The sequence below is a fragment of the Fuscibacter oryzae genome (assembly GCF_016765795.1).
GTDB classification, from domain to species: Bacteria; Pseudomonadota; Alphaproteobacteria; order Rhodobacterales; family Rhodobacteraceae; genus Fuscibacter; species Fuscibacter oryzae.
Genome location: NZ_JAESVP010000005.1, coordinates 112,895 through 224,396, shown reverse-complemented (window position 1 = coordinate 224,396; position 111,502 = coordinate 112,895). Strand labels below are relative to the sequence as shown.

The 111,502-nt window shown below is 63.7% G+C and carries 112 protein-coding genes, 3 tRNA genes, 1 pseudogene and 1 riboswitch (2 of these 117 cut by a window edge); of the genes and pseudogenes, 55 read left to right on the top strand and 61 right to left on the bottom strand.

Features of this window, described 5'->3' with window-relative positions:
* Positions 1–464 carry the 5' portion of an inositol monophosphatase family protein gene (locus tag JI744_RS11550; protein WP_202661006.1) on the bottom strand. The gene continues 325 nt to the left of window position 1, outside the view, so only the first 464 of its 789 coding nucleotides appear in the window; it begins with the start codon at positions 462–464; the stop codon falls past the left edge of the window.
* 30 nt (positions 465–494) lie between these two features.
* Positions 495–1,244, bottom strand: a complete 750-nt coding sequence (locus tag JI744_RS11545; protein ID WP_202661004.1) for a DUF4386 family protein — start codon at positions 1,242–1,244, stop codon at positions 495–497.
* A gap of 91 nt (positions 1,245–1,335) precedes the next feature.
* On the opposite strand from JI744_RS11545, the gene JI744_RS11540 reads away from it, so the two are divergent.
* Positions 1,336–1,947, top strand: coding sequence for a TetR/AcrR family transcriptional regulator (locus tag JI744_RS11540; protein ID WP_202661002.1), 612 nt, complete (start codon positions 1,336–1,338; stop codon positions 1,945–1,947).
* Between the two features lie 47 nt (positions 1,948–1,994).
* Here JI744_RS11540 and JI744_RS11535 read toward each other — a convergent pair whose 3' ends face one another.
* A complete protein-coding gene (locus JI744_RS11535) occupies positions 1,995–2,900 on the bottom strand; it encodes a LysR family transcriptional regulator (protein ID WP_202661000.1) in 906 nt (301 codons plus the stop codon).
* Positions 2,901–2,989: 89 nt separating this feature from the next.
* On the opposite strand from JI744_RS11535, the gene metF reads away from it, so the two are divergent.
* The 4 genes from metF to JI744_RS11515 all read left to right on the top strand — a co-directional run bounded on the left by metF (position 2,990) and on the right by JI744_RS11515 (position 6,748).
* Positions 2,990–3,859 carry a methylenetetrahydrofolate reductase [NAD(P)H] gene (gene metF / locus JI744_RS11530; RefSeq protein ID WP_202660998.1) on the top strand — a complete coding sequence of 290 codons (870 nt, stop codon included), beginning with the start codon at positions 2,990–2,992 and terminating at the stop codon, positions 3,857–3,859.
* 141 nt (positions 3,860–4,000) lie between these two features.
* Positions 4,001–4,444 carry a type II 3-dehydroquinate dehydratase gene (gene aroQ / locus JI744_RS11525; RefSeq protein ID WP_202660996.1) on the top strand — a complete coding sequence of 148 codons (444 nt, stop codon included), beginning with the start codon at positions 4,001–4,003 and terminating at the stop codon, positions 4,442–4,444.
* 46 nt (positions 4,445–4,490) lie between these two features.
* The gene (locus JI744_RS11520; protein ID WP_202660994.1) at positions 4,491–5,678 is read left to right on the top strand and encodes an AMP-binding protein; all 1,188 of its coding nucleotides are present in this window, start codon (positions 4,491–4,493) and stop codon (positions 5,676–5,678) included.
* Positions 5,669–6,748 (top strand): thiolase family protein, encoded by a 1,080-nt coding sequence (locus tag JI744_RS11515; RefSeq protein ID WP_202660992.1) that lies wholly within the window; start codon positions 5,669–5,671, stop codon positions 6,746–6,748. Before JI744_RS11520 ends, JI744_RS11515 begins: the two co-directional genes overlap by 10 nt.
* Here the strand turns inward: JI744_RS11515 and JI744_RS11510 are convergent.
* The 5 genes from JI744_RS11510 to JI744_RS11490 all read right to left on the bottom strand — a co-directional run bounded on the left by JI744_RS11510 (position 6,745) and on the right by JI744_RS11490 (position 12,911).
* The gene (locus JI744_RS11510; RefSeq protein ID WP_202660990.1) at positions 6,745–7,983 is read right to left on the bottom strand and encodes an NAD(P)/FAD-dependent oxidoreductase; all 1,239 of its coding nucleotides are present in this window, start codon (positions 7,981–7,983) and stop codon (positions 6,745–6,747) included. The two genes, JI744_RS11515 and JI744_RS11510, sit on opposite strands and share 4 nt — an antisense overlap.
* Before the next feature lie 72 nt (positions 7,984–8,055).
* Positions 8,056–9,216: an iron-containing alcohol dehydrogenase gene (locus tag JI744_RS11505; RefSeq protein ID WP_202660988.1), complete on the bottom strand. Its 1,161-nt coding sequence runs from the start codon at positions 9,214–9,216 to the stop codon at positions 8,056–8,058.
* Positions 9,213–10,598 carry an aldehyde dehydrogenase family protein gene (locus JI744_RS11500; RefSeq protein ID WP_202660986.1) on the bottom strand — a complete coding sequence of 462 codons (1,386 nt, stop codon included), beginning with the start codon at positions 10,596–10,598 and terminating at the stop codon, positions 9,213–9,215. The genes JI744_RS11505 and JI744_RS11500 overlap by 4 nt, the downstream gene beginning before the upstream one ends.
* A gap of 85 nt (positions 10,599–10,683) precedes the next feature.
* Complete coding sequence (locus JI744_RS11495; protein ID WP_202660984.1) at positions 10,684–12,048, bottom strand: glutamine synthetase family protein; 1,365 nt, start codon at positions 12,046–12,048, stop codon at positions 10,684–10,686.
* A gap of 86 nt (positions 12,049–12,134) precedes the next feature.
* Positions 12,135–12,911 (bottom strand): N-formylglutamate amidohydrolase, encoded by a 777-nt coding sequence (locus tag JI744_RS11490; RefSeq protein WP_202660982.1) that lies wholly within the window; start codon positions 12,909–12,911, stop codon positions 12,135–12,137.
* 111 nt (positions 12,912–13,022) lie between these two features.
* On the opposite strand from JI744_RS11490, the gene JI744_RS11485 reads away from it, so the two are divergent.
* The gene (locus JI744_RS11485) at positions 13,023–13,892 is read left to right on the top strand and encodes a MurR/RpiR family transcriptional regulator (RefSeq protein WP_202660980.1); all 870 of its coding nucleotides are present in this window, start codon (positions 13,023–13,025) and stop codon (positions 13,890–13,892) included.
* Here the strand turns inward: JI744_RS11485 and JI744_RS11480 are convergent.
* The 11 genes from JI744_RS11480 to JI744_RS11430 all read right to left on the bottom strand — a co-directional run bounded on the left by JI744_RS11480 (position 13,889) and on the right by JI744_RS11430 (position 25,080).
* The gene (locus JI744_RS11480) at positions 13,889–14,767 is read right to left on the bottom strand and encodes a DMT family transporter (protein WP_202660978.1); all 879 of its coding nucleotides are present in this window, start codon (positions 14,765–14,767) and stop codon (positions 13,889–13,891) included. The two genes, JI744_RS11485 and JI744_RS11480, sit on opposite strands and share 4 nt — an antisense overlap.
* Positions 14,768–14,871: 104 nt before the next feature.
* Entirely contained in the window at positions 14,872–15,804 is a 933-nt protein-coding gene (locus JI744_RS11475) for a 2-hydroxyacid dehydrogenase (RefSeq protein WP_202660976.1), read from the bottom strand.
* Position 15,805: 1 nt separating this feature from the next.
* Positions 15,806–16,429, bottom strand: coding sequence for a DUF1345 domain-containing protein (locus JI744_RS11470; RefSeq protein ID WP_202660974.1), 624 nt, complete (start codon positions 16,427–16,429; stop codon positions 15,806–15,808).
* A 1-nt stretch (position 16,430) separates the two neighbouring features.
* Positions 16,431–17,570, bottom strand: coding sequence for a rod shape-determining protein RodA (gene rodA, locus JI744_RS11465; protein WP_202660972.1), 1,140 nt, complete (start codon positions 17,568–17,570; stop codon positions 16,431–16,433).
* A 3-nt stretch (positions 17,571–17,573) separates the two neighbouring features.
* Positions 17,574–19,517: a penicillin-binding protein 2 gene (gene mrdA, locus JI744_RS11460; protein ID WP_202660970.1), complete on the bottom strand. Its 1,944-nt coding sequence runs from the start codon at positions 19,515–19,517 to the stop codon at positions 17,574–17,576.
* A 4-nt stretch (positions 19,518–19,521) separates the two neighbouring features.
* On the bottom strand, positions 19,522–20,061 hold the full coding sequence (locus JI744_RS11455) for a rod shape-determining protein MreD (protein ID WP_202660961.1): 540 nt from the start codon (positions 20,059–20,061) through the stop codon (positions 19,522–19,524).
* A complete protein-coding gene (gene mreC, locus JI744_RS11450; RefSeq protein WP_202660953.1) occupies positions 20,054–20,992 on the bottom strand; it encodes a rod shape-determining protein MreC in 939 nt (312 codons plus the stop codon). Before mreC ends, JI744_RS11455 begins: the two co-directional genes overlap by 8 nt.
* 38 nt (positions 20,993–21,030) lie before the next feature.
* Positions 21,031–22,068 carry a rod shape-determining protein gene (locus tag JI744_RS11445; protein WP_202660951.1) on the bottom strand — a complete coding sequence of 346 codons (1,038 nt, stop codon included), beginning with the start codon at positions 22,066–22,068 and terminating at the stop codon, positions 21,031–21,033.
* A gap of 179 nt (positions 22,069–22,247) precedes the next feature.
* Positions 22,248–23,825 (bottom strand): 2-isopropylmalate synthase, encoded by a 1,578-nt coding sequence (locus tag JI744_RS11440; RefSeq protein WP_202660949.1) that lies wholly within the window; start codon positions 23,823–23,825, stop codon positions 22,248–22,250.
* Between the two features lie 415 nt (positions 23,826–24,240).
* On the bottom strand, positions 24,241–24,738 hold the full coding sequence (locus JI744_RS11435) for a MarR family winged helix-turn-helix transcriptional regulator (protein WP_202660947.1): 498 nt from the start codon (positions 24,736–24,738) through the stop codon (positions 24,241–24,243).
* Between the two features lie 72 nt (positions 24,739–24,810).
* A complete protein-coding gene (locus JI744_RS11430) occupies positions 24,811–25,080 on the bottom strand; it encodes an FAD assembly factor SdhE (RefSeq protein WP_202660945.1) in 270 nt (89 codons plus the stop codon).
* 66 nt (positions 25,081–25,146) lie between these two features.
* Here JI744_RS11430 and JI744_RS11425 point away from each other — a divergent pair, with 66 nt between their 5' ends.
* Together JI744_RS11425 and JI744_RS11420 are read left to right on the top strand one after the other, a co-directional pair.
* Positions 25,147–26,349, top strand: coding sequence for a pyridoxal phosphate-dependent aminotransferase (locus JI744_RS11425; protein ID WP_202660943.1), 1,203 nt, complete (start codon positions 25,147–25,149; stop codon positions 26,347–26,349).
* Between the two features lie 9 nt (positions 26,350–26,358).
* Positions 26,359–26,784 carry a hypothetical protein gene (locus JI744_RS11420; protein WP_202660941.1) on the top strand — a complete coding sequence of 142 codons (426 nt, stop codon included), beginning with the start codon at positions 26,359–26,361 and terminating at the stop codon, positions 26,782–26,784.
* 216 nt (positions 26,785–27,000) lie between these two features.
* On the opposite strand, the gene JI744_RS11415 is transcribed toward JI744_RS11420, so the two are convergent.
* From JI744_RS11415 to JI744_RS11400, 4 genes are all read right to left on the bottom strand, one after another.
* Positions 27,001–27,534, bottom strand: coding sequence for an adenine phosphoribosyltransferase (locus JI744_RS11415; RefSeq protein WP_202660939.1), 534 nt, complete (start codon positions 27,532–27,534; stop codon positions 27,001–27,003).
* A 6-nt stretch (positions 27,535–27,540) separates the two neighbouring features.
* On the bottom strand, positions 27,541–28,206 hold the full coding sequence (locus JI744_RS11410) for a DUF2927 domain-containing protein (protein ID WP_202660937.1): 666 nt from the start codon (positions 28,204–28,206) through the stop codon (positions 27,541–27,543).
* 3 nt (positions 28,207–28,209) lie between these two features.
* A complete protein-coding gene (locus JI744_RS11405; protein ID WP_202660935.1) occupies positions 28,210–29,076 on the bottom strand; it encodes an S-methyl-5'-thioadenosine phosphorylase in 867 nt (288 codons plus the stop codon).
* Positions 29,077–29,276: 200 nt separating this feature from the next.
* Positions 29,277–29,852, bottom strand: a complete 576-nt coding sequence (locus tag JI744_RS11400) for a flavin reductase family protein (protein ID WP_202660933.1) — start codon at positions 29,850–29,852, stop codon at positions 29,277–29,279.
* 88 nt (positions 29,853–29,940) lie between these two features.
* Between JI744_RS11400 and JI744_RS11395 the strand changes: the two genes are divergently transcribed.
* Together JI744_RS11395 and JI744_RS11390 are read left to right on the top strand one after the other, a co-directional pair.
* Complete coding sequence (locus tag JI744_RS11395) at positions 29,941–30,438, top strand: GNAT family N-acetyltransferase (protein WP_202660931.1); 498 nt, start codon at positions 29,941–29,943, stop codon at positions 30,436–30,438.
* Between the two features lie 40 nt (positions 30,439–30,478).
* On the top strand, positions 30,479–31,228 hold the full coding sequence (locus JI744_RS11390) for an EcsC family protein (RefSeq protein ID WP_202660929.1): 750 nt from the start codon (positions 30,479–30,481) through the stop codon (positions 31,226–31,228).
* 11 nt (positions 31,229–31,239) lie between these two features.
* Here the strand turns inward: JI744_RS11390 and JI744_RS11385 are convergent, their stop codons facing one another.
* From JI744_RS11385 to ftsY, 4 genes are read right to left on the bottom strand one after another with little or no spacing between them, the layout of a single operon-like run.
* Positions 31,240–31,854, bottom strand: a complete 615-nt coding sequence (locus JI744_RS11385; protein WP_202660927.1) for an inner membrane-spanning protein YciB — start codon at positions 31,852–31,854, stop codon at positions 31,240–31,242.
* Positions 31,855–31,892: 38 nt separating this feature from the next.
* Positions 31,893–32,057 carry a hypothetical protein gene (locus tag JI744_RS11380; protein WP_202660925.1) on the bottom strand — a complete coding sequence of 55 codons (165 nt, stop codon included), beginning with the start codon at positions 32,055–32,057 and terminating at the stop codon, positions 31,893–31,895.
* Between the two features lie 15 nt (positions 32,058–32,072).
* Positions 32,073–32,816 (bottom strand): hypothetical protein, encoded by a 744-nt coding sequence (locus JI744_RS11375; protein WP_202660923.1) that lies wholly within the window; start codon positions 32,814–32,816, stop codon positions 32,073–32,075.
* 4 nt (positions 32,817–32,820) lie between these two features.
* The gene (gene ftsY, locus JI744_RS11370) at positions 32,821–33,810 is read right to left on the bottom strand and encodes a signal recognition particle-docking protein FtsY (RefSeq protein ID WP_202660921.1); all 990 of its coding nucleotides are present in this window, start codon (positions 33,808–33,810) and stop codon (positions 32,821–32,823) included.
* A 147-nt stretch (positions 33,811–33,957) separates the two neighbouring features.
* Here ftsY and JI744_RS11365 point away from each other — a divergent pair, with 147 nt between their 5' ends.
* A complete protein-coding gene (locus JI744_RS11365) occupies positions 33,958–34,953 on the top strand; it encodes an alkane 1-monooxygenase (protein WP_202660918.1) in 996 nt (331 codons plus the stop codon).
* Entirely contained in the window at positions 34,950–35,360 is a 411-nt protein-coding gene (locus JI744_RS11360) for a hypothetical protein (RefSeq protein WP_202660916.1), read from the top strand. The genes JI744_RS11365 and JI744_RS11360 overlap by 4 nt, the downstream gene beginning before the upstream one ends.
* 123 nt (positions 35,361–35,483) lie before the next feature.
* Here JI744_RS11360 and xseA read toward each other — a convergent pair whose 3' ends face one another.
* Positions 35,484–37,049 carry an exodeoxyribonuclease VII large subunit gene (gene xseA / locus JI744_RS11355; protein ID WP_202660914.1) on the bottom strand — a complete coding sequence of 522 codons (1,566 nt, stop codon included), beginning with the start codon at positions 37,047–37,049 and terminating at the stop codon, positions 35,484–35,486.
* Entirely contained in the window at positions 37,046–37,621 is a 576-nt protein-coding gene (locus JI744_RS11350; RefSeq protein ID WP_202660905.1) for a hypothetical protein, read from the bottom strand. The genes xseA and JI744_RS11350 overlap by 4 nt, the downstream gene beginning before the upstream one ends.
* 64 nt (positions 37,622–37,685) lie before the next feature.
* On the opposite strand from JI744_RS11350, the gene purD reads away from it, so the two are divergent.
* From purD to ptsP, 5 genes are all read left to right on the top strand, one after another.
* Positions 37,686–38,948: a phosphoribosylamine--glycine ligase gene (gene purD, locus JI744_RS11345; protein WP_202660903.1), complete on the top strand. Its 1,263-nt coding sequence runs from the start codon at positions 37,686–37,688 to the stop codon at positions 38,946–38,948.
* 172 nt (positions 38,949–39,120) lie between these two features.
* Positions 39,121–39,729, top strand: coding sequence for a hypothetical protein (locus tag JI744_RS11340; RefSeq protein ID WP_202660901.1), 609 nt, complete (start codon positions 39,121–39,123; stop codon positions 39,727–39,729).
* 14 nt (positions 39,730–39,743) lie between these two features.
* Positions 39,744–40,484, top strand: a complete 741-nt coding sequence (locus JI744_RS11335) for a COG4705 family protein (RefSeq protein ID WP_236019398.1) — start codon at positions 39,744–39,746, stop codon at positions 40,482–40,484.
* A gap of 111 nt (positions 40,485–40,595) precedes the next feature.
* Complete coding sequence (locus tag JI744_RS11330) at positions 40,596–41,852, top strand: aspartate kinase (protein ID WP_202660897.1); 1,257 nt, start codon at positions 40,596–40,598, stop codon at positions 41,850–41,852.
* Positions 41,853–42,023: 171 nt separating this feature from the next.
* Entirely contained in the window at positions 42,024–44,264 is a 2,241-nt protein-coding gene (gene ptsP / locus JI744_RS11325) for a phosphoenolpyruvate--protein phosphotransferase (protein WP_202660895.1), read from the top strand.
* A gap of 44 nt (positions 44,265–44,308) precedes the next feature.
* Here the strand turns inward: ptsP and JI744_RS11320 are convergent, their stop codons facing one another.
* Complete coding sequence (locus tag JI744_RS11320; protein ID WP_202660893.1) at positions 44,309–45,010, bottom strand: hypothetical protein; 702 nt, start codon at positions 45,008–45,010, stop codon at positions 44,309–44,311.
* Positions 45,011–45,108: 98 nt separating this feature from the next.
* A riboswitch (SAM riboswitch) is annotated at positions 45,109–45,186 on the top strand.
* A gap of 54 nt (positions 45,187–45,240) precedes the next feature.
* Here JI744_RS11320 and metZ point away from each other — a divergent pair.
* From metZ to JI744_RS11305, 3 genes are all read left to right on the top strand, one after another.
* The gene (metZ, locus tag JI744_RS11315; protein ID WP_202660891.1) at positions 45,241–46,422 is read left to right on the top strand and encodes an O-succinylhomoserine sulfhydrylase; all 1,182 of its coding nucleotides are present in this window, start codon (positions 45,241–45,243) and stop codon (positions 46,420–46,422) included.
* Between the two features lie 124 nt (positions 46,423–46,546).
* Entirely contained in the window at positions 46,547–47,635 is a 1,089-nt protein-coding gene (folE2, locus tag JI744_RS11310) for a GTP cyclohydrolase FolE2 (RefSeq protein WP_202660889.1), read from the top strand.
* 168 nt (positions 47,636–47,803) lie between these two features.
* The gene (locus JI744_RS11305) at positions 47,804–49,252 is read left to right on the top strand and encodes a TrkH family potassium uptake protein (RefSeq protein WP_202660887.1); all 1,449 of its coding nucleotides are present in this window, start codon (positions 47,804–47,806) and stop codon (positions 49,250–49,252) included.
* Here JI744_RS11305 and JI744_RS11300 read toward each other — a convergent pair whose 3' ends face one another.
* Complete coding sequence (locus JI744_RS11300) at positions 49,253–50,980, bottom strand: serine protease (RefSeq protein ID WP_202660885.1); 1,728 nt, start codon at positions 50,978–50,980, stop codon at positions 49,253–49,255. It abuts the gene before it with no gap.
* A gap of 97 nt (positions 50,981–51,077) precedes the next feature.
* Here JI744_RS11300 and JI744_RS11295 point away from each other — a divergent pair, with 97 nt between their 5' ends.
* The 8 genes from JI744_RS11295 to glmM all read left to right on the top strand — a co-directional run bounded on the left by JI744_RS11295 (position 51,078) and on the right by glmM (position 61,932).
* Entirely contained in the window at positions 51,078–52,004 is a 927-nt protein-coding gene (locus JI744_RS11295) for a glycine--tRNA ligase subunit alpha (RefSeq protein WP_202660876.1), read from the top strand.
* On the top strand, positions 52,001–52,489 hold the full coding sequence (locus JI744_RS11290; protein ID WP_236019397.1) for a DUF6446 family protein: 489 nt from the start codon (positions 52,001–52,003) through the stop codon (positions 52,487–52,489). Before JI744_RS11295 ends, JI744_RS11290 begins: the two co-directional genes overlap by 4 nt.
* Before the next feature lies 1 nt (position 52,490).
* Positions 52,491–54,821 carry a glycine--tRNA ligase subunit beta gene (glyS, locus tag JI744_RS11285; RefSeq protein ID WP_202660874.1) on the top strand — a complete coding sequence of 777 codons (2,331 nt, stop codon included), beginning with the start codon at positions 52,491–52,493 and terminating at the stop codon, positions 54,819–54,821.
* 159 nt (positions 54,822–54,980) lie between these two features.
* Complete coding sequence (locus JI744_RS11280; RefSeq protein WP_202660872.1) at positions 54,981–57,545, top strand: putative PEP-binding protein; 2,565 nt, start codon at positions 54,981–54,983, stop codon at positions 57,543–57,545.
* 185 nt (positions 57,546–57,730) lie between these two features.
* Positions 57,731–58,417 (top strand): cell wall hydrolase, encoded by a 687-nt coding sequence (locus tag JI744_RS11275; RefSeq protein ID WP_202660870.1) that lies wholly within the window; start codon positions 57,731–57,733, stop codon positions 58,415–58,417.
* 126 nt (positions 58,418–58,543) lie between these two features.
* Positions 58,544–59,452, top strand: coding sequence for a dihydroneopterin aldolase (locus JI744_RS11270; protein WP_202660868.1), 909 nt, complete (start codon positions 58,544–58,546; stop codon positions 59,450–59,452).
* Positions 59,453–59,563: 111 nt separating this feature from the next.
* The gene (folP, locus tag JI744_RS11265; RefSeq protein ID WP_236019395.1) at positions 59,564–60,592 is read left to right on the top strand and encodes a dihydropteroate synthase; all 1,029 of its coding nucleotides are present in this window, start codon (positions 59,564–59,566) and stop codon (positions 60,590–60,592) included.
* Positions 60,589–61,932 carry a phosphoglucosamine mutase gene (glmM, locus tag JI744_RS11260; RefSeq protein WP_202660866.1) on the top strand — a complete coding sequence of 448 codons (1,344 nt, stop codon included), beginning with the start codon at positions 60,589–60,591 and terminating at the stop codon, positions 61,930–61,932. Before folP ends, glmM begins: the two co-directional genes overlap by 4 nt.
* A gap of 90 nt (positions 61,933–62,022) precedes the next feature.
* Here glmM and JI744_RS11255 read toward each other — a convergent pair whose 3' ends face one another.
* Positions 62,023–62,415, bottom strand: coding sequence for a GFA family protein (locus JI744_RS11255; protein ID WP_202660865.1), 393 nt, complete (start codon positions 62,413–62,415; stop codon positions 62,023–62,025).
* Positions 62,416–62,557: 142 nt separating this feature from the next.
* The gene (ilvC, locus tag JI744_RS11250) at positions 62,558–63,580 is read right to left on the bottom strand and encodes a ketol-acid reductoisomerase (RefSeq protein WP_202660863.1); all 1,023 of its coding nucleotides are present in this window, start codon (positions 63,578–63,580) and stop codon (positions 62,558–62,560) included.
* Between the two features lie 128 nt (positions 63,581–63,708).
* Between ilvC and JI744_RS11245 the strand changes: the two genes are divergently transcribed.
* The 3 genes from JI744_RS11245 to JI744_RS11235 all read left to right on the top strand — a co-directional run bounded on the left by JI744_RS11245 (position 63,709) and on the right by JI744_RS11235 (position 65,857).
* Positions 63,709–64,167 carry an Lrp/AsnC family transcriptional regulator gene (locus JI744_RS11245; protein WP_202660861.1) on the top strand — a complete coding sequence of 153 codons (459 nt, stop codon included), beginning with the start codon at positions 63,709–63,711 and terminating at the stop codon, positions 64,165–64,167.
* The gene (locus JI744_RS11240; RefSeq protein WP_202660859.1) at positions 64,164–64,622 is read left to right on the top strand and encodes an Lrp/AsnC family transcriptional regulator; all 459 of its coding nucleotides are present in this window, start codon (positions 64,164–64,166) and stop codon (positions 64,620–64,622) included. Before JI744_RS11245 ends, JI744_RS11240 begins: the two co-directional genes overlap by 4 nt.
* A gap of 110 nt (positions 64,623–64,732) precedes the next feature.
* Positions 64,733–65,857 carry an aminotransferase class V-fold PLP-dependent enzyme gene (locus JI744_RS11235; RefSeq protein WP_202660857.1) on the top strand — a complete coding sequence of 375 codons (1,125 nt, stop codon included), beginning with the start codon at positions 64,733–64,735 and terminating at the stop codon, positions 65,855–65,857.
* Positions 65,858–65,903: 46 nt separating this feature from the next.
* On the opposite strand, the gene JI744_RS11230 is transcribed toward JI744_RS11235, so the two are convergent.
* The 3 genes from JI744_RS11230 to JI744_RS11220 all read right to left on the bottom strand — a co-directional run bounded on the left by JI744_RS11230 (position 65,904) and on the right by JI744_RS11220 (position 68,144).
* Complete coding sequence (locus JI744_RS11230; protein ID WP_202660849.1) at positions 65,904–67,103, bottom strand: UbiH/UbiF family hydroxylase; 1,200 nt, start codon at positions 67,101–67,103, stop codon at positions 65,904–65,906.
* Between the two features lie 88 nt (positions 67,104–67,191).
* Positions 67,192–67,425: a hypothetical protein gene (locus JI744_RS11225; RefSeq protein WP_202660847.1), complete on the bottom strand. Its 234-nt coding sequence runs from the start codon at positions 67,423–67,425 to the stop codon at positions 67,192–67,194.
* Positions 67,426–67,499: 74 nt separating this feature from the next.
* A complete protein-coding gene (locus JI744_RS11220; RefSeq protein WP_202660845.1) occupies positions 67,500–68,144 on the bottom strand; it encodes a pyrimidine 5'-nucleotidase in 645 nt (214 codons plus the stop codon).
* 93 nt (positions 68,145–68,237) lie between these two features.
* Between JI744_RS11220 and JI744_RS11215 the strand changes: the two genes are divergently transcribed.
* Complete coding sequence (locus JI744_RS11215; protein ID WP_202660843.1) at positions 68,238–68,873, top strand: GntR family transcriptional regulator; 636 nt, start codon at positions 68,238–68,240, stop codon at positions 68,871–68,873.
* Positions 68,874–68,886: 13 nt separating this feature from the next.
* On the opposite strand, the gene JI744_RS11210 is transcribed toward JI744_RS11215, so the two are convergent.
* The gene (locus tag JI744_RS11210) at positions 68,887–70,770 is read right to left on the bottom strand and encodes a glycosyltransferase (RefSeq protein ID WP_202660823.1); all 1,884 of its coding nucleotides are present in this window, start codon (positions 70,768–70,770) and stop codon (positions 68,887–68,889) included.
* Positions 70,771–70,844: 74 nt separating this feature from the next.
* Positions 70,845–72,005, bottom strand: a complete 1,161-nt coding sequence (carA, locus tag JI744_RS11205; protein ID WP_202660814.1) for a glutamine-hydrolyzing carbamoyl-phosphate synthase small subunit — start codon at positions 72,003–72,005, stop codon at positions 70,845–70,847.
* Positions 72,006–72,182: 177 nt separating this feature from the next.
* Here carA and JI744_RS11200 point away from each other — a divergent pair, with 177 nt between their 5' ends.
* A complete protein-coding gene (locus JI744_RS11200; protein ID WP_202660804.1) occupies positions 72,183–72,638 on the top strand; it encodes a GatB/YqeY domain-containing protein in 456 nt (151 codons plus the stop codon).
* A 4-nt stretch (positions 72,639–72,642) separates the two neighbouring features.
* On the opposite strand, the gene JI744_RS11195 is transcribed toward JI744_RS11200, so the two are convergent.
* Positions 72,643–73,140, bottom strand: a complete 498-nt coding sequence (locus JI744_RS11195; protein ID WP_236019393.1) for a DUF2244 domain-containing protein — start codon at positions 73,138–73,140, stop codon at positions 72,643–72,645.
* Between the two features lie 159 nt (positions 73,141–73,299).
* Here JI744_RS11195 and JI744_RS11190 point away from each other — a divergent pair, with 159 nt between their 5' ends.
* Positions 73,300–73,905, top strand: a complete 606-nt coding sequence (locus tag JI744_RS11190; RefSeq protein WP_202660799.1) for a hypothetical protein — start codon at positions 73,300–73,302, stop codon at positions 73,903–73,905.
* An 82-nt stretch (positions 73,906–73,987) separates the two neighbouring features.
* On the opposite strand, the gene ctaD is transcribed toward JI744_RS11190, so the two are convergent.
* The 3 genes and pseudogenes from ctaD to lipB form a co-directional block, all read right to left on the bottom strand.
* Positions 73,988–75,658: a cytochrome c oxidase subunit I gene (gene ctaD, locus JI744_RS11185; RefSeq protein WP_202660797.1), complete on the bottom strand. Its 1,671-nt coding sequence runs from the start codon at positions 75,656–75,658 to the stop codon at positions 73,988–73,990.
* Positions 75,659–75,867: 209 nt separating this feature from the next.
* Complete coding sequence (locus tag JI744_RS11180) at positions 75,868–76,278, bottom strand: c-type cytochrome (RefSeq protein ID WP_202660795.1); 411 nt, start codon at positions 76,276–76,278, stop codon at positions 75,868–75,870.
* Positions 76,279–76,371: 93 nt separating this feature from the next.
* Positions 76,372–77,076, bottom strand: a pseudogene (gene lipB, locus JI744_RS11175) (lipoyl(octanoyl) transferase LipB); the annotation flags it as partial.
* Between the two features lie 115 nt (positions 77,077–77,191).
* Here lipB and JI744_RS11170 point away from each other — a divergent pair.
* Positions 77,192–77,278 (top strand) — tRNA-Leu (locus tag JI744_RS11170).
* On the opposite strand, the gene JI744_RS11165 is transcribed toward JI744_RS11170, so the two are convergent.
* Complete coding sequence (locus JI744_RS11165) at positions 77,267–77,659, bottom strand: hypothetical protein (RefSeq protein ID WP_202660793.1); 393 nt, start codon at positions 77,657–77,659, stop codon at positions 77,267–77,269. The two genes, JI744_RS11170 and JI744_RS11165, sit on opposite strands and share 12 nt — an antisense overlap.
* 110 nt (positions 77,660–77,769) lie before the next feature.
* Between JI744_RS11165 and JI744_RS11160 the strand changes: the two genes are divergently transcribed.
* From JI744_RS11160 to speB, 5 genes are all read left to right on the top strand, one after another.
* The gene (locus tag JI744_RS11160) at positions 77,770–78,873 is read left to right on the top strand and encodes an ABC transporter ATP-binding protein (RefSeq protein ID WP_202660792.1); all 1,104 of its coding nucleotides are present in this window, start codon (positions 77,770–77,772) and stop codon (positions 78,871–78,873) included.
* 79 nt (positions 78,874–78,952) lie between these two features.
* Entirely contained in the window at positions 78,953–80,026 is a 1,074-nt protein-coding gene (locus JI744_RS11155; protein WP_202660791.1) for an ABC transporter substrate-binding protein, read from the top strand.
* An 84-nt stretch (positions 80,027–80,110) separates the two neighbouring features.
* Positions 80,111–81,364: an ABC transporter permease gene (locus JI744_RS11150; protein WP_202660790.1), complete on the top strand. Its 1,254-nt coding sequence runs from the start codon at positions 80,111–80,113 to the stop codon at positions 81,362–81,364.
* A gap of 13 nt (positions 81,365–81,377) precedes the next feature.
* Positions 81,378–82,349 (top strand): ABC transporter permease, encoded by a 972-nt coding sequence (locus tag JI744_RS11145; protein ID WP_202660789.1) that lies wholly within the window; start codon positions 81,378–81,380, stop codon positions 82,347–82,349.
* Between the two features lie 2 nt (positions 82,350–82,351).
* Entirely contained in the window at positions 82,352–83,308 is a 957-nt protein-coding gene (speB, locus tag JI744_RS11140) for an agmatinase (RefSeq protein ID WP_202660787.1), read from the top strand.
* 69 nt (positions 83,309–83,377) lie between these two features.
* Here speB and JI744_RS11135 read toward each other — a convergent pair whose 3' ends face one another.
* The 7 genes from JI744_RS11135 to JI744_RS11105 all read right to left on the bottom strand — a co-directional run bounded on the left by JI744_RS11135 (position 83,378) and on the right by JI744_RS11105 (position 89,885).
* Positions 83,378–84,316, bottom strand: a complete 939-nt coding sequence (locus JI744_RS11135; protein WP_202660785.1) for an AEC family transporter — start codon at positions 84,314–84,316, stop codon at positions 83,378–83,380.
* On the bottom strand, positions 84,313–85,116 hold the full coding sequence (locus tag JI744_RS11130) for an MBL fold metallo-hydrolase (protein ID WP_202660783.1): 804 nt from the start codon (positions 85,114–85,116) through the stop codon (positions 84,313–84,315). Before JI744_RS11130 ends, JI744_RS11135 begins: the two co-directional genes overlap by 4 nt.
* Positions 85,117–85,118: 2 nt before the next feature.
* Positions 85,119–85,928, bottom strand: coding sequence for a TatD family hydrolase (locus JI744_RS11125; protein ID WP_202660781.1), 810 nt, complete (start codon positions 85,926–85,928; stop codon positions 85,119–85,121).
* 136 nt (positions 85,929–86,064) lie between these two features.
* Positions 86,065–87,186 (bottom strand): DNA polymerase III subunit delta', encoded by a 1,122-nt coding sequence (locus JI744_RS11120; RefSeq protein WP_202660779.1) that lies wholly within the window; start codon positions 87,184–87,186, stop codon positions 86,065–86,067.
* Positions 87,183–87,824, bottom strand: a complete 642-nt coding sequence (tmk, locus tag JI744_RS11115; RefSeq protein WP_202660777.1) for a dTMP kinase — start codon at positions 87,822–87,824, stop codon at positions 87,183–87,185. Before tmk ends, JI744_RS11120 begins: the two co-directional genes overlap by 4 nt.
* Before the next feature lie 14 nt (positions 87,825–87,838).
* Positions 87,839–88,999 (bottom strand): D-alanyl-D-alanine carboxypeptidase family protein, encoded by a 1,161-nt coding sequence (locus JI744_RS11110; RefSeq protein ID WP_202660775.1) that lies wholly within the window; start codon positions 88,997–88,999, stop codon positions 87,839–87,841.
* Positions 89,000–89,021: 22 nt separating this feature from the next.
* On the bottom strand, positions 89,022–89,885 hold the full coding sequence (locus JI744_RS11105) for an SPOR domain-containing protein (RefSeq protein ID WP_202660773.1): 864 nt from the start codon (positions 89,883–89,885) through the stop codon (positions 89,022–89,024).
* A 229-nt stretch (positions 89,886–90,114) separates the two neighbouring features.
* Between JI744_RS11105 and JI744_RS11100 the strand changes: the two genes are divergently transcribed.
* Positions 90,115–90,204, top strand: a tRNA-Ser gene (locus tag JI744_RS11100).
* Between the two features lie 129 nt (positions 90,205–90,333).
* On the opposite strand, the gene JI744_RS11095 is transcribed toward JI744_RS11100, so the two are convergent.
* Positions 90,334–90,409: transfer RNA gene (locus tag JI744_RS11095), tRNA-Ile, on the bottom strand.
* Between the two features lie 123 nt (positions 90,410–90,532).
* Between JI744_RS11095 and purM the strand changes: the two genes are divergently transcribed.
* A complete protein-coding gene (gene purM / locus JI744_RS11090) occupies positions 90,533–91,591 on the top strand; it encodes a phosphoribosylformylglycinamidine cyclo-ligase (RefSeq protein WP_202660771.1) in 1,059 nt (352 codons plus the stop codon).
* Positions 91,588–92,175 (top strand): phosphoribosylglycinamide formyltransferase, encoded by a 588-nt coding sequence (purN, locus tag JI744_RS11085; RefSeq protein WP_202660769.1) that lies wholly within the window; start codon positions 91,588–91,590, stop codon positions 92,173–92,175. Before purM ends, purN begins: the two co-directional genes overlap by 4 nt.
* On the opposite strand, the gene JI744_RS11080 is transcribed toward purN, so the two are convergent.
* Together JI744_RS11080 and JI744_RS11075 are read right to left on the bottom strand one after the other, a co-directional pair.
* The gene (locus JI744_RS11080; RefSeq protein ID WP_202660767.1) at positions 92,172–92,552 is read right to left on the bottom strand and encodes a YbaN family protein; all 381 of its coding nucleotides are present in this window, start codon (positions 92,550–92,552) and stop codon (positions 92,172–92,174) included. The two genes, purN and JI744_RS11080, sit on opposite strands and share 4 nt — an antisense overlap.
* A gap of 3 nt (positions 92,553–92,555) precedes the next feature.
* Entirely contained in the window at positions 92,556–92,951 is a 396-nt protein-coding gene (locus JI744_RS11075; RefSeq protein WP_202660765.1) for a winged helix-turn-helix transcriptional regulator, read from the bottom strand.
* A gap of 96 nt (positions 92,952–93,047) precedes the next feature.
* Here JI744_RS11075 and JI744_RS11070 point away from each other — a divergent pair, with 96 nt between their 5' ends.
* From JI744_RS11070 to JI744_RS11060, 3 genes are all read left to right on the top strand, one after another.
* Positions 93,048–94,148: an NADH:flavin oxidoreductase gene (locus JI744_RS11070; RefSeq protein WP_202660763.1), complete on the top strand. Its 1,101-nt coding sequence runs from the start codon at positions 93,048–93,050 to the stop codon at positions 94,146–94,148.
* Positions 94,149–94,267: 119 nt separating this feature from the next.
* Positions 94,268–95,425, top strand: coding sequence for a ribonuclease D (gene rnd, locus JI744_RS11065; protein ID WP_202660761.1), 1,158 nt, complete (start codon positions 94,268–94,270; stop codon positions 95,423–95,425).
* Positions 95,400–95,942: a gluconokinase gene (locus JI744_RS11060; RefSeq protein ID WP_236019392.1), complete on the top strand. Its 543-nt coding sequence runs from the start codon at positions 95,400–95,402 to the stop codon at positions 95,940–95,942. Before rnd ends, JI744_RS11060 begins: the two co-directional genes overlap by 26 nt.
* A 73-nt stretch (positions 95,943–96,015) precedes the next feature.
* Here the strand turns inward: JI744_RS11060 and JI744_RS11055 are convergent, their stop codons facing one another.
* Entirely contained in the window at positions 96,016–96,483 is a 468-nt protein-coding gene (locus JI744_RS11055) for a hypothetical protein (protein WP_202660759.1), read from the bottom strand.
* Positions 96,484–96,632: 149 nt separating this feature from the next.
* On the opposite strand from JI744_RS11055, the gene JI744_RS11050 reads away from it, so the two are divergent.
* Positions 96,633–97,040, top strand: coding sequence for a SufE family protein (locus JI744_RS11050; RefSeq protein WP_202660757.1), 408 nt, complete (start codon positions 96,633–96,635; stop codon positions 97,038–97,040).
* Here the strand turns inward: JI744_RS11050 and JI744_RS11045 are convergent.
* Positions 97,037–97,513 carry a DUF2127 domain-containing protein gene (locus JI744_RS11045; RefSeq protein ID WP_202660755.1) on the bottom strand — a complete coding sequence of 159 codons (477 nt, stop codon included), beginning with the start codon at positions 97,511–97,513 and terminating at the stop codon, positions 97,037–97,039. The two genes, JI744_RS11050 and JI744_RS11045, sit on opposite strands and share 4 nt — an antisense overlap.
* Before the next feature lie 34 nt (positions 97,514–97,547).
* Between JI744_RS11045 and JI744_RS11040 the strand changes: the two genes are divergently transcribed.
* Entirely contained in the window at positions 97,548–98,090 is a 543-nt protein-coding gene (locus JI744_RS11040; protein ID WP_202660753.1) for a phosphatase PAP2 family protein, read from the top strand.
* Here JI744_RS11040 and JI744_RS11035 read toward each other — a convergent pair.
* Together JI744_RS11035 and cobT are read right to left on the bottom strand one after the other, a co-directional pair.
* A complete protein-coding gene (locus JI744_RS11035; RefSeq protein WP_202660744.1) occupies positions 98,087–99,880 on the bottom strand; it encodes an aminopeptidase P family protein in 1,794 nt (597 codons plus the stop codon). The genes JI744_RS11040 and JI744_RS11035 overlap by 4 nt on opposite strands.
* 69 nt (positions 99,881–99,949) lie before the next feature.
* The gene (gene cobT / locus JI744_RS11030) at positions 99,950–101,818 is read right to left on the bottom strand and encodes a cobaltochelatase subunit CobT (protein ID WP_202660742.1); all 1,869 of its coding nucleotides are present in this window, start codon (positions 101,816–101,818) and stop codon (positions 99,950–99,952) included.
* Positions 101,819–101,978: 160 nt separating this feature from the next.
* Between cobT and JI744_RS11025 the strand changes: the two genes are divergently transcribed.
* A complete protein-coding gene (locus JI744_RS11025) occupies positions 101,979–102,566 on the top strand; it encodes an NADPH-dependent FMN reductase (RefSeq protein ID WP_202661478.1) in 588 nt (195 codons plus the stop codon).
* A gap of 195 nt (positions 102,567–102,761) precedes the next feature.
* Here the strand turns inward: JI744_RS11025 and JI744_RS11020 are convergent, their stop codons facing one another.
* Together JI744_RS11020 and cobS are read right to left on the bottom strand one after the other, a co-directional pair.
* On the bottom strand, positions 102,762–103,190 hold the full coding sequence (locus JI744_RS11020) for a hypothetical protein (RefSeq protein ID WP_202660733.1): 429 nt from the start codon (positions 103,188–103,190) through the stop codon (positions 102,762–102,764).
* Positions 103,191–103,437: 247 nt separating this feature from the next.
* A complete protein-coding gene (cobS, locus tag JI744_RS11015; RefSeq protein ID WP_407927586.1) occupies positions 103,438–104,430 on the bottom strand; it encodes a cobaltochelatase subunit CobS in 993 nt (330 codons plus the stop codon).
* Between the two features lie 151 nt (positions 104,431–104,581).
* Between cobS and JI744_RS11010 the strand changes: the two genes are divergently transcribed.
* The 3 genes from JI744_RS11010 to JI744_RS11000 all read left to right on the top strand — a co-directional run bounded on the left by JI744_RS11010 (position 104,582) and on the right by JI744_RS11000 (position 107,520).
* Positions 104,582–105,385, top strand: coding sequence for a class I SAM-dependent methyltransferase (locus JI744_RS11010; protein ID WP_202660731.1), 804 nt, complete (start codon positions 104,582–104,584; stop codon positions 105,383–105,385).
* Entirely contained in the window at positions 105,382–107,037 is a 1,656-nt protein-coding gene (locus JI744_RS11005) for a glycosyltransferase family 4 protein (RefSeq protein WP_202660729.1), read from the top strand. The genes JI744_RS11010 and JI744_RS11005 overlap by 4 nt, the downstream gene beginning before the upstream one ends.
* Positions 107,038–107,130: 93 nt before the next feature.
* Positions 107,131–107,520 carry a hypothetical protein gene (locus tag JI744_RS11000; protein WP_202660727.1) on the top strand — a complete coding sequence of 130 codons (390 nt, stop codon included), beginning with the start codon at positions 107,131–107,133 and terminating at the stop codon, positions 107,518–107,520.
* Here the strand turns inward: JI744_RS11000 and JI744_RS10995 are convergent.
* Entirely contained in the window at positions 107,510–108,145 is a 636-nt protein-coding gene (locus JI744_RS10995; protein WP_202660725.1) for a J domain-containing protein, read from the bottom strand. The two genes, JI744_RS11000 and JI744_RS10995, sit on opposite strands and share 11 nt — an antisense overlap.
* Before the next feature lie 66 nt (positions 108,146–108,211).
* Here JI744_RS10995 and JI744_RS10990 point away from each other — a divergent pair, with 66 nt between their 5' ends.
* Complete coding sequence (locus JI744_RS10990) at positions 108,212–108,463, top strand: BolA family protein (RefSeq protein WP_202660723.1); 252 nt, start codon at positions 108,212–108,214, stop codon at positions 108,461–108,463.
* A 15-nt stretch (positions 108,464–108,478) separates the two neighbouring features.
* Here JI744_RS10990 and JI744_RS10985 read toward each other — a convergent pair whose 3' ends face one another.
* Positions 108,479–110,686, bottom strand: a complete 2,208-nt coding sequence (locus JI744_RS10985) for a malate synthase G (protein WP_202660721.1) — start codon at positions 110,684–110,686, stop codon at positions 108,479–108,481.
* Positions 110,687–110,822: 136 nt separating this feature from the next.
* Between JI744_RS10985 and JI744_RS10980 the strand changes: the two genes are divergently transcribed.
* Both JI744_RS10980 and JI744_RS10975 read left to right on the top strand, forming a co-directional pair.
* A complete protein-coding gene (locus JI744_RS10980; RefSeq protein WP_202660719.1) occupies positions 110,823–111,185 on the top strand; it encodes an ArsR/SmtB family transcription factor in 363 nt (120 codons plus the stop codon).
* Positions 111,163–111,502, top strand: partial view of an SRPBCC domain-containing protein gene (locus tag JI744_RS10975; protein ID WP_236019390.1) — the 5' portion only. Its footprint extends 146 nt past the window's final position; only the first 340 of its 486 coding nucleotides appear in the window; it begins with the start codon at positions 111,163–111,165; its stop codon lies beyond the right edge, outside the window. The genes JI744_RS10980 and JI744_RS10975 overlap by 23 nt, the downstream gene beginning before the upstream one ends.

Genomic DNA, 111,502 nt, shown 5'->3' with positions numbered 1-111,502 from the left:
ACCGCCTCGGACATCACGCGGCGGCCCGAGACGCGGATGCGGCGGCTGTCGTTCAGCCAGGCACCCGACCCCTTTTCGGCCCAGAACATCTCGTCTTTCGCCGGATCATAGACCACGGCCGAGACAATCTCGCCCTTGTGTTCCAGCGCGATGGAGATCGCCCAATGCGGCATGCCGTGCAGATAGTTGGTGGTGCCGTCCAGGGGATCGACGATCCAGCGGCGGGTCGGGTCTTGGCCCTCAGTTTCGCCGGTTTCCTCGCCCAGCCAGCCATAGGTCGGGCGGCCGCCCATCAGCTCTTCGCGGATCACGCGTTCGGATTCGCGGTCGGCCTTGGACACAAAGTCACCCGGACCCTTGGTCGAGACTTGCAGGTTTTCCACCTCGCGAAAGTCCTTGACCAGCACCTTGGCGGCCTTGCGGGCGGCCTTGATCATCAGGTTCAGGTTGGCGCTGCCTTGCATCGGGGACTCCTGCGGTTCAAGCGCGTTCCTCTACACGGGCAAGGGCCGGAAGGGAAGGGTGTCGCTGCGTTGATCTGCGGGCGAGACAACGAGCCGCGCGCCAAGGATCACCAGCCACAGGGTCAGGCCCAGATAGCCCGCCACACTGGCCAGACCCAGCAGGGGCAGGGTGTGGCCCAGCATCATCGCGGGACCTTCGGCGAGGCCGATGCCCATGCCCGCCAGCGCAAGGCAGGCGGCAGCGGTTTCGGCGCGAGCCATGCGGGTGCGGTCGCCCCGGCGCAGGGCAAGGGTGGTGGTCAGCCAGCCCACCGTCAGCATCTGGCCCATGTGTTCGCCAATCGCCATGCCACCCCATTGGTTCAGCACGGCAAAGGCGGTCTCGGCGGCGGCGCGCTGCGCCTCGGTCGCCGCAGGGTCGGCAAGGGTGGCGGCAAGGCCGGGAATGGCGAAGACCCAGCGCAAAAGGCCCATGCCTTGGGCAAACCCGGCCAGCGCGCCGGTCATCGCACTGGCAAGGGCCAGTGCCGGGCGGGTTTGCCAATGCGCGCTGGCAAAGGGCACGGTCAGCGCAAAGGGGATAAGTGCCAGTGCCGACAGTGCGAAGGCGTACCACAGCGCGATCAGTCCCGACCCGCCTGCCGCAAAGGCGCGCAGCACCTCGGCAGGTGGCTGGCGCAGGATGTCGGGGTAATCAAACCGCGCGGCCAGCAGGGAAAAGGCGGTGTTGAAGGTCAGGGCAAGGGTGATGGCTGCAAGGCCAAGAGTTTTGCGCGGCATGTTTACGTTTCCCGGATGATGTGTCACTGATTGGTGACAAGCGCATATCACCAGTGGGTGACATGCGTCAATCCGATTCGTTTGAGGCCCCATGACCGACCCGATCCGCAGCCGCGACCGTGACGCGACCGAAGCCGCCATCTTGCAGGCGGCACTCACGCTTTTGGCCGAACAGGGCTTTGCCGCCCTTGGGGTGAATGCCATCGCGCGGGCGGCGGGGTGCGACAAGCAACTGGTCTATCGCTATTTCGGCGGGCGAGAGGGGCTGGTCGATGCCATGGGCGCGGCGCTGGCGCGGCGGATGACCGAGCGTCTGGCGCGGGTGCCCCTGCCCGCGGCCGTCGGGTATGGCGAAAGGGTGCGGCATCTTCTGTGCGGCTGGGTCGAGGTGCTGCGCGATGACCCTCTGCTGCGCTCCCTGCTGGTCTGGGAGATCAGCGACCCCGCGCCCGAGGTGCGGCGGCTGTCAGAGGCGCGGGGGCGGGCGATGGGCCTGTGGGTGATGCAGGCGCTGGCGGGCACACGTGCGCCCGAGGGCGTGGATGCCCCGGTGGTGAATGCGCTGCTGATTGGTGCGGTGCAGCAGATGGTACTGGCGGCTGCGACGGCGGGGCGGTTTTCGGGGGTGGAATTGCAGGCGGATGCGGATTGGGAGCGGGTAAAGCGCGGCCTGATGGAGGTGACTACCGCGCTTTATGGCTAGTTGTGCCTCCATTCTCCCCACAAAGGCGGCTCATCTGATCTGACGGGTCAGCTTCGTTGCAGCTTGACCGGCTCGGTACGCCCCAGCCGCAGGAAATGCGCCATATAGGGCTTGGCGGCATCCTCCTCTCGGGTGCAGGCAAAAAGGCGGCGGGTGACATTGCCGGGGGCCAGCGGGCGGGTGATGTAGTCGGCGTTGGCCTTTACATCGCGGATCACCCAGTCGGGCAGCACGGCCACCCCACGGTTCGACCCCACCAGCATCAGGATCACCGCCGTCAGTTCGACATGACGATGCCCGCGCGGTTCGACCTGCGCGGGTGTCAGAAGGTCGGTGAACACATCCAGCTTGTCGCGGCCCACCGGATAGCTGATCAGCACCTGATCTCGGAAATCCTCCGCCTCGATCATATCTTTGGCGGCCAAAGGGTTCTGGGATGAGGCGACGAAGGTGGGGTGATAGTCGAACAGCGGGTTGGCAGTCAGGCCGGGCAGCGGTTCGGGGTTCGAGGAGATCACCAGATCCACCTCTTCCCTTTGCAGGGCAGGGAAACTTTCGAACGCAAGTCCCGCGCGAATATCCACATCCACCTCTGGCCAGGCGTGACGGAACAGCTCCAGCACCGGGAACAACCAGTCGAAACAGGCGTGGCATTGAATGGCGATGTGCAGACGTCCGGTCTTGCCCGACCGCAGGGCGCGGAATTCCTCCTCCAGCGCGGAAATCTCGGGAAGGATGCGTTCCGAGGCACGCAGCATCCGCATCCCCGCAGCCGAAAGACGCATGGGTTTAGACCGGCGCACGAAAAGTTCCATCCCCACCTGCGCCTCCAGCCCCGCGACCTGATGCGACAGGGCCGATTGCGTCATGTTCAGGATGTCGGCGGCGCGGGCCAACCCGCCTGCCTGATGAATGGCGCGGATGGTGCGCAGGTGGCGAAGCTCGACATACATGTGGTCAACCTCATAAACATCCTGAGAATTATGAATTGGCCTCACAATGCCGAATCTGGCAGACAGGAGCAAGACCAAGGAGACGACCCATGACCCTTTCGCCGCGCATTTCGTTCGAGTTCTTCCCACCCCAGTCGCTGGACGCTTCGTTCCGCCTGTGGGAAACCGTGCAGGCGCTGGCTCCGATGGGACCGGATTTCGTCTCGGTGACCTATGGCGCGGGCGGCACCACCCGGGCGTTGACGCAGGATGCCGTGGCGACCATCCACCGCAACTATGGCCTGAATGTTGCCGGGCACCTGACCTGTGTGGGGGCCAGCAAGGCCGAAACGCTGGCCGTGGCCGACACCTATCATGCGGCAGGCATCCGCGAGATCGTGGCTCTGCGCGGCGATGCCCCGCAGGGGGCCGACCGTTTCACCCCGCATCCCGACGGCTTTGCCAATTCGGCCGATCTGGTCGAGGCGCTGGCCCGCACCGGCAAGTTCAAGATCCGCGTCGGCGCCTATCCTGAACCGCACCCCGATGCAGCCAATACCGCGCAGGATGTGACCTGGCTGAAACGCAAGATCGACGCCGGTGCAAGCAGCGCGATCACCCAGTTTTTCTTTAGCGCCGATACGTTCTTTCGGTTCCGCGATGCCTGTGCCAAGGCCGGGATCAGCGCGCCGATCATTCCGGGCATCCTGCCGATCCAAAGCTGGTCGGGTGTCAAGAAATTTGCCAGCCGCTGTGGTGCACAAGTGCCACAAAAGCTGGACGAGGCCTTCGCCACCGCCGCCCGCGACGGACGCGAAGACCTGCTGGCGCTGACCCAGTGCGTGGCCCTTTGCGACCGGCTGATCGAAGGCGGGGTGGAGGATCTGCATTTCTATACGCTGAATCGCCCCAACCTGACGCGCGAAGTGGTGCGCGCCTTGGGGCTTTCGTCAGAGATCACTCTGGAAAAAGTCGCCTGAGCCGGATTCCCTGTCGGTTCGTACCCCACGTCGGCGACCACTGCGCGCGCCCACCCGGCAGGGTGGCGCGCGTTTTTTCTGGCGCTTTGCAGGGGCGGGGGGATGGGCTAGGGTTTGGGCCAAGCGAAGCGGAGCAGTGCCTTGACCAAGCCGATCTTTGCCCTGAACGGGCCGAACCTGAACCTGCTGGGCCAGCGCCAGCCGGAAATCTATGGGCGCGAGACGCTGGAGGATGTGGCGGCGGCTATGGCCGATCTGGGCGAAGAGCTGGGGCTGGCCGTGCGGCACCTGCAATCGAACCACGAGGGCCAGTTGGTGGACTGGATTCAAGAGGCGCGGGCGCAGGCGGCGGGGATCATCATCAACCCCGGTGCCTACAGCCACACTTCGGTTGCCATTCTGGACGCGCTGAACGCCTTTGACGGCCCCGTGCTGGAGGTTCACATCTCGAACATCCACAAGCGCGAGGCGTTTCGGCACCATTCCTTTGTTTCAGGTCGGGCCGAGGGCGTGATCGCGGGGTTCGGCACCGAAGGCTATCTGCTTGCGCTGCGGCGGATGGCGTCGCTTCTTGTCAAACGCTGAGCGGGTCGCGAGGGCGGATGCCTCCGGTGGGGATATTTTTGCCAGTATGAAAGCGCGGTTTCGGCTGCATCCTGCGGCGCGGTTGTTTGACGGTGTGGGCGAGGTGGTGGTTTTCCCGGTGGCCGGGGCGGCGGTTCTGGCTGATCGGCCGGGGGCGGCGGCTCTGATCGGGGCGTTTGGGCGCGGCTGCGGGTTTCGGATCGGCGGGGATGGGGAGCCTGCGACAGAGGGGTTCGAGACCCTGACCTCTGGCTCCTCAGGTAAACCAAGGCGCATCTGGCGGAGTGTGGAAAGCTGGGCGGCGAGCTTTGCGGTGAACGCGGGGCTGTTCGGCATCGGTCCGGGGTGCCGGGTGGCGGTGCTGGGGCGGCTGTCGCATTCGCTGGCGCTTTATGGCGCGCTGGAGGGGCTGTCTTTGGGGGCAGAGGTGCATCTGCTGGACGGGATACGGCCCGACCGCCAGCGGCAAGAGATGGCGGCGCGCGGGGTGGAGGTGGTCTATGCCACGCCCGCGCAATTGCGCCTGCTGATTGAGGCGGGCGGGGCGGGGCTGCCCAGTTTGCGGCTGGTTCTGGTCGGCGGGTCAAAGCTGGATGCGGTGTTGCGGCGCGCGCTGGCGGCAATGGCCCCGGCAGCGGCGGTGCGCGAGTTTTACGGCGCGGCGGAGGCCAGTTTCATCACCTTGGCGGGCGAAGCGACACCCATCGCTTCGGTGGGCGCGGCCTATCCGGGGGTGGAGATTGCGGTGCGCAGTGCCGGGGGGGATGATGTGCCCGAATGCACCTTGGGCGAGGTCTGGGTGCGCAGCGCTTATCTGTTTCATGGCTATGCCGGGGATGATCCGGGCAGCGCCCGCTGCTGCGACGGCTGGTTGAGCGTGGGAGAGATGGGGTATCTGGCCGGGGGCGAGCTTTATCTGGCCGGGCGCGCGGGGCGGATGGTGACGGTCGCTGACCAGAATGTGTTCCCAGAAGAGATCGAGGCGTCTCTGGCGGGCCTGACCGGCGTGGCACGGGTTGCCGTGGTGCCGGTGGCGGATGGTCTGCGCGGGCATGTTCTGGTGGCGGTGTGTCAGGGGGATGCGGCGCAAGAGGCGGCGATCTTGCGGGCGGCGCGGGCGGAGCTGGGGCCGCTGAAGGCACCCAAAATTTTGATATGGCGGCAAGATTGGCCAGAGCTTTCGTCGGGCAAGACTGATCTTGCGGCGATTGCGCGGGGGCTGTCATGGCGGTGATCCTGTCGGCGCGGCGCACGGCGGTTTTGCCACGGGGCGGGGCCTTTGCCCGGCTGCGGATCGAGGATCTGGCAGCGCCGGTGGTGCGGGCGGTGCTGGCCGATGCCGGATTGGGCGCCGTGCAGGTTGATGAGCTGATTGCCGCGAATGCGCTGGGCGCAGGGGGCAATCCGGCGCGGCGGGTGGCCTTGGCGGCGGGCTTGCCCGAGCGGGTGGCGGGGTTGACCATCGACCGGCAATGCGTGGGGGGGCTTGATGCGATACTGCTGGCGGCGGCGCTGGTGGACAGCGGGGCTGCGCGCGTTGTGGTGGCGGGGGGTGTCGAAAGTTACTCGCGCCGTCCCCTGCGGCTGGCGACTGACCCGGATGGTGGCGCGCCGGTGGCCTATGACCAACCGCCCTTTACCCCCTGGGCTGACCGCGACCCCGATATGACTCAGGCGGCGGCTGCGCTGGCGGTGTCGTTGGGGATTTCGCGCCCTGCGCAGGATGATTGGGCGGTGGAGAGCCACCGCAAGGCGCTGGTCGATCATGACTGGCCCGAGATCGTTGCGCTTGGCGGTGTATCCCGCGATGCCTTTGCGCGGCGGCTGACCCCGGCTTTGGCAGCTCGGGCCAAGGTGCTGGCGGGTAATGTGACTGCGGCGACGGCCGCGGTGGCGGCAGATGCGGCGGCCTTTGTTGTGGTGACAAGGGACGATCTGGCGAGGCCGGGCGCGCTGCGGATCGGGCCGGGACTGACACTGGGCTCGGCCCCCGAAGAACCGGGGCTGGCCCCGGTTCCGGCGATTGCGGCGGTGTTGGCGCGGGCGGGCCTGCTGCCCGACAAGTTGGCGCAGGTGGAGATGATGGAGGCCTATGCGGCGCAAGCGATTGCTTGTGTTGAGGGGGCGGGGCTGGACCCGGCGCGCGTGAATCTGCGCGGCGGGGCCTTGGCGCGGGGGCATCCGATTGGCGCGTCTGGTGCCATTTTGGCGGTGCGGTTGTTCCACGACCTGACAAACGGCCACGGTCTGGCGGCGATTGCGGCGGCGGGCGGATTGGGGACAGCGGTGCTGTTCTCGCGCTAGAACCGCGACGGCAGATAGGGCCTAAGGTCCAGTTCCGGCGCACGCCCTGCAATGGTATCGGCGATCAGCCGGGCAGTGATGGGCGCCAGTGTCAGGCCGATATGGCCATGGCCATAGGCGTGATAGACATCCGGCCCAGCCGCCGAGGGGCCGATGACCGGCAGGCTGTCGGGCATTGAGGGGCGAAAGCCCATCCATGTCCGGTCGGGTTCCCCCAGATCGGGGAAGACCCAGCGCGCGTCTTCTATCAGCTTGGCGATGCGGTGGGGTGAGGGTGGGGCGGTCAGCCCGCCCAGTTCTACTGTGCCCACCACGCGCAATCGGCCCTGCATCGGGCACAGATAAAAGCCGCGCGAGACGGGGCAGCAAGGACGGGTAAGACGCGGCACTGGCATGTTCCATTCGGCATGATAGCCGCGCTCGGTATCCAGGGGCACACGGTCGCCTGCCGACCGGGCGAGGGCGCGGGAATGGGCGCCTGCCGCGATCACCACCTTGCGGGCGTGGAGCCGCAGGCCGGGGCCTTCGACGATCATTCCGTCGAACTGGCGGGTGATGGTGTCGGCGCGGGCCTGCACATGCTGGGCCTTGGTTAACACATGGGTGGCCAGTTGCTGCACCATCAATCCGGGGTCTGACATGAAGACGGCCTTGGGGAAAAAGGCGGCTCCGGCCTTTTCGGGCAGGCCCGGCTCCATCGCTGCCAGTGTCGCGCTGTCTATCAGATCAACCGAGATGCCCAAGGCGCGGCGACCGGCCATGTCGCGCTGCGCCGCGGTGAAGGCGGCGGGTGTATCATACAGGTAAAGGCAGCCCTTTTCCTGCAAGATGCCGCTGCCGCCGATCCGCTCGGCCAATCCCTGCCACGAGGGGCAGGCATCGGCCACCAGCCGAGCTATGGCGGCGGCGTTGCGCGCCGTCGGACCGGGCAGCGACTGGCGCGCAAAGCGCAAGAGCCAAGGCATCAGCGCGGGCAGCGCCGCACGGCGGATCGCCAAGGGAGAGTTGCGATCAAACAGCAGCGAGGGCAGGTTTTTCAGCACATCGGGTGTGCCCACGGGCATCACGGCATAATCCGCCACGGTTCCGGCATTGCCATAGCTTGCCCCCATGCCGGGCTGACCGGGATCGACCAGCACCACATCGCGCCCCTCGGCCACCAGCCGCTCGGCAATGGCAAGGCCAACAACGCCTGCGCCCAGCACGGCGATTTCGGTCAGGATATGCTGTGTCATCAGGCCCCCGCGTGACAGGGGCGGCAGGACTTTTCCAACCGGCAAGCCGCCACCGCCCCCTTATTCAACGCCTTACATGCAGGATTCGAACAAAGCCCGCGTGTTCGCTTGCGTCATCGGAATGGGGTTTCCGCCGCAGGACGGATCTTCCAGCGCCATTTCGGTCAGCATATCGAGGTCAGCCGCCTTCACCCCCAGCGCGGTCAGGTTCGCAGGAATGTTCAGCTTGGCGCGCAGGTCCATGATCGCAGCGCGAAAGCCGTCAAACCCGCCTGCAATGCCCAGATAGGCAGCGGCGGCGTTGATCCGATCCTCAATCGCGGGGCGGTTCATGTCCAGCACCATGGGCATCACGACGGCATTGGTGGTGCCGTGGTGGGTGTTGTAAACCGCGCCGATCGGGTGGGAAAGCGAGTGGATCGCGCCCAGACCCTTTTGGAATGCAACCGCGCCCATGGCGGCGGCACTCATCATATGCGCCCGCGCGTCAAGGTCATTTGGGTTGTCGTAAACCCGTGGCAGATTTTCGAATACCAGCCGCATGCCTTCCAGCGCGATGCCTTGCGACATCGGGTGGTAAAAGGGGCTGGAATAAGCCTCCAGACAGTGCGCCAGCGCATCCATGCCGGTGCCAGCGGTGATGAATTTCGGCATCCCCACGGTCAGGGCGGGGTCACACAGGGTGACGGCGGGCATCAGTTTCGGGTGGAAGATGATCTTCTTCTTATGCGTCGCCGAATTGGTCAGAACGCCCGCGCGGCCCACTTCGCTGCCCGTCCCGGCGGTGGTCGGCACCGCGATGATCGGCGCGATCTTCGAGGCATCTGCACGAGTGTACCAATCGTCGATATCTTCCAGGTCCCAGACCGACAGGTCCGCACGTTGATGCGCCATCAGCGCGATCATCTTGCCAAGGTCCAGCGCCGAGCCGCCGCCAAAGCAGATCACGCCATCATGGCCACCCGCTTTGTAAACCGCGATGCCTGCGGTCATGTTGTTTTCGTTGGGGTTCGGGTCCACCTCGGAGAACACGGCGCGGCCCATACCGGCCTTGTCCAGCACATCCAAGGCGGCGGCGGTGATCGGCAGCGATGCCAGCGCCTTGTCGGTCACCAGCAGGGGCTTTTTCAGCCCCACGCTGGCGGCATGTTCGGCCAGTTCGGCAATGCGGCCCACGCCGAACTTGATCGCGGTCGGGTAAGACCAGTTCCGATTGGGAACGCTGTGGGTCATTTCTGTACCTTTTTCAGATGGTAGGATTTGGGACGGGTAACGGAATGGAACCCGAGATACGACAGCGAGGTGCCGCGCCCGGTGTCCTTGCAGCCGGTCCAGCAGAGCGCCGGGTCAAGGTAATCGGCGCGGTTCATGAAGATGGTCCCGGTTTCGATCTGCGCACCGATCTCGGCGGCGGTATCGTAGTCGGTGGTCCAGATGCTGGCGGTCAAGCCATAGGGCGAATCGTTCATCAGGCGGATCGCCTCGGCATCGTCCTTGACCTTCATGATGCCGACGACCGGTCCGAAAGATTCCTCCATCATCACCCGCATCGAATGATCGACATTCACAAGGATCTGCGGGGCGAGATAGGCACCACCGTCATCGGCGGGGAACAGGGCCGGGTCGATCAGGGGCTTGGCACCCGCCGCGATGGCTTCGGCGATCTGGTCACGAACCACCTTGGCAAAGCGCTTGTTGGCCATCGGGCCAAGGGTGCTGTCGGCATCAAACGGATTACCCAGTTTCAGCGTTTTCACCCAAGCCACGGCCTTTTCGACAAAGGCGTCATAGAGCGATTCATGCACATAAATCCGCTCGATCCCGCAGCAGCACTGACCGGCGTTGTACATCGCGCCATCCATCAGCGTATCGACGGCGGCGTCCAGATCGGCATCGGCCCGCACATAGCCGGGGTCTTTGCCGCCCAGTTCCAGCCCAAGGCCGGTAAAGGTGCCCGCAGCCGCCTTTTCAATCGCCGCCCCGCCACCGACCGAGCCGGTGAAGTTGACGAAGCCAAACGACTTGGCGGCAATCAGCGCCTCGGTCGTCGCATGGTCCAGCACGACGTTCTGGAACACATCCGCCGGAATACCGGCCGCATGGAACGCCTCGGCCAGACGCTCGCCCACCAGCAGGGTTTGGCTGGCGTGTTTCAGCACCACCGAGTTGCCTGCGATCAGGGCCGGAACAAGGGTGTTGATGGTGGTCAGGTAGGGGTAATTCCACGGCGCGATGATGAAGACCACGCCCACCGGTTCGCGCGCGAGATAGCGGCGGAACTTGTCGCTGTCTTCCACGGTTTTCGGAGCCAGCGTTTCGGCAGCGATTTCAGACATATAGTCGGTGCGGGCGTTCACGCCGCCGAATTCGCCGCCAAAACGGGTGGGGCGGCCCATCTGCCAGGCGATTTCGTCAACGATGACCGGGGCCATTTCGTTCAGCTTGGCCACACCGGCCTTGACCAGCGCAATCCGTTCGGCCAGCGGGCGCGCGGCCCAGGCCTTTTGCGCCGCCTTGGCGCGGGCGACGGCGGCCTTGGCGGCCTCGGGCGTCAGCGGCGTGCGTTCGGCATAGACCGAGCCGTCCACCGGGGAAATGAGTTGGATGGGTTTCATCGTCTTGTCCTTGTGGCAAAGGGTGCGCGCAAGCACGCACCCCAGGTAATCTTGGTCGGGTGCGCGCAATGGCGCACCCTATGGCTCAGGCCCGTTCGAACCCGCGCTGGCGTTCGAAATCGGTAACGACGCGGTCGGTTTCCGAAATCTCCCACTGGCAGGCGTGGTGATAGTGGTCGATCACGTCATCGCCAAAGGCATCGCGCAGCATTTTTGACCCGTTCAACCGCGCGGCAGCATCGCGCAGGTTCTTCGGAATCTCGCGGATGCCCTTGGCGGCATACATATCGCCCGACAGTTCCGGTTCCAGCGCCAGCTTGTCCTCGATCCCTTTCAACCCCGCCGCCAGCAATGCGGCACAGGCAAGATAGGGGTTCACGTCGCTGCCCGGAATGCGGCATTCCACCCGCACGGCCTTGGTGCCCTCACCACAGACACGGAAGCCTGCGGTGCGGTTGTCGGCGGACCAGACGGCCTTGGTGGGCGCGAACATGCCGACGCAGAACCGTTTGTAGCTGTTGACGTAAGGCGCAAGAAACGCGGTGATTTCCTCGGCATAGGTCAGTTGCCCGGCCAGATAATGCTTCATCAGGTCGGACATGCCGTGCTTGTCGGCCTTGTCGGCGAACAGGGCCTTGCCGTCCTTGGACCACAGGCTTTGGTGGATATGGCTGGACGACCCGGCGCGGCGATGATCGTATTTCGCCATGAAGGTCACCGACTTGCCCTTGGCCCAGGCGATTTCCTTGATGCCGTTCTTGATGATCACATGGTTGTCGGCGGTATCGAGCGCGTCGGAATAGCGATAGTTGATCTCTTCCTGACCCGCCTCGGCCTCACCCTTGGTGTTTTCAATCGGGATGCCCGCACCGAACAGACCATTGCGGATGGCGCGCATCACGCCTTCTTCCTTGGTGGTCTGGAAGATGTGGTAATCTTCGTTATAGGCCGACACCGGGCGCAGGTTGCCCAAACCGTCATCGCGCAACTGTTCATAGCTGTTTTCGAACAGGAAGAACTCCAGCTCGGTCGCCATCATCGGGTCAAACCCCAGCGCCTTGGCGCGGGCGACCTGACGTTTCAGGATCGCGCGGGGGGAATGCGGAATGTCATGGTGGTGATGGTCCTGCAAATCGCCCAGCACCAGCGCGGTGCCTTCCAGCCACGGCACGGGGCGCAGGGTGGCCATGTCGGGTTTCAGCACATAATCGCCATAACCGGTTTCCCAGCTAGAGGATTTGTAGCCCGGCACCGTGTTCATATCCTGATCGACGGTCAGCAGGTAGTCGCAGCAATGTGTTTCCTCATGCCCGCCGTTCACGAAAAACGCGGCGTGGAACCGCTTGCCGAACAGCCGCCCCCACATGTCGATGCCGCAAACCAGAACCGTATCGATGGTTCCCGCCTTCACGGCCTTTTTCAGATCGTCCAAAGTCATGCTACCTGGCATGTCGCTCTCCGTTGGGTGTCCCCGGATCGGGCCGGGGTTATGTGTTGGGGTCTTGCCCCGATTATTGCCGCCGGAAAGGGCGGGGGTCAGCTGGCCTTGGCCTGCTTTTGAATTTCCTCGATCCCCATGTTCAGAACAGGGGCAAGGGTTTCGGCCATTTTCGCCTGTGCTTCGGGTGTGGCGATCAGGTCGTTTCGGATCTCCAGCATCGCATTCGGCAGGCCATAGGGCGTGGCGTGAACCCGCAAAGTATGGGTCACATCATCGGCGGCGGAATAGGGCGAGTTCAGTTCCGCTTGCAGCCGGGTCTTGCGATGCGCGGCATCAAGGATGGCGACTGACAGATGGGCATCGGCGTCATGGATGACGCCGAATTCCACCAGCCGCTGGCGGCCATGATAAATCGGCGTGAAGGAATGAATGGTGATCACCACCGGGCGGCGGCCAAGGGCGATGCGGTTGGCGATCAGATTGTGCAAGCCATTGGTCCAGGGCAGATAAATCGCCTCGGTCCGCGCCAGACGCTCAGTTGCGGTTATCGCCGCATTGCCGGGAATGTCATGCACCTCGGACCGGGCAGGCATGGCCCCCGCCATATCGGGCGCGCGGTTCAGGTCATAAACAAGGCGGCTAACCGGGGCGTGGATCAGCGTGGCGTCAAGCCGTTCGGCCAAGCCCCTTGCCACGCCCAAAGCACCCGGATCCCAGGCGATATGGGCCTGCCGCTGATCCGCCGTCAGCCCCAGATCGTCCCACTGATCGGGAATGTGGTTCGAGGCATGTTCGCACACCAGAATAACCCGCCCCGCCGCCTCGGGCCGTTCGATCACAGGCTGCCAGATGTCTGCTTTCTTTCCCGCCAAGGCGAGTCACCCCCGTTTGATCACAGGCTGTTCCGGCAAGCGATTTCTGTCAAGATTGTTTCTTTTTGTGTTTGCTCTGTTACAAAGTTTCCAGAATCGCCGGAGACCCGCATGCCAGATCCCGCCACACTGGACGATCAGTTGCGCGCCGTTTTGCCCGACCTGACTCGGGCCGAGCGGCAGTTGGCCACCCATATCCTGTCGCATTATCCGGTGGCGGCCCTTGGCAGCATTACCGTGCTGGCACAAGCGGCGATGGTATCCACTCCTACGGTGGTGCGTCTGGTGCAAAAGCTGGGTTACAAGGGCTATCCGCATTACCAACGCACCCTGCGGGCGGAAGTCGAGGCGATGCTGGTTTCCCCGCTTGCCAAGCCCGACCGTTGGCGCGGCGGGGTGCCCGATACGCATATTCTGAACCGCTTTGCCGATGCGGTGATTGCCAACCTGCAACAGACTATGGGCCAGATCGACCCCGCAGAGTTTGACGCAGCGGCGGCGCTGCTGGCCGACCCCGATCGCCGTATCTTTGCGATTGGCGGGCGCATCACCCATGCGATTGCCGATTATTTCGTCACGCTGATGAAGGTGATCCGCCCCGAGGTTACGCTGATGTCGGATATGTCGAACACTTGGCCGCCCGCGATGCTGGATATGAAGGCGGGCGATGTAATGCTGGTCTTCGACATCCGCCGCTATGAAAACGCGGTGCTGCAAATGGCGGAAATGGCGAAAGAGCAGGGGGCAGAGATCATCCTGATCACCGATCGCTGGGTTTCCCCCGCCGCCGTTCATGCCCGCCACACGCTGGCCTGCCATGTTGAGGCCCCTTCGGCGTGGGATTCAAACGTAGCGTTGATGGTGCTGGTCGAAACGCTGCTTTCCGCAGTGCAAAGCCTGACTTGGGAGACGACCGAGGTGCGCCTGAAACGGCTGGAAGACCTTTATGCCCGGACACGGTTTTTCCGCCGCTATCGTTAGGCGGCTTGCATCGCATTGCGCCGCGCGCCTGCCACGGCGTTCAGCATGACCGCAGCCAGCACCATCGCCCCGCCGATAAGCGTAGTTGGGCCTGCTGTTTCGCCTAGGAAAACCCAGACCCAGATCGGTGCAAGAATATTTTCGACCGAGGAGATCAGCGTCGCCTCTGCCGCCGCCAGCCCCCGGCTGCCCAGCGTATAAAGGATCATCCCGCCTGCCAACGCCACAGCCCCCATCACCATGGCGATGGCGATATCCTGTGGTGGGGCCGCCAGCGACTGCCCCCATGCCCCGGCCAGCGCCCATGCCGCAACCATTGACATCAGCCCGCCAACAAGAACGGCGGGCATCATGTCACCCACATGGCCCCAGCGCAGGGCCACGGTGAAAATGGCAAAGCCTAGGGCCGAAGACAGGGCAGCCATGTTGCCATCCATCGACCCGCCGCCAAAGCCGGTGCCGATCATCACGAAAATCCCGGCCCCGGCCAGCGCCATTGCGGCCCATGTTGAGGGGCGGATGCTCTCACGCAGGAAGACCCAGCCCAGCAGCGCGGAAAAGAACGGGGCGGCGGAATATAGAAACACCGCATTGGCCACTGTTGTCGCCCGCAAGGCATAAATCGCGCCGGTATAAGCCAGAACCAGCCCCAGCCCGCCGATCACCCCCGCCAGACCAACCGCCCGCATCGGCCCGATCAGCCGCCCGCCCGTGCGCCACAGGATGAACCCGGCCAGCACCGGCAACAGCCCCGCCGAACGCCAGAACAGGATAGCCGCCGTGCCTGCCCCTTCGATGTTGCGCACGAACAGGCCCATGGTTGACCACAGCACACCTGCGCAAAACACAAGAAGAACCCCGGTGCCGTATTTCATGGGAAAGGCCTTTCGTTTCCGCCAGATGCCAGCAAGGCACCGGCCTGTGCTGTTCCAAAGGCGACCTTGGGTGTCGGGCCAAGTTTCTTCGAAGGAATTTGGCCTCAATACCCTCGCGCGCGGTCAACAAGGTTGACGAACGGCTCTCCCGCCTCACCGCGCCGGATGTTCTCGGCAATGACCATGCTGGCGGTCAGCGGTCTTGTGTCGGCGGCGATATGGGGGGTGACAGTCACGCGGGGATGCGCCCAGAAGGGGTGATCCTGCGGCAGCGGCTCCACCCGGAACACGTCCAGCGTGGCATGGCCGATCTGCCCATTGTCGAGTGCGGCAAGCAGGGCGGTATCGTCGATCAAGGGGCCACGGCCGGGGTTCAGGATCACCGCGCCCCGCTTCATTCCGGCGATGGTTCCGGCGTTCAGGATGTTTTCCGTCTCGGGCGTTTTGGGCAGCAGGGTTACCACAATGTCGGCCTTGGCCAGCACATCGCGCAACCCATCCGCCCCATGGTGGCAGGGGATGCCGGGTACCGATTTCGGGCTGCGGCTCCACCCTTCCACGTTGAAATTCAACGCTTGCAGCGCGCGGGCGCAGGCCTCTCCCAGCGCGCCCATGCCCAGCATCGCCACCTGCCGTTCGCGGGCCAAGGGCGGGCAGGTCGGGTCCCATTCGCGGGTGGAGTTCACGATGTAACGGTCCAGCCACAGGTGATGGCGCAGGGTGTGGCCGGTCACCCATTCCACCATGCCTTCGGTCAGCGCGGGGTCCACCATGCGGCACAGGGGCTGGGTCAGCGTCGGGTTGCCGACGATCCGTTCCACCCCCGCCCACAGGTTCAGCACAGCCTTGGTGCGGGTATAGGGGGTAAAGTCCTGCAAGGACGATGACGGCGCGTAGACGATGTAATCTACCGTTTCGGGCGCGGCCTCTTCGCTCAGATGCGCGGCGATCCCGGCCTTGTCAAAGGCAGCGCGCAGCGGTGCTGCGTACCTGTCCCAATATCCGGGCCCCGCCGCGAAAAGAACCGTCAAAGCCATGCTATCCCCCAAGTTGCGCGCCCGCATTGACCGCCAGCGCCAGAATGACCGTGTTATAGAAGAATGACGCCACTGAATGGGCCAGCACCGCCTTGCGCATGCGCACCGAAGCAATCTGCACATCCGAGGTTTGCGCCGTCATCCCCAGAACAAAGGCGAAATAGATGAAATCCCAAACCTGTGGCGCGGTTTCATCGGGAAACTCCAGCCGGCAGGCCGCATCGGGGGAATAGTGCAGATGGGCATAGTGAAAGGCGGCCACCGTATGCACCACGGCCCAGCCCAGCGGCACCGCCGACAGGGCCAGTGTCAGGCCCAGCCCATCGCTTTCGCGCCCCGCCAGAACCAGCCAGATCGCCACAAGGCTGGCCCCCACCGCGCCCATCGTCAGCAGGATGATCAGGGGCATGCCCTCATCCTCGGTTTCGGCCTTGCGGCGCAGCATGGTGGTGGACACCCGCCCCAAAAGGCCAAAGGTCATGCCCAGATAAGACAGCGCAAAGGCGTCAAACGCCACCAGCCCGCGTTCAGGGCGGGGCAGGGGCGTGACCCAACTGCCCAGAAAAATCGCCACTCCCAGCGCAAGCGCGATCAGAAAGCGGCCATGGCGGGCATAGATGTTCATCTCAGCGCAGCCTGTGGACGATGGCGCTTTGCACCAACCCGAAGGACAGCATGATCATCAGCGTGGCCGACCCGCCGTAACTCAGCAGCGGCAAGGGCACCCCCACGACCGGGGCCATGCCCATCACCATTGACAGGTTCACTGCGATATAAAGGAAAAAGTTCGCCGCCACCCCGATGATGACCAATTGGCTGAACCGGTCGCGGTTCTGGATTGCGGCCCACAACAGGAACACAAGGATCAGCGCGTACAGCATCAGCAGGGAAAACGCGCCGACAAAGCCGAACTCTTCTCCCAGCGTGGTAAAGATAAAGTCGGTGTGCTTTTCGGGCAGGAAATTCAGCCGGCTTTGCGTGCCCTGCATAAAGCCCTTGCCTGCCCAGCCGCCCGACCCCAGCGCGATCTTGGCCTGAATGATGTTGTAGCCTGCGCCCAGCGGGTCGGCGGCAGGGTCCAGAAAGGTGTGAATGCGGCGATACTGATAATCATGCAGCAACTGCCAGCTTGTGCCTTCGGATTCCAGCACCGCCGCCACGGCCCCCACGACCATCGCGATCACGGCAACGAAATACCAGATGCTGACCCCGGCCGCGAACATCACCGCCCCCCCGGCCACGATCAGCATGATCGAGGTGCCGAGGTTCGGCTGCATCAACACCAGCACGGTCGGCCCGACGATCAGGATGACCGGGATCAGCACCCACAGCAGACGCGACACCTTCTTGTCATCCAGCCAGTCGTAATACATCGCCAGCATCATCACCTGCGCCACCTTCATGAATTCCGAAGGTTGCAGCCGCATGAAGCCAAGATCGATCCAGCGTTGCGCGCCCATGCCGACGGTGCCGAAAAACTCGACCACCAGCAGCAACAGCACCGAAACGCCGTAAGCCATCCCCGCCATGCTGCGCCAGAACCAGATCGGCGTGAAGGCGACCCCCAGCATCAGGATCAGGCCCAGGACATAGCGCTTCATCTGCGGCTCTGCCCAGGTGTTCAGATCGCCCCCGGCGATGGAATACAGCATAAGCCAGCCGATGGCCGCCACCGCCGTCACCACCAGTATAAGCGCCCAATGGATGTAAAACACCTTGGACAGCCCGGTCGGCGCGGTTTTGACGCGGTATTCCAGAAAACTCATCGCCTAGACCTTTGAACTTTCGGGCATCGTCCCGTCGGGGCGGCGCAGGTGCAGATCTTTCAGCAGCGATTCCATCCGCCCGCGCTGATCGGCGGGATAGGCGGTCAGGGGTGGTATGTCGCCATAAAGCGCCCGCAGCAGCGCATCGCGCACGATGGGGCCCGCCACTGCCGATCCGCCGCCGCCATGTTCTACCACGACCGCCGCCGCATAGCGCGGGTTGTCATAGGGGGCATAGCCCACGAACAGCGCATGGTCGCGCCGCCGCCAGGGCAACTGATCGTTCGACACCACGCCCGACGCACGTTCCGCCGTGGAAATGTTGCGCACCTGCGCCGTACCAGACTTGCCACACATCAGCATGGTATCATCGGCGATCCGGCTGCCGCGCCCGGTGCCCGCCTTGCCGTTGACCACCGCGAACATACCTCGTTGCACCGCGCGCAGGCGACCGGGGTCCAGCCCGATGGATTCTGGCGGGCTGATCTCGACCTCGACCCCGTTCACGGATTTGACCAGCCGCGGCTTGATCGCCAGGCCCGTCGCGACCCGCGCCGCCATCACCGTCAGTTGCAGCGGTGAGGCCAGAACATAGCCCTGTCCGATCGAAGAGTTGATCGTATCGCCAATCCTCCATTCGGCCTTGTGACGCTCCAGCTTCCATTCCTTGGTCGGCATGTTGCCCTCGGCAATCGCCGACATCGGCAGATCATGCCGGATGCCCATGCCCAGACGGCGGCCCATTTCGGCGATCTTGTCGATGCCGACCTTCTGGGCCACCTCGTAATAGAACACGTCGCAGCTTTCCATCAGGCTGCGTTCCAGATCCACCTTGCCATGGCCACCGTGCTTCCAGCAGTGAAACCGCCGAGAGCCGAATTCCAGATAGCCGGGGCAATATACGGTGCTTTCGGGCGTGATCACCCCTGCCTCCAGCGCTGCAAGCGCCGTCACCATCTTGAAGGTTGACCCCGGCGGATAGGCCCCCTGCACCGTCTTGTCGGCGAGGGGGCGGTGGTCGTGGTTCATCAGGCCGGAATAATCGGCCTGGCTGATGCCGCGCACGAAAAGGTTGGGGTCAAACGACGGGGCAGAGACGATGGACAGGATGTCCCCGTTCTGCACATCCATCAGCACGCAGGCCGCACTTTCCGCGCCCAGCCGGGCCTGAAGGAAATTCTGGATGTCGGCATCCAGCGTCAGACGCACATCGGCACCCGGCTGGCCTTCTTCGCGGTCCAGTTCCCGCATCACGCGGCCAACGGCGTTCACCTCGATCCGCTTGGTGCCGGCATGGCCGCGCAGAATGTCTTCCAGAAACTTCTCGACGCCAATCTTGCCGATCTGGAATTTTGGAATGGTCAGCACCGGGTCTGGGTTTTCAATCCCAGCCAGATCGCGCTCCGACACCGGGCCGACATAGCCCACCACATGGGCAAAATCCTGATCGCGGGGATAAACCCGGCTAAGCCCCACCTCTGGCGAGACGCCGGGCAGGGCGGGCGCGTTGACCGCGATTTCCGAAAAGTCTTCCCAGTTCAGCCGTTCGGCCACGGGAATCGGCACAAAGGGGCTGTTGCGCTTGGTCTCTTTCAGGATGTCGGCCATATCCTCGGCCGTCAGCGGGATGATATGCGACAGCCGGTTCAGGATCAGCCCGACATCGCCCGCATCCTCTCGCGTGATCACAACGCGGTAATTCTGTTCGTTGCCGGCAATCAGCTTGCCATTGCGGTCCTGAATCAGCCCGCGTTCGGGCGGGATCAGGCGGATGTTTATGCGGTTTTCCTCGGCTAGCAGGCGGAACTGGTCGGCCTGTTCGACGCCAAGATAGCGCATCCGTGCGCCCAGAACGGCCACCATGGCCGTCATGCAGCCCCCCATGAACAGCGCGCGCCGGGTAAAGCGGCGGCCACTGGCCTCGGTATCGCGGGGTGCCCGTCTCATGGCCTCACATCCGTCTCCCGTAGGCATCCACTTCGCCCGTCGCGGGTTTGTGCAGGTCCAGCAGGACGCGCGAGAGGAACACCACCAAAGGATAGGCGATCATCGACATGACCACCTGCAACAAAGCATAGCCGAAATTCGTCTGCGGCAGCAGGAAAAGGGCAAAGATCATCCGGTTGACCACCATCAGCCCCACCATCAACCCGGCCACCAGCAGCCATTCGACGCCAAAGTTCAGCTCTCGGGTCAGCGCGACGCGACCCCGGATGAATTCCGACGCCACCACCACCAGCGCGGCCCACAATCCGGGCGGGCGCATCAGCACCAGATCCTCCAGCAGAACCACGGCAGCAATCAAGAGCGCGGGCAGATAATCGGGCCGCCGCATCGTCCAGGCAAAGATCACGCACAACAAAAGGTCAGGCCCCGGCATATCGCCCGCCTCGCTGCGCAGGGGCAGCAGGCGCAGGAACAGCAGCGCCAGCCCCATGGCGACAAACAGCAGCCGGTGAAGCCAGACCTGCCGGGTGCCCGCATCAACCATTGCCTCCCCCCTGCGATCCGGGGCCGATACCCGCATCAGCAGGTGGCGCGGGTGGCCCCTGCATCTGGCTGGGAGAGGGCGCCAGCAGCGCGCCTTCGCCGGTGATCGGTTCGACGTCATGGCTGCGCAACACGCGCAGGAATTCCAGCCGCTGGTAATCCGCCGCCAGCGCCACGCGCAATCGCTTGTCATTGCCCAGAACGACCTGCCCGACCAGCAGGCCTGCCGGAAACACCCCGCCGTCGCCAGAACTGACCACCCGGTCGCCGGGGCGCACCTCATCTCGGTCTTCAAGGAAATCCAGCGGCGGCAGCATAGAGTTGTCGCCCGACAGAATCGCCTTTTGCCCCGAAGGCTGCACCGTCACCGGCACGCGGCTGTTGCTGTCGGTCAACAAGATCACCCGGCTGGTGCGCCCGCCCACGCCTGCGATACGCCCCACAAGGCCGATCCCGTCCATCGTGGCCCAACCGTCACGGATGCCGTCGCGGTTGCCCACATTGATCAACACCGACTGGCGGAACGGGCTGCCGGAATCCGCCAGCACCTGCCCCGTCACATGCGTCAGCTTGGCATCCAGTCGCACCTGATTAAGGTCCAGCAGCCGGGCATTCTTTTGCTCCAGTTGCAGCGCGGCCTCTTTCCACGCCTTCATCTGGCGCAGCTCCTCGCGCAGTTCTCGATTCTGCTCCAGCAGGCGGGAATAGGACTGGAAGTCGCTGACCACATCATAGCTCCAGGTGACCGGCGCCATTGCCCACTGGAACGACGGCACGAAACGGTCCACCAGCGCGGCCCGAAACCGCTCTACCCGTGGGCTGTCGATCCGCCACAGCACGAACAGCGCCAGCAGCAGCAGGACAAGCAGTCCCGTCAACACCCGGCGCAGCGGGCGCGTGAATTGATCAGGGTCTTTGTTCGGACGTGCCATCTGCGGCCTGCTTGCCTGTCAGGGCCGGGGGAAGGGGATCAGCTATCGTAGTCGATCACATGTCGCAGTTGTTTCTCGTATTCCAGCGCCTTGCCGGTGCCAAGGGCGACACAATTCAGGGATTCGTTCGCCACCGAAATCGAAAGCCCGGTCTGTTCGCGCAAGCTCAGATCCAGATCGCCCAAAAGCGCGCCGCCGCCGGTCAACATCACACCCCGGTCCACAATGTCGGCGGCAAGATCGGGCGGCGTGGTTTCCAACGCCTGCATCACCGCATCGCAGATCTGCTGCACGGGTTCCGACAGGGCCTCGGCCACCTGGGCCTGATTGATCTCGGTTTCCTTGGGCACGCCATTCAACAGGTCACGTCCGCGAATGGTCATGGACAAGCCGCGCCCATCATCGGGCATCCGGGCGGTGCCGATGCTGGTCTTGATGCGTTCGGCGGTGCTTTCGCCGATCAGCAGGTTCTGATGGCGGCGCAGATAGCTGATGATCGCCTCATCCATCCGGTCGCCGCCCACGCGGACCGAGCGGGCATAAACGATGTCCCCCAAGCTCAGCACTGCCACCTCGGTCGTGCCGCCGCCAATATCGACCACCATGTTCCCCGTGGGGTCGGTGATCGGCATGCCCGCACCAATCGCCGCTGCAATCGGTTCGGCAATCAGGCCCGCACGCCGCGCACCGGCCGACAGAACCGACTGGCGGATAGCGCGCTTTTCCACCGGGGTCGCGCCATGAGGTACGCAGACAATGATCTTGGGTTTCGAAAAGGTGGTACGTTTGTGCACCTTGCGGATGAAGTGCTTGATCATCTCTTCCGCGGAGTCGAAATCGGCAATAACCCCGTCGCGCATCGGGCGGATCGCCTCGATCGTGCCGGGGGTTCGGCCCAGCATCAGCTTGGCATCCTCGCCCACCGCCAGAACCTGTTTCTTGCCATCCTTGACGTGGTAGGCCACCACCGAAGGCTCGTTCAGGACAATGCCCTTGCCCCGGATATAGACCAGCGTGTTGGCGGTCCCAAGGTCGATGGCCATATCCGACGAGAAGAGGCCCGAAAGAATCGACATGCTGGCGGTTTCCTTTTCCCGAAAGAAATACGCCCGCGACTCAGGGGGCCTGAGGCGGGCGCTTTCATATAGAACCCGGCACGGTGAAGCGAAAGGGCCGGGGGCAATCTGCGGCGGGTTTTCGTCTTTGCACAAGGTGCTTGTCCAAATCGAACTTTCCGCCGCAGAAGCGAGCCTGATCAGCCCGCATCCTTGTAGTTTACCGACTTTACATCATCCCCAGGCGCAGTTTTGGTCCGCCGGACGATCAGCCTGTTCAACGCGTTCACGTAAGCTTTAACACTCGCCACGATGGTATCGGTGTCGGCGGAGGACCCGGTGACAAGCCGCCCGTCCTCTTCCAGACGCACCGAAACCGTGGCCTGCGCGTCGGTGCCTTCGGTCACGGCGGCCACCTGATAGACCTGCAACCGCGCCTTGTGCGGGAACAGCATCTTGACGCAGTTGAACGCCGCATCGACCGGGCCGTCACCGGTAGCGTCGATGTGATGGTCAACGCCATCAATGGTCAGCACCATGTCCGCCTCTTGCGGGCCCTCGGTGCCACAGATGACCCGCAGCTTTTTCAGAACCAGCGTGTCATGGGCGTCGTTGGTCTGTTCATCCGCAACCAGCGCGATCAGGTCTTCGTCATAGACCTCTTTCTTGCGGTCGGCCAAAGCCTTGAACCGCACGAAGACGTCGTTCAACTGGTTGTCGGCCAGATCGACCCCCAGTTCCTTCAGCTTCGCCCGCAGCGCGGCGCGGCCCGAATGCTTGCCCATCGCGATGTTCTTTTCATTCAGCCCGATATCGGCGGGCCGCATGATCTCGAACGTCTCCACATTCTTCAGCACGCCATCCTGGTGGATGCCGCTTTCGTGCAGGAACGCGTTCTTGCCGACAATCGCTTTGTTCGGCTGCACCACGAACCCCGAAACCGTGGAAACCCGGCGCGACAGGTGCATGATCTTGGTGGTGTCGATGCCGGTACTATAGGGCAGGATGTCATTCCTGACCCGCAGCGCCATAACCACCTCTTCCAGCGCGGTATTGCCCGCCCGCTCGCCCAGGCCGTTGATGGTGCATTCAATCTGACGCGCGCCCGCCTCCACCGCCGCAAGGCTGTTCGCCGTCGCCATGCCCAGATCGTTGTGGCAATGGGTGGCAAAGATGATGTTGTCGGCCCCCGGAACCCGTTCCAGCAGCATGGAGATCAGCTTGGCGCTTTCGAACGGATAGGTATAGCCTACCGTATCGGGAATGTTGATCGTGGTGGCGCCCGCCTTGATCGCAATTTCGACCACCCGGCACAGATAATCATGCTCGGTCCGCGTCGCATCCATCGGCGACCATTGCACATTGTCGCACAGGTTCCGTGCATGGGTCACGGTTTCATGGATGCGTTCCGCCATCTGGTCCATATCCAGATTGGGAATGGCCCGATGCAGCGGCGAGGTGCCGATGAAGGTGTGGATGCGCGGCGACTTGGCGTGCTTCACCGCCTCCCAGCAGCGGTCGATATCCTTGAAATTCGCCCGCGCCAGCCCGCAGATGGTTGAATTTTTCGCGTGCCTGGAAATCTCGGATACGGCGGCGAAATCGCCTTCGCTGGCAATCGGAAAACCCGCCTCGATGATATCGACGCCCATTTCATCCAGCAGGCCGGCAATTTCCAGCTTTTCCTGATGGGTCATGGTTGCGCCGGGAGATTGCTCTCCATCGCGCAAGGTGGTGTCGAAAATCAGAACGCGGGGCTGCGAGGTCTTGTCGGTCATGTCAGAATTCCTTGGGGTTTCTTAGCTTTCAGTCCAGGGCGCTGGTCACCTCCGAGCGGTCGCGCCCAAGGGCACGCTCAGAGGCAGCTAAGAAGAAGCAGCGACAGGCCAACAGAAATCGCAGCAGGGGCACCGCAAGCGGCTCCCGGAGCATTGGCGATATGTTGGTCCATGGTCATGGGGCCGGACTATACGAAGGAAATTGGCCAAGGGAAGGGGGTATCAGCAGAATTTGCGCCCGCCCAGCCACCAATCAGACGTCGCTCCATAACTAAACGCCCTAACTGCGGCCGCGCCATGGCTCGTAGCGTAGCCCGTGCCAGCCGGCCCGCCTCGCCTCCAGTTCACATTGGCACAAATATCCATGGGGTGCGGGGGTGTGAAACCCCCGCTGCACCGCTTCAACCCGCGCGGCCTAGTAGATATATCGGATCTGGTCGGTCCAATACCGCTCGATCCGGCGCAGTGCCTGGTTCATGCCGTCCATCGCCTCATTGTCAACAAGGCCGCGCTTCATCAGCCCCTCGGCGTGACGACCGAACAGATCGGCCAGCATCCCCCGCACCCGTCGCCCCTTTTCGGTCAATCGCACCCGCACCGACCGGCGATCCACCTCGGACCGCTGGTGGTGCATATAGCCCAGCTCGACCAGTTTCTTCAGGTTGTAGCTGACGTTCGATCCTTGGTAATAGCCGCGCGATTTCAACTCACCCGCGGTCACCTCGTTCTCGCCGATATTGAACAGCAGCAGCGCCTGAACCGAGTTGATTTCCAGCACCCCCAGCCGCTCGAATTCGTCCTTGATCACGTCCAGAAGCAGGCGATGCAGGCGTTCGACCAGCGCAAGGTTGTCAAGATAGGCCGCCATCAGGGCCTTTTCGGTTCCATCAAGCAGGGGGGCGTGGATCGTCATGGGGCACTCCGCAAAAGGCAGATTTCGGCCAGTTTGCGGGGGATTCGGAAAGATTGCGTAAATTTCCGCAGTTTAGTTCCGCGTCAGGCGGGCCTTGGCAAAGGTGGAAATTTCGGCCAGCAGCGACGCCAGACTTGCGGGCGGCTCTGCCTGACCCAAGACCCAAGGCAGCAAATCCTGATCATTCTCGTCCAGCAGCGCGTCATAGGTGACCAGCGTCGCCTCATCCATTCCGGCCAGCCGGGCATCGGCAAAGGGGCCAAGCACCATGTCCATTTCCTTGGTGCCACGCCGCCAGGACCGCATCGTTATCCGCTTCAGCCGTGCCTCTGCCGTCTCCATCGCCTTCTCCCTTGCCCCACGCTCGCCTGCGGCCTAGAAACCCGGCAAAACCAGCCGGAGCGTGCCATGGCCTTCTTGTCCGATACCCTTGCCCGTGTCAAACCCTCGCCCACCATCGCGGTGACAACCAAGGCGGCAGAGCTGAAGGCGGCGGGCCGCGATGTGATCGGCCTTGGCGCGGGCGAGCCGGATTTCGACACGCCGGAAAACATTCGTGAGGCGGCAAAGCGCGCGATCGATCAGGGCAAGACCCGCTATACCGCCGTCGATGGCATCCCCGAACTGAAAAAGGCGATCTGCGAAAAGTTCGCCCGCGAAAACGGCCTGACCTATGCGCCGAACCAGATCACCGTTGGCACCGGCGGCAAGCAGATCCTCTACAACGCGCTGATGGCGACCTGTAACCCCGGTGATGAGGTGATCATTCCCGCGCCCTATTGGGTCAGCTATCCCGATATGGTTCTGCTGGCGGGCGGCACCCCGGTTCCGGTGGTGGCCACCATCGAGACCGATTTCAAGCTGACCCCGGCGCAGCTTGAGACCGCCATCACGCCGAAAACCAAATGGTTCATCTTCAACAGCCCGTCAAACCCGACCGGTGCGGGCTATACCCGCGCCGAGCTGCGGGCGCTGTGCGATGTGCTGCTGCGCCATCCGCAGGTCTGGATCATGTCGGATGACATGTATGAGCATCTGGTGTTCGACGATTTCGAATTCACTACCCCGGCCCAGATCGAACCCGCGCTTTATAACCGCACGCTGACCTGCAACGGGGTGTCGAAAAGCTATGCGATGACCGGCTGGCGCATCGGCTATGCCGGTGGTCCCGCCCATCTGATCAAGGCGATGGGCACGATTCAGTCGCAATCGACATCGAACCCCTGTTCGGTCAGCCAGTATGCAGCGCTTGAGGCGCTGACGGGGACGCAGGATTTCCTTGCCCCCAACCGCAAGCTGTTCCAGCGCCGCCGCGATCTGGTGGTGTCGATGCTGAACGCAGCCCCCGGCGTGACCTGCCCCAAGCCGGAGGGCGCGTTCTACGTTTACCCCGACATTTCGGGCTGCATCGGCAAGACCAGCGCGGGCGGGGCGAAGATCACCGATGACGAGGCCTTTGCCTCGGCCCTCCTGGAAGAAACCGGGGTGGCGGTGGTGTTCGGCGCGGCCTTCGGCCTTTCGCCAAACTTCCGCGTCAGCTACGCTACGTCGGAAACCGTGCTGGAAGAGGCGTGCAAGCGCATCCAGAGCTTCTGCGCCGGTCTGAAGTAAGGGGCACCGATGCCGGGCGATCTGCCGGATTACTATTTCCGCATCCGCGAGAACGGCGCGGCGGTGTTTCGGGTCGATACCGAAAACCGCCAGCGCCGGATCGAGCTGGAAGAGATTGCCACCGTCAACGTCAAGAACGGCAACATCAAGCCGCATGGCGACCGCAAGCTGACGGCGGCGGAGCAGGTCGTGATCCGCGATTGGCTGACCGACCGCCAGCGCGTGCTGGCGGACCGCGACGTCGATGACATTTTGCGCGCGGTGGATCATCTGAACCTGACGGCGCAATGGGCGCAATCGCGCGCAACGGATGATCAGTTGCAGGCGGTCACCGATGCTCTGCTGCTGGCAATGCATGATCTGCGCAGCACCCTTGTGCGGCGCAAGGCCGAACGGCTGATGCGGGGCGAGGCTGCGCGAGAGGCGGGCGAATAGCCCCCGACCCTATTTGCGCCGCCGCCCGAAACGGGCGCTTTCATCCCCGCGTAGGTTGGTCGGCCCCTGAAAGCCCCAAAAACACGCCCCACAGCAGGGCTGCGGGGCGTGCGGTTTTTGGGGTGTGTTGGGTGGTGTGTTGTGCAAGCAACTGCCCGGTTCGCACCGGGCATCGCCACAGTTACGCCGATTCTCTGAATGCGCGGTTAACGACGATCACAGCCCTTCAAATTCGCACAGGGCATGAACCTGCATCCCCAACGCCTCCAGCTTTTTGCGCCCGCCCAGATCGGGCAGATCGACCACAAAGGCGCAAGCAACCACCTCGGCCCCCAGCCGCTCGATCAGCTTGATCCCGGCCTCGGCGGTGCCGCCGGTGGCCAGCAGATCATCGACCAGCAGCACCTTTTCGCCGGGCTGCATCGCATCGTCATGCACCTCGACCACCGCCTCGCCATATTCCAGCGTATAGGCCTGCGAAATCGTCTGGCCGGGCAGCTTGCCCTTCTTGCGGATCGGGACAAACCCGGTGGAAAGCTGATGCGCGACAGCACCCCCCAGAATGAAGCCTCGCGCCTCCAGCCCGACCACCTTGTCGATCCGCACGCCGACATAAGGGGCCAGCAACTGGTCAACGCACATCCGAAACCCGCGCGGATCGGCGAACAGCGTGGTCACATCGCGGAACAAGATCCCCTCATGCGGGAAATCGACGATGGTGCGGATATAGTCTTTGACGGTCTTTTTCATCGGCGATCACTCCGGCGGATAATGGCGGCGCAGGGCCATGCGGTCCTGGCCGTCGATTGTGGTGGTGACATTGCTGTCCTGCGCCAGAATGGAACGCCCGTCGTACCAGGAATTGTCCAGATCGAACAGGAAGCCCAGGCTTTGAAACAGCTCTTCCAGCATGACAGAGGGCAAATCTTCACGGCTGATATCGGCGGCAATCAGGATAGAGCCTTCGGTGGCGCGGTTGCGGTCGGTCTGCCACACCTGCATGAAGCCGACGCCAATCTGTTGCCCGTCAGTCATGCGGGGGATGCGGCGAGTTTCGTCCCCCTCGTGCAGTGCGGCGGGGATGATCAGGATGTCTGCGCTCCAACGGTGGTCGTTACGGGTCAGCGTCACTCCCGCGCCCGCTGTGTTGATCTGGGCGATGGCGGCGTTCAGGGCATCATCAAGCTGGGGCAGCAGCGCCTTGGGGAATCCCGGCTGTGGGCGGCGCAGCGCGATGGTCAGCCGGGGTTTGACCCAGAACATCGGGTCACGCTGACAGTCGCCGCCAACCGGGGCGCCACAGGTCGCCATACGGTAAAAATCGTCATCCGACAGCCTGCCGGAAGAGGGCACGCCATCATCGGCCCGCCCCGACAAGGGCAAAGCCAGCAGGGCCAACGCCAAGGGCCAGACCCGCCGCATCCCCTATAGCACGCGGCCCGCGACGACCGACAGCGCCGCCACCAGATCAGGGTCGCGCTTGTCGGGGGCGGTCATCACGGCATGGGTCAGCGCGCGGTCGCAGCCATGGGGGCAGGGCGCGCGATCTGGCCCAAGCAGCGCGGGCAGGGCGGCCACCAGCGCCCGGGCATGGCCTGCATTGGCCGTCAGCGTGGCGATGACCTGCGCCACATCCACCGCGCCATGGTCTTCGTGCCAGCAATCGTAATCGGTGACCATGGCGACCGAGGCATAGCAAAGCTCTGCCTCGCGGGCCAGTTTCGCCTCTGGCATGCCGGTCATGCCGATCACATCCGCCCCCCATTGCCGGTAAAGGCGGCTTTCGGCCAGGGTGGAAAACTGCGGCCCCTCCATCGCCAGATAGGTCGCCCCCTGATGCACCTTGACCCCGGCCTGACGTGCCGCATCGGCCGCCGCCGCGCCCAAGCGGGGGCAGGTGGGGTGGGCCACGCTGACATGGGCCGCGCAGCCCGGCCCGAAGAACGACTTTTCGCGCGCGATGGTGCGGTCGATGTATTGGTCAACGATCACGAAATCGCCGGGGGCGAAATCTTCGCGCAAGCTGCCCACGGCCGAAACGGCGACCACATCGGTCACGCCCAGACTTTTGAGCGCATGGATATTGGCGCGATAGGGCACCGAGCTGGGCGAATGCACATGCCCGCGGCCATGGCGGGGCAGGAAGGCGATGGGAATGCCGTGCAGCCGGCCCACCAGCACCTCATCCGAGGGCTTGCCCCAGGGGGTGGGCACCTTGACCCAGCTTGCGCCCTCCAACCCCTCAATCTGATAGACGCCAGAGCCGCCGATGACGCCGATCATGGTCTGCATGGGGTGGCCTTTCCTGCTGCGATTGCACGGAAGATTAGGGGCTGGGCAGGCCAAGGGGAAGGGCGGATTTCACCTGTAGGATTTTATATAAGCACATGAAATTTATATGAATATCTATCAACAAAACTCTTATGCCGTCGCACGGTTGTTTCGTGCCGGGTTGGTGTGCGCAAAGCAGCCACCCTATGCCCGGGCCGTCGTCAGTCGGGCCGGGTCATCTGCACCAGCTTGTTCACCACGACATAATCGCGGTAGCCCAAGCGTCCGACGGGGTGAAAGCGGGTCACGTCGAACCGGCCCCCCACCACGCAATCATCGCGCAGGTGGATGCCCGTCACCTCGCCCACGATCAGCGTATTCTCATCACCCTTAAGCGTCAGGCTGTGCAGCACGCGGCATTCCAGTGTGGCAGGCGCTCCGGCCACACGCGGGCAGGGAATGGTTTCGCATTCAGCCTTGGCCACCCCGGCAAGGGCAAATTCATCCACCCCCCGCGCGACGCTGGCCGAGCTGGCGTTCATCGCCGCCATTGCCGCCTGTTCCACGATGTTGACCGCGAACACTCCGCTTTCGCGCGCGTTCATCACCGTGTCACCGGGATCGCCTGAAAACATCACCTGCGGCGGGTCATAGGAGACGAGATTGAAGAAGGAATAGGGGGCAAGATTGTCGCCCGCCGCCGCCCGGCTGGAAATCCACGCGATCGGGCGGGGGGCGACAATGGCGGCCAGCGGCGAATGGGGCAGGCCATGACCGTCGGCGGGGCGATAGAACATCGGGACACTCCTGTTTGATCCTGAACTATCTGCATGTTAGGGGCGAAACCAGATGATTCCGGCATCGCGGAATTGGGGGGCTTGGGCTGTGTATCAGCTTGAAGAAGAAACCGAGGCCGACTGGTGGGAGGTTGAGGCGCTTTATGACCTGTGCTTTGCACCGGGGCGGACGGCGCTGTCTTCTTACCGCCTGCGCGACGGGGTGCCGACGGTGGCGGCGCTGTGCCTGATCTTGCGTGATGACGATGGCACGCTGGCCGCCGCGATCCGCTATTGGCCCGCCGAGGTGGGCGGACAGGACATTCTGCTGCTGGGGCCTGTGGCGGTGCATCCGACGCGCCAGGGCGAGGGCCTGGGCGCGCTGCTGATGAACGAAAGCATTGCCGAAGCGCGCCGTCTGGGGTGGGAGCGGGTGATGCTGGTGGGCGATGCGCCCTATTATCGCCGGTTTGGCTTTACAAAGCTGGAGGGGGTAGAGATGCCACCCCCCACCAACCCTGATCGCGTTTTGGGGCTGGAGCTGAAGGCAGGCGCCTGGAAGGGTGTGACCGGCAAGGTAACGAAAGCCACCGGCAGTCTGGCTTAGACGTCTTGCGAAACAGGGTCGTGGCCCTGATATTCTTGGCATGACCCTTTTGCCCGCCTTGCCCGCCCCCGACCTTGACCGAGAGATCGCCGATCTGGCCCGCGCACTGCGCCGGGCAAATGGCCCCGTCATGTCCTTGGTCAACCGGCTGGGGGGCGGGATTGAAAAGCAGCTTTCCGCCCTGCCGCCGCGCCTGCGCGACGAGATAGAGCGGATCAGTGCGGCCAGCCTGTCGGCGGCGTTCGGCGCGAGCGGGGTTGTACCCAGGCTGGGGCGGCGTGGCACGCTGGCGGCGGCCATCGCCTCTGGCGCGGCAGGAGGGGCGGGGGGGCTTGTCACCTCGGTCGCGGAACTGCCGGTGACGATCGCGGTGATGCTGAAGGCGATCCGCGAGGAGGCCGAGGCGGCAGGGTTCGATCCCAGCGAAGAGGCGGTGCGCGCGGCCTGTATCGAGGTGTTTGCGGCAGGCTCGCCCCTGGCCGACGACGACGGTGTGGACACCAGCTTTTTGTCGGCACGCCTCACTCTGACCGGGCCGGCACTGCAAAAACTGATCGCAACGGTGGCGCCCCGGCTGGCGGTGGCGATGGGCCAAAAGCTGGCGGCGCAGGCGGTGCCGGTGCTGGGGGCTGTCAGTGGTGCTGCGCTGAACGCGGCTTATCTGCGGTATTACCGCGAGATGGCGCGCATCCGCTTTGCGCTGATGCGGCTGACGGTGCAGCACGGCGCCGAGGCGGTGATGATGCGCTTTGCCAGCGCGACGGAAAAGCCCCGGATTAGCAAGGCTTAGGATGCGCGATCTCACGCACCTTTATTGTCCTTGGCCTCTTCGATCCCGTATTTTTCGAACACCTTGCCTTGGGTCATCATGAAGGCAAAGATCGCAGCCGTCAGGCCAAAGGTTTTGAAGTTCACCCAGGCCTCGGTGGACAACAGACGCCAGACCGCCTCATTCGCCACCGCCAGCACGAAGAAAAAGGCGGCAAGGCGGCGGGTCAGGATCATCCAGCCTTCGGGCTGCATCGGCAGCGCCTCTGACATCACAAGGCTGAGATAGCTTTTGCCACGCAAAAGCCCCCAGCCCAAAATGCCGCCAAAGGCGAGGTAGAGGAGCGTCGGTTTCATCTTGATGAAGCGTTCGTCGTTCAGCCAGATTGACAGGCCCCCCATCACCACAACCAGCACCAGCGTAAGAAGCTGCATCTTCGATAATTCGCCCGTCAGCGCCCAGAGGATGCCGGTGGTCACAATGATCAGCGCGACAAAGGCGGCGGTGGTGACGATAAAGCCAGAATAATCGGCGCTACCGATATGGAACGTCTGCCCCTTCAGCCGCCCGAACAGCAAGAAGAACAAGAGGACCGGGCCAAGCTCTAGCACCAGTTTCAGGATAGGGTTGATTTTGCGGCTGGTCATGTTCGCCCCTTTGCCCATGTTGCGCCCTGCTTGCCCGATCAGCCGCCGGGCGTCCAGCGGATCGTGGCTTTGGACCCCGACAGAAGGCGGAACACATCCTGCGGGGTGGCATCGCCAAGCGCGCCCAGCAGGATGAAACTGGCCGGGACCAGCCCGTTCGGTGCATCGACATGCAGGTCCAGCCGCCCCGCAGCGTCCGGCATGGCGGCGACAAAGGCCTACAGTGCTGCGGCGCTTTCGGCATCAACCACGCCCGGCGGCAGATCGGGCAGGGCGGCGGCCAGCAAGGTTTGCGCGGATGTGACCGGATCAGGCGGCGGATGGGCGGTGGTGGCCTTGGCGTCGGGCGGATTGCGCTTGGGCAGGGCCGCGACAAAAGCCGCAAGGTCGGTGCTGTCCAGCGAGATATCCAGCGCCGTCACCTTTGCCGTCAACAGCCGGGGCCCCAGCGTCTCCAGATCGCCCTCTCTCAGCCCCGCCACATCGGCGCGCAGGGCAATGCGGTTGCCTGCGCCGGTGGTCAGGTAAAACTGACCGATCTCCATCGTCTGGCTGGCAGCGTCCCAGCGAAAACTGGCCCCGCCATCGACACGGGTTTTCGCGACCTTGAACCAGCCGCCGCCACCGGCCTTGGCCGGACCATCGCCCAGATAAATATCAAGCAGGTCAAACTCGGCCGCGACGGGCATCTGGCCTTGCGTCACAGCCTGCGCCCCCTCTGCCCGCCAGCGCAACCGTCGCGCGCCGGCCTTGTCAACGCCAAGGTCGCGCATCTCGCAGGCGCCGTCGTCTGCGACAAAGGGGCCATCGCCGATCTTCTTTCCAGTGTCCTGAGGGCCGATCAGCGTGGCAATCGTGCCCCATGTGCTGCGGCACTCATCACCCGTCATCTTTGCCGTGCCAATGTCTGCGACTGCACGAGCAGCAACCAGCAGCAGAGTCACAAGGCAAATCGCCCTCATGCAGTTATTCCAGCCCGACAAGGGCGCGGGCAAATTCATCGGGGTCAAAGGGGGAAAGGTCGTCAATCTGTTCGCCCACGCCAATCGCATGGATCGGCAGGCCGAATTTATCGGCCAGCGACACCAGCACTCCGCCCTTGGCTGTGCCGTCGAGCTTGGTCATCACCAAGCCCGAGACATCAGCGATCTTGCGGAAAATCTCGACCTGCGCGACAGCATTCTGGCCGGTGGTGGCATCCAGCACCAGAATCGTGTTGTGCGGCGCGGTCGGGTCTTTCTTGCGGATGACGCGGACGATCTTGGCCAGTTCCTCCATCAGATCCTGTCGGTTCTGCAAGCGGCCTGCGGTGTCGATCATCAGCAGGTCGGCCCCGTCCTGTTGCGCCTGCGTCAGCGCATCAAAGGCAAGGCTGGCGGGGTCCGACCCTTCGGGCGCGGTCAGCACCGGCACCCCGGCGCGGTTGCCCCAGACCTGCAACTGTTCCACCGCCGCCGCGCGGAAGGTATCGCCCGCTGCGATCACCACCTTTTTGCCCGCCGCCTTGAACTGGCTGGCCAGCTTGCCAATGGTGGTGGTCTTGCCAGAGCCGTTGACGCCCACCACCAGCACGACTTGCGGCTTTTGCGGATAAAGCGGCAGAGGCCGGGCCACTGGCCCCATGATGCGGGCAATCTCATCAGCCAAGGCCTGACGCAGTTCGGCGGTGGAGATGCGCTTGCCAAACCGCCCCTCGGCGATGTTCGCCGTCACACGGGCGGCGGTATCAACACCCATGTCGGACTGGATCAGCACATCCTCCAGCCGTTCCAGCATCTCGTCATCCAGCACACGGCGGGCCTCGCCCTCTTGGCCAAGGATGCGACCCAGAAGGCCGTGTTTCTCTTCGGTCGGCTCTGGGCTGTCGGGTGTTTCGGTGACCAGCGCATCCAGCCCCTCGGCCAGCTTGTCGGACGAGCGGAACATCCGGTCGCGGAGTTTCTTGAAAAAGGACATGCGCGGCACCCTGTCTGGACCCTTCTTCACCTAAGGCTTTCGGCACAAAAGGGGAAGGGGCCGGGGCATACTGGTCTTTGGCGCTGCGCGTGCTAAGATGGGGCGTGTGATTTTTCCGGGTGCCAGTTGATGCAACGATCCCTTCCCATGGCGGTATTCGCCGTTGCGGCGCTGATGCCCCTTGGGCTTCTGGCCATTGGCATCGCACAAGGCGGCCTGTGGGTGGCGGGCGCGCTGGCCTATATGACCGTGCTCGCGGCAGTTCTTGACCAGATCAAGGGCCTGTTTTCGGGCGCCGCACCAGAGGGGGCAGAGTTTCCAGCCGCAGATGCCCTGCTTGTGGCGGTGGGAGCCGGGGCCGTGCTGCTGCTGCCCGCGGCTGTCTGGGCCGTGGCGGGGACAAGTGGGCTTTCCCCCTTGGCGCGGGGCGCAGTGTTTCTGGGCGCTGGCCTGTGGCTGGGGCAGGTGGCGCACCCGGCTGCACACGAGCTGATCCATCGCGGCAACCGGGGGCTGTTCGGGCTGGGGGTGGCGGTTTACGGGCTGCTCGGGTTTGGTCACCACGCCTCGGCCCACCGCCTGGTGCATCATCGCCATGTGGCGACGGCGCGTGACCCCAATTCGGCGCGCAAGGGCGAGGGGTTCTATCGGTTCTTTCTGCGGGCCTGGGGCGGGTCGTTTCTGGCGGGCTGGCGGGCGGAATGCGCGCTGCGCGGCGGGGGGCTGATGCCCTATGCCGGGTATTTCGGGTTTGCGATGGCGGCTTTGGCCCTGGGCTGTGGAATTGCCGGCTGGAAGGGGGCTGCTGTCTGGGCGGCGTTGGGGCTGCATGTGCAGGTGCAGATATTGCTGTCGGATTATGTGCAGCACTATGGGCTGGTTCGGGCCGAGGGGCGGGGCGTGCCGGTGACGCTGGCCCATAGCTGGAATGCGCCGCACTGGTTTTCATCGGCCTTCATGCTGAACGCGCCGCGCCATTCCGACCACCACACCCACCCCTCTCGTCCCTATCCGGCGCTGCGGTTGCCCGAAGAGGCACCGTTGCTGCCCTGGCCCCTGCCGCTGGCCTGCACGATTGCGCTGGTGCCGCCTTTATGGCACCGCCGGATCGGGCCGCATCTGGCACTGTGGAGGCAGGAATGAAGCGGCTGGTTCTGAAGGTGGCGTTCTGCGCGGGGCTGCTGTGCGCCGGTGTGGCGTATGCCGATCAGCCGATCGGCGGCGCGCGTTTTGGCGCGCTGGTCACCGGGCGCACACTGTCCTGGGGTGATGGCAGTAATCTTTACGGCCAAGAGCAGTATCTGCCCGATGGCCGGGTCAAATGGCTGGTGGCGGATGGCAGTTGCAAGCTGGGCCATTGGTGGGAAGAAGCGCCGGGCCTGATCTGCTTTGCCTATGACGATGGCGGTGCCCCGGCCTGCTGGCGCTTCTTTGAAGGCGCGGCCGGGCTGAAGGCGCAATCTGCCGAGGACAGCACCGGGTTTCTGTGGTCCGAGATTGGCAACAGCGACCAGCCGCTGGCCTGCACCGGGCCGATGGTCGGGGTTTAGGTTTTCGGCTATTCGGCGCGGGTGAGTTGAAGGGCGGGTTTTATAAATTCTGCATCTTTTCAGTATTTTAATTAAATAGATTAAAGCAACAAGCCGGCCAGCGCTTGTGATTTCCCGACATTCTCAGAAAAGGTTGCCCTGTTCTGGTCTGTCGCCCGGCTTGGCCTTGCGGGCGGGGGCGCCACCCGCTGTCAGGCGGCCATCGTGGAATTCAATCTCCAGCACATGGGCCTTGGCGGCTTCGGCCTTTGTCGTCACCACATGGCCATCGGCGCGTATCACGGCATAACCGCGCCGCAGCGTTTCGGTATAGCCAAGGGTCGTGCGGGTGCGGTCCAGCGCGTCAAGCCGGCGGGCAAGATCGGCAAAGCGGGCGGCGGGGGCGGCATCAAGCCGGGCAGAGAGGGTGGCAAGTTTGGCGCGCCCCTCGGTCTGTTGGCGCTGGGTTTGGGCGATCAGGCGGTGCAGGGCGGGGGCGAGGCGGCTGGCCCATTTGTCGAATGCGGCGTGGCGGGCATCAGCGCGACGGTCAAACCTTGCGTCAAGGTCGCTTGCACGTTTGTGCAGGGCGTCCTGGCGGCGGGCGATCAGGCTGGCCAGCATCTCTGGCCGCAGCCGGGCAGCGCGTTCAAAGACCGTGCGTTTGCGCGCGGTTGCAATGCCAAGCGCGCCAGACAAGCGGCCTGACCACAGGTCGAGCCGCTGGGCCGGGCCGGACAACAGCGCATCCAGTCGGGGAAGCGCGCGCGCCAGATCGCGCAGGCGCTGATCGCGACGCTGATGCCCCTGGCTCAGACCGCGCAGGAGGCGGGCCGACAGGCTTTCCACCGTGGCCAGCAAGTCCAGTCGCACCGGAACCGCCAGTTCCGCCGCCGCCGTGGGCGTTGGCGCGCGCAGATCAGCGGCGTGGTCGATCAGGGTGGTATCGGTTTCGTGCCCCACGGCAGAGATCAGCGGGATGCGGCTGGCCGCCGCCGCGCGGACCACGATTTCTTCGTTGAACCCCCACAGATCCTCCAGCGATCCGCCCCCCCGCGCCACGATCAGCACATCGGGCCGCGGGATCGGGCCACCCGGTTCCAGCGCGTTGAAACCGCGGATGGCGGCGGCCACCTGTGCCGCGCAATCCTGCCCCTGCACCGCCACCGGCCAGATCAGCACATGGCGGGGAAAGCGGTCGCGCAGGCGGTGCAGAATATCGCGGATCACGGCCCCGCTGGGCGAGGTGACGACGCCAATCACTTGTGGCAGATAGGGGATCGGCTTTTTCCGGCCCGGATCAAACAGCCCCTCGGCCTGCAAGGCCGCGCGGCGTTTTTCCAGCATCGCCATCAGGGCGCCCGCGCCCGCTGGTGCCACATCTTCGACGATCAACTGGTATTTCGACTGGCCGGGGAAGGTGGTCATCCGGCCGGTGGCGATAACCTCCATTCCCTCTTCCGGGCGGACCTGCATCTTGGCGACCTGCCCCTTCCACGAGATCGCGGCGATGACCGAGCGGTCATCTTTCAGGTCGAAATAAAGGTGGCCTGAGGCCGGGCGGCTGACGCGCCCCACCTCGCCGCGCACGCGAACAAGGCCGAACTCGCCCTCAATCACCCGCTTCACTGCGCCGGACAGTTCCGACACGGTGTATTCGGGCTGGTTGCCGGAAGGGGCGGGGGCGGGGGCGTCTTCGAACAGGTTCATGGGGCCAGTCTTGCCACGAAACTGTGGCGTATTGGAAGATGAGGCGGCCAAGGCCCTTCTGTAAACCACAGAAACCCGCCCGGTATCAGAAGTGCGAATGCCGCAAGGGATGTTACGGCGCCGAGTTTTGCGAGAACGGCCAGAACTATCCCGACTGCAAGCAGCCCCCAGCCAAGAAGTTGCAGATTCAGCGATAGAGGCGATGGCCAGATATGTTCAGGGTCATCGTCGGTAAACTCCTGCGCGCGAAGCGCACGGGTTCTTTGATATGTCTGAAGCAGGCCGAGTGGTCTGCGGCTTTCGGTCAGCTTTAGCCCGTTCAGGTTTGTCATAGGCGTGTCGGGTTTGGTCAGCCATGTGCGGAGCGCATCAGCCACGAACAGACTTGGCGTCAGCGGCTCTTGTGCAATTGCAAGCAGGTATAGAAAACGCTTCATTTCAAGGATAATCTCGGCCAGGGCCTGATCTGAAGGGGGTTTGCCAAGAAAGGGCGCCCTCTGCCGTGATTTCAGGTCAGAAACGGACAAGAGAGAAGCGGTCTCTATGCGTCTCCATAAAGCCTCGTCTTGCATCCTTGTCTCCTTGTCTGCCGGACAGTAAGACCCCAATCAGAAAAGGCCAAGCGGGGGGCGCGCCATGAACATCCTCATTCTCGGGTCCGGCGGGCGCGAACATGCGCTGGCTTGGGCGGTCAAGCAGAACCCCAAGACCGACCGGCTGATCGTGGCACCGGGCAATACCGGGATTGCCCGCGTGGCCGAATGTGCGAGCTTGGACATTCTGGACGGGGCCGCCGTGGTGGCCTTTTGCGAGGAGAACGCGATTGATTTCGTGATCGTCGGGCCAGAGGCCCCCTTGGCGGCGGGCGTGGCCGATGCAGCCCGCGCGGCGGGCCTGCTGACCTTTGGCCCAAGTGCGGCAGCGGCGCGGCTGGAGGCCTCGAAAGCGTTCACCAAGGAAATCTGCGATGCCTGCAATGCGCCCACGGCAGGCTATGCCCGGTTCACGGATGCGGCGGCGGCGAAAGAGTATATCCGGGCCACGGGCGCGCCTTTGGTCGTCAAGGCCGATGGGCTGGCCGCTGGCAAGGGCGTGATCATGGGGATGACCGAGGCCGAGGCGCTGGCGGGCATTGACGAGATCTTTGGCGGGGCCTTTGGCGCGGCTGGCGCGGAAGTGGTGATTGAAGAGTTCATGGCAGGCGAAGAGGCCAGTTTCTTCATCCTGTGCGACGGGGTGAATGCCCTGCCCATCGGCACCGCGCAGGATCACAAGCGGGTGGGCGATGGTGACACCGGCCCCAACACTGGCGGCATGGGGGCCTATTCGCCCGCGCCGGTGCTGACCGACGCGATCCAGAAACAGGCGATGGACGAGATTGTTCTGCCGACGATTGCCGAGATGGCGCGGCGCGGCACGCCCTATCAGGGTGTCCTGTATGCCGGGTTGATGATTGAAAATGGCCGCAGCCGGCTGGTCGAATACAACTGCCGCTTTGGCGACCCGGAATGTCAGGTGCTGATGATGCGCCTTGGCGCACAGGCGCTGGACCTTTTGCTGGCTTGTGCCGAGGGGCGGCTGGATCGGGCGCAGGTGACATGGGCCGAAGATCATGCGCTGACGGTGGTAATGGCGGCCAAGGGTTATCCGGGCAGCTATGAAAAGGGCAGCGTGATCAAGGGTCTGGGCCGGCTGCCCGAGGACAGCCGCCATATGTGCTTTCATGCCGGAACGGCGGAAAAAGACGGGCAGATCGTGGCCAATGGCGGGCGCGTTCTGAACATCACTGCGCGGGGCAATGATCTGGCCGAGGCGCGCAACCGCGCCTATGCGATGATCGACCACCTGAGCTGGCCCGAGGGGTTCTGCCGGTCCGACATCGGCTGGCGGGCCTTGTAAGGCCGCGCGGCCCTGACGGGAATGTGATGGGCAGGATGCCTGTTTGGCACCCTGCACCCCCCGATCTACAACCTGAGTTGTATGGCCTGACGCACGCCTGATGGGCAGGGTTCCGGGGCTGGGCGGCCATGGGACTGCCTGCCATAAAGGGACAATCACCTTGCGACAAATCATGCTGGCGATCGCGCTGATCGCCCTACCTGTCGGGCTTTTCGCCGGGGTGGAAATCTGGACACGCTCTGCGCCGCAAGGGGCCGGGCTGGGGGATGTGTCGGCGATGACGGCCATCGTTGCAGGTGTGCAGGCGCTGGCCGACAAGGGCGATCTGGCTGGGGCTGCGCTGCGGGTCACCGATCTGGAAACCGCCTGGGATGACGCGCAGCCGGTGTTGCAACCGCGTGATCCGGTGGCTTGGGGTGCGCTGGATGGCCGGATTGATGCGGTGCTTTCCGCCTTGCGCGCCACCCAGCCCCAAAGTGCCACTGTCAGCATCGCGTTGGCCGACCTGTCAGACGCGCTGGCCCATCCGGCGGCTGTTGCCGCGACGGGTGCGGTTGCGCAGGTTGCGGGCATTGCGGTGACCGATGCGGGGGGCCACCCCCTGCCATGCGAGGCGATGCTGACCACGCTGCGCGAGGCGCTGGCCGCAGCCACACCGCAACCGGCCAATGCGGCCACGATTTCCGACCTTCAAGCCCGCGCCACCGAGCGCTGCAACGCCGATGATGATGCCCATGCCGATGCCTTTTCGGCACAGGCGCTGGCTTTGGTGACGAAATGACCGTTGGAGCTGTCATGGACGATTTGCCCCGCAACCGCGTACCCGAAGTCACGCTGGACTTTTGGCTGATCAAGCTGCTGGCCGTGACGATGGGCGAAACGGCGGCCGATTATCTGGCCGTTAATCTTGGCTTTGGGCTGACGGCGACCTCGCTGATCATGGCGGTGGTGCTGGCCGGTGCGCTGGTTGTGCAATTCGCGCAGCGCGGCTATCGGCCCTGGGCCTATTGGCTGGCGGTTGTTCTGATCTCGATCGTGGGCACACTGGTGACCGACAATCTGGTGGATAGCTTTGGTGTTTCGTTAATCACCACCACCGTCGGATTCAGCCTAGCGCTGGCCGCGACCTTTGCCCTGTGGTTCGCGTCAGAGCGCAGCCTGTCGATCCACGAAATCTTTACCTTCCGGCGCGAGGCATTCTACTGGCTGGCCATTCTGTTCACCTTTGCACTGGGAACGGCAGCGGGCGATCTGGTGGCCGAACAGTTCGGTCTGGGCTATGGCGCGACGGGTATCCTGTTCGGCATGATCATCCTGTCGCTGGCCTGCGGCTATTTCTGGCTGGGGCTGGACGGGATTCTGGGCTTTTGGCTGGCTTATATCTTTACCCGACCGCTGGGGGCTTCTTTCGGCGACCTGCTGTCGCAGCCCGCCGATTATGGCGGCCTTGGATTGGGGACTGTCGTCACCTCGGCGCTGTTTCTGGCCGCGATCCTGGGGCTGGTGATGCGAATGATGGCCGGCCGGACGGCATGACCACAAAGGAGGCATTGCGGGCATCAAATGTCGCAAACGCGCATCGCCCCTTGCGCAGCACCGCCCCCCCGCATAAAGAAACGCCGATTTTCCGGGCTTGGGGGGAAGACCATGCCGCTTCTTGTGATGAAATTCGGCGGCACTTCGGTGGCCGATCTGGCGCGCATTGAAAATGCCGCGCAAAAGGTGCAGCGCGAGTTCGAGCGCGGCTATGACGTGATCGTCATTGTCAGCGCGATGTCGGGCAAGACCAATGAGATGGTCGGCTGGGTCGAGCAGACCTCAAAGCTGTATGACGCGCGCGAATATGATGCCGTGGTCGCCAGCGGCGAGAATGTGACAGCGGGCCTGATGGCGCTGCGGTTGCAGGAAATGGGCGTGCCCGCGCGGTCGTGGCAGGGTTGGCAGGTGCCGATCAACACCACCTCGGCGCATGGATCGGCCCGGTTCATCAGCATTCCGCGTGATAATATCGACGCGAAGTTCGCCGAAGGCTTCAAGGTTGCGGTCGTCGCGGGCTTTCAGGGGGTTTCGGCCGAAGGCCGCATCACCACACTGGGCCGCGGTGGCAGTGACACGACGGCCGTGGCCTTTGCCGCCGCCTTTGGTGCCGAACGCTGTGATATTTATACGGATGTCGATGGCGTCTACACCACCGACCCGCGCGTAAGTTCCAAGGCGCGCAAGCTGGACAAGATCGCATTTGAAGAAATGCTGGAACTGGCCAGCCTTGGCGCCAAGGTGTTGCAGACCCGCTCGGTCGAACTGGCGATGCGTTACAAGGTGCGCCTGCGCGTGCTGTCATCCTTTGAAGATACCGACGAGACCAGCGGCACGCTGGTTTGCGACGAGGAGGAAATCATGGAATCGAAAGTCGTCTCTGGCGTGGCCTTCAGCCGCGATGAAGCCAAAATGACCCTTGTGACCGTCGAGGACCGCCCCGGCGTGGCATCGGCGATTTTCGGCACGCTGGCCGATGCGGGTGTGAACGTGGACATGATCGTCCAGAACATCAGCGAAAAGAACTATGGCACCCACACGGGCGCTGTGACCGACATGACCTTTTCGGTGCCGACCAATCAGGTGGCGCGGGCGCAAAAGGCGATGGAAGATGCCAAAGCCGCTGGCCTTCTGGCCTATGACGATCTGATCACCGATACCGATGTGGCCAAGGTTTCGGTCGTGGGCATCGGGATGCGCAGCCAGGTCGGAGTTGCGGCCAAGACCTTTGCCGCACTGGCGGCGGAAAACATCAACATCAAGGTGATCGCGACCAGCGAGATCAAGATCTCGGTCCTGATCGACCGGAAATACATGGAACTGGCGGTGCAGGCGCTGCACGACGCATTCGAGCTTGACCGGCCCTGACACCGGGTCTGATCGGCGGAAATGGCGAAGGGCGGCTCCGGCAGAACGGGGCCGCCTTTTTGTTTCGCATCATCCAGTCGCTTGTGCCTGTGTGATCACATTGTCGCCAAATAAACCTTTCTTCAGCGCCCGTGGCGCATATAGATAACCAAAAGCACGAAAGTTTTTCCGATGTCCGAACGCAGCGAAAGCGACAGCCGCAAATTACTGCGCCGCCTGCGCGACGTGCTGGCAACCCCGGCCCAAGGGCAGGAGCGGCTGGACCAGATCACCCATCTGATCGCCGATTCGATGCGGACCGAGGTGTGTTCGATCTATCTGTTCCGCGATGCCGAAACGCTGGAGTTGTGCGCGACCGAGGGGTTGAACAAGTCCGCTGTCCACCAGACCCGGATGAAGCTGGGCGAGGGGCTGGTGGGCCGCGTGGCGCGCACTGGGCTGCCGGTAAACACGGCGAATGCCCCGGCGGAAAAGGGTTTTCGCTTCATGCCGGAAACCGGGGAAGAGATTTATTCCTCTTTCCTGGGGGTGCCGATTCAGCGGGTGGGCGAAAAGCTGGGCGTGCTGGTGGTGCAATCCAAGACCGCGCGCGAGTTTTCCGACGAAGAGATCGAGGCGCTGGAAGTCGTGGCCATGGTGCTGGCCGAGATGACAGAGCTTGGCGCGCTGGCGGGCGAGGGGATGCAGGCGCTGCACAAGCAGCCGGTCATGTTCCGCGGCGGCACGGGACAAGAGGGCGCGGCGGAAGGCCGGGTCTGGCTGCACGAGCCGCGGGTGGTGATCACCAATCCCGTGGCCGATGACCCCCTGACCGAGATTGACCGCATCCGCGAGGCGGTGGGCGTGCTGCGGGTGTCGGTCGATGACCTGCTCGAGGCCGAAAGTCTGGACAAGGACCAGAAGGCGGTGCTGGAGGCTTACCGCATGTTTGCCCATTCGCGCGGTTGGCTGCGCCGGATGGAGGAAGATATTCAACGCGGCCTTTCGGCCGAGGCGGCAGTAGAGAAAGAGCAATCCACCGCGCGTGCCCGGCTGGAACAGGCACAGGATTCCTATCTGCGCGACCGGCTGCATGATCTGGATGACCTGTCGAACAGGCTGCTGCGCATTCTAACGGGGCAGGGCAAGGACACCGGCGCAACTATGCCGGACAACCCGATTCTGGTGGCGCGCAACATCGGCCCGGCGGAATTGCTGGACTATGGCCGCAAGCTGAAAGGCGTTGTGCTTGAGGAAGGATCGGTTGGCAGCCATGCCGCGATTGTGGCCCGGGCGCTGGCGATTCCGATGGTTATCCACGCCAAGCGGGTGATTTCCGAGGCGCTGAACGGCGATCATGTTCTGGTCGATGGCGATCAGGGCGTGGTGCATCTGCGCCCCGACGATACAGTGGCGCGCAGTTTCCGCGACAAGATCGCCATGCAGGCCGAGGCGCAGAAACGCTATGCCAGCCTGCGCGACCTGCCCGCTATCTCGCTGGATGGACAAGAGGTCGCGCTCTACATGAACGCGGGCCTGATGGCCGATCTGCCCAGCCTTGAAGGCTCTGGCGCGCAAGGGGTGGGCCTGTTTCGTACCGAATTGCAGTTCCTGATCCGCAACCAGATGCCCAAGCGGGATGAGCTGGCCACGCTTTATGCCCGTGTGATGGATGCCGCCAAGGGGCGTCCCGTCGCCTTCCGCACGCTGGACATCGGGTCGGACAAGGTGCTGCCCTATATGAAGCCCAATGACGAGCCGAACCCCGCCATGGGTTGGCGCGCGATCCGGGTGGGGCTGGACAAGCCCGGCGTGCTGCGGATGCAGTTGCAGGCGCTGATCCGGGCGGCCAAGGGGCGGCCCCTGACCGTGATGTTCCCCTTTGTCGCCGAGTTTTCCGAGTTCATCGAGGCGCGGTCCGCCATGCTGCGCGAGTTGCATCGCGAGAAATCGCTGGGCCATGCGATTCCGGCCACGCTGGAAATCGGGGCGATGCTGGAAACCCCCAGCCTTGCCTATGCGCCGCAGGATTTCTTTGCGATGACCGATTTCATCTCGATCGGCGGCAATGACCTGAAGCAGTTTTTCTTTGCCGCCGACCGAGAGAATGAGCGGGTGCGCAAACGCTATGACACGCTGAACATCTCTTTCCTGTCCTTCCTGGAGGCGATTGTGCAGCGGTGCGCACAGACCGGCACGCGCCTGTCTTTCTGCGGCGAGGATGCGGGTCGACCGATCGAGGCGCTGGCGTTGGCGGCGATGGGGCTGCGGGTGCTGTCAATGCGGCCCGCTTCTATTGGGCCGGTCAAGGCGTTGCTGCGGCGGGTCGATCTGGGGCAGGCAAGGGCGGTGATCGACGAGGCGCGGCGGGCGGGTGAGGCATCGGCGCGGGACCGGCTGACCGACTGGCTGGCGGGGTTGCCGCAGAGTTAAGCAGTGCTGGCCGGGTGCGGTGCGTGAAATCGCGCACCATTCTGTTATTTCAACGCTTTGACCAGTTCGGCCAGATCGACGTTGATGGTCACGCCGAAATTCACTGGTGCCCCACCGGGCACCTGAAGGTGGCTGTCCAGCACCACTGCCTTGTTTCCCAAGGGCAGCTTTACCCCGCCGCCATCCTGCATGATACGAAAGCTGTAACCGGGCAGAAGGGGCACCGGAATGTCCTTGTCCTTGATCATGTCAAAGGCCAGCAGGCGAGTGGGGCGGTTGGCCAGAATGGGGGCAATCATGCCACCCGCAACCACCGTTCCCATGGTGATCATGCCGAATTTCCCCCAGCCGGAGGCGGCGCTCCATTCCTTGCCAAGCCGGTTCACATCGCGCAGCGCCTGTTCCTGCGCGCGCTTGGCCAGTTCCTGCACGATGGGCAGTTTGTAGAGCGCGCCGGTCACGTCCGACATATCACCCGCACGCGGGGTGGCGGGGCCTTCGCCGGGTTTCCACGCCGGGCCACCGGGGGCGGGCAGTTTCATGGTCAGGGGATTGGGCGGGGCCATGGCCAACCCCTGAAAGAAATCCTGTGACAAGACCCAGCGCGGGTTCAGCACCTTGTCCAGCCATTCACGCGCCGCCATGCGGGCGTTGATCTCGGCCAAGGTGGCTTCGATCTGCGGATCAAGGGTAAGCTGTTTGTCCAGCAGGCGGATGTGGGGCGGGCGATAGCCGAATTCGGACATGGGAAAACCTGTGGCAAAGGGGGCATCAAATGCCGGCAGCCTAGCACCAAAGCCGATTCGCTGCGAAGGGCGTTGACGTTTCTTTAGGCCGGGCGTATTTCCGGCCTTGTGGCAATTTGTGACCGGATTGCGGGCCACGTTAAACAAACCGCTAAAGAGGTAACGGGATGCTGTTCTCGCACCCCCGAGCCTTTGGTCTCGGGGGTTTTGTTATTCCAAGGGCCGGGAAAATGACGAAAAAGTGGAACACGCGCACGCAACTGGTGCATGAGGGCAGCCGCCGCAGCCAATATGGCGAGATGGCAGAGGCGATTTTCCTGACCCAGGGGTTCGCCTATCCCGATGCGGAATCTGCCGAGGCGCGGTTCATCAAGGCGGGCGATGATGAGTTCATCTATGCCCGCTACGGCAATCCCACGACCCGCACTTTCGAGGAACGCATCGCGGCGCTGGAAGGCACCGAGGACGCATTTGCCACCGCCAGCGGCATGGCGGCGGTATCCGGAGCGCTGACCTCGCTGCTGCGCGCAGGCGACCATGTGGTGTCGGCGCGCGCGCTGTTCGGATCGTGCCTTTATATCCTTGAGGATGTGCTGACGCGCTATGGCGTCAAGGTCACCTTTGTGGATGGTGCCGATCTGGACCAGTGGCGCGCGGCTGTCACGCCGGGCACCAAGGCGGTGTTCTTCGAGTCGATGTCGAACCCGACGCTGGAGCTGGTGGATATTCGCGGTGTCACTGAAATCGCCCATGCCGTGGGCGCGCTGGTGATCGTGGATAACGTCTTCGCCACGCCCATTTTCAGCCGCGCGGTGGAACAGGGGGCCGATGTGGTCGTCTATTCCGCCACCAAGCATATCGACGGACAGGGCCGGGCACTGGGCGGCGTGGTCTGCGGCACGCGGGATTATATCCGCAAGGTGCTGGAACCCTATATGAAGCACACCGGCGGCTCGATCAGCCCGTTCACGGCATGGATCATGCTGAACGGAATGGCAACGCTGGATCTGCGCTGCCGGGCGATGGCTGACAGCGCCCTGAAGATTGCACAGGCTCTGGAAGGTCACCCCAAGGTCACCAAGGTGATCTTTCCGGGCCTGCCCAGCCACCCGCAGCACGCGCTGGCGATGGCGCAGATGGGATCGGGCGGCACACTGGTGACGTTCGAGGTGGCAGGCGGCAAAGAGGCGGCCTTCCGCTTCATGAACGCGCTGGAGATTGCCAAGATTTCCAACAATCTGGGCGATGCCAAATCGATCGCGACCCACCCCACCACCACCACCCACCAACGCCTGCCGCAAGAGCAGAAGGACGCCCTTGGCATTACGCCGGGGCTGATCCGGTTCTCGGTGGGGCTGGAGGATGCGGAGGATCTGATCGCCGATCTGCATCAGGCGCTTGAACACGCCTAGCGCGATTGATGTCGCAAAGGTGATCCGGTGTCGCCTTTGCGCCGTAATCCTTCGGCAAGGCTTGGGTCGCGGGGCTATTTGCCCTATATGTCGGTCTTGCGCCTTTTGAACGGGGAGCGCTGCCATGAACCTTCATATGCCGGACCTTGACCGCAAGCCCAGCCGCGACGAGGCGGAAGCCGCCCTCGCCACGCTGAAGCTATGGGCTGCGCGTGCCAGCGAGGCCGAAATCGTGGACCTTGATCCGCAGGCAGGGGCCTTGGTGGGACAGGGTTATCCGGTGATGTCGCGCGACTATCCGGCAAATTTTCGCGCCGATGCCGCCTATAAGGACAGCCTGCCCGACCTGCAAAACGGCCCCTCCAGCCTGATTGTCGGCGAAAAGGCCGTTATCCAGCATGTCGGCATTTCAAATTTCCGCCTGCCGATCCGGTATCGCACCCGCGACAACGGGCCTTTGACGCTGGAAACCAGTGTGACCGGCACCGTCAGCCTGGAGGCGGAGAAAAAGGGCATCAACATGAGCCGCATCATGCGGTCGTTCTATGCCCATGCCGAGCGCGATTTCAGCTTTCAGGTGATCGAACACGCGCTGGAAGATTACATGCGCGACCTCGGGTCGTTCGATGCCCGCATCCAGATGCGGTTCTCTTTCCCGGTCAAGGTCGATTCGCTGCGCTCTGGTCTGCAAGGCTGGCAGTATTACGATATTGCGCTTGAACTGGTGGATAGTGCCGGGGTCAGAAAGCGGATCATGCACCTTGATTTCGTCTATTCCTCGACCTGCCCTTGCTCGCTGGAGCTGTCGGAACATGCCCGCCGCACGCGGGGGCAACTGGCGACGCCACATTCGCAGCGCTCGGTCGCGCGGATTTCAGTTGAGGTGAAAGATGGCCCCTGTCTGTGGTTTGAGGATCTGATCGATCTGGCGCGCGCCGCCGTTCCCACGGAAACCCAGGTGATGGTGAAGCGGGAAGATGAACAGGCCTTTGCCGAACTGAATGCCGCCAATCCGATCTTTGTCGAGGATGCCGCCCGCAGTTTCTGCGCGGCTTTGCTACGCGATGGCCGGATCGGCGATTTCCGCATCGTTGCCAGCCATCAGGAAAGCCTGCACAGCCATGATGCCGTGTCGGTCCTGACCGAAGGTCCGACCTTTGCCGCCGAAAGCCTGGACCCGCGGTTGTTTGCCAGCCTCTACCACGTTGGCTGAACCGCCTGTGGTTGGTGGTGCTGCCTCCGGCGGGAGTATTTGAAAAGGTGCAAATGCGGGGCCGCTCTTGCATTTGCACCTTTAGAAATACTCCGGGGGTGCGGGGGCTGGCCCTCGCTGTTGTCAGCCGGTTTGACGGATGCGATTTCAGCGCCTATCCCTCTGGGCATGATTGATCTTCGGCCCATTGCCTTTGTCGTCGGGCGTGTCCTGATCGTGCTGGCCATCCTGATGCTGGCACCGGCTGCGGTTGACTGGCGGAATGGCAATTCCAATGCCATGGATTTTCTGGAGGCGGCGATCATCACCGGGGTTGCCGGCCTCGTGCTGTCATTCGCCACAGCAAATGCGCTGGCGCGCGGGCTGACCCTGCGGCAGGCTTGGGCGATGACAGTGGCGATCTGGGGGCTGGCGCCGCTGTTCGGGGCGCTTCCCTTTGTGATGGGCGCACCGCATCTAGCCTTTACCCAAGCCTATTTTGAGGCGGTGTCTGGCATCACCACCACCGGATCGACGGTGATCGTGGGGCTCGACCATCTGCCTGACGGCACCAATCTGTGGCGGGGCCTGCTGAATTTCATCGGCGGGCTGGGAATCGCTTTTGTCGCCATGATCTTTCTGCCGGTGATGCGGGTGGGTGGGATGCAGTTTTTCCGCACCGAGGGGTTTGACACCTTTGGCAAGGCCCTGCCGCGCGCGACCGATATCGCGCGGCAGTTGGTGATCGTGTATTTCGGGCTGGCGGTGATCTGCGGCATCACCTATCGCGCCTTGGGCATGTCGCCGCTGGATGCGGTGGTGTGTGCCATGTCCACCATCGCCACCGGGGGCTTTGCGCCGATGGACATCTCGTTCCAGAAATACCCCGGGGCCATCGAATATGCGGCGGCGGCCTTCATGCTTTTGGCCAGCCTGCCATACATCCGCTATGTGCAACTGCTGAACAACCAGCCGCGCGCGATGTGGAACGACCCGCAGGCGCGGGCCTATCTGCGGTGGACGGCCTATGCGGTGGTGTCGGTGACGCTGTGGCGGGTGGCGACCTCTGATCAGGGGCTGGAGCCTGCCTTTCGCGAATCCCTGTTCAATCTGGTATCAATCCAGTCTTCGACCGGCTTCTTTTCGGGCAGTTTCGCCAGTTGGGGCGGCTATGCGCTGGTGGTGGCCTTTGTGGTCGGCGTGATCGGGGCCTGTTCGGGGTCAAGCGCTGCTGGCCTGTCGGTGTTCCGGGTGCAGGTGGCGGCGGCGGCGCTGGCGGCGCAGTTGCGTCAGATTGCCAGCCCCAGCCGCGTGGTAAAGGTCAAGTATGATGGCCGTGTGGTGGGGGAGGATGTGATCAGCGGGCTGATCCTGTTCATCACCGGCTATGTGTTCTTGCTGGGGGTGATGACCGTCGCCATGACGCTGCTGGGGGTGGATGTGATCTCGGCCCTGTGGGGTGTGTGGACATCCATCGGCAATGTCGGCTTTGGCTTTGGCCCGCTTGTGGCGCGGACCGGCACGTTCATTGATTACCCGGACGCCGCCGTCTGGATCATGACGGCGGCGATGCTGCTGGGGCGGCTGGGGCTGCTTGCGGTGCTGGTGATGCTGTTGCCGCGCTTTTGGCGCGACTGATCAGTTCCAGCAGGAGACGAGGACCGTCATCCCCAGCGCAGAGCGGTTCATCGCATCGGGTGTGGCGACCGGGGCGGCGGCGTCTTGCGCCGTGGCTGTCAGGCCTGCCTTGGTCATCGCATCCGAAAGAACCTGGGCCGAAGCGGCAAAGGCCACGCCTTCGGGCAGCGCCTTGCCCTGCGGCGCACCGCCGGGGATGAGGATGCCCACCACGCCGCCGCGCGGCTCGATCACCGGGCCGCCTCGGTCGCCATCCAGCACGGGCGCGGACAGGCGGGCAAGACCGGCTTCGCCATTCAGGCCCTTCGCCTCCTCAAACGTGCCAAGGGTCAGGACGGGGGCGGGCAGCTTGTCTTCGTAGGAATAACCCGCCACGGCCAGCTCGGTCCCGGGTGCGGGTGCGGGGGCAATTTGGGCAAAGGCGGGGGGCGACAATGGGCTTTTCGGCGTCAAGAGTGCAATGCCCTGATCGGTCAGGGTCACCGTTGCCTCTGTATCATGGTCAATCGTGATGCGGGTGCATTGGGCCACGGCATCGGCCACGGTGGCCACCGTGCCCTTGGCGTCAACGAAAAAGCCAGAGCGCGAGAGGGTCGGGCGCTTGACCTCCAGCCCGGCCAGAAGTCCCAGACGCACGGCATCCTCCATCGGCACCAGACCGGGGTCCAGCGCCTTGTCGCCAACCGGGCGGAAAGTCGATTTCAGGGCGGGCAAGATGCGGGCCATCTTGTCGGCCACAGCCGGTTTCCAGACCACAAGGTAGCCCTTGACCATGCCCCGGCTGGTCGCGGCATAGGCATAGCTTTGCACATCGGGGCCGGTGGCATTGATGGTAAAGTTGTCCTCGCCCTTTGACCGCTCGCCTTCGGGCGGCACATCTTTCAGGGTTTGCAGCAGATCATACAGGCCCGCCAGCGCCTCTGCCCCGCCGGGTTCGGAAATCAGCAGGATCTTGATACCAGAGCCGTTTTTCTCGCGGTATTTCACAAAGGGCGGTTCGTATCCGTCAAACTCCACCGCGCCGAAGGGCAGGGTGATCTCGATCCCCGCCTCGGCCACGCTTTCCGAACGAAAGCCGAATTCGGCCTGATCGGCGTCATAGCCGTCCAGCAGGGCATTGCGCTGCGTGGTGGTCAGGATGCCCGTCACCTCGTACCCCTTGGCCTCTTGCAAGGCGGCCATTGAGGCGCGGGTGCCCTTGCCAAAGGCGCCGTCATGGGCACCCGCGTAAAAGCCATACCAGCCGAGGGCCTTTTGCAGATCGACCCGCTGTTCGGGTGTCAGCAGCGCTTCAGAGGCGCGGGCCTCTTCGGGGGTTTCATCGGCGGGCTGGATCACGGTGGGGGCGACGATGGGGGCCCCGACCACAGGTTCATCGGGCGTCGTCACAACAGGGGCTGCGGTTGCCATGTCGATCACCTTGTCACGCAGGTCGCCACCGTCGGACACGAAAGCATCCCCAGGGATCAGCCCCTGCGACTTCAGGTCGTTCAACCGACCTGCCGCCTCGGCCGGAGCATAGGGGCCAAGGACAATGGCGATCCAGCCGGTGCGGGTTTTATAGCCCGTCACATCCGGGAAGATCGAGGCCCAGGCCTCGGCCCGATCCTCCGCCTTGGCCATGGTGGGCTGCGCCTCGACCTGAACCCAGGCGCTGTCTTGTGCCGCCGCTGCCGTGAAGATGCCGAAGGCGGCGACAATTGCCGCAAGCAAAGTCCGAAGTGCCATATACCTGCCCCAAATTCGGTGGCCCCTGCGAAACAAGCCCCGCATTGACCCTTTACCGCCTCTTGCCTATGGAGGGGCAGCATTTCAAGAGGCAGTCATGGCCGAAACCCGCAAAGCGCCCCGCTCGTTTCAGGAAATCATCCTGCGGCTTCAGAATTACTGGGCCACAAAGGGCTGCGCGGTCTTGCAGCCCTATGACATGGAAGTGGGCGCAGGCACCTTTCACCCGGCCACAACCCTGCGTTCCTTGGGCACAAAACCCTGGGCGGCGGCCTATGTGCAACCCTCGCGCCGCCCGACCGACGGGCGCTATGGCGAGAACCCCAACCGCCTGCAGCACTATTATCAATATCAGGTGATCATCAAACCCTCGCCGCCGGATTTGCAGGCCCTCTATCTGGGATCGCTGGCTGAAATCGGCCTCGACCCCGCGCTGCATGACATCCGCTTTGTCGAGGATGACTGGGAATCGCCCACCCTCGGCGCCTGGGGTCTGGGGTGGGAGGTCTGGTGCGACGGGATGGAAGTGTCGCAGTTCACCTATTTCCAGCAGGTCGGCGGGCATGATTGCCGTCCAGTTTCGGGAGAGCTGACCTATGGGCTGGAGCGTCTGGCGATGTATGTGCTGGGCGTCGATCACGTCATGGACATGCCGTTCAACGACCCTGACAGCCCCATCGCCCTGACCTATGGCGACATCTTCCGCCAGACCGAGGAAGAATACAGCCGCCACAACTTTGACGGGGCTACCACCGAGATGCTGTTTCAGCATTTCAAGGATGCCGAGGCGGAATGCCAGCGACTGCTCGACTTCCCGGCGGATGATCCGAAAACCGGCAAGCGCATCATCATGGCCCACCCGGCCTATGACCAGACGATCAAGGCCAGCCATCTGTTCAACCTGCTTGACGCGCGGGGGGTGATCTCGGTCACCGAACGGCAGGCCTATATCGGCAGGGTACGCGCCCTGGCCAAGAAATGCGCCGATGCCTTCCGGCAGACCGAAGCCGGAATGGACGCATGAACGGGCGCATGACTTGGGGCAAATTCCTTGCGGGGGGTATAGTTGTGATCGCTTTGCTGGCTGGTGCCGCCATGTATTGGTTGCAGGAATACGCTTATTACACCGAAGCCAGCTTCAAGCCCGGCGCGGAAATCATGCTGACCACGATCGAGGGCCAGCAACCCGAGCCGATCATCGCCGACCATGTGACCGGGATCGACGCCGACAGCTCGCCCCTGCGGTTCCGCGCCTGTTTCCACACCTCGATGGATCAGGCGATGCTGACCGAAACCTATGTGGCCTACCCCAAGGCGGTGCCGCTGAACGGCCCCACATGGTTCAGTTGCTTCAACGCGACCGAGATTGGCGAGGCGCTGGAAAAAGGTCAGGCGCTGGCCTTCCTGTCGCAATCGAACATCGCCCCCGAAATTGACCGCGTCGTCGCGGTTTTCCCTGATGGCCGGGCCTTTGCCTGGCATCAGATTTCGCCCGACGCAGGTGAGTGACATGGCCGACCTTCTGATCGAACTCTTCTCGGAAGAAATCCCCGCCCGGATGCAAGGAAAGGCCCGCGACGATCTGCGGTCGCTGGTGACGAACGGTCTGGTAGAGGCCGGGCTGACCTATGCCAGCGCGGGCGCGTTTTCCACGCCGCGCCGTCTGACGCTGGCGATTGAGGGGCTGACGGCGGAATCAAAACCCGTTCGCGAAGAGCGTAAAGGCCCCAACACCACCGCCCCCGCCGCCGCAATCGAGGGCTTTTTGCGCTCGACCGGCCTCACGCTAGACCAGTTGGAACGCCGCGCCGACAAGAAGGGCGAGGTGTTCTTCGCCGTCCTCGAAAAGCCCGGTCGCGCCGCCCCCGCGATCATCGCCGAGGTGCTGGACACCACGATCCGCACCTTCCCCTGGCCCAAATCGATGCGCTGGGGCAACGGCACCCTGCGCTGGGTGCGCCCGCTGCATTCCATCATCTGCCTCTTGTCCGATGAAACGGGTGCCCATGTCGTTCCGCTGACGGTCGAAGGCATCACCGCCAGCAACACCACCGAAGGCCACCGCTTTCTGTCCAAGGGCCGCTTCCCGGTCAGTTCCTTTGACGACTACGCCCTGAAACTGAAACGCGCCCATGTCGTGCTGGACAGTGCCGAGCGGGAGGCCGCAATTTGGCAGGGCGCGCAAAACCTCGCCTTCGCCGCCGGGTTGGAACTGGTTGAGGACAAGGGCCTGCTGACCGAAGTGGCGGGCCTTGTCGAATGGCCGGTGCCGCTGCTGGGCCGGATCGCCGACGCCTTCCTGCACCTGCCGCCCGAGGTTCTGCAAACCTCGATGAAGGAGCATCAAAAGTTCTTCTCGGTCAAAAACCCCAAGACGGGCCGGATTGAGGGCTTTGTGACCGTGGCCAATACCGAAACCACCGACCATGGCGCGACGATCCTGAAAGGCAACCAGAAGGTGCTGACCGCCCGCCTGTCGGACGCCCGCTTCTTTTGGGAAAACGACCTGCGGGTGGCCAAGGCCGGCATGGGCGAATGGCTGGATGGCCTGAAATTGGTGACCTTCCACAACAAGCTCGGCAGTCAGGCCGACCGCATCGCCCGGATCGCGGCGCTGGCCCGCGAAATCGCGCCGCTGGTCGGGGCTGACGCGGATCAGGCCGAAAAGGCCGCCCGCATCGCCAAGGCCGACCTGCGCTCTGCCATGGTGGGGGAATTCCCCGAACTGCAAGGCACCATGGGCCGCTATTACGCGCTGGAATCCGGCGAGCCTGACGCCATCGCCAACGCCGCCCGCGACCACTATTCCCCCCTGGGCCCCAGCGACGCCGTGCCAACCGAGCCGGTCTCGGTCGCCGTCGCGCTGGCCGACAAGATCGACACGCTGACCGGGTTCTGGGCGATTGATGAGAAGCCCACGGGGAGCAAGGATCCGTTTGCGCTACGCCGGGCCGCGCTGGGGGTTTTCCGGCTGGTGCTGGGGAATGGGGTGCGGACGGGGCTGCTTGATCTTGCGGCAAGCTCCTACATCGGGCTCTTGTTCAGCTTTAGCCAAAAAATGCTCCTCGGCTATGTGGGAGATGAATTTGAGAATGGCGATGTGATTGTTAGAAGGACTGCTCACGAAAAGTATTCGGACGAAGGCATTGTAAGTACATCGTTTAACGCTGGCGAATTGCGGGCGATAGCAGACAGCGTGGATATATTCCGTGCCGTTTCTAGCTCTGTCAGTGTTTCAGGAACGGATAGCACAGCGCAAACTTCGATCTATACTTCATACGATGAGCAGCCGCTTCCAAGGACAGTAGGACTGTCGAAGGACCTCCTCACCTTCTTCCACGACCGCCTGAAAGTCTTCCTCAAAGACCAAGGCATCCGCCACGACATCATCGACGCCTGCCTGGCCATGCCGGGCAATGACGACCTCACCCTCCTCGTCAAACGGGCCGAGGCGCTGGCGGCCTTCCTGAAAACCGAAGACGGCCCCAACCTGCTGCAAGGCTTCAAGCGGGCCAATACCATCTTGTCTCAGGCCGAGGCAAAGGATGGCGTCGAATACTCCTTTGGCGCGGACCCGAAATTCGCCGAAACCGACGAAGAACGCGCCCTCTTCACCGCCCTCGACACGGCCGAGGCCACCATCACCCCCGCCATGTCGCGCGAGGATTTCCCCGCGGCCATGGCCGCGATGGCCGCCCTGCGCGCGCCGATCGACGGCTTCTTTACATCCGTACAAGTCAACGCCGACAACCCGATCACCCGCCGCAACCGCCTGAACCTGCTGCACCGCATCCGCGCGATCTGCTCTGGCGTGGCCGACCTGACCAAGGTGGAAGGCTAACCCCCCCTTCCTCTTGGCAAAAATACTCCGGGGGTCCGGGGGCAGCGCCCCCGGCGTTCTCCAATTGCTCCCCGTGGTCGCGGGGGGCGGCGCCCCCGGCCTTTCCCCTTGCACCACGCGGGGGCAGGTATATCCTGCCGCCAACAAAAAGGTGCTGCGGTGCAGAAAATCTCTCCCATTCCCGAGTTCACGGTTGTTTCGCCCACGGCAGAGATCCGTCCGGCGCTGCATGGCTGGCGGGCGAAATGCCTGCAACGGCTGGTCCGGCTGGAGATGCCGGTGCCGACCACCGTGGCCCTGCCCGCGCAAACCGTGCGCACCATCGCCGCAGGCCACCCGTTCGACAGCCGCGCCATTCTGGCCCATTTCGGCGAGGCGCCGCTGATCTCGATCCGGCCCAGCCCGGAAAACCCCGATTGGGGCGGGCCGGGCACCATCCTGAATGTCGGCATGAACGCCGCCCGCCACGCCGCCCTTGCCGCCCGTCACGGGCAAGAGGCGGCCGACACCATCTATATGCGCTTTGTGCAATCTTACTCGACCCATGTGGCGCGACTTGACCCCGATATGTTCGAAATCGGCAAGCCCTCGGCTGCCGCGCTGAAGGAAGCGCTGCGGCAATACGAACGCGAGATGGAGGAGCCGTTCCCCGAAGACCCCGCGCGCCAATTGTCAGAGGTGCTGCGATCAATGGCCCGCGCGTGGGAGGGCACCTCGGCCCGCCTGTTGCGCCAAGCCAAGGGTGCTCCCGCCGAGGCGGCGCTGGGCCTTGTGGTTCAGGCCATGGCGCAGGGCATCGGGCAGGGCATTTCGGGCGCGGGCGTCATCCAGTTTGTTGATGGCGTCACCGGCTTGCCGCAAGTCACCGGGCGCTATCTGGGCCAAAGTCAGGGCCGTGCCGCACTGACCGAAGCGCAGTCGCTGTACCTCACCCGCGATCCGCGCGGCCCCTCGCTGGAGGATCTTGCGCCAGAGGTCTTTGCCGCATTGGTCCGGCACGGGGCCGATTGCCGCGTGCGCCTGCGCGAAGAAATGCAGATCGAATTCACCATCGAAGACGGCCATTTGGCTGTGATCGATGCGATTAGGGTGCAACGCTCGTCCCGCGCGGGGTTGCGCATTGCGGTGGCATTGGCCGAGGATGGGGTGATCAGCCAGAATGAGGCGGTGCTGCGGGTCGAGCCGCGCGCCCTGTCGGAACTGTTGCACAAGCAGGTTGATCCGCGCGGCACGCGCGACGTGTTTGGTCAGGGCATCGCGGCCAGCCCCGGCGCGGCCGTGGGCAAGATCGTCTTCACCTCTGATGCAGCACAGGCCAGTGCCGCGCGGGGTGAGCCTTGCATTCTGGTGCGGCGCGAAACTGCGCCCGAGGATATTCGCGGCATGCACTCTGCCGCCGCTGTTCTGACCGAACGGGGCGGTGTGACCAGCCATGCGGCGGTAATTGCGCGGGGCCTTGGGGTGCCGTGCGTCGTCGGGGCCTCTGGTCTGCGATTGGACCTGAAAGACCGCAAGCTGACGGCGGCAGATGGCCGGGTGTTCCGCGAGGGCGACACCATCACCCTGGATGGCACGAAGGGAGAGGTGCTCGCGGGCGAGGCGATGCTGCTGCCGCCCGCACTGGACGACAGTTTCCGCAAGCTTCTGGGGTGGGCCGATCAGGTGCGCGACATCGGCATCCGCGCCAACGCCGACACCCCCGCCGACGCCGCCACCGCCCGCCAGTTTCTGGCCGAAGGGATCGGGCTGTGCCGGACCGAGCATATGTTCTTTGACGAAGACCGCCTTGTGGTGATGCGCGAGATGATCTTTGCCGACACCTCGAAAGACCGCGCGGCGGCGCTGGCGCGGTTGTTGCCGATGCAGCGCGCCGATTTTGTACAGTTGTTTCAGATCATGGCCGGCCTGCCGGTCTGCATCCGCCTGTTCGATCCGCCGCTTCATGAATTCCTGCCGCATGACCGCGAGGGGATGCGCGAATTGGCCGAGGCGCTGGACAAACCCCTGTCCGACGTGATCCGCCGGGCCGAGGCGCTGACCGAGTTCAACCCGATGCTGGGGATGCGCGGGGTGCGGCTGGGCGTGGTCTTGCCGGAAATCTATGCCATGCAGGCGCAGGCGATCTTTGAAGCGACGGTCGAGGTCGCCCGGATGGGCGCGCCGGTGGTGCCGGAAATCATGATCCCGCTGGTAAGCGCCCGGCGCGAGGTGGAACTGGTCAAGACCCATGTCGATGCCGTGGCCGCCGGGGTGCGGGTGAAGTCGGGCGTGAACTTCGATTACAAGCTGGGTGTCATGGTGGAAACGCCGCGCGCCGCCTTGCGTGCGGGCGAGATTGCCCAGCACGCGGCTTTTCTGTCGTTCGGCACCAATGACCTAACGCAGATGACCTATGGCCTGTCGCGTGACGATGCCGGACGGTTCATGGGCACCTATGTGAGCCAGGGCGTTTTCCCAGAAGACCCGTTCCATATTCTGGATGTCGACGGGGTCGGAGAGCTTTTGCACATCGGTGCAGAACGCGGGCGGGCGACGCGCGGCGACCTGACATTGTCCATCTGTGGTGAACACGGCGGTAACCCGGAATCCATCGCCTTCTGCCGCAGTCAGCGATTCGATTACGTCTCTTGCAGCCCGTTCCGGGTGCCTTTGGCCCGGCTGGCGGCAGCGCACTTGGCTTTGGCCGATCAGGTGCCTGAGTGGAAAATTGCAACAAAATCTTGATCTTGGTTCTATTTCCTAAAGTGATACATCAAGATTTTCGGCGGATATCCGCCGAGGATTGCGGCAATTTCGTGGCATTTTGGCCGCAGCGGTAGACAGCGCCACATCTGACCCTTTAACCCCGGCCCCCGTCGCGCGGCGTTCTGTCCGCGAGGCCAATGGAAACGGAACCGGGACAACGAGACATGCGCTTGCAAACGATTTGGGCCTTCGCGCTGATGGCGCTGACGGGCCTGACGGGAGCGGCCTTCGCCGACGTGACGGTGAGCCAATCCAACGATCCGACGATCGAGATCGGCCAGCAATTCGCCGCCCTGATGGGGGCAGAGCATCAGACTGTCGCGGCTTTGCCTGCCGCCAAACTGAACGCTTTGGCAACCGGCCCGCTTGTAGCAAAACCCAAGGCTGACACCAAGGCCAAGCCGGGCGATCCGGTGCTGATCGGCTATTCCGCCGACTGGTTGATGGGCCTGCCAGAGCCGCAGGGCGACGCGCAGTGGGATTGCTTGCGCAAGGCGATCTATTTCGAGGCGCGGGGCGAAAGCATTCGCGGCCAGTTCGCCGTGGCCGAAGTGATCCTGAACCGGGTCGATGCCCCGGCCTTTCCGAAAAGCGTTTGTGGCGTTGTGGCCCAGCGTGGCGGTGGTGGCTGCGCCTTCAGCTATGTCTGCGACGGGATCAGCGATGCAATGCGAGAGCCCATGCCGATCGAGCTGGCGGGCCGCATCGCGCGGGTGATGCTGGATGGTGCGCCGCGTGGGTTGACCATGGGGGCCACGCATTTTCACACCCGTGGCGTAATGCCCGGCTGGTCGCGCCAGTTCCCGCAGACGACGCTGATCGGATCGCACATCTTTTACAAGATGCGCTGAGATCAGCGAAGACCTCTGGTCGCGGGGCTTGATCAGGATGCCGCCTTCGGGCAAGGCAGGTGCGCGCACGGGGCCTATCAGTACGGGGCCAATCTGTGGCGCGACCTATCGGCCCCGGAGGGCCCTATGACCAGCGACATCCGCCTTGCCTTTGCCCATCCCGAGGAACGCAGCCAGGCCTCTGCCGGGGCCGACCCGCGCGACCGGATTTCCCTGCGCGACCATCTGGTCGAGGCTGATATCGGGGCCTTTCAGAAAGAGCGTGGCCACACCCAACGCCTGCTGTTCAACGTGGTGGTCGAGGTGCGGCCGGCGCCGCAACCCCTGAATGACGATGTCGACCGTATCCTGTCTTATGACCGGATCACCGAGGCGATTGCCGACGAGCTGGCGGCGGAACGGCTGAACCTGCTGGAAACCTTGGCCGAGCGGGTGGCAGAGCGCATTCTGGCCGAGCCGCAGGCGATGCGCGTCTTCGTGCGGATCGAAAAGCTGGATGTCGGCCCCTACAAGCTGGGCGTCGAGATCGTGCGCAGCCGGGCCGAGGCGGCGGTGAAGGTGGTGGGCCATGACGGAGCCGAAGCTGCCGTGCATCCGTTGGTGGTGTTTCTGGACAATGCCGCAATCGTCTCGCCCGATCTGGGCAAGCGGCTGGATGCGTTGCAGGCGCGCGGCCTGCCGGTCATTTTGACTGTGGGCCTGCCCGATCTGCCGCGCCCGGAAACCGGCCACCGCCCGACCCAGCGCCGCGTGGACATGCTTGCGATTGAACAGAACGCCTGGACCCTGGCCGCGCGCGACCCGCGCTGCGTGGTGATGGCGACACGGACCGAGATCGACTGGGCGGTCAAGCGGGGGCAGATGATGGTCTGGGCGCCGTCGAAGATGGTGCTGGATGCGGTCGATGGCCCCCATGCCCGTGATGCCGTGGCGCTGGCGCTGTGGCTGGCCGAGGTGATGGCGGCTGAGCGGCTGATTGTTCACGGCCCTGTTGCATTGCCGGCAGGAAGCCGCGTGCCGGTGGAGCGGGCCTGAGCCTTTGCCCTTGCCCGTGGGGGAGTGCGCGCATACTCCCATTCGTGGAATTTGCGGACAGGCCGGGGGGCTTTGCGCCCCCCGGACCCCCCGCAGGATATTTATGAACAGATGATGGGGTTGAGCTTGGGCCAGTATCTGCGACCGATAGCGATGACCGATCCGGCCCGGCCCGTGGGGGCCGCGCAACTGGCGGGTGGCTGGTGCTGGTTCGATCGGATTGAGGTGCTGGAGCGCGGGCAGCCGCCGCGGATCGTGGTGGCGTCGGATCTGTCGGCAGAGCAACTGGCCCCGCTGACCGCGGCGCGGTCCGATTTCGGGGGATTGTCCATGGACGTTCCGCGGATCATGGGCATTCTGAACGTGACACCCGACAGCTTTTCGGATGGCGGGCAGTTTTTGCGCCCCGAGGCGGCGGTGATGCAGGCGCGCCAGATGGCGGCGGGGGCGGATATTGTCGACATTGGCGGAGAAAGCACCCGGCCCGGCGCGGTTGAGGTTGCGGTGGCTGAAGAGGTTGCCCGCACCGCCCCGGTGATTGCCGCGCTGCGCGAGGGCGGGCTGGGGCTGCCGATCTCGATCGATACGCGCAAGGCGGCGGTGGCGCAGGCGGCCTTTGGCGCCGGGGCGAGCATTCTGAACGATGTGACGGCCTTGCAGTTTGATCCTGCCATGGGCCGGATGGCGGCGGAACTGGGTGCGCCGGTGATCCTGATGCACTCGATCGCCACGCCCGAGACGATGCAGGATGACCCCTATTACGATGACGTGCTGCTGGATGTGTATGACGCGTTGGCCGCTCGCGTGGCCGAGGCCGAGGCGGCGGGCATTGCGCGCGACAGGATCGCGGTGGACCCCGGCATCGGCTTTGGCAAGACCTTGGCCCATAACCTTGCGCTGCTGAACCGCCTGAGCCTGTTTCACGGGCTGGGCGTGCCGGTTCTTCTGGGGGCAAGCCGCAAGCGGTTTATCGGCACCATCGGGGCCGAGGCTGAGGCGGCGCGGCGGATGCCGGGTTCTCTGGCGGTGGCGCTGGCGGGCGTGGCACAGGGGGTGCAGATGATCCGGGTGCATGATGTGGCCGAGACGCGGCAGGCTTTGTCACTGTGGCGGGCCGTAACCGAAGGAGGCGCGCGATGAGCCGCAAGCTGTTTGGCACCGATGGCGTGCGGGGCCGGGCCAACACCCATCCGATGACCGCCGAACTGGCGATGAAGCTGGGAGCCGCCGTTGGCCGCTATTTCCGCCGCGACGGGGGTGGAACGCATCGGGTGGTGATCGGCAAGGATACGCGGCTGTCCGGTTACATGCTGGAAAACGCGCTGACGGCGGGGTTGACCAGCACGGGGATGAATGTGCTGCTGCTGGGCCCTGTGCCGACGCCGGCGGTGGGGTTTCTGACGCGCAGCATGCGGGCCGATCTGGGGGTGATGATTTCGGCCAGCCACAACCCGCATCAGGACAACGGGATCAAGTTCTTCGGCCCCGACGGCTTCAAGCTGTCGGATGAGGCCGAGATGGAGATTGAGGCGATGCTGGAGGGCGAAATTCCCCTTGCCCCCGCCGAACAGATTGGTCGCGCCAAGCGGATCGACGATGCCGTTGGCCGCTATCAGGAATTCGTCAAGACCACCTTTCCCGGCGGGCTGCGGCTGGACGGGCTGAAGGTGGTGATCGATTGCGCCAATGGTGCCGCCTACAAGGCCGCGCCGCAGGTGTTGTGGGAACTGGGGGCCGAGGTGATCCCGGTCGGGGTTTCGCCCAATGGAACCAATATCAACGACCGCTGCGGCTCGACCCATCCCGAAACCGCCGCCGAGGCGGTGGTGACCCATGGCGCGCATGTCGGCATCAGTCTGGATGGTGACGCCGACCGGGTGGCCATTCTGGATGAAACCGGCCGGGTGGCCGATGGCGACCAGATCATGGCGCTGCTGGCGGGCCGCTGGGCCGAAGAGGGGCGGCTGAACGGTGGCACCCTTGTGGCCACCGTGATGTCGAACCTGGGGTTGGAGCGGTTCTTGCAATCGCGCGGTCTCCGCTTGCAGCGGACCGGGGTAGGCGACCGCTATGTGGTTGAGGCGATGCGTAAAAACGGCTGGAACCTGGGGGGCGAGCAGTCGGGCCACATCGTGATGACCGATTATGCCACCACCGGCGACGGGCTGCTGGCGGGTCTGCATTTCCTGGCCGAAATGGCGCGCACCGGGCAGGCGGCCAGCACGCTGGTGCGCCAGTTTGAAACCGTGCCGCAGATGCTGAAGAACGTGCGCTTTGCCGCAGGTGCCAAGCCGCTGGACGCCGCCAGCGTTCAGGCCACGATTGCCGCGAACGAGGCGCGTATTCAGGGCAAGGGTCGCATCCTGATCCGTAAATCGGGCACCGAGCCTTTGATCCGCGTGATGGCGGAGTGCGAGGATGAGGGCCTGCTGGTTCAGGTGGTGGACGAGATCGTGGCGGCGGTTCAGGCGGCTGTCTGACCTGCCATTTGCACCTTTCCAAATACTCTGCGGGGGGTGCAAACCCCCCGCTCTTTGGCGCAAGGTGGCGACTGCAGCGTCGCCTTGCGGTTAGTCTTCCTGGCGACCGGGGCTTGTCCGGTTGCGCGTGTACGGACGCAGGCCCGCAAAGGGGGGCAACCAGCCTTCGCGCCGGATGGTCCACAGCTCGTAGGTCGGCTTGAACTGGTCGGGGGCGTCGAACGCACCAAGGTTGACGCCAATCTCATCGTCGAAAACACCAAAGACAGGCGAGCCGCAGCGCGGGCAGAAATGCCGCCCGTCATAGGCCTGGGTTGTGCCGCTGACCGCTACCGCAGCAGCCGGGAAGATGGCAGAGCCATGAAACAGCGCTCCATGGTTCTTGCGGCAATCCAGACAGTGGCACAGGCCAACACGATAAGGCGGACCCGTGACGACAAGGCGAATATCGCCACACAGGCAGCCGGCTGTGTGTTTGGTCATGCGGGCCTCCGCGACGAAGAACACAGCCTGATGATAGCAGGGCATCCGCCTGCTTGTCAGGAGGGCATGAAAAAGGCCGAGGGTTTCCCCCCGGCCTTTGATCTTGCGCAGGGGCGCGTGCCTTGCGCGCGCCGCCCGTTGCTCAGTTGCGGGCCTTATCGACCATCTTGCCCTTGGAAATCCATGGCATCATGTCGCGCAGTTTTTTGCCGACCAGTTCGATCTGATGTTCGTCGTTCGACCGGCGCGAGGCCTTGATCGTCGGCTGGCCAACGGCGTTTTCCAGCATGAAATCCCGCACGAACTTGCCGGACTGGATGTCGGACAGAACCGCCTTCATCCGGGCCTTGGTCTCGTCATAGGGCAGGATGCGCGGGCCGGAAACATACTGGCCGTATTCTGCGGTGTTCGAGATCGAGTAATCCATGTTGGCGATGCCGCCTTCATAGATCAGGTCGACGATCAGTTTCACTTCGTGCAGGCATTCGAAATAGGCCATTTCCGGCTCATACCCGGCCTCGACCAGGGTTTCAAAGCCCATGCGGATCAGCTCGACCAGACCACCGCACAGAACGGCCTGCTCGCCGAACAGGTCGGTTTCGCATTCCTGACGGAAGTTGGTTTCGATGATGCCCGAACGACCGCCACCGATGCCCGAGCAATAGGACAGGCCGATTTCCATCGCCTTGCCGGTCGCATCCTGATGAACGGCCACCAGGCAGGGCACGCCGCCGCCTTTGGTGTATTCGCCGCGCACGGTGTGGCCGGGGCCCTTCGGCGCCATCATGATGACATCGACGCCCTTTTTCGGCTCGATCAGGCCGAAATGCACGTTCAGGCCGTGGGCGAAGGCAATTGCGGCACCTTCACGCAGGTTGTCATGGACGTATTTCTTGTAGGTGTCGGCCTGAAGTTCGTCGGGCATGGTGAACATGATCAGGTCGGCCCAGGCGGCAGCCTCGGCGATGCCCATGACCTTCAGGCCCTCGCCTTCGGCCTTTTTCGCGGAAGGCGAGCCTTCGCGCAGCGCGACGACAAGGTTCTTCGCGCCCGAATCGCGCAGGTTCAGCGCATGGGCGTGGCCTTGGCTGCCATAGCCGAGGATGGCGACCTTTTTGTCCTTGATCAGGTTCACATCGCAATCGCGATCATAATAGACGCGCATGGCGGTCTCCTTTTTGCATATGATGGCGGCAGAATAGGGATTTTGGCGCGGTGACCCGTGCATTGTTTGACGAAATGTCGCTGATGTGAGAGCTATCATGCGTATAATCCGCAGTATGTGAATTTTTAATGCAACCCGACGACACCGACCGCCGCATCCTGCGCCACTGGCTGGCAGAGCCGGACCTGCCGCGCGCCGATCTGGCAAGCCGTGCGGGCGTGACCACCGCAACCCTGTGGCGGCGGTTGGAGCGGTTGCGCGAAGGTGGGGTGATCCGGGCGGAACGCGCGGTGATCGACTGGCGTAGGCTGGGGTATGAGGTCGAGGTGTCCTTGCGCTTTACGCTGGACAAGACCAACCCGCGCGCCTTTGATGAATTTCTGGATCAGGCGCGCGAGGTGCCCGAGGTGGTGGGGATCGAGACCTTCCTTGGCCGGGTCGATGTGCGGCTGAACGTGATCGCCCGCGACATGGCGCATTGGCAGGAAATCTACCGCGCCCGCATTCTGACGCTGCCGCATATCTCGGACATCGAGGCGCTGATGCTGGTGTCCACCATCAAGGAAACCGAGGCGCTTCCGCTGTGATCGACCTTGATGACACCGACCGCGCGATGCTGCGGGCGCTCGCGCTGGATGGCACGCTGTCGGCGGGGGAACTGGGCCGCCGCTTTGGCCTGTCGCAACCCGCAGCATGGCGCAGGGTGCGGCGGCTTGAGGAGGCGGGGGTGTTTGCGGGCCGCCGCCCCGATGTGGACCGCGCCGCCTTGGGCTTTGGCGTGACGGTGTTTCTGGGGGTGAAGCTGGCGACCAAGGGCAGGGTTTCACTGGAGGATTTTGAACGCGCGGTGACGGCCATTCCCGAGGTGCAGGTGGTGCAGCAGGTGATCGGCTTGTTCGACTACCGCCTGCGCGTGGTCGCCCGCGACATTGCGGATTTTGAGCGGGTGCTGCGGCGGCGGGTAATGACGCTGCCCGGCGTGGGGAACGTGGAAGCCAATGTGCTGCTGACCGAAGAACGCAGGCCGGGGCCCCTTGGCTAAGGCCGGGGGCGCTTCGCCCCCCGGACCCCCCGAGGATATTTGCAGAAGGGGAATGGCTGGTGGGCTGGCGCGCAGGGCGCTAGGCTGGTGCTGAGCAACGGAGGCCCGCGATGAAACTGCCGCATGATCATATCGACCCCGAGGGGCTGGAAGAGTTTTCGGTGGTCTTCACCGACCGCAGCCTGAACCATATGTCGGCGCGGTTTCAGGGCGTGATGCGCGATGTCTCGGCGCTGCTGAAAGAGGTTTATGGCGGCACGGCCACGGCGCTGGTGCCCGGTGGCGGCACCTATGCGATGGAGGCCTGCGCGCGCCAGTTCGGGCAGGGGCGGGTGCTGATCATCCGGAACGGCTGGTTCAGCTATCGCTGGACGCAGATTTTCGAGGCGACGGGCGTGGCGCAGGAAACCCATGTCGTGATGGCGCGGCGGCCCGGCAATGCGGCGGGCGCGCCCTTTGCGCCGCCGCCGGTTGAAGAAGTGGTGGCCAAGATCCGCGAGGTGAAGCCCGAGGCGGTGTTTGCGCCGCATGTGGAAACCTCCTCCGGGATCATCCTGCCGGATGACTATATCGCGCAGGTCGCGGCGGCGGCGCAGGAGGTGGGCGCGGTCTTTGTGCTGGACTGCATCGCTTCGGGCTGCATCTGGGTGGATATGGCCGCACTGGGCGTGGATGTGCTGATTTCGGCCCCGCAAAAGGGGTGGTCGGCGTCCCCCTCTGCCGGGATCGTCGTGCTGGGGCCGCGGGGCGAGGAGCGGCTGGCGGCGACGAAATCATCCAGTTTTGCGCTGGATCTGTCGAAGTGGCGGGCGATCATGGCGGCCTATGAGGGCGGCGGGCATGCCTATCACGCCACGATGCCGACCGATGCGATTCTGGGCCTGCGCGATGCGATGCTGGAAACCAAGGCCATGGGCTTTGCCGCCGCCAAGGATGCGCAGTGGGCGCTGGGCCGCGCGGTGCGGGCCTTGCTGGAGGGGCGCGGTGTGACCTCGGTCGCGGCCCCCGGTTTTCAGGCACCGGGGGTGGTGGTCAGTTATACCGACGACGCCGAGGTGCAGAGCGGCGCGAAGTTCCGCGCGCTGGGAATGCAGATTGCGGCGGGCGTGCCGTTGCAGGTGGGTGAGGGCGAGGGGTTCCGCACCTTCCGTCTGGGGCTGTTCGGGCTGGACAAGCTGGCGGATGTGGAAGCCACGGTGGCGCGGTTGCGGCGCGGAGTAGAGGCGGTTTTGTAACCCCTACACAGTCCTCCCCCTGTCAGGGGGAGGGAGGCGCGGTTGGTCAGCGGGTGCCAAGCCCTGCACGCATCAGGGTTTTTCTGACTGGGGACAGCGAGTAGAACGCGTTGAGCGCGCCCGCCCGCAGGTCGCGCAGCGGCTGGGCTGACAGCATTGAGGTGCGGTTCAGCAGGTCGATTCCGGTTACGCGGGCCATCACCTCCAGATGCCGGGCGCGGTGGTAGGCATCGAGCATCTTGGTGTCGCCCAAGTTTTCGGGGTGCGCAGTGGCAAGGGCCAGAAGGGCCTTGAGGTCGGCAAGGCTCATGTTCAGCCCCTGCGCGCCTATGGGTGGCACGACATGCGCGGCCTCGGCGATCAGGGCGATGCGCTGGGCCGACATGCGGGTGGCATATTGGCTGATGATCGGCCAGACAGAGCGGCGCGAAACCAGTGTCAGCGGCCCAAGGATACCGCAGGAGCGGTTGTTCATCTCGGCCTCGAATTCGGCGACGGGCAGGGCAGACAGGCGTTCAACCTCTGGCCCGCGTTCCATCCAGACCACGGCAGAGGAGGGCAGGCCGTCGCGGTCGGGCAGGGGGACAAGGGTGAAGGGGCCGCCGGAGCGGTGAATCTCGGTCGAGATATTGCCATGGGGAACGGGATGGGTGGTGGCAAAGGCCAGCGCTTTTTGCCCGTAGCGGATGGTTTTGACCGGAATGCCTGCCGCTTGCCGCACGGTGGAGTTGCGGCCATCGGCGGCCACGATCAGGCGGGCCGACACCTGGCTGCCGTCGGACAGGGTGGCCAACGCCTCGGTTTGGCGGGTGATGACGCGGGCAGTCGCCACCCCGGGCAGGAAGGTGACATTCGGCAATTCGGCCAACCGCGCCACCATTTCGCGGCGCAAAAGCCAGTTGGGCAGGTTCCAGCCAAAAGGGCGGTCCGAAATATCGGCGGCGTCGAAATCTTTCGTCAGGCGCGGCTCTGACACCGGGCCACCGGCATCGATGATGCGCATGATCTGCAAGGGGGCCGCATTGGGTTCCAGTCGCGCCCAGAGGCCCGCCTCCTCCAGCACGGGGATCGAGGGGTGCAGGAAGGCGGTGGTGCGCAGGTCGGCCCCATCGGCATCGCGGTCGGTCACAGGGGGAGCAGGGTCGGTGCAGATCACGCTGAACCCCGCAGCCCCAAAGGCTGCCGCCGCCGTCAGGCCGGCGACGCCGCCACCAGAGACCAGAATATCGGTTTGGGTCCGTTGCATGACAGCCTCCATATTGCCGCTAAACTAGGGCTTTGGTGGCAGAAAGCGAAGGGACAAAGCAGCGCAGGGTGGCCGTTAAGGCCAGGGCTTAGGGCCAGGTAACCGCGATGAAAAAGGCGAACATACAAGGCACCAGCGCCAGCGCGGTCATGGTCAGCGCGACGATGCCCCAGATTTTCACCGCCAGAACCAGCACAGTCAGTGCGATGACGAGGAGGTAGAAGATCAGGTTGATGTCCTGATTGACGGCGCGTGCAACCGGGCCGACGAGGGGAAGGCGGGAAAGAAGGCCGGGGGCGGGGAGGGATTCGGAAACTGACATCTGGGACTCCTGTTCACAGGCCACAGATGCGCCCGGCGCCGACCGTCTGCTATGGGACGGGCTGTCGCAGGCGGCTAGATAAGCTGCGACAAAAAGGCCGCGAGGTCATCGGTATGGTGATGGATGTGGTCCGCCACCAGCGGCTGTGGCGCAACGTAAACGGTGCGCATGCCCATGGCATGGGGGGCGGCAAGATTGCGCGGGTCATCCTCGAACATCGCGGCGCGGGTGGGGTTCACGCCGTCGATGGCAAAGATCGTCTCGAACGCCTCACGCTCGGGCTTGGGGAGAAAGCCCGCATGTTCAACGCCGTAGACCGCATCGAACAGACCCGAAAGCCCCCGAGCCTCCAGCACACGACGGGCATAGGGTTCGCAGGCGTTGGTATAGACGATGCGACGACCGGGCAGGGCAGCAATACCTGCGGCAAGATCGGGGTCGCGCGGCAGGGCGGAAAAATCTATGTCGTGGACTTCGTTCAGGTAAGGGCCGGGGTCGATGGCATGTTCGCGCATCAGGCCCGCAAGGGTGGTGCCATAGTGGGTCCAGTAATGCTGGCGCAGGCGGTCTGCCTCTGCTCGGTCAACGCCAAGGGCTTGCATCACCCAGCCCGTCATCTTCACCTCGATCTGGTCGAACAGGCGATAGCGCGGCGGATAAAGCGTGTTATCCAGATCAAAGACCCAAGTGGTGACGTGGTTGAAGGCGACTTTGACCATGGCTTTCCCTAGCTTTTCGCAAGCCCGCGCGCAATCGCGCCATTGCATGGGGGCGAAAAGCGGCTAGTCTCGCCGCCCCAAGGAGGACCACCCGTGCAGAAAGACGCCTATAGCCTGATTCTGGAAGCGATCGAACGCGGCGATTACAAGCCCGGCGACCGGTTGGTGGAATCGGAAATGGCCGAACGGCTGGGCGTGTCGCGCACCCCTGTGCGCGAGGCGTTGCAGCGGCTGGAAACCCAAGGGATGCTGACGCGTGACGGGCGCAGCCTGATCGTCGCATCGCTGGACCATAACCAACTGGCCGAGCTTTATACCGTGCGGACCGAGCTGGAGGGGCTGGCGGCCCGTCTGGCGGCGCGGCACGCGACGGATGAGGAAGTGCGCGTCCTGCAAGGCATGGTGGCCGAGGACCGCAAGCTGATCGGCGGCGACCCACGGGCGCTGAGCCGGGCGAACAAGCGGTTTCACCGGCTGATCCACCTGGCCAGCCACAATCGGTTCCTTGTCCAGCAGCTTGACCTTGTGCATCGGTCGATGGCGCTGATGGCCTCGACCACCTTTGCTGCCGAGGGGCGGGATGAGGTGGCGCTGGATGAACATGAGCAGATCGTGCGGGCGATTGCGGCGCATGATGGCGATGCGGCCTATCATGCGCTGAAATCTCATATTTCCAAGGCATTTGAAACGCGGCTGCGGGTCGATGCCGGGGAATTGCGCACGCGCTAGGCGGGCTCTACGGTCAAGGGCTGTCATCCGACAGGCCATGGCGCGTCTTGTCCCACCAGAAGGGGCGCAAGATCATCTCATAGGCGGCCTTCCATGCGGCCAGCGTGGCCAGTGCGTTGTAGGGGGCCATGGTCAACAGCCACAGCGGGTTGATCTTTTGTCGCGCCAGCAGCAACCCTGCCATCCCGAATGCCATGCCAAGTAGTTCCGAAATTACAAAAGCCGCGCCCAGCAACCGGAACACCTGCGGCCCCATGGCCAGCGCCAAGGGGTGGGGAATGCCGAAAAAGCTGACCCAGAATGACCAGAGCAACGGCGCCAGAAGCGCGTGGCACACCGAACCGAAGACCAGAAGTTGCACGCCAAGAAATCGTTTTGGCCCAAGCTCTTGCCATAGGCGGAGTGGGTTTCGCATATGGGTCAGCCAGGTCATCATAAAGCCCTTGATCCAGCGTGATCGCTGTTTGACCCATGCGCGCGCGTGGCAGTTTGCCTCTTCATAGGTCGTGGTCTGCACGACCTCGGTGCGCCAGCCCCGGCGGGCGATGCGGATGCCAAGATCGCAATCCTCGGTAACGTTATGGGCATCCCAGCGGCCCAGTTCCTCTAGCGCCGCGCGGCGGAAGAACAGCGTGGTGCCGCCCAATGGAACCACAAGGCCCAGTCGAGCGATGCCGGGCAGCAGCAGCCGGAACCAGGCGGCATATTCGATGGTGAAACACCGCGACAGCCAGTTCTGGTTGGGGTTGTAGTAATCCAGAATGCCCTGAAGGCAGACCACATCAGACCCGCGCGCATGAAAGTGCGCGACCATACGGCGGATCTGGTCGGGGGCGGGGGCATCCTCGGCGTCATAGATGCCGACAAAGCTGCCACGACAATGATCCAGCGCGTAGTTCAGCGCGCGGGGCTTGGTGCGCACGGTTCCCGCAGGCACCCGGATGACGCGAATCCACAATGGCAGTTCGGTGCGGGCAAGGGCGGCGCGGGTCGCGTGATCGTCGTCTTCGACGGCAAGGATCACATCAAGCAGGTCTGGCGGATAATCCAGCGCCTTCAAACGCTTGATCAGCCGTGACGCAATGTCGTTCTCGCCATAAAGCGCCAAGATGACAGAGACGACGGGCAGGCGGGCAATGGTAATCTGCGGCAGGTCGGGTTCTGGTTTGCGCAAGGCCAGCCAGGCTGCCAGACGCAGGCCCATAAAGCCCGCCATGGCGGTGATCGCCAACAGCGTGAACACCGCCAGCAGCCAGACCGGGTGCCACAGCAGCACCGGCATCAGCGCCAGCCCCCCAAGGCCAAGTCGGCGCGCCATGCGGGCGGGATCATAGCTGCGGCAACTGAGTGCGGCCGGAACCGCTGTTTCTGCCGCCCGGATCAGCGCCGCACCGCGCTGGCGCAAAACGGCCGCGCGCAGCTCATCATCGGGGCAAAACGCGGGCAAGACAGGGCCGAACAGGGCGGTCAGCCGAGGGCGCAGGCGGGCAAAAGCCTCGGCAGAGGGGGTGGCGATGATGGTAAGGCCAGCCACCCTGCGCCAGGGCATCAGGCCTTCGGTCAGGCATGCGGTCGCGCCAAAGGTATCGATCAGCGCCGGGTCGGGCGGGCCATGCGCGGGCGTCAGCGCCCCCAGCCCCTGACGCCCGGCAAGATCGCGCAGCATCCGCGCATCGCTTGGCGTGTCGGCCCTTGTCCGCTCGGTCAGCGACTGCGAGATGGCCAGATCGCCCCGCGCGCCCCGCCGCAGGGCGGACAGCACCGCGTGGGCCGGCACCTGCCGGTTGCGCAGCAAGTCCACCGTTGCCACAGTCAAGCCAGCAGGCAGCTCCGCCGAATGGTCGGGCTGGTCAGACTTGGGCGATTTGCCAGGCAGGTGCAGCGGTATGACGGTCATTTCCCCTCCGTCCAGTTCGCTCACCTTCGGGGCGAACTGGTTAAGAAGGGGTTAACCCTAATCTGAGTCTAGCCTCAGGCGGCGCGGCGGGCTTTCATCGCTTCGGCAAAGCGTTCGAAGAGGTAAAAACTGTCTTGCGGGCCGGGGCTGGCCTCTGGGTGGTATTGCACCGAGAAGATCGGCTTGCCATCCACCGCGATGCCGCAGTTCGACCCGTCAAACAGCGAAACGTGGGTTTCGGAAACGCCATTGGGCAGGGTCTGGCTGTCCACCGTAAAGCCGTGGTTCATCGAGGTAATCTCGACCTTGCCAGTGGTCAGATCCTTGACCGGATGGTTCGCGCCATGATGGCCGTGGTTCATCTTGACCGTCGTGGCACCCAGCGCCAGCGCCAGCATCTGATGACCAAGGCAGATGCCGAACAGCGGCAGGTCCGCCCCCAGAACCCCCTGAATCATCGGCACGGCATAGCTGCCGGTGGCCGCCGGATCGCCGGGGCCATTCGACAGGAAGACCCCTTCGGGATTGTGTGCCAGCACCTCTTCCGCCGTGGCAGAGGCGGGCAGCACCACAACCTCGCAGCCGACCGACGCAAGGCAGCGCAGGATGTTGCGCTTGGCACCGTAATCGATGGCGACAACCTTGAACCCCGGCCCTTCGCGACGGGTATACCCCTCGGGCCAGGCCCAACGCTGTTCATCCCAGGAATAGCTTTGGGCGCAGGTCACATCCTTGGCCAGATCAAGGCCGACCAGCCCCTTCCACGCGCGGGCCTTGGCCACTAATGCGCCGATGTCGAACTTGCCATTCGGATCATGGGCCAGCGCCACATGCGGTGCGCCTTGCTGGCGGATCGCACGGGTCAGGCGGCGGGTGTCGATGCCACCGATTCCGATGCGGCCAATCTTGGTCAGCCAATCGGTCAATTCGCCAGTGGCGCGCCAGTTTGACGGCTCTGTCGGGTCCCACTTCACCACCATGCCGGCGGCGGCGGGGGTGGCCGTCTCGTCATCCTCGGCCGTGACGCCGGTATTGCCGACATGGGGGAAGGTGAATGTTACGACCTGACCGGCATAGGACGGGTCGGTCATGATTTCCTGATAGCCCGTCATCGCGGTGTTGAACACCAGCTCGGCCACCGTTTCGCCCACTGCGCCAAAGCCGTGGCCGTAAAACAGGGTGCCATCTGCAAGGGCAAGACAGGCGGTTGGCATCTTCTGGTCAGGGGTGGGCATGGGCGACTCCGAAGCTGCGGGCAAATTGGCGGGAAACTACGGGTTGGGGGCGGCAGGGTCAAGGCTTTGAGGGAAAAGGAAATTTGTTTTATATCAACGGGTTATGATATGGGCGGTTGGTTGCTCTGACGGGCGTGTCGGGGTAAGGTGTCGGGGCTGACAATCTGGGGGAACACTATGTCGCTGCGCGAACGTCTGCAAACGGCGCTGAAAGAGGCTATGAAGGCCAAACAGGCTGATCGCCTGTCGGCCCTGCGGCTGATCAATGCCGCCATCAAGGACCGCGAAATCGCCGCGCGCGGCGAGGGGATGGCAGAGGTGTCGGACTCCGATCTGCTGGCGGTGCTGGGCAAGATGGTCAAGCAACGCCAGGAATCGGCGCGCATCTATGAAGAGGGCGGGCGACTGGAACTGGCGGCCAAAGAGGTGGCTGAGGTCAAGGTGATCGAGGAGTTCCTGCCGCGCCAGTTGTCGGGTGCAGAAGTGGCCAGCGTGATCGAGGCCGCCGTGGCCGAAGCCGGGGCCACCAGCATCCGCGACATGGGCAAGGTGATGGCGGTGTTGAAAGCGAAATACACCGGCCAGATGGATTTTGCCGCCGCGGGTGCCGCGATCAAGGCGCGGCTGGGCTGAGGTTTCAGCCGCCGGGGCTGCGCGTGGCGCGAAGGTGCTGGCGCAGCTCTGACGCCAGCACCTTGCGTTCCTCGGGCGTGAGGAACGCACCCAACTCTACCTCGCGGCCATTGCCACGCAGGGTCAGATAGTCGGGCACTGGGCCGCCCGTGGGGTAAAGGCCGACCTGCACCCAATGCGGATTGGCCTGCCAATCCTGCCGTTTGCCCTTGGGGCCAAGGCGGATCAGGGTGACTTGGTCCCTCGTCAGGGTCAGAACCTCGGTAATTTCGGCATCACGGTAGCTTTTCTCCAGCGCCAGCCAAATCGCCGCCACGGTGCCCAGCAAGAACGGCAGCAGCGCCCATAGGATCGGTGAGCCGAGAACGGCCAACAAAGGCACAGCGAGCAGAGCGGCGGTGCCGCCGATGAACCAGACGAACCCCCGCCGGGGAAGCGAGCGATAGGGCCAGATGGTCAGGCGTTCAGGGGTGTTTTCGGAGGGAAGCCAGCGGTAGGGCAAACAGGCACTCCGCGTTCTTGGAATGGGATCGGACCCACTCGTGAAGCAGCCGCCTTCCGCCGTCAACGGCCTTCGATGATCTCTGGTTGCATCCATTGCGGGGGGGGCATTTTCATCTTGGTGGCCATATGTCCTGCGGGACTTTTCAAGGAGCTTTAGATGTTCACGCGATTTGGAACCTTCGCATCGGTCGCCGCTCTTTCCGGCCTTGCGGTAACCGCCGGATGGGCGAAGTGTCCGCAGGCCATGGATGACGAGGGGGGAATTGTCCTGACCCGCTCTGCCCCGCTTTTGTCGTCGCATTTCAGAAAGATGGCAGGCGGTCTGTCCGAAGACCGAACGACGCAGAAAGGATCAGAGACCGAGGAGGTGCATTGGACCTACCGGCACGCGCTTGCCCCGAGCGAGAAAAAATCGGCCAGTGGCGGGTATTCCTTTGAATACGATACGGCGACGAATGGGCTGGACGATCTGCCAAAGCTGAAAGTCTGGCAGTCTGACGTGCAAATCATTTCAGGTGGGCAACCTTTCGCCAGCGGGCATGTCACGAAGACCTTTCTTGGGACAGAGACGGTCAAGTTGGGCAAGTGCCGGTATGAAGCCTGGGCGGTTGATGACCGGCTTGTGCTGCCGAACGACGACAGCACCTATCGCCAGTTCTATGTGCCGCAGCTTGGCATTGTGGTGGCCTCGTTCCTGCTGGGGCCGGATGGTGACGTGGTTTCCGGGGTGCAATACGACAAGATTGCGGTTGGTGATAAATAGCACGGGTGGCGAAGGAGAATCTTTCAGCCGAAATGCAAAAGGCCCCGAGGTTTCCCTCGGGGCCTTTTATCATTTTCCCGTCTCAGTGCCCGTGGGCGTGATCCCAGTCGGACGGCTTGGGAAGCTGCTCGAACGTGTGTTCGGGCGGCGGGCAAGGCAGGGTCCATTCCAGGGTGTCGGCGTGTTCGTTCCAATAGTTGTTCACGGTGATCTTCTTGCCGAAGAACAGGGTGTAGAACACCACGCCAATGAAGAACACGAACGAGGCGAAGGACAGGAACGCCCCCAGCGACGAAATGTGGTTCCAATAGGCAAACGCCTCGGGGTAGTCGATATAGCGGCGCGGCATGCCCTGACGGCCCAGGAAGTGCTGCGGGAAGAAGGTCAGGTTTGCACCGATGAACATTGCAAAGAAGTGAACCTTGCCCGCCCATTCCGGGTATTGGCGGCCCGACATCTTGCCGATCCAGAAATAGATGCCGGCAAAGATGCCGAACACGGCGCCCAAGCTCATCACATAGTGGAAGTGCGCCACGACGTAATAGGTGTCGTGATAGGCACGGTCGACCGGAGCTTGGCTCAGCACGATGCCGGTCACGCCGCCCACGGTGAACAGGAATAGGAAGCCAAAGGCCCACAACATGGGGGTTTCAAAGCTGATCGAGCCGCCCCACATCGTGGCGATCCACGAGAACACCTTGATGCCGGTCGGCACCGCGATGACCATGGTGGCCAGCATGAAGTAAGACTGCTGATGCAGGCTCATCCCCACGGTGTACATATGGTGCGCCCAGACGACGAAGCCCAGAACACCGATGGCGACCATCGCATAGACCATCGGCAGATAGCCGAAGATCGGCTTGCGCGAGAAGGTCGAGATGACCTGCGAAATGATACCGAAGGCCGGGATGACGATGATGTACACTTCCGGGTGGCCGAAGAACCACAGGATGTGCTGATACAGGATCGGGTCACCGCCGCCCGAGGGCTGGAAGAAGGTGGTGCCAAAGTTGCGGTCGGTCAGCAGCATGGTGATCGCACCCGCCAGAACCGGCAGCGCCAGCAGAATCAGCCACGATGTGACAAAGATCGACCAGCCGAACAGCGGAACCTTATGCAGCGTCATGCCCGGCGCGCGCATGTTCAGGAAGGTGGTGATCATGTTGATCGCGCCGAGGATCGACGAGGCGCCCGACAGGTGAACCGCGAAGATCGCGAGGTCCATCGAATAGCCTTGGTCACTGGTCGAAAGCGGCGGGTAAAGCACCCAACCCACGCCCGCGCCGGTCTGCCCGTCGCCACCCGGCGCGAACAGCGAGGCCACGGCCAGCGAGGTGCCCGCGACATACATCCAGTAGCTGAGGTTGTTCATGCGCGGGAAAGCCATGTCCGGCGCACCGATTTGCAGCGGCATGAAATAGTTGCCAAAGCCGCCGAACAGGGCGGGAATCACCACGAAGAACATCATCAGGATGCCGTGGGCGGTGACGGTCACGTTCCAGACATGGCCGTTGGGCGTGCAGGGCTGCGAGGCGTCTGCGAACAGGCGCATCCCCTCGGTGCACATGTATTGCACGCCCGGCTCCATCAGTTCCATCCGCATATAGACGGTGAACATGACCGAGATCAGGCCCACGACGCCTGCGGTGAAAAGGTAAAGGACACCGATGTCCTTGTGGTTGGTGGACATGAACCAGCGGGTGAAGAACCCCTTGTGATCATGTTCGTGGCCGTGAATGGCTGCGTCTGCCATTGGCGTCTCCCGTTTCGTTCAAGTGCTTTACACGCGGCAAAACCGCGCGTGTTCATTGGCATCGTGTTTAGTGCGGGGCGCGGATCACGGCAATGTCAGAGTTTGATCCAGATCAAGAAAAGGTGTCGCAGGCCGGGGTGCCTTGCTTGCAAAGGAAAAAGGGCAGCCCGGAGGGAGCCGCCCTTTCAATTACCCTGACGTGGGGCAGGTCATTTTTTCGTGGCAAGGAAGGCCGCGATGTCCTCGCCGCCCTTGGCCAGTTTGAAGGTCATGTTTGATTTGGCCGCAGCATCGCCAGTCTTTTCCTTCACAAAGGCGGTCGGGTCGGTGACATAGGTCGCCAGCGTGGCCTCGTCCCAGACAAGGCCGGTGCCGCCCAGCTCTTTCAGGCCCTCGCCATAGTTGAACCCGGCCTCAGAGCCAGCCGCGCGGCCGATGACGCCGAACAGGTTCGGGCCGGTCTTGCCGCCCTTGACAATGGCGGTGCCGTCGGCCGCCGTGATCGAATGGCAGGCCTTGCACTTGTTGAAGCCTTTTTCACCTGCGGCCGGATCGCCGGCAAGGGCAGGGGCGGCGACGGTCAGACCGCAGAGCAGGACCGTCAGAGAAATCTTGTTCATGTTCACCTCTTGCTATGCGCTCGTGGGGGCATGGCCCGACGAGTCGCCCTCGCGCGTTTCACAAGGGATGATTGATATTTATGATATGCAAATTCAAGGCATACAAAGGGCGGATTGACCGGCGACACTCTGCTCAAATGTCGCAGCCAGTGCGGCGTCAAGATCGGCCATGGTGACGGGCAGGCCCAGATCAACCAGGCTGGTCACGCCATGGTCGCGGATGCCGCAGGGCACGATGCCATCGAAATGCGACAGATCGGGTTCGACGTTGATCGAGATGCCATGAAAGCTGACCCAGCGGCGCAGCTTGATGCCAAGGGCAGCGATCTTGTCTTCGCGCAGGCTGCCATCTGGCAAACGGGGCTTGTCGGGGCGTTCAACCCAGACGCCGACCCGACCAGGGCGAATCTGCCCGGTCACGTTGAATTCGGCCAGCGCGGCAATCACCCAGTTCTCCAGATCGCGCACAAAACAGCGCACATCGCGCCCGCGCTTGCCGACATCAAGCATGACATAGACCACCCGTTGCCCCGGCCCGTGATAGGTATATTGCCCGCCGCGCCCCACGTTGAAGACCGGAAAGCGGCCGGGGTCGGTCAGGTCAGCGGGTTTGGCGCTGGTGCCTGCGGTGTAAAGGGGGGGATGTTCCAACAGCCAGATCGCCTCTGGCGCGCGGCCCTCGGCAATCGCGGTGGCGCGGTCTTCCATCGCGGCAAGGGTTTCGGCATAGGGCGAGAGCCCCGGCAGGGTCTGCCATTCCGGTTCCTGGTGCATCTGCGCCTCCGTCTTCTGTCTGACATGTGGCGCGACGCGAGGCGGTTTGCAACGGGCGACAGAATCCCCCTTTTCTTCGCACGGATCAGTCGCTACATAGCCGCCACCTCAAGGGCACTGCCCATGGGGGCCAGAGTGTGCGGATGTGGCGGAATTGGTAGACGCGCAGCGTTGAGGTCGCTGTTCCTTAACCGGAGTGAAGGTTCGAGTCCTTTCATCCGCACCACTCAGGTCCCTGTTTCTGGCCATGCCAGCCCCCGAATACACATGACATGCTATCAGTGCGGTCGATATTGCGGATGATCGTTTTTTGGGCTGTCTTGCGCAGGGCAAGCGCGGGATTCTTGCCGGGGACATCTTCCTGATTGACAGATGGTATTCCGGTATACCAACATGCCAAGACCGGCTGCGAAGCTGGGGCGGAAAGCACCGTCGTGGCGCAATTTAGCAAGGCAGTTTCGGCCCTTTGCGCGCGCTCTATGCGGATGGGTTCCGTAACGTCAGGTTGTCCGGCGCTAACACCTGTGCCGGCCTGCCGATTCGATTGACGCGATGCCGCTATGAGCGGCAAACGCGGCGCAAAATGCCCGATTGTGACGCGTTTCATATGCGAACAGTCGGAAACGTACATGGGCGTTGCCAACCCCGGCAGCAGCCGCTTTAGTCACAGGGAAGAGTGGCGAGCAACGCCACCAGACAGACAGGGAGAACTTGGGTTTGGCACAAAACGGGCCTGGCGACGCATACGTCGAATTTCAGCATGTGCAAAAAAGCTATGATGGCGTCTCGCTGGTCGTAAAGGATCTGAACCTTTCGATCGGCAAGGGCGAGTTTCTGACGATGCTGGGGCCCTCGGGGTCGGGGAAGACCACCTGCCTGATGATGCTGGCCGGGTTCGAGACCGCCACCAACGGCGAGATCCTGCTGGACAAGCGCCCGATCAACCAGGTGCCGCCCCACAAGCGCGGCATCGGCATGGTGTTCCAGAATTACGCGCTGTTCCCCCACATGACAGTGGGCGAGAATCTGTCTTTCCCGCTGGAAGTGCGCGGTATGGGCAAGGACGAGCGCGAGGCCAAGGTTAAGCGCGCGTTGGACATGGTTCAGATGGGTAATTTCATCAACCGCCGTCCGGCCCAGCTTTCAGGCGGTCAGCAGCAGCGCATCGCCCTGGCCCGTGCGCTGGTGTTCGATCCGGCGCTGGTCTTGATGGACGAACCTTTGGGCGCGCTGGACAAGCAGTTGCGCGAACACATGCAGTTCGAAATCAAGCACCTGCACGAATCGCTTGGCATCACGGTGGTTTACGTCACCCACGACCAGGGCGAGGCCCTGACGATGAGCGACCGTGTCGCGGTGTTCAACGATGGCCGCATCCAGCAACTGGCACCGCCCGCCGATCTGTATGAGCGCCCCGAAAACAGCTTTGTCGCCCAGTTCATCGGCGAGAACAACAAGCTGCCCGGCACGATTGAAGAGCTGAACGGTGACAAGGCGCTGGTGCGTCTGGCAACCGGAGAGCTGATCGACGCCACGGCGGTGAACGTCAAGGAAAAGGGCCAGAAGACGCTGGTCTCGATTCGGCCCGAGCGGGTGGAGTTCAAGCCCTCGATGATGCCCGAAGGTGCTCATACGCTGGACGCCGAGGTGATTGAGGTCATCTATATGGGCGACATCCTGCGTGCAGTGCTGCGAGTCGCGGGGTCTGACGATTTCGTTATGAAAATGCGCAACACGCTAGGCCAGACCAAGCTGTCGGCCGGAGAAAAGATCAAGGTGGGCTGGCATCCGCTGGACGCCCGCGCGCTTGATCCGATGTGAAATCCCCTCGGCGGGGGCTGCGGGTCACATCACGCAGTAAAGACCGAAAACCAACCAAAAAACCAACCGGGAGTATACAATGAAAAAAATTCTCATCCTTTCCACCGCGCTGTGCGCCGTGTCGGGCATCGCCCGCGCTGACGTGACGGTGATGTCGTGGGGCGGTGCCTATGGTGCCGCGCAGACCGAAGCCCATGTAAAGCCTTGGGCTGCGGCCACCGGCAACGCGGCTGTGATGGTCGATGCCGATAACCCAGCCCAGCCGATCAAGGCGATGGTCGAGGCTGGCAACGTCACGGTTGACGTGGCTTCGGTTGAATATGCCGACGCGATCCGCCTGTGCGACGAAGGCGTGCTGGAAACCATCGACGCCTCCAAGCTGGCTCCGGCCCCCGATGGTACGGCTGCGACCGATGACTTCTTCCCCGGTGCTGTCACCGAGTGTGGCGTTTCGACCGACATCTGGGCGAACGTCTACGCCTATGACACCACCAAGTTTGCGGCCGATGCCGCACCGAAAACTGCGGCCGATTTCTTCGATCTGGCCAAGTTCCCCGGCAAGCGTGGCCTGAAGAAGGGCGCAAAGGCCGTTCTGGAATTCGCGCTGATGGCTGACGGCGTTGCGCCGGCCGATGTCTATACCACCCTCGCGACCCCCGAAGGCATCGACCGCGCCTTCGCCAAGCTGGACACCATCAAGAAGGATGTCGTCTGGTGGGAAGCCGGTGCCCAGGCGCCGCAACTGCTGGCTGACGGCGAAGTGTCGATGACCACCGCCTATAACGGCCGTATCTTCGGTGCCGCTGTCGGCGAAGGCAAACCGTTCCAGATCGTCTGGGATGGCCAGATCTATGAAAACGAAATGTACGTCGTTCCGAAGGGCGCGCCGAACAAGGATCTGGCGATGGACTTCATCAAATACGCCACCTCGACAGAAGGTCTGCGCGCGCAAGCCTCGCACATCTCCTACGGTCCGCCGCGCAAGTCGGCGAACGTCGATCCGATCATGTACACCGACGGCAAGACCGAAATGGGTCCGAACCTGCCGACCAACCCGGCCAACATGACCAACTCGCTGCTGACCTCGTCGGACTTCTGGGTCGATCATGACTCCGAACTGAACGAGCGTTTCCAGGCCTGGCTGACCAAGTAATCCGGCCACTGGCCCAGCGACTTTAGGGTATGTGACTTCCGGGCGCGGGTTTTCCGCGCCCGGACCTTACGAAAGGATTCCGGGATGGCCGAAGCTGCCACGACCCTGCTGACCACATCTGATGGTCGCCCGCTCAAGGCCGCGCTGGCCACTGCCCAAGCCCGAGCCAAACGCCGCGCCTTCCTGCTGGTGCTGCCGCTTTTGCTGTTCGTGCTGCTGACCTTCCTGATCCCCATCGGCTATATGCTGAAACGCTCGTTAGAGCATGACGGCTTTTCGGGCTCTGCGCCCAGCCTGTCGGCTTGGTTCAAGCAACAACCCGGATTCGACCCCGCCAACCCGCCGGAAGAGGCCTATGCCGCACTGGTCAGCGATCTTGCGCTGATGCAGAAAGACAAGACCACCGGCATGGCGGGTACGCGCATCAACTATACCGTGCCGGGCACGATCAGCCTGTTCAAGGCCGGTGCTCGCGCCGCCAAAGATTTGCAGCCGCCCTATAAAGAGGCGCTGCTGGCCCTTGATCCTGAATGGGGAATGCCGCGGCTGTGGCGCGCGATGGAAGCCGCCTCCAGCCCCTATACGACCGAGTTTTATCAGGTCGCGACCGACCGCAAGCTGGGTGACACTGGCTGGGCACGGGGCGCCGATCAGGACCGGATCTATCTGTATCTGTTCTTCAAGACCTTCCTCGTCTCGGGCGCGATCACGGTGATCTGTCTGCTGCTGGCCTTCCCTGTGGCGCATCTGCTGGCCGTGCTGCCGATGTCGAAATCGTCCTTGCTGATGATTCTGGTGCTTCTGCCGTTCTGGACATCGCTTCTGGTGCGTACGACGGCCTGGATTGCGCTGTTGCAGGAGCAGGGGATCGTCAATGACCTGCTGGTCTGGGCAGGCATCCTTTCAGACGACAACCGATTGCAGGCAATGTACAACATGACCGGCACCATCGTGGCGATGACCCATGTGCTGCTGCCCTTCATGATCCTGCCGCTGTATTCGGTGATGCGGGTCATTCCGCCCAGCTATGCCCGCGCGTCGCGCAGCCTTGGCGCCACCAGCTGGACCACCTTCCGCCGCATCTATGTGCCCCAGACCCTGCCGGGCATAGCCGCCGGGTCGCTGCTGGTCTTCATTCTGGCGGTCGGCTACTACATTACCCCCGCGCTGGTGGGCGGCGCCGACGGGCAGCTGATCTCTAACCTGATCAGCTTTCACATGACCAAATCGAACTGGTCTCTGGCTGCCGCGCTGGCCGCGATGCTGCTGGCTGCCATCCTTGTCCTGTACTGGCTTTATGACCGGCTGATCGGCATCGACCGACTGAAGCTGGGCTGAGGAGACGACACCCATGGCCCTTCCCATCTATGCCTCGCCGCTGGAACGTGTTTGGCACTATGCCTATATCGCGATCTGCGTCCTGATCTTCCTGTTCTTGATCGGGCCGATCCTGGTGGTCATTCCGCTGTCTTTCACCTCGGATGCCTACTTCAGCTTTACCGACAAAATGCTGCATTTCGACCCGGCGGGCTATTCGCTGCGCTGGTATGACACGCTGCTGACGCTGGGCCATCCCGTACCCGAGGGGCCGCGTGACGGCACCTGGTGGAAACTCGCGTGGGAGCATTCGACCTGGATTCAGGCCGCCAAGAACTCGTTCTGGGTGGGTCTGTGGGCCACGATCATGGCCACCACGCTGGGCACCATTGCGGCCCTTGGCCTGTCGCGGCCGGAAATGCCGGGACGGCGCATGATTATGGCGGTCCTGATTTCGCCGATGATCGTGCCGATCATCATCATCGCGGTCGGGATGAGCTTTTTCTACGCCAAGGCCTGTGTTGCACCTGACAGTGCGATGGGCGCGATCTTTGGCTGGATGCTGTCGAACAAGGGCTGTCTGGCGAATTCCTATCTGGGCGTGATCATCGCCCATGCGGTTCTGGGCATTCCGTTCGTCATCATCACCGTGACCGCCACGTTGTCTGGGTTCGACCAGTCGTTGATCCGGGCGGCGCATTCGATGGGGGCCAATCCGCGCGTGACCTTCTTCAAGGTGGTGATGCCGCTGATCCTGCCGGGGATCATCTCTGGTGCGCTGTTCGCCTTTGTCACCTCGTTTGACGAGGTGGTGGCGGTGCTGTTCATCGCCGGGCCCGAACAGCAAACCATTCCGCGCCAGATGTTCAATGGCATCCGAGAGGCGATCAGCCCGGCCATTCTGGCGGTGGCGACGATCCTTGTGATCATCTCGGTGATGCTGCTGGCCACGGTCGAACTGCTGCGCCGCCGGTCGGAACGGCTGCGTGGCGTGACGCCGAGGTAACCATGGCCAACAGCTACGAGACGGGGCGGCTGAACCTGCCCTTCGTCGGCATCGCGACCTTTGGCAAGCGGCCCTATGTCGCCGACTGGGGCCGGATCGAGGCGGAGGTGGCCGTGATGGGTGCGCCCTTCGATTTCGGCACCCAGTTCCGCGCTGGCGCGCGGTTTGGCCCGCGCGGCGTGAGAGAGGCATCGACCCTGTTCAGCTTTGGCCATGCCGGGGCTTACGATCACGAGGATGACGCGACCTATCTGCCGCAATCGGTGCGGATCGTGGATATCGGCGATGCCGACATCGTGCATACCGATACGGCCAAAAGCCACGCGAACATCCGCGCCGGGGTAGAGGCGATGCTGAAGGCGGGCGCGCTGCCGGTGGTGATCGGCGGCGATCATTCGGTGAACATTCCCTGTATCGAGGCCTTTGCCGGGCAGGGGCCGATTCACATCCTGCAAATCGACGCTCATCTGGATTTTGTCGATGAACGTCACGGGGTTCGCGTCGGCCATGGCAGCCCGATGCGCCGGGCGGCGGAAAAAGACTATGTGAGCGGGCTGACGCAGGTCGGCATTCGCAACGTCTCCTCCACCGCGCGGGACGGGTATGAGGCGGCCCGTGCGATGGGGTCTGATATTCTGTCGGTTCGCCAGTTCCGGGCGCTTGGCCCCGCAGGCGTGGCGGCCCGCATTCCGGCCGGTGCGCGGGTTTATGTGACGCTGGATATTGACGGCTTTTGCCCGTCCATCGCACCCGGCACCGGCACGCCCAGCCATGGCGGGTTCCTGTATTACGAGGTGCTGGAGCTGCTTCAGCACGTCGCGCAGGCGCATCAGGTGGTGGGCATGGATTTGGTCGAGGTGGCACCAGATTATGACGCGGGGCAGGTGACATCGGTTCTGGCGGCGCAGGTCTTGCTGAATTTCCTCGGCTTCATCTTTCACGCCAAAGGGTTCCGTTAACCTCTGCAACTTCCCCTTCTGCAAATATCCCACGGGGGTGCGGGGGTGTGAAACCCCCGCCCTGTTTCGTCAGGGCAGGACGTGCAGCCAGCCCCAGATCGTCAGCATCGAGAGCGCCGTGGCAATCAGTACGGCAGAGGCATTGACCCGTTTCGCCACGCCGTAAAGATGAGCGAACAGATAGGCATTCACCCCCGGTGCCATTGAAGATGTCAGCACCGCCGACCGCATCTGGTTGATGTTCAGATCAAACACCCAGCGACCAAGGCCATAGGTAATCGCCGGATGCACCAGAATCGACAGGCCGCAGACCATGGCGATGGTTTTCATGTCGCCCTCTGGCCGATAGCGCAGCAGCACGCCGCCCAACCCGAACAGGGATGCCGGAACCGCCGCCCGCGCCAGCAGGTCAACCGCCCCGCCCAGAATTCCCGGCACCGGCAGGTTCAACACATTGAACGCCACCCCGGACAGCACGCCCAGCACCATGGGCTGACGCAAAATCCCCTTGCCGATCTGCCCGGCCAGCGCAGCCGGCTGTTTCAGCCGCCCGCGAGACCGCGCCAGTTCCATCATGATGATGCCAAAGGTGTAGAACATCGGCGAATGTAGCGCGATGATCGAGAAGTTGCCCGACAGTGCCGCCTCGCCATAGGCGCGCTCGGTGATCGGCACACCCAAGAGCAGAGAGTTGGAAAACAGGCAGGCAAAGCCGATGGCCACGGCATCCTCTGGCGGGCGGCCAAAGATGTGGCGCGCACCCAGATAGCCAAGGAAATAGCAGGAAAATGCCCCGATATAGAATGACAGGAACAGCCCGCTTTCGGCCCCGATCGACATTTCCAGCCCGGCAATGGATTTGAACAGCAGGCAAGGCACCGCGAAACTTTGGGCGAACCGCATCAGCCCATCGACCGCCGCTTCGGTAAACCCCAGCCAGCGCGCGGCGGCATAGCCGAACCCGATCACCAGAAAGACCGGCAGAATGACGTCGATCAGCGCACTCATGGCGCGTTGTCGAAGGTCAGCACCATCCCGTCATGCGCCGGGCGGATATGGGGGGGCAGTTCGGCGCGCAGGGTTTCGTAATCCATATCAAGGTGCATGTTGGTCAGCACCGCCTGTGCAGGCTGCGCCCGGTCAATCCAGCCCAGCGTCATCGCCAGATGGGCATGCGTGGGGTGGGGCTTGCGACGCAAGGCATCGACCACCCAGACATCAAGGCCCTGCAAGGTGGCCCAGCTTTCTTCCGGGATTGCCACTGCATCGGGCAGATAGGCCAGCCCGCCGATCCGAAAGCCAAGGGCCTCCATGCTGCCATGATCCGCCTTGAACGGGATCAGGCGCACCACGCCGCCCGCGCCCGCAACCTCGACCGGGCCATTGATGCCATGCAGGTCAAGGATCGGCGGATAGGGGCTGTTTTCCGGCTGAATGAAGGCATAGCCAAAGCGAGAGATCAGCGCATCCTGCGTGGGCCCGTCGGCCCAGACCGCCAACCGCTGGCGGATGTTGAACACGACCTGCCGCAGATCATCAATGCCATGGGTATGATCGGCATGGGAATGGGTGAAAACCACGCCGTCCAGTTCTCCCACGCCCGCATCCAAAAGCTGGTCACGCATGTCGGGCGAGGTGTCGATCAGCACCCGGGTCACGCCCTCGGTGGTCTCGCGCTCTATCAGCATCGAACAGCGGCGGCGGCGGTTCTTGGGGTTCGCCGGATCGCAATCGCCCCAGTCGCCCCCCAGCCGTGGCACCCCGCCGGACGACCCGCAGCCCAGAATGGTAAAGCGCAGGGTCGCCATGGTCAGGTGCCCCCGCCAAAGGCTGCGGCCTTGGTGAACAGGCGGTCGAAATTGGCGGTGGTGGCGGCAGCAAACTCGGCCTCGGTCACGCCAAAGACCTGTGCGCCCACTTTGGCGGTAAAGGCGGTATAGGCCGGTTCGTTCCGGCGCCCGCGATGGGGCGGAGGGGCCAGATAGGGGCTGTCTGTCTCCAGCAGAATGCGGTCCAGCGGTGCCGTGGCAAAGATATCACGCAAGGCCCCGCTTTTCGGAAAGGCGGCAATCCCCGACATCGACAGGTAAAATCCCATCTCCAACGCGGCCCGCGCCAGCCCCTCGCCCGAGGAAAAACAGTGCATGACGCAGGAATAGGGGCGCTGCGCCATGCCCTCGGCCAATATCGCCGCCATGTCGTTATCGGCGTCGCGGGCATGGATGATCAGCGGTAGCCCGGTTTCCTGCGCCGCCTGAATATGCACCCGCAGGCTGGCCTGCTGCACCGGCTTGCTGTCGGGGGTATAGTGGTAATCCAGCCCGGTCTCGCCGATACCCACCATCTTCGGATGCCGGGCCAGCGATACCAGATCCTCTACCGTCACGGGCGGCTCTTCCGTCACGCTCATCGGATGGATTCCGGCGGCATAAAAGATGCCGTCATGCGCCGCCACAATCTCTTGCACACGGGGCAGGTTCTTCAGCCGGGTGCAGATCGTCACCATCCGCGCCACACCGGCGGCGCGCGCACGAGCGATCACCTCGGGCAATTCATCATTGAAATCGGCGAAATCCAGATGGCAATGGCTGTCAACAAGTTCAAAGGGCATCTCGGTCATCGGTCCGCTCGTCTTTGCCCCATTCACATTGGCCCAAATATCCCACGGGTGAGATCATTGTTTCGCCATTGGTTCAAGAACCAATGATCTCGGGGGGGTGAAACCCCCGGTCGGGGCCAGCCATAAGGCCACTGTTTCAGGCCGGGGCCGACAGGGCTTTCGCCGTCTCGTCCAGCCGCAGAACCATATCCATGAGAAGGGCGGCAGGGTCAAGGTTGACTGCCTTGCCGCGCCGCGCCCGCAGGCCAAGTGTCTGCGCAAGATCGGCCCAATGCCGCGCTGCCCAAGGATCGGGCGACAGGCGCGCGATCAGCGCGGCCTCGCCGGGGGCGGCCTCTGGTGGGGTCTGGCCAAGGGTGCCCGCGCGAGCAAGGCGGGCCAGAAACAGGTCGATCAGGGTGACGATCAGCTCAAACGTCGCCTCGGCCCCGCGCGCGGCCCCGGCCTCGGCCAGCGCCAATGCGCGGGGCCGGTCCATCCGGGGCAGGGTGGCAAACAATTCGACCACGCGGGCATAAAGCGCCAGCCCTTCGGTGTTGGTCATGCGGAACGCCTCGCCCACCGAACCGCCCGCCAGTTCGGCCAGCGCCGCGCGCTGTTCCGGTTCAACCGCGCCTCCCGCTTGCGTCAGGGCATCCGACAGATCGGCAGGCGACAATGGGCCAAGCCGCAAGTCGCGGCAGCGGCTGCGGATGGTGGGCAACAGCCGCGCGGGTTGATGCGAGATCAACAGCAGCGTCACCTTCGGCGGCGGTTCTTCCAGCAGTTTCAGCAAGGCGTTGGCGGCCGAGGAATTCATCTCATCGACCGAATCCACAATGGCCACCCGGCGACCGCCATCGGCGGCAGACAGCGCGAAGAAATTCTTCATCTTGCGCACCTCATCCACCGTGATGTCCTGTTTCAGCCGCCCGCCCTTTTCGTCATAGGGGCGGCGCAGCAGGAACAGGCGCGGTTCGGACAGGGCGGCAAGGCGGCGCGGCACCGGGCCATCGGGTACGTCCAGCGTTTCAGGGGGCGGGGGGGCGAACATGCCCTCGTCCTCTGGCGTGGCCAGCAGAAAGCGCGCGATCTTCCAGGCCAGCGTGGCCTTGCCCACGCCGCGCGGGCCGGTGATCAGCCAGCCGTGATGCAGGCGGGCGGTGTTGAACGCCTTCAGGAAAAGCGCCTCGACATGCGGTTGGCCAAACAGATGCGGCGTGTGGCGCGGATGGGGTGCGCCCTCGATACGGTCGGGTTCGGGGATGTCGTCGCTCATCCAGGCGCCTGACCGGCCAGCGCGGCGGTGGCCAGCGCCAGCACATCCACAGCCACCGCATCGGGGCTGCGCGCACCATCAACCACGCGGAACCGGGCCGGAAAGCGGTCGGCCAGTGCCAGAAACCCCGCTCGCGCCTTTTCCTGCAAGCCAAGGCCCATGCCTTCGAACCGCAGTTCCTTGCCGGGGCGGGCGGTGGCGCGGGCCAGCCCTTCGGCGGCGGCAATGTCGATCAGAAAGGTCAGGTCGGGTTCGATCCCGATCATCAGATCATGCAGCGCATCCACCTTGGCGCGCAGATCGCCGCGGGTCAGGCCCTGATAAATCCGGCTGGAATCGGCGAAACGGTCGCAGATCACCACCGAGCCACGCGCTATGGCAGGCAGGATGGTCTTTTCCAGATGGTCGCGCCGGGCGGCGTTGAACAGCAGCAGTTCGGTTTCGGCCGACCAGCGATCCGTATGCCCTTCCAGCACCAGACGGCGGATTTCCTCTGCTCCGGCGCTGCCGCCGGGTTCGCGCGTCAGCACAACCTCGTGGCCCGCCGCACGCAAGGCGTCGGCCAAGAGGCGGGCCTGAGTGGATTTGCCCGATCCGTCAATGCCTTCGAATGTCAGGAACAGGCCGGGCCGCACCATTCGCTTGCCCCGCATCAGCTTGCCGGTGCCGTGCCCAGATAGGTCGCCTGCAAATGCCCGATGGCGGTTTGCAGCCGGGTGACAAAGCCGCCCATCGGCACATCCGCCTCTGCCACCAGAGGAATGCGGTGTTCGGGCATGTCGGGCATGGTGATGACCAGCTCTGCCAGCGTGGCCCCCTTGGCGACCGGCGCCTTGATCGGGCCGGTATAGACCACCTCGGCGGCAAGGCCCGCCTTGCTGGCCGCCGGGATCAGCAGGCGCACGTCCTGCGCAGGCACCAGACCGACGGTTGCAGCCTCGCCCATGAACACGCGGGCCTCGGCCAGCCGCTCGCCTTGCTTGGCCACGGTTTTCAGCGCGAACTGGCGAAACGCCCAAGAGGCAATGCGCTCTGCCTCTTCTGCCCGCTCTTTGTCGCTGGCCATGCCAGAGACCGCGAACACGATCCGCCGCTCGCCTTGCTTGACCGAGCCTACAAGGCCAAACCCGGCCTCTTCAGTATGGCCGGTTTTCAGGCCATCGGCCCCAATCCCCAGCTTTAGCAAGGGGTTACGATTGTTGGCATTGGCCGGCGCGCGGTTTTTGTAGTTGAATTCGGTTTGGCCAAAGACGGTGTAAAGATCGGGGTAGGTGTTGATGATATGAACCGCCAGCAGGCCCAGATCCTTCATGCTCATCCGCTGGCCGGGATCGGGCCAGCCGCTGGCATTGGCAAAGGTGGATTGCTCCAGCCCAAGGGCCAGACCACGTTCGGTCATCTTGCGGGCGAATTCGGGTTCAGACCCCTCCAGCCCCTCGGCCACAACAACGCAGGCATCATTGCCAGAGTTGATGATCATGCCGTGGATCAGTTCCTGCACCGTGGGCCGGTCGCCCTGTTGCAGATACATGGTGGACCCGCCAGCGGCCGTAAAACTGACCGCATGAGCCGAGACGCCAAAGGTGGTGTCCATCTGCACGCGGCCATCCTGGACCGCCTCGAACAGCATTTCGATTGTCATGAGCTTTGACATGGAGGCAGGCGGAACCGAGTCCTCCCCCGCCTTGTCCAAAAGCACGGTGTTCGTCGTCATGTCGTAAACCCAGGCGTGGGTGGCCTTGGTTTCAAAGGCGCGGGCCGGCAGGGCCAACGCCAGAAAGGCAACGAACAGGGTGCAAAGATGGCGTGTCATAGGGCGTCCGTCAGGGTTTCTGTCAGCGTTTCAGCAGGTAGGCGTCCTTGAAGCCCGCCGATTTGGCCTTGGCCAAGGATGCGGCATCGCCGCGCGCTGTGACCGACCAAGAGCTTTTGCCTTGGGTCTTTTCTTCGCGGATGCTGGCGCTGACCCCGGCTTTGGCCAATTGGTCAACCGCGCGCTTGGCATTCGCCTCGACCGAAAAGAACCCGATCTGGATCAGGCCGCCCTTGGCCGCAGGTGCCGGGGCCGCGGGTTTCGCCGCCGGGGGCGGGGCCGCGACAGGTTTGCCCTTGGGCGCGGGTGCTGCAACGGGTGCCGCAACCGGGGGCGTGCCGGGCTTGGCACCGGGCGGTGGAGCAATCGCTTCGGTTGCGACGGTTTCCGAGGAATCGAGGATCGGCTTCGTTGCGTCGGGTGCGGCGGTCGCCGCCTCTTCGCGCCGCAGCGCCGTGACCGAGATCTTGCCGGGCTGCCCGGCCAGCATTCCAAGCGCATCGGCGGCATCGGACGAGATTTGCAGCTTTGGCCCCGGATTGTCACGCTCGCGCCGGAACAGACCGCCGATCACGAACTTGCCATTGGCTGGATTGCGCAGGATCACCCGCTCCGGGTCTTTGACATCGGGCGAGGCGACCCAGACGCCACCAAGCGAAGGCCGCCCGTCCCAAAGTGCGGTGTCGGTGACCTGAAACACCTGCGGTGCCTCAACATCGCGGTCCACCAGTTTGACCGATTTGCCGGTGCCCGCAGCCGTTGCGCTGCCCGCCGTGGCAGCCCCCTTGGAGCGCGAGGCGAAAGGGCCCATGCCGCTTTGACATCCGGCCAGCGCCGTTGCCAGCGCGGAAACAACAAGAATTCGCCCGATTGCCATGCCTGCCATTTGCTACCCCATGCGCATTCTGCCGACGCGCTTTGTTTCCCGAACCAAGGCCAAAAACCCGTTCCACGCGCAATGATACAGGGCTACGGCGGTGCAGGGAAGGGCAACTCGGCCCGTGCGCGGAAAACACCGCGTGAAGGCGCGAACGCTCGGACCTTTCAGAATCGTTTCCGTTGCATTATGCGGCACCAACCCTGCGGGCGACCTTATGCGGCGCGCGGCAAGGACAGGAAGTGTGGCCGAGTGGTTTAAGGCTCTAGTCTTGAAAACTAGCGTGGGGGGAACCCCACCGTGGGTTCGAATCCCACCGCTTCCGCCAAGATTCCCGTATGCCCGCCCCAGCCGCCTAATTGTATCGGGTCGACCTGGTGGCGCGTGTTCCGACTGTTCCGCGAAAGGCAGGCGACGTCCGTTTCAGTGCATAGGCGCTACGGAAAAGAACGGGGGATGGTAGGCCCGGAGGGACTCGAACCCCCAACCAAAGCGTTATGAGCGCTCAGCTCTAACCATTGAGCTACAGGCCCCCAGTTCTGCCTATGCCACACCAAGCGGCGGGGTCAAGCGGGGGCGGGCGTTGCGCGCGCGGGCGGGATGGGCTATGGGCGCGCAAAGCGCTGCCATTTCACTGCCAAACTACGGGGGATGCCATGACGACGGGCCATAACGGGCTGACCTATGCCGATGCAGGCGTGGATATCGACGCGGGCAACGCGCTGGTTGAGCGGATCAAACCCGCCGCCAAACGCACCAACCGGACGGGCACGATGGGCGGCCTTGGCGGGTTTGGTGCCTTGTTCGATCTTAAGGCGGCGGGCTATAACGATCCGATCCTTGTGGCGGCAACCGATGGCGTGGGCACCAAGCTGCGCATCGCGATCGACACCGGCAATGTCGATACGATCGGCGTCGATCTGGTGGCGATGTGCGTCAACGATCTGGTGTGCCAAGGCGCTGAACCCCTGCTGTTCCTGGATTATTTCGCCACCGGCAAGCTGGAACTGGATCAGGCGACCCGCATCATCACCGGCATCGCGGCGGGCTGTGAGGCCAGCGGCTGCGCGCTGATCGGCGGTGAGACGGCGGAAATGCCGGGCATGTATCACAAGGGCGATTTCGACCTTGCCGGCTTTGCCGTGGGCGCGATGGAGCGCGGAACCGAACTGCCAAAGGGCGTGATCGAGGGCGACGTGCTGCTGGGCCTTGCGTCAAACGGGGTGCATTCCAACGGCTATTCCTTTGTGCGCAAGGTGGTGGAGCTGTCGGGCCTTGGCTGGGATGCGCCGTCGCCCTTCAGCGATGGCACCTTGGGTGAGGCGCTGCTGGCACCGACGCGGCTTTATGTGAAACAAGCACTGGCGGCGATCCGTGCGGGCGGGGTGCATGGCTTGGCCCATATCACCGGCGGCGGCATCACCGAAAACCCGCCGCGTGTCGTGCCCGACGGGTTGGCTTGCGAGATTGATCTTTCGGCCTGGGCGCTGCCGCCTGTGTTCCGCTGGCTAGCCAAGACCGCGAACATGGTGGAATCAGAGTTGCTCAAGACCTTCAACTGCGGCATCGGCATGATCCTTGTGGTCGAACCCAACCGCGCCGATGCGCTGGAAAAGGTGCTGGCAGAAGCGGGCGAGACCGTGGCCCGCATCGGTCGCATCGTGCCCGAAACCGCCGAAGGCACCCGCGTAATCTACAAGGGCGCGCTGTTGTGAGCCGTGTTGCCATCCTGATTTCGGGGGGTGGCTCTAACATGGTGTCGCTGGTGGCCTCGATGGCAGGGGATCATCCGGGCCGCGCGGTGCTGGTTCTGGCCAATGATCCGGCCGCCAAGGGGCTGCAACGCGCCGCCGACATGGGTGTGCCGGTGGCGGCGGTGGATCACCGCCCCTTTGGCAAGGACCGCGCCGGGTTTGAGGCCGCACTGCTGGAACCCCTGCTTGCGGCACAGCCGGATGTGATCTGCCTTGCCGGTTTCATGCGCATTCTGACGCCCGATTTCATTCGCCGGTTTCAGGGGCGGATGCTGAACATACACCCGTCGCTTTTGCCGAAATACCCCGGCCTGCACACCCATCAGCGCGCGCTGGACGCGGGCGATAGCGAAGCGGGCTGTTCGGTGCATGAGGTTACGGCCGAACTGGATGCCGGGCCGATTCTGGGGCAGGCGCGGGTGCCGGTGATGCCCGGCGATACGGCAGACACGCTGTCGGCCCGCGTTCTGGTGCAGGAACATCGGCTGTATCCCGCCGTGCTGCGCCGGTTCGTCGCCGGGGACCGGACGCCGGTTCTGCTTTAGGCCCGCGGGCCAGAGGGGCGGGTGACGATCCAGCCGCCTGCGGTCAGCAAAACCGCGCCCTGCGCCAACAGCACCCAACCCGGCAGCTGCATCCACAGGCTTAGCCCAAAGGCCGCCACCATGGCGATCACCGCCGCCGTCTTGGCGCGTGGCGGAATGGCGCGGTGGTTGCGCCAATCACGGATCGCCGGGCCGAACAGAGGATGGCGCAGCAGCCAGTCATGCAGCCGGGGCGAGGATTGTGCGAAACAGGCCGCCGCCAGAATCACAAAAGGTGTGGTCGGCAACAGCGGCAGGAAGACCCCCACCACACCCAGCGCCAGTGCCAGAACCCCCCCGGCAAACCATGCCGAACGGCGCAATATCTTCAACTGCATCGCTTAGCCGGCCCGGTCAAAGGCAGCGCGGGCGGCTTCGACCTCGGGCATGTGTTCCTTGGTCCAACGGTAAAGCGCGCGGAACGGGGGCAGCACGGTCCAGCCCAGATCGCTCATCTCATACTCCACGGCCACCGGGCTGCCGGGCAGCACGCGGCGGGTGATCAGGCCGTTGCGTTCCAGCTTTCTCAGCGTCTGGGTCAGCGATTTCTGCGACACGCCTTCGATGCTGCGGCGGATGGTGTTGAACCGCTGCGGCCCGCGGTCCAGCACGGTCAGGATCATCATCGACCATTTGTCGGCAATCTGATCAAACAGCACCCGCGCCGGGCAATTGGCGTCGAACGACGCGCAGCGCGCTTCGGCGACAGGGGCGGCTATCTCGCTGATCTGGTTCATAGGTTTCCCCAAGGTGACCTGGTGTCTTTCAGGTGCCTGATTGACACCAAGTTTCCAATATATACCTGTATGCCGTCCCTGAACAGGAGTTTTCCGATGACTGCCGCTACTGATGTCCTTTTCCGCCCGTTCAACCTGAAGGGCCTGCACCTGAAGAACCGCATCGTCATGGCGCCCATGACCCGTGCCATGGCCGAAGGTGGCCTGCCCGGTGCGAAACAGGCCGAATACTATCGCCGCCGCGCGGCGGGCGGGGTGGGCCTGATCCTGTCCGAAGGCACGGTGATCGACCGCCCGGTGTCGCGCAACCTGCCGGGTATTCCGTTCTTTCACGGGGCCGCGCTGGATGGCTGGAAACAGGTGATCGACGCGGTGCATGGCGCGGGCGGCAAGATGGGGCCGCAAATCTGGCACACCGGGTCCACCCGCGCAGGGTGGGAGCCTGAATTGCCGGTCGAATCCCCCTCGGGCCTTGTCGGCCCCGGCGATGCGCGCGGGCGCGCGATGAGCGAGGAAGACATTGCCGATGCCATCGCCGGTTACGCCAGTGCCGCCGCCGATGCCAAGCGGTTGGGGTTTGACGTGGCCGAACTGCACGGCGCCCATGGCTATCTGATCGACCAGTTTTTCTGGGATGGCACCAATGTGCGTGGCGACCGTTGGGGTGGCCCGACGATCAAGGACCGGTCGCGTTTCGCGGTCGAGGTGGTCAAGGCCACCCGCGCGGCAATTGGCCCGGATTTCCCGCTGATCCTGCGGTTGTCGCAGTGGAAGCAACAGGATTACTCGGTGAAACTGGCCAAGACCCCGGCGGAAATGGAAGACTGGCTTGGCCCGTTGTCCGATGCCGGTGTGGACATCTTCCACGCCTCTCAACGCCGCTTTTGGGAGGCGGAATATCCTGAGCTGGACGGTGAGGATGGCCTGAACTTTGCCGGCTGGGCCAAGAAGGTCACCGGCAAGCCCACGATCAGCGTAGGGTCCGTGGGCCTGAATGGAGAGTTCTTCAACGCCTTCCGCGGCGAAGGGTCCACCGCCTCGCCCTTGGACAAGCTGGTCGCGCGGATGGAGCGGGATGAGTTCGACCTGATCGCCGTTGGCCGAGCGCTGATCAGTGATCCGTCCTGGGTCAACCATGTGCGCCAAGGGGCGGCCTTGAAGGGCTTTGCCGCCGAAGATCTGAAGGAATTGGCCTGAATCCGGCCTTCCGGGCGCTAAAACCGCCCGGAAAACCGCGCAAAAGGGTTCCCATCCCGCCCTGCCGCCCCTATAGCGGAAGGGCGGGATACCCCCGCGGCCCCTGTTGAAAGACGCCGATGCGCACGATCACCACGACCGAAGAGCTGGCCGCCTATTGCGAAGCCGCCAAAGCTGCCCCCTATGTCACCATCGATACCGAGTTCCTGCGGGAACGCACCTACTGGTCCAAGCTGTGCCTGATCCAGATGGCGCTGCCCGGCAAGGACGGTGAGGCCGTGCTGATCGACCCGATCGAGGGCGAAGGCATGTCGATGGAACCGCTGTATGACCTGTTCCGCCACAAGGCGACGGTCAAGGTGTTCCACGCCGCCCGGCAGGATCTGGAGATTTTCTTCGTCGAAGGCAACGTCTTCCCCGACCCGCTGTTTGACACGCAGGTCGCCGCCATGGTCTGCGGGTTTGGCGAGCAGGTGGGCTATGAAACCCTTGTGAAAAAGATCGCCAAGGAAAACCTGGACAAGACCAGCCGTTTTACCGACTGGTCGCGCCGCCCGCTGTCTCAGGCGCAAAGCGATTACGCGCTGGCCGATGTCACCCATCTGCGGGTGATCTATGAATGGATGGCCGCTCAGCTTGCCAAGAACGGCCGTCAGGCCTGGGTTGAGGAAGAGCTGTCGGTTCTGACTGACCCCGCAACCTATACCGTTCACCCCGATGAGGCCTGGTCGCGGATCAAGACCCGCACCTCCTCGGGCCGGTTTCTGGCCATCGTCAAGGCCTTGGCTCGGTTCCGCGAGGCCTATGCGCAGGGCCAGAACGTGCCGCGCAGCCGGGTGATGAAGGACGATGCCCTGCTGGAGCTGGCCTCGACCCGCCCGACCAGCATGGAAGAACTGGGCCGGTCGCGGCTGCTGTTGCGCGAAGGCAGGAAGCCCGAGATTGCGGAAGGCATCCTTGCCGCCATCAAAGAGGGCATGGAGATGAAGCCCGAAGACATGCCCAAGGTCGATGCCAGCAAGGAACAGGTGCAGGTCAACCCCGCACTGGCCGACCTGCTGCGCGTGTTGCTGAAGGCCAAGTCGGAATCCTTGGGGGTGGCTCCGCGTCTTATCGCCTCGGCCGCCGATCTGGATGCGATTGCGGCGGGTGACCGCAACGGGGCGGCGCTGAAAGGCTGGCGGGCCGAAGCCTTTGGCGAGGATGCGATGCGCCTTTGCCGGGGCGAGATTGCGCTGTCGGCCAAGGGCAATGAGGTTCGTGTCGTCCGCGTCTGAAACGGGCGGGTCTGAAATGGGCGCGTCTGACCCGCTGCGGCTGGTGCTGATGGGGGTGGCCGGGTCGGGGAAAACCTCGGTCGGGCTCGCCTTGGCGGCCTTGCTGGGCGCGCGCTATCTGGATGGCGATGACCTGCATCCCCCGGCGAATATTGCGAAAATGGCGGCAGGTATTGCACTGACCGATGCTGACCGCGCGCCGTGGCTGGCGGCGGTGGGCGACCTGCTGGCCCCGCCGGGGCGCTGGATTGTTGGCTGTTCGGCGCTAAAGCGCAGCTACCGCGATATCATCCGCAATCATGCCCATTCGCCGGTGATCTTTGTGCATCTGGCCGGCAGCCGGGCACTGATTGGCGCGCGAATGGCGGCACGGACGGGCCATTTCATGCCGGAAAGCCTGCTGGACAGCCAGTTCGCAACGCTGGAACCGCCCGGCCCGGAGGAGGGCGCCATCACAGTGAATATCGCGCTGCCGCTGCCCGATCTGGTTGCCGATATTGCGGAGCGGCTGGGCTAGGCTTCGGCCTCCCTAACCGTGTCCACCACAGGGGTTACGGCAGCCTTGCCAGCGCTGGGCGGGAAATCTGAACCTAGCGGCGGCTGGCCCGGGCATTGGTTTCGCCCTGCACGACAATCTCCGAGATGTTTTGCAGTTTGATGTTCGACAGCGAATAACCTGCCGTGATCTCACGCGACCATTGGGTTCCGGCAGGCCACGGCTCTGGCGGTTGGGCAACGCGGAATTCCAGCACCAGCACGCCCTTGTCATCGACCGGCAGCGCGACCAGTTCGGCCTTCCACCAGCCCTGGCTGGGCGGCAGGCCGGTGGCGGTGATGATGGCCCCGCCGGGGTTCGGCTCGACCGTCATCGACAGCACCGACTGCACCAGTTGGCGCCCATCATCCACCGCCGCCTTGCCCACCACTTCGGGGGCGGCGGCCACCGGCACCTCTTTTGACCGGCCAAACCAGTTCAGCGGGTTCAGCCGCGATTGGCCAAAGCCGCAGGCGGACAGGCTGGTGGCGGCGATCAGGGCAAGCGTCAGGGAAAGGCGCATCAGGGGAACCTTGGCTGTTTCACCATGGGTAGCCGATGGGGGGAACCGATGGAAGGGGCTTTGGAATGCCCGGCGTGGCTGGACCTTTCATCGCCCGCAGATTACCTGAATGGGGAACATGAATTACCCGAAAGGGTAAGGAGATTGCCATGGCCACCCCCGCCTTTGAAGAGATCGCCGAGACCTTCGACTTCCTCGATGACTGGGAAGAGCGCTATCGCCACGTCATCGAACTGGGCAAGGCGATGCCGGCGCTGGACGACAGCTTCAAGGTGCCCGCCTACAAGGTGGATGGCTGCGCCAGCCAGGTCTGGCTGCGGCCGGTTCTGGCGGGTGGCAAGTTCGACTTTCAGGGCGACAGCGATGCGATGATCGTCCGCGGCCTGATCGCAGTGCTGCACGCGCTCTACTCCGGCGTGCCGGTGGCGGATGTGGCCAAGGTGGACGCCCCTGCCGAACTGGGGCGGCTGGGGTTGAACGAGCATCTGTCGTCGCAGCGGTCAAACGGCGTGCGGGCGATGGTCGAGCGGATCAGGAAGACGGCGGCAGAGGCCTAGGTGCGGGCGCGGCGTAAAAACCGCCATTCGTGCCAGACCAGCCCCATCACCACCACGTCGAACGCCGTTAGAACGATCAGCCCGACCGACTGCGTATAGCTATAGCGGTAAAGCTGATAGGCGATGAACCCCGCAAGCGCCACCAGCGATGCCGGATAGGCCACCAGCTTTTCCCGCAGCAGCCCCGCCACCAGCACGACTTTGATCAGCCCATGGCTGACCAGATAAAAGGCATAGAATGACTGGGTTGACCCGGTAAGCTGCTGCACCGCCGAAAGCAGATGCGTCGCCACAAAGTCGCGCGGATCTTCGGTCAGTTCATTGCGGGTCAGCAGGTTGACCCAATGCAGCATGGTCTGCGTGCTGACCAGATAGAACACAATCCCGCCAGCAATCTCGATCAGGGCGTGCAAACCTTTAAGGATGACGCTAACCCGAAACACCTGACGGATGCGGCGTTCATCAATCTGCATGTTACACGCCATCCTTTTCATTAAAGGTCAGAGCATGGACGCCGAAATCACGCGCTGGATCAACTCTTTTGCCGGGATCAGCCCGATCCTGGACCGGGTGGTCACTTTCGTCACCACCTTTGGGGTTCCCCTGATCGTCGCGGTGGTGGTTCTGCAATGGTGGAGTCGCGACGACCGGCGGCATGTCCGCCATGCTGCGATCTGCGCGGGGCTTGCGTTCCTGCTGGGGCTGGCGATCAATCAGGTGATCCTTCTGGGGGTGCATCGGGTCCGCCCTTATGACATGGGCCTGACCCATCTGCTCATCGCCCCCAGTGCTGATTGGTCTTTCCCGTCCGATCATGCGACCGCCTCAATGGCGGTTGTCGCGGCGTTTGTGCTGCAAGGGCTGCGCGTGCGGTCACTGGCGCTGTTCGGCATGGCGTTTCTGGTCTGCCTGTCGCGGGTTTTCGTGGGCACTCATTATATCACCGATGTTCTGGGCGGAGCGGCGACGGGGCTGGTGGCTGCCATCGCCGTGCGGCTGCTTTACCGAGAGAACACCCGGATTGACCGCCTGCTGACCAGCCTGCTTTAGACCTCGGCACAAGCCGCCCGGCACCACTCCAGCGCCTTGGCCGACAACCTCGCCCCCAGCTTCTCCAGCACCTCGGCGTGATAAGCGTTCAGCCAGTCGCGCTCTTCGCCCGACAGCATCGCCGACACCACCAGCCGCCGGTCAAATGGCACGAAGGTCAGCGTTTCAAACGCCAACTGGTCGCGCCCGTCGCCCTTTTTCGCGGCCTCTTCCACCACGATCAGGTTTTCCAACCGTATGCCGAATTCGCCCTCACGATAGTATCCGGGCTCATTCGACAGGATCATGCCGGGTTCGAACGGTACCTCGTTGATCCGGCTTAGCCGCTGCGGTCCTTCATGCACCGACAGGAAGGCCCCCACGCCGTGGCCGGTGCCGTGGTCAAAATCCATCCCCTCGACCCACAGCGGAAACCGCGCCAGCGGGTCCAGATCGCGGCCCGACAACCCGCGCGGCCAGCGGGCGCGGGAGATCGCGACCAAACCGCGCAGCACGCGGGTATAGCAGGCCCGGGCAAAATCACCGGGGTCGCCCATGGCAATGGTGCGGGTGATGTCGGTCGTGCCATCCAGATATTGCGCGCCGCTGTCCACCAGCAGCAACTCATCCCGCCCGACGGCGCGGTTCGACTCTTCGGTCACGCGATAGTGCATGATGGCGCCGTTCGGGCCCGATCCGCTGATCGTGTCGAACGAAATGTCATGCAAAGCGTTGGTCGCGCGGCGAAATCCTTCCAATGACCGCACAACCGAAATTTCGGTCAGGCTGCCTTGCGGTTGGGCATCCAGCCAGCACAGGAACTCGACCATCGCCGCCCCGTCGCGCAGATGCGCCTCTCTCATCCCGGCAATCTCGGCGGCGTTCTTCTTGGCTTTGGGCAGGCGGCAGGGGTCATCGCCCCAGACCGCGGCCACCCCGGCATCCTCCAGCTCCAGCCGCACGGCGATGGGGGCGGTGCCCTTGTCCACCCGCACGGGGCCTTGCAGCGTGTGCAGCGCGGGCACAAAGGCGGCAGGCGGGCGCAGTGTGACATGCGGGCCAAGGGTGGCCAGCGTCGCCTCGTCAAACTTCGCACCTTCGGCAAACAGCGTCACGCGCGCGTCGTCGTGAAGAATGGCAAAGCCGTGCAGGATCGGGTTTCGCGGCACATCCGCGCCCCGCAGGTTCAACAGCCAGCACAGCGAATCCGGCAGGGTGATCACGGCGGCCGTCTGTCCTGCCTTGCGCAACCCTTCGGCCAGCCGCGCCCGCTTGGCCGCGCTGCTTTCCCCGGCAATCGCTTCGGGGTGGGCAAAGGCCCGTCCCATCGGGGCAGGGGGCTGATCGGGCCAGATTGCATCGACCATGTTCGCCACCGGGCGCAGGTCAAGGCCCGCGCCCTCCAGCGCCGCCTCAATCCGGGCCACCTCGTCCGCGCTGTGCAGCCAGGGGTCGAACCCCACCGCCCCCGCAGCCAGATGATCCCTGATCCAGTCGCCGGGCTTCACCTCGGGCCAGGGCACCGGAGTGTAATGCGCCAGATCGACCTGACCCTTCACTTGCGTGCGGTAGCGCCCGTCGATGAACACCCCCGCAACATCGGGCAGCACGATGCAGAAGCCTGCCGACCCGGTGAACCCGGTCAGCCACTGCAATCGTTCATCGCGCGCGGCAACATATTCGCCTTGATGCACATCAGACCGCGGAATGATGAAGCCTGCCAGCCCCTCGGCCGCCAGTTTCGCCCGCAGCGCTGCCAGACGGGCCGGGCCCTGCGCCGGATTGGCAGGACTGTCAAAGGTCTGAAACATCATCGCCTCATCATCTGTTCATAAATATCCTGAGGGTAAGGGCCAGCGGCCCGAGGGGGCAACGCCCCCTTACACCGCCCGCCGGAAGCCCTGCGCTTTGGCCCGCTTCCTCGGGTCCACCTCGAACAGGCTGGCAAGCTGTTCAGTCATGGCACCCGCAAGCTGCTCGACATCGGTGATCGTGACGGCGCGCTGGTAATAGCGGGTCACGTCATGGCCGATGCCAATGGCAATCAGCTCCACCGCCTTGCGCTTTTCGACCATCGCGATCACATCGCGCAAATGCTTTTCCAGGAACGATGCGGGGTTGACCGACAGAGTGCTGTCATCGACCGGCGCGCCATCGGAAATCACCATCAGGATCTTGCGCGCCTCTGGCCGGGCTTGCATCCGGCGATGCGCCCATTCCAGCGCCTCACCGTCGATGTTTTCCTTCAGCAGCCCCTCTTTCATCATCAGACCCAGATTGGCCCGCGCCCGCCGCCAGGGCGCATCGGCCCCTTTATAGATGATGTGGCGCAGGTCGTTCAGGCGGCCCGGCTGTTGCGGGCGCCCCTGCGCCAGCCAGCGTTCACGGGCCTGCCCGCCCTTCCATGCGCGGGTGGTAAAGCCCAGAATTTCCACCTTCACGCTGCACCGCTCCAATGTGCGCGCCAGCACATCGGCGCAGATCGCGGCAATCGAGATCGGGCGGCCCCGCATGGAACCGGAATTGTCGATCAGCAGCGTCACCACGGTGTCGCGGAATTCGGTATCCTTTTCCCATTTGAACGACAGCGGCGTTGTCGGGTTTGCCACGACGCGGGCAAGGCGGCCCGCATCCAGCGTGCCTTCCTCTAGATCAAACAGCCAGCTTCTGTTTTGCTGGGCCTGCAAGCGGCGCTGCAACTTGTTGGCCAGCCGCCCGACAGCGCCTTTCAGCGGGTCAAGCTGCTGGTCCAGATAGGCGCGCAGACGCTCCAGTTCGGCCGGTTCGGCAAGGTCTTCGGCCTTGATTTCCTCATCGAAATCAGTGGTGTAAACCGCGTAGTTCGGGTCGGCGTCGGAATAGGGCGCGGGTGGGGGCGGCTCCAGCGGGGCCTCGCCATCGGGCATTTCGGTCTCATCGCCCTGCTCCATATCGGCGGAATCTTCGGTTGTGACCTGAGCTTGCGACTGGTCTTGCTGGTCTTCCTGCGTCTGTTCGGGGCTGGCCTCGGTTTCGTCGGATTCGCTTTGGTCCTCGCCCGCAGAGTCGGGCTGATCCTGCGCCTGATCCTCGCCGCCGTCATCCTGCGGGTCGTCCATGTCGGGGTCGTCGCCCAACTGGTCGCCATAGCCCAGATCGGCAATCACCTTGCGGGCCAGCCGGGCAAAGGCGGCCTGATCGGCCAGCACATCGTCCAGCCCTTCCAGCGTGCCGCCCGCCTGTTCCTCGACAAAACCGCGCCACAGGTCGGCGACATGCTGCGCGCCTTTGGGCAAGGGTCGCCCCGTCGCCAGTTGCCGCACCAGATAGCCCGCGGCCACCGGCAAGGGGGCCTCTGCCGCCGTGGTGATCTGGGAATAGCCCTTGCGGTCGGCCTCCCACTGGATTTTGGCGTCGATGTTGGTGGCCGTGCCGGGCATGGCGCGGGCCCCCACCGCCTCACACCGGGCGGTCTCCATCGCGTCATAAATCTCGCGCGCAAGGTTGCCGGTGGGGGCATAGCGGTTTGAAACCGCCTCATCATGGTACTTGCGCTTCAGCGCAAAGGCATCCGCCGTGCCACGTGCCAGCAGCACCTCATCCCGCGTCATGCGGCGCGAAACCTGCGGCAGGCGCACGCCTTCTTTGTTCATGCCCGCCGGATCGACCGAGAATGTCACGGTCATGTCCGGGTCATCGGCCATGGTCTTGGTGGCCTCGGCGAGGGCCTTTTTGAACGGATCGGCGGGGTTGTCGCTGGGCTTGGTCATGGGGCCACATTGGCACCGGGCGGGCGCAGGGGCAAGGGTGCCAAACGACCCGGCGCATTGGTGCAATCACGCACAGACCCCGCGCATTTTCTGCGAATTGCCGCATTGCAGCGGCAGCGCCATGTTGTCGCCAGCGAATTGAAATGCCCAGCAGGAGGCCATCATGTCCAAACCGAAAATCGCCGTTATCGTTTCCTCGACCCGCCCGACCCGCTTTGCCGACATTCCGACCAAATGGATCGTCGAAAAAGCCGCCGATCATGGCGAACTGGATGTCGAGGTCGTGGACCTGCGCGACTATCCGATGCCGTTCTTTGACGAGGTTGCCTCGAACGCCTGGGTGCCTTCGGTGAACGAAGTGGCCAAGGCCTGGCAGGCGAAACTGGCGGAATTCGACGGCTATATTTTCGTGGTTGCGGAATACAACCGCTCGATCACCGGCGTTCTGAAGAACGCGCTGGATCAGGCCTATGTGGAATGGGCGCGCAAACCGGCAGGCATCGTGGCCTATGGTTCGGTCGGCGGCACCCGTGCGGCCGAACACCTGCGCAACATCGCGGTGGAGCTGCAAATGGTGCCGGTGCGCGCGGGCGTGCATATCGGTGGTGGCGACTTCTTCAAGGTTCACCCCGGCTTTGGCGGCTCGGGCAATCTGGCCGATATCGCCGGTTCGATCGACGGCCCGGCCAAGGCCCTGCTGGACGATGTGACCTGGTGGGCCAAGGCGACCAAAGCCGCGCGCGGCTGATCTGAACGACTTGAAGACGAAGGGCGGTCCGGTGCGGGCCGCCCTTTTCTTTTGGACATTTCGGATGGAACATCGTAAAGGGGGGCAGCTTTGCGGACCTCACTGCTATTTGCTGCATCCGCGCAAATCGGTTCGCTGTCGCAGCATTAACGATCTGCTCGGCGGTAGAGTGGACGTTCACGTCGGCAGACGCATTTACACCCACTGATTTTCATAAATGGTCCGGCGTAGGATGCGCTGGGCCAGCTTGGCCCATTCTTCAAGTTGCTTTTCATATTCCTCTGGGTTCTCCAAAATTTCGTTATCATCTTCCGGGGTTGCAACATGAACCCATGTGTTGCGATATCTTCGCAGCCTATGAATGTCTTCTCGAAGCCCCTGTTCGATGGGCGCGTTATCAATCAAATCTGCAAGGCGAATACGCCTCCCGCCTGCATACTCGGCGCGAAGATACGTTTCGATTGCAGCAGTAGCGGCAATAACGGTCGCTAGGTTTGCGCCTCCGACGAAGGCATAGTCGCAATCGCGAACGATGAAGGCGCACCATTCCGACATGGTAGCGCCGCCTTTCAGCAGTTCGTCGTCAAGCGCGGTAATAAATGCCCATTTTGCGTCTTCATCCAAATCCGTTTCCTCAGGCAAAGTCACGAGTCAGCCGCAGCATAGCATTGGTCTGTTTGGGCTACGACCGCATCTAACGGCAACTCATTGGTCCGGCAGAAAAGGGGCTAGTTGCGTTGCTGCCGCTGCGAAAAACCTTCTATTTTGCGGCTTGCCTGAATGTCGCTGATTGGCTCCAGGCAGCCCACCCTCCTTACCAAAATGAAAAGGGCGGCCAAGGCCGCCCTTTCAGTGCGCCGGGTGGGCGGGCTTACTTCATCGCCTGACTCGCTGCACTCTCCGGCAGTTCCTCGCCAAAGCAGCGCTGGTAGAATTCGGCCACGGTCTGGCGTTCCAGCTCATCGCATTTGTTCAGGAACGACAGGCGGAAGGCATAGCCGACGTTGCGGAAAATCTCGGCATTGGCGGCCCAGTTCAGCACGGTGCGCGGCGACATGACGGTGGACAGATCGCCGTTCATAAAGGCGGTGCGCGTCAGGTCGGCGACGGTCACCATTTGGCTGATCGTCTTGCGGCCCTTTTCGGTGTTGTAATGGGGCGACTTGGCCAGAACGATGGCCGCCTCGGCGTCATGCGACAGATAGTTCAGCGTGGCCACAAGGGACCAGCGGTCCATCTGCGCCTGGTTGATCTGCTGGGTGCCGTGGTACAGGCCGGTCGTGTCGCCAAGGCCCACGGTGTTCGCGGTGGCGAACAGGCGGAAGGACGGGTGGGGCGTGATGATTTCGTTCTGATCCAGCAGGGTCAACTTGCCGTCATGCTCCAGCACGCGCTGGATGACGAACATCACGTCCGCCCGGCCCGCGTCATATTCATCGAACACGATGGCAACGGGGTTGCGCAGCGCCCAAGGCAGGATGCCCTCATGGAACTCGGTCACCTGCTTGCCGTCTTTCAGCTTGATCGCATCCTTGCCGATCAGGTCGATCCGGCTGATGTGGCTGTCAAGGTTCACGCGCACGCAGGGCCAGTTCAGCCGCGCCGCGACCTGTTCGATATGGGTCGATTTCCCCGTGCCGTGATACCCCTGGATCATCACGCGGCGGTTATAGGCAAAGCCTGCAAGGATGGCCAAGGTGGTGTCGGGGTCGAACTTATAGGTCGGATCGATTTCGGGCACGCGGTCGGTGCGATCTGCGAACCCTTTGACGCGCATTTCGGTATCAATCCCGAACACATCGCGGACCGAGATTTCTTCGGTGGGTTTCATCACAGTATCCAGCATCGCAAAGGCCCAATCCATCGGGCGGGCAGGGTGCCCGCAAACGTCTTCAAGCTGTTGTGGAACATATCCAAGGGGCCTGCAAGGGGACGAGCGGCGCAACCTGTTCTGCGCGCGACAATGGACAGGCATTGGCGCGCGCGCTAGGCATCGGGTCAGGACAGGAGGACCCATGGCCAAGACCTCGCCCCGAATGATCGAGGTCGCTGCGCGGCTGGCGCGGATCGCCGAAGCGGCCCCCAGCGAGGCGCAGCTTTTGTCGGCGCTGCGGCTCTTGGCCAAATGGCGGTCTGGCATGGTTGCGACCACGCTGGCCAAGCGGTCGGGCACGGTGGTGGCTCATGGCCCCTTTGCCGGGATGGTTTATGGCGTCGGTGCGGTGGAAGGGGGGGCAGCCCCTCGGTTGCTGGGTCTTTATGAGGCCTCGCTGACGCCTGTCATCGAAAAGGTGATTGGCGGGGGTTATGGGCTGGTGATCGATGTGGGCTGCGCCGAAGGCTATTACGCCGTGGGGTTGGCCCGGCGGATGCCCGGGGTGCGGGTGATGGCGCGCGACAGCGATGCGCGGGCCCAAGGGCTGTGCCGCGATCTGGCGGCGTTGAACGGTGTGGCCGACCGGGTGGAGGTGGGCGGCGTTCTGACCCACGATGATTTTGCCCTCTGTGCAGACCAGAAAACCTTTGTTCTGTGCGATATTGAAGGGGCCGAGGATGGCTTGCTGGACCCCGCCCTTGCCCCCGGTCTGGCCCATGCCGACCTGCTGGTCGAGGTGCATGAAGGTGCCTCTCGCGGTCTGCTGGCCCGGCTGACCCAGCGGTTTGCCCCCACCCATACCGTCACCCGGATCGACCGCGCCCTGTCGCCCGCGCCCTTGCCCGGTTGGATGGAGGAACTGTCCGATCTTGACCGCCTGCTGGCCTATTGGGAATGGCGGGCCAAACCGACACCCTGGCTGTGGATGGAGCGGCGGGCATGACCGACCCCATCCGCAACGCCGCCCTGTGGTATGCGCAGGACGGCTATGACCCGGCGGCGAAGGGCATCAACGGGCGCCGCGTGGCGGGTGAAAGTTTCCTGCGCGGGTTTCTGGCCCATGCCGATGTGGCCGAGGCGGTGGTGCTGTCGAAGACCGAGGGCGAATTGGCAGCGGTGTGCGATCTGGCGGCGCGGCTGCGGCCCGGTCTGGCGCTGCGCCATGCGCCCCTGCTGCGCCCCGGCAGCATCGCGCCTGTGGGCACCGTCTATTACCCCAGCCCCAATTTCGCGACCGAGGCGTGGCGGCGCGTGACCCATGGCAATACGGCGTGGTCGCTGTGCGGGATCACCCACACCACCTCGACCGCCGCCGTGATGGAGGGGTGGCTGTCGCTGCGCACCGCGCCCGTGGGCGATTGGGATGCGGTGATCTGCACCAGCCGGGCGGTCCATGCCTCGGTCAGCTATCAGCTTGATTTGATCGACAATCATCTGGCGGTGCATCTGCGCGCGCGCCTGCCGCCCCGGCCCATGCTGCCGGTGATCCCCCTTGGCATCAACACCGGCGATTTCGTGCCCGACAAGGCGGCGGGCGCGGGCTTGCGCGACAGGCTGGGGGCGGGGCCGGGGGATGTGGTTTTCACCACCATCGCCCGTCTGACCCCGCATGAAAAGTTTGATCCCCTGCCGGTGTTCACGGCACTGGCCGAGGCGCAGCGGCGGCTGGGCGGGCAGCGGTTGCATCTGGTGCTGTGCGGCGTCTTCCGCGACGATTACTCCCGCAAGGTGTTTGAAGATGGCGCGCGGGTGATGATGCCCGATGTCGGCTTTCTGATCCTTGATGGCGCACAGGCGGCAGACCGCAAGGCGGCGCTGTCGGGGGCCGATGCCTTCCTGTTCCTGATCGACAATATTCAGGAAACCTTTGGCCTTGCGCCCATCGAGGCGATGGCGGCGGGCCTGCCGGTTCTGGTCAGCGACTGGGACGGGATGAAGGATACCGTCACCCCCGATGTGGGCTTTCGCGTCACCACCCGCAGCCTGTCGTCCGGCCATCTGGCGCCCGAGGCGCTGCGCTATCAGGGCGGCATCGACAACTACCCGCAGTATTGTGCGGCCACTTCGGCCCTGACCGAGGTGGATATGGGCGAATTGGTAACGCGGATCATGGATCTGGCGCAGAACCCCGCCTTGCGCGCCCGGATGGGGCAGGCGGGCGGGTGCCGGGCGCGGGCGCTTTATGACTGGTCGCAAGTGGTGCCGCAGATGCAGGATCTATGGGCTGAACAGACCGCGCGGCGCAAGGCCGCCACCCGCGCCTTGCGCTATGCCCCCGATGCGCTGCCCATTGCGCCCTCACCCACCGCCCTGTTCGCCGCCTGGCCGACCGAGCGGGCAGAGTTTGGTCAGACCCTGCTGCTGCCGGTGGACCGCACCGGCCAGCCCGATCTGGCGGCGGTTCTGGCCGTGCGCAACTATCAGGGGCTTGGCCGCATATTCGCTGCGCCCGACCGCATCGCGGCGGTGCTGGCCACCATTCCCGCAACGGGGGCGACGCGGGCCGAGGTTGCGCGGGCGGTCGGGCTGAACGTGGCGGGCACTGACCGGGTGCTGATCTGGTTGCTGAAATACGGGTTCATCCGGCGGGGTTAGGCCTGCACAAACCCTGCACAACCTGCGCGCAAGCCTTGCACGCCGTGGGGTGATGCTGGTCCCGGCACAGTCCGGCCACAGCAGGAGAGCATCATGAAAAGATTGATCACGGCCACCGCCATCGCGCTATGGGGCGGGGTCGTCATGTGGGCGATGGACCCGGTTCATCCCGATACCGGGATGATCGTGGCGGCGCTGGGCGGCGCGTTTCTTTCCGGGCTGGCTTCGGCGCCCTTGTTCCTGCGGCAGCACTGGGGGTGGTCGGCGCTGGGGGCCGTTTGCGCCACCTGTGGCGGTGCGGCGCTGGGTGGGGCGTTGCTGGCCACGGTCGGCCTGCCATCCAGTCCGGTTCAGGGCATGGCCTTGGGAATTGCCCTTGTCGGGGCCGGGATATTGCAAAGCCCGGTGGTCTTTCTGACCTGGCTGGCGGGCGCGGTCGCGGTGGCCAGCATTGCGCCACGCGCAGCCCGGTTCAGTCCTTGAAATACCGGCTTTCCTTGATCTGATCCCAGGCCCAGACCACCTCTTGCAGACGGTCCTCGTCACTGCGGTCTCCGGCGTTCATGTCGGGGTGCAGGTCTTTGACCAACAGCTTGTATTGCTTGCGAATCTCGGTCCGCGACCAGGTGTCGCGGGCATCAAGGATTTCCAGTGCCTTCCGCTCTGTCGGCGGCAGCTTGCGGGTTGCGGCGGCGGTCACCTTGCCGGGGTTCTGGGTGGCTTTCTCGCCCAGAATCGCCATCGGATCATTGATGCCCAGCCGCTGCCAGGCACGACCATCATCTTTCTGGCTGAAGGGCTTGGTCTCGCGCTCCCACGTCCGGTCGCGGTCTTGCAGCTTTTTGATCTCGTCGTCGGTCGCGCCGCCGAAGAAGTTCCACTTCAGGTTATATTCGCGCACATGATCTTTGCAGAACCAGAAAAACTCATCCAGATGATCGGGCGACTTGGGCGCGCGGAAGACGCCCTTTTCCTTGCAGCCCGGAAATTCGCAAGCCTGACGAGAGGTTTCGAACGCGCCGGACATGCCGCCCCGACGCCCGGTCTTGCGCTTGGCTTTGTCTGCCGACACGCGCAGATCGAACTCGAAGGGGTTGCCTTTGGTCATGGTGGGGCCTTTCCGACTCGGGGCTGCAAGTTTAGGGATTTGGCGCGGAAGGAAAAGGGGTCCGGGATGGAGATTGCAGCACAGATGCGTCAAAGGCTGGAAATCGCCTTCGCGCCGACGGTGTTGGAGGTGGTGAACGAAAGCCACAAGCACGCGGGGCACGCGGGCGATGACGGATCGGGCGAAAGCCATTTCGCGGTCAAGATTCGCGCGACCGCGCTGGCCGCGATGGGGCGCGTGGCGCGGCACCGGGCCGTGCATCAGGCGCTGGGCGATGTGGTCGGGCGCATTCACGCTCTATCGGTAGACGCCGGGTAGGTTAGGTGCGTGATTTCACGCACCTGGAGCGGCCTTCACCACCTGCCGCCAATGGTGCAGCAGGGGTTCGGTATAGCCCGAGGGCTGGCCGCGCCCCTTGAACACCAGATCACAGGCAGCCTGAAACGCCGGGTCGTCAAAGCCGGGGGCCATCGGGCGATAGGCAGCATCGCTAGCATTCTGGCGGTCCACCACGGCGGCCATTTTGCGCATCGCGGCCATGACCTGCGCTTCGGAAATGACGCCATGGTGCAGCCAGTTGGCCAGCGCCTGCGACGAAATCCGGCAAGTTGCGCGGTCTTCCATCAGGCCAACGTCGTGAATATCGGGCACCTTGGAACAGCCAACCCCCTGATCGACCCAACGCACCACATAGCCAAGGATGCCTTGGGCATTGTTTTCAACCTCGGCCTGAATTTCGGCATCGGACCAGTTGACGCCGACAGCCACCGGCACGGTCAGCAAGTCGGCCAGCGTGCCGCGCGGGCCATCGGCGGCAATTTCCGCCTGCCGCGCCAGCACATCGACGCGGTGGTAATGCGTGGCGTGCAAGGTGGCTGCGGTGGGCGAGGGCACCCAGGCGCAATTGGCCCCGGCGCGGGGATGGGCGATCTTTTGCTCCAGCATCGCGGCCATCAGGTCGGGCGCGGCCCACATGCCCTTGCCAATCTGTGCGCGGCCCTGCAACCCGCAGGCCAGACCGATATCGACGTTCCTGTCTTCGTAACTTTTGATCCAGGCGGCATTTTTCATGTCGCCCTTGCGGATCATCGGGCCGGCTTCCATCGCGGTGTGAATCTCGTCCCCGGTACGGTCAAGGAAGCCGGTGTTGATAAAGGCCACCCGCGATTTCGCAGCGCGGATACATTCCTTCAGATTGGCGCTGGTGCGGCGCTCCTCATCCATGATGCCCAGTTTCACGGTGTTGGCGGGCAGGCCCAGCGTGGCCTCAACCCGGTCAAAGATTTCGCAGGCAAAGGCCACCTCTTCCGGGCCGTGCATCTTGGGCTTCACCACATAGACCGCGCCTGCAACCGAATTGCGCGGGCCGTCCGCCTTGCTCAAATCGTGCATCGCACACAGCGTGGTGACAAAGGCGTCCATGATGCCTTCGGGCACCTCTGCTCCATCTTGCAGCAGGATCGCGGGGTTGGTCATCAGGTGGCCCACGTTCCTGACCAGCATCAGCGCCCGCGCCTTGAGTGTGACGGTCGCGCCATCCGGCCCGGTCAGGGAGACATCGGGGCTCAGGCGGCGCGTCAGAGTTTTGCCCCCCTTTTCAACCTGTTCCGTCAGATCTCCCCGCATCAGGCCCAGCCAGTTGCCATAGGCCAGAACCTTGTCCTCGGCATCCACAGCCGCTACCGAATCCTCGCAATCCATGATGGCGGACATGGCTGATTCCAGCCGGACATCGGCGATATGGGCCGGATCGGTTGCGCCGGTCGGGGTGCTGGCATCGAACACCACTTCGACATGCAGGCCGTTGTTGCGCAGGAAAATGCTGGTGGGGGCATCGGCGGGGCCGGTATGGCCGATGAACTGGGCGGGGTCGGCCAGCATTGTTGAGGAGACCTTTGCGCCGCTCTCACCTTCAGTGCGCCAAAAATCCCCGGACTGGGAAACGATGATAAGGTCACTATCGACAATCTCGAAGCTAACTACATTGCTCCAGGTGCCGGTAGAAAGCGGTGCTGCCTCATCCAGAAACGCCTTGGCCCAGGCGATCACGCGCGCGCCGCGCGCGGTGTCATAGCCCTTGCCCTTGCGTGCATCACCCAAGGCATCGGTGCCATACAGCGCGTCATACAGGCTGCCCCAGCGGGCATTGGCGGCGTTCAGCGCATAGCGGGCGTTCATGACCGGCACCACCAGTTGCGGGCCGGGGATCAACGCGATTTCTGGGTCCACGCCCACGGTTTCCACTGCGAAATCAATACCTTCTGGCAGAAGATAGCCGATTTCGCGCAAGAAGGCCTCATGCGCGGCGGCGTCAAACGGCTGGCCTTTGCGGCTGCGGAACCAGTCGTCGATGTTGGCCTGCAATTCCTCGCGCCGGGCCAAAAGGGCACGGTTTCGGGGCGCAAGATCAGCCAGCGCCGCGGCCAAACCGGCCCAGAACCCCGCCGCCGTTACGCCTGTGCCGGGCAAAGCCTGCCCTTCGACAAAGGCCGCCAGCCGGGCATCGACCTGTAATCCGCTTCGATCCAACCGCGTTGTCATGTGCATCTCCTGCCAGGCTGTATGCCAAGGGATACGGCCACCGGGGCAGGGCTTGCAACCTTGCAGCGGGCGAATGTTCTTCGGCTTTTGCCTTAAAATCCTTGTCAGGCGGGGGTGGTGCGTGATACTTAGTCTTATGGCTAACCATGATCCCGATCTGAACCTGATCTTTCAGGCCCTGTCCGACCCGACGCGGCGCGCCATGCTGGCACGGCTGGGCAAGGGGGCGGTGCCGGTGGGAGAGCTGGCGCGCCCGACCGGCCTCGCGCTGCCGACGGTCATGCGCCATCTGGGCGTGCTGGAACAGGCGCAACTGATCGCGACCGAAAAGACAGGCCGCACCCGGATGTGCCGGGCGCGGCCCGAAACCCTTGCCGCCACTGCCGACTGGCTTGCCGAACAGCGGGCGATCTGGGAGGGCCGGGCCGACCGGCTGGAGGCTTATGTGATGACACTGATGCAAAGGGGCGATGCAGATGGACCCGACGCCGACGATTGATCCTGACCGCGATTTGCAGGTCACACGGCTTATGCCTGCGCCGGTTGCAACGCTGTGGCGGTGCCTGACCACGGCCGAGCATCTGCGCCGCTGGTGGGTGCCCGCGCCGGTGCAGGTGGCCGATCTGATAATCGAACCGCATCCGGGTGGACGCTTTTTCACCCACATGATTCTGCCCGATGGCGGCGAACACCGGGTGGACATGGTGATCCTGCTGGCCGAGGCAGAGCGGCGTTTGGTGTTCACCGACCTGATGACAATGGGCTTTGTGCCGGTGGTGCAGCCGTTGTTCGGCTTTGTCGGCGAACTCGCTCTGA

Coding starts and splice junctions, on each gene's coding strand:
- JI744_RS11545 (WP_202661004.1), bottom strand. CDS start 1,244: ATGCCGCGCAAAACTCTTGGCCTTGCAGCCATCACCCTTGCCCTGACC.
- JI744_RS11540 (WP_202661002.1), top strand. CDS start 1,336: ATGACCGACCCGATCCGCAGCCGCGACCGTGACGCGACCGAAGCCGCC.
- JI744_RS11535 (WP_202661000.1), bottom strand. CDS start 2,900: ATGTATGTCGAGCTTCGCCACCTGCGCACCATCCGCGCCATTCATCAG.
- metF (WP_202660998.1), top strand. CDS start 2,990: ATGACCCTTTCGCCGCGCATTTCGTTCGAGTTCTTCCCACCCCAGTCG.
- JI744_RS11520 (WP_202660994.1), top strand. CDS start 4,491: ATGAAAGCGCGGTTTCGGCTGCATCCTGCGGCGCGGTTGTTTGACGGT.
- JI744_RS11515 (WP_202660992.1), top strand. CDS start 5,669: ATGGCGGTGATCCTGTCGGCGCGGCGCACGGCGGTTTTGCCACGGGGC.
- JI744_RS11510 (WP_202660990.1), bottom strand. CDS start 7,983: ATGACACAGCATATCCTGACCGAAATCGCCGTGCTGGGCGCAGGCGTT.
- JI744_RS11505 (WP_202660988.1), bottom strand. CDS start 9,216: ATGACCCACAGCGTTCCCAATCGGAACTGGTCTTACCCGACCGCGATC.
- JI744_RS11500 (WP_202660986.1), bottom strand. CDS start 10,598: ATGAAACCCATCCAACTCATTTCCCCGGTGGACGGCTCGGTCTATGCC.
- JI744_RS11495 (WP_202660984.1), bottom strand. CDS start 12,048: ATGCCAGGTAGCATGACTTTGGACGATCTGAAAAAGGCCGTGAAGGCG.
- JI744_RS11485 (WP_202660980.1), top strand. CDS start 13,023: ATGCCAGATCCCGCCACACTGGACGATCAGTTGCGCGCCGTTTTGCCC.
- JI744_RS11480 (WP_202660978.1), bottom strand. CDS start 14,767: ATGAAATACGGCACCGGGGTTCTTCTTGTGTTTTGCGCAGGTGTGCTG.
- JI744_RS11475 (WP_202660976.1), bottom strand. CDS start 15,804: ATGGCTTTGACGGTTCTTTTCGCGGCGGGGCCCGGATATTGGGACAGG.
- JI744_RS11470 (WP_202660974.1), bottom strand. CDS start 16,429: ATGAACATCTATGCCCGCCATGGCCGCTTTCTGATCGCGCTTGCGCTG.
- rodA (WP_202660972.1), bottom strand. CDS start 17,570: ATGAGTTTTCTGGAATACCGCGTCAAAACCGCGCCGACCGGGCTGTCC.
- mrdA (WP_202660970.1), bottom strand. CDS start 19,517: ATGAGACGGGCACCCCGCGATACCGAGGCCAGTGGCCGCCGCTTTACC.
- JI744_RS11455 (WP_202660961.1), bottom strand. CDS start 20,061: ATGGTTGATGCGGGCACCCGGCAGGTCTGGCTTCACCGGCTGCTGTTT.
- mreC (WP_202660953.1), bottom strand. CDS start 20,992: ATGGCACGTCCGAACAAAGACCCTGATCAATTCACGCGCCCGCTGCGC.
- JI744_RS11445 (WP_202660951.1), bottom strand. CDS start 22,068: ATGTCGATTCTTTCGGGCCTCTTCTCGTCGGATATGGCCATCGACCTT.
- JI744_RS11440 (WP_202660949.1), bottom strand. CDS start 23,825: ATGACCGACAAGACCTCGCAGCCCCGCGTTCTGATTTTCGACACCACC.
- JI744_RS11435 (WP_202660947.1), bottom strand. CDS start 24,738: ATGACGATCCACGCCCCCCTGCTTGATGGAACCGAAAAGGCCCTGATG.
- JI744_RS11430 (WP_202660945.1), bottom strand. CDS start 25,080: ATGGAGACGGCAGAGGCACGGCTGAAGCGGATAACGATGCGGTCCTGG.
- JI744_RS11425 (WP_202660943.1), top strand. CDS start 25,147: ATGGCCTTCTTGTCCGATACCCTTGCCCGTGTCAAACCCTCGCCCACC.
- JI744_RS11420 (WP_202660941.1), top strand. CDS start 26,359: ATGCCGGGCGATCTGCCGGATTACTATTTCCGCATCCGCGAGAACGGC.
- JI744_RS11415 (WP_202660939.1), bottom strand. CDS start 27,534: ATGAAAAAGACCGTCAAAGACTATATCCGCACCATCGTCGATTTCCCG.
- JI744_RS11410 (WP_202660937.1), bottom strand. CDS start 28,206: ATGCGGCGGGTCTGGCCCTTGGCGTTGGCCCTGCTGGCTTTGCCCTTG.
- JI744_RS11405 (WP_202660935.1), bottom strand. CDS start 29,076: ATGCAGACCATGATCGGCGTCATCGGCGGCTCTGGCGTCTATCAGATT.
- JI744_RS11400 (WP_202660933.1), bottom strand. CDS start 29,852: ATGTTCTATCGCCCCGCCGACGGTCATGGCCTGCCCCATTCGCCGCTG.
- JI744_RS11390 (WP_202660929.1), top strand. CDS start 30,479: ATGACCCTTTTGCCCGCCTTGCCCGCCCCCGACCTTGACCGAGAGATC.
- JI744_RS11385 (WP_202660927.1), bottom strand. CDS start 31,854: ATGACCAGCCGCAAAATCAACCCTATCCTGAAACTGGTGCTAGAGCTT.
- JI744_RS11380 (WP_202660925.1), bottom strand. CDS start 32,057: ATGCCGGACGCTGCGGGGCGGCTGGACCTGCATGTCGATGCACCGAAC.
- JI744_RS11375 (WP_202660923.1), bottom strand. CDS start 32,816: ATGAGGGCGATTTGCCTTGTGACTCTGCTGCTGGTTGCTGCTCGTGCA.
- ftsY (WP_202660921.1), bottom strand. CDS start 33,810: ATGTCCTTTTTCAAGAAACTCCGCGACCGGATGTTCCGCTCGTCCGAC.
- JI744_RS11365 (WP_202660918.1), top strand. CDS start 33,958: ATGGCGGTATTCGCCGTTGCGGCGCTGATGCCCCTTGGGCTTCTGGCC.
- JI744_RS11360 (WP_202660916.1), top strand. CDS start 34,950: ATGAAGCGGCTGGTTCTGAAGGTGGCGTTCTGCGCGGGGCTGCTGTGC.
- xseA (WP_202660914.1), bottom strand. CDS start 37,049: ATGAACCTGTTCGAAGACGCCCCCGCCCCCGCCCCTTCCGGCAACCAG.
- JI744_RS11350 (WP_202660905.1), bottom strand. CDS start 37,621: ATGCAAGACGAGGCTTTATGGAGACGCATAGAGACCGCTTCTCTCTTG.
- purD (WP_202660903.1), top strand. CDS start 37,686: ATGAACATCCTCATTCTCGGGTCCGGCGGGCGCGAACATGCGCTGGCT.
- JI744_RS11340 (WP_202660901.1), top strand. CDS start 39,121: ATGCTGGCGATCGCGCTGATCGCCCTACCTGTCGGGCTTTTCGCCGGG.
- JI744_RS11335 (WP_236019398.1), top strand. CDS start 39,744: ATGGACGATTTGCCCCGCAACCGCGTACCCGAAGTCACGCTGGACTTT.
- JI744_RS11330 (WP_202660897.1), top strand. CDS start 40,596: ATGCCGCTTCTTGTGATGAAATTCGGCGGCACTTCGGTGGCCGATCTG.
- ptsP (WP_202660895.1), top strand. CDS start 42,024: ATGTCCGAACGCAGCGAAAGCGACAGCCGCAAATTACTGCGCCGCCTG.
- JI744_RS11320 (WP_202660893.1), bottom strand. CDS start 45,010: ATGTCCGAATTCGGCTATCGCCCGCCCCACATCCGCCTGCTGGACAAA.
- metZ (WP_202660891.1), top strand. CDS start 45,241: ATGACGAAAAAGTGGAACACGCGCACGCAACTGGTGCATGAGGGCAGC.
- folE2 (WP_202660889.1), top strand. CDS start 46,547: ATGAACCTTCATATGCCGGACCTTGACCGCAAGCCCAGCCGCGACGAG.
- JI744_RS11305 (WP_202660887.1), top strand. CDS start 47,804: ATGATTGATCTTCGGCCCATTGCCTTTGTCGTCGGGCGTGTCCTGATC.
- JI744_RS11300 (WP_202660885.1), bottom strand. CDS start 50,980: ATGGCACTTCGGACTTTGCTTGCGGCAATTGTCGCCGCCTTCGGCATC.
- JI744_RS11295 (WP_202660876.1), top strand. CDS start 51,078: ATGGCCGAAACCCGCAAAGCGCCCCGCTCGTTTCAGGAAATCATCCTG.
- JI744_RS11290 (WP_236019397.1), top strand. CDS start 52,001: ATGAACGGGCGCATGACTTGGGGCAAATTCCTTGCGGGGGGTATAGTT.
- glyS (WP_202660874.1), top strand. CDS start 52,491: ATGGCCGACCTTCTGATCGAACTCTTCTCGGAAGAAATCCCCGCCCGG.
- JI744_RS11275 (WP_202660870.1), top strand. CDS start 57,731: ATGCGCTTGCAAACGATTTGGGCCTTCGCGCTGATGGCGCTGACGGGC.
- JI744_RS11270 (WP_202660868.1), top strand. CDS start 58,544: ATGACCAGCGACATCCGCCTTGCCTTTGCCCATCCCGAGGAACGCAGC.
- folP (WP_236019395.1), top strand. CDS start 59,564: ATGATGGGGTTGAGCTTGGGCCAGTATCTGCGACCGATAGCGATGACC.
- glmM (WP_202660866.1), top strand. CDS start 60,589: ATGAGCCGCAAGCTGTTTGGCACCGATGGCGTGCGGGGCCGGGCCAAC.
- JI744_RS11255 (WP_202660865.1), bottom strand. CDS start 62,415: ATGACCAAACACACAGCCGGCTGCCTGTGTGGCGATATTCGCCTTGTC.
- ilvC (WP_202660863.1), bottom strand. CDS start 63,580: ATGCGCGTCTATTATGATCGCGATTGCGATGTGAACCTGATCAAGGAC.
- JI744_RS11245 (WP_202660861.1), top strand. CDS start 63,709: ATGCAACCCGACGACACCGACCGCCGCATCCTGCGCCACTGGCTGGCA.
- JI744_RS11235 (WP_202660857.1), top strand. CDS start 64,733: ATGAAACTGCCGCATGATCATATCGACCCCGAGGGGCTGGAAGAGTTT.
- JI744_RS11230 (WP_202660849.1), bottom strand. CDS start 67,103: ATGCAACGGACCCAAACCGATATTCTGGTCTCTGGTGGCGGCGTCGCC.
- JI744_RS11225 (WP_202660847.1), bottom strand. CDS start 67,425: ATGTCAGTTTCCGAATCCCTCCCCGCCCCCGGCCTTCTTTCCCGCCTT.
- JI744_RS11220 (WP_202660845.1), bottom strand. CDS start 68,144: ATGGTCAAAGTCGCCTTCAACCACGTCACCACTTGGGTCTTTGATCTG.
- JI744_RS11210 (WP_202660823.1), bottom strand. CDS start 70,770: ATGACCGTCATACCGCTGCACCTGCCTGGCAAATCGCCCAAGTCTGAC.
- carA (WP_202660814.1), bottom strand. CDS start 72,005: ATGCCCACCCCTGACCAGAAGATGCCAACCGCCTGTCTTGCCCTTGCA.
- JI744_RS11200 (WP_202660804.1), top strand. CDS start 72,183: ATGTCGCTGCGCGAACGTCTGCAAACGGCGCTGAAAGAGGCTATGAAG.
- JI744_RS11190 (WP_202660799.1), top strand. CDS start 73,300: ATGTTCACGCGATTTGGAACCTTCGCATCGGTCGCCGCTCTTTCCGGC.
- ctaD (WP_202660797.1), bottom strand. CDS start 75,658: ATGGCAGACGCAGCCATTCACGGCCACGAACATGATCACAAGGGGTTC.
- JI744_RS11180 (WP_202660795.1), bottom strand. CDS start 76,278: ATGAACAAGATTTCTCTGACGGTCCTGCTCTGCGGTCTGACCGTCGCC.
- JI744_RS11165 (WP_202660793.1), bottom strand. CDS start 77,659: ATGAAACGCGTCACAATCGGGCATTTTGCGCCGCGTTTGCCGCTCATA.
- JI744_RS11155 (WP_202660791.1), top strand. CDS start 78,953: ATGAAAAAAATTCTCATCCTTTCCACCGCGCTGTGCGCCGTGTCGGGC.
- JI744_RS11150 (WP_202660790.1), top strand. CDS start 80,111: ATGGCCGAAGCTGCCACGACCCTGCTGACCACATCTGATGGTCGCCCG.
- JI744_RS11145 (WP_202660789.1), top strand. CDS start 81,378: ATGGCCCTTCCCATCTATGCCTCGCCGCTGGAACGTGTTTGGCACTAT.
- speB (WP_202660787.1), top strand. CDS start 82,352: ATGGCCAACAGCTACGAGACGGGGCGGCTGAACCTGCCCTTCGTCGGC.
- JI744_RS11135 (WP_202660785.1), bottom strand. CDS start 84,316: ATGAGTGCGCTGATCGACGTCATTCTGCCGGTCTTTCTGGTGATCGGG.
- JI744_RS11130 (WP_202660783.1), bottom strand. CDS start 85,116: ATGGCGACCCTGCGCTTTACCATTCTGGGCTGCGGGTCGTCCGGCGGG.
- JI744_RS11125 (WP_202660781.1), bottom strand. CDS start 85,928: ATGACCGAGATGCCCTTTGAACTTGTTGACAGCCATTGCCATCTGGAT.
- JI744_RS11120 (WP_202660779.1), bottom strand. CDS start 87,186: ATGAGCGACGACATCCCCGAACCCGACCGTATCGAGGGCGCACCCCAT.
- tmk (WP_202660777.1), bottom strand. CDS start 87,824: ATGGTGCGGCCCGGCCTGTTCCTGACATTCGAAGGCATTGACGGATCG.
- JI744_RS11110 (WP_202660775.1), bottom strand. CDS start 88,999: ATGACACGCCATCTTTGCACCCTGTTCGTTGCCTTTCTGGCGTTGGCC.
- JI744_RS11105 (WP_202660773.1), bottom strand. CDS start 89,885: ATGGCAGGCATGGCAATCGGGCGAATTCTTGTTGTTTCCGCGCTGGCA.
- purM (WP_202660771.1), top strand. CDS start 90,533: ATGACGACGGGCCATAACGGGCTGACCTATGCCGATGCAGGCGTGGAT.
- JI744_RS11080 (WP_202660767.1), bottom strand. CDS start 92,552: ATGCAGTTGAAGATATTGCGCCGTTCGGCATGGTTTGCCGGGGGGGTT.
- JI744_RS11075 (WP_202660765.1), bottom strand. CDS start 92,951: ATGAACCAGATCAGCGAGATAGCCGCCCCTGTCGCCGAAGCGCGCTGC.
- JI744_RS11070 (WP_202660763.1), top strand. CDS start 93,048: ATGACTGCCGCTACTGATGTCCTTTTCCGCCCGTTCAACCTGAAGGGC.
- rnd (WP_202660761.1), top strand. CDS start 94,268: ATGCGCACGATCACCACGACCGAAGAGCTGGCCGCCTATTGCGAAGCC.
- JI744_RS11060 (WP_236019392.1), top strand. CDS start 95,400: ATGAGGTTCGTGTCGTCCGCGTCTGAAACGGGCGGGTCTGAAATGGGC.
- JI744_RS11055 (WP_202660759.1), bottom strand. CDS start 96,483: ATGCGCCTTTCCCTGACGCTTGCCCTGATCGCCGCCACCAGCCTGTCC.
- JI744_RS11050 (WP_202660757.1), top strand. CDS start 96,633: ATGGCCACCCCCGCCTTTGAAGAGATCGCCGAGACCTTCGACTTCCTC.
- JI744_RS11045 (WP_202660755.1), bottom strand. CDS start 97,513: ATGCAGATTGATGAACGCCGCATCCGTCAGGTGTTTCGGGTTAGCGTC.
- JI744_RS11040 (WP_202660753.1), top strand. CDS start 97,548: ATGGACGCCGAAATCACGCGCTGGATCAACTCTTTTGCCGGGATCAGC.
- JI744_RS11035 (WP_202660744.1), bottom strand. CDS start 99,880: ATGTTTCAGACCTTTGACAGTCCTGCCAATCCGGCGCAGGGCCCGGCC.
- cobT (WP_202660742.1), bottom strand. CDS start 101,818: ATGACCAAGCCCAGCGACAACCCCGCCGATCCGTTCAAAAAGGCCCTC.
- cobS (WP_407927586.1), bottom strand. CDS start 104,430: ATGGATTGGGCCTTTGCGATGCTGGATACTGTGATGAAACCCACCGAA.
- JI744_RS11010 (WP_202660731.1), top strand. CDS start 104,582: ATGGCCAAGACCTCGCCCCGAATGATCGAGGTCGCTGCGCGGCTGGCG.
- JI744_RS11005 (WP_202660729.1), top strand. CDS start 105,382: ATGACCGACCCCATCCGCAACGCCGCCCTGTGGTATGCGCAGGACGGC.
- JI744_RS11000 (WP_202660727.1), top strand. CDS start 107,131: ATGAAAAGATTGATCACGGCCACCGCCATCGCGCTATGGGGCGGGGTC.
- JI744_RS10995 (WP_202660725.1), bottom strand. CDS start 108,145: ATGACCAAAGGCAACCCCTTCGAGTTCGATCTGCGCGTGTCGGCAGAC.
- JI744_RS10990 (WP_202660723.1), top strand. CDS start 108,212: ATGGAGATTGCAGCACAGATGCGTCAAAGGCTGGAAATCGCCTTCGCG.
- JI744_RS10985 (WP_202660721.1), bottom strand. CDS start 110,686: ATGACAACGCGGTTGGATCGAAGCGGATTACAGGTCGATGCCCGGCTG.
- JI744_RS10980 (WP_202660719.1), top strand. CDS start 110,823: ATGGCTAACCATGATCCCGATCTGAACCTGATCTTTCAGGCCCTGTCC.